This is a genomic window from Streptomyces sp. NBC_01013 (assembly GCF_045162765.1).
GTDB lineage: Bacteria > Actinomycetota > Actinomycetes > Streptomycetales > Streptomycetaceae > Streptomyces.
In genome coordinates, this window is sequence record NZ_CP108687.1 from 1,092,233 (window position 1) to 1,207,575 (window position 115,343).

Here is a 115,343-nt window from a genome sequence, read left to right on the forward strand (position 1 = left end):
CGCCGAGGCGGTCGTCGGCGGTCATTCCCATGCTCGCGAGCGTACAGCCATGGAGATGCGGCAGGGAGCGGCCACTTCACAGGGGTGAGACACGAAACAAGCATGGAAATTGAATCAAGGTCTTGATATAACTCAACCCATGGATACTCAAGCAGCGCACACCCCTGCGCCCGCCGCCTTCGACGGGACCGTCCTCATCACCGGAGCCACCCAGGGCCTCGGCCTTCACCTCGCCCGCGATCTGGCCGGTCGCGGCGCGACCCTGCTCCTGCACGGGCGGAACAAGGAGCGACTGGACCGGGCCGCCGCCGAGGTCCGGGCGATCGCGGCCGGCCGCGCGGAGGTCCGCACCTATCTCGCCGATCTCTCCGACCTGGACCAGGTGCGCTCCCTGGCCGCGGTGGTCCGGGCGGCCGAGCCCCGGCTCGACGTGCTGGTCAACAACGCGGTGGCCGGCGGAGGTTCCGAGCCACTGCGCCGCGAGGTGAGCGCGCAGGGCCATGAACTCCGGTTCGCCGTCAATTACCTGACGCCCTGTCTGCTGATCAGGGAACTGCTCCCGCTGCTCACCGCATCGGCACCGGCGCGGGTGGTCCAGGTGGCGTCGATGGGACAGTCACCCGTCGACTTCGACGACGTCATGATGGAGCGCGGCTACGAGGGCCTTGAGGCCTACTGCCGGAGCAAGCTCGCGATGATCATGTCGACGTTCGACCTGGCCGCCACGACGGCGGGCAGCGGCGTCACGTTCAACGCCCTGCACCCGGCCCATCTGATGGACACCGAGGGGGTGCGGGCGTACGGACTGACTCCGGCGGTCCCCGTCGAGGAGGGCGTCCGGCCGACGGTGCGGCTGATCACCGACCCCGCCCTGGCGGACGTCAGCGGCCGCTACTTCGACCGGTTCACGGAGACGTCCGCCCATGAGCAGGCGTACGACCCCCGGGCGCGCGAGCACCTCGCCCAGCTGACCCGCACCCTGCTGGCCTGAGGATTCCGCCCGTCAGGCCCCGGTGCGCAGCGCGGACAGGATGCGTTCGGCCGTCGCGCGGTCCCGGGCCGCGGTGAAGGGCAGGTCGTTGCCCCCGGTGATCCGGAACGGCGCGCCGGACAGCGTGGCCTGGGCGCCGCCCGCCTCGGTGACGAGGAGAAGCCCTGCCGCGTGATCCCACGCGTACTCCCAGTTGAAGGCCAGCGCGTCCAGTTCACCGCGGGCGACGGCGAGGTATTCGAGGCCGGCCGAGCCGCAGGGACGGGCGTCGATGCCGTCGGTGCGCAGACCGAGCAGCGCCTGCTTCTGCGCGTCGGTGGTGTAGTCGGGGTGCGACATCGCCACGTGCAGTACGGCACCGGGCGCGGGTGAGCCCGACCGTATCGCAGTGCCGTTGAACGTGGCCCCCCGGCCGCGGACGGCGACGGCCATCTCGTCGCGGGCGGCGGCGTACGTCCAGGAGGCCAGCAGCTCGCCGCGGTGGGCCAGGGCGACCAGGGTGCAGAACCCAGGCTCGCCGCGGACGAACTGGCGGGTGCCGTCGACCGGGTCGACGATCCACACGGGGGCATCGCCGCCCAGCGCCTCGTACACCTTCGGGTCGGCGTGGACCGCCTCCTCGCCGACGACGACGGAGCCGGGCAGGAGCCGGCCCAGGGACCGGGTGAGGTGTTCCTCGGCCAGCCGGTCGGCTGTCGTCACGAGGTCGTGCGGACCGTTCTTCTCGACGATCTCGTGTGCGGCGAGCTGCCGGTAGCGCGGCATGATCTCGGCGGCGGCCGCTGCGCGGACCGCCGCCTCGACCTCGGTCAGGTCCCCGGCAAGGAAGTCATCGATCATGCCTCCAGCTAAGCACGGGCCGTCCGGGCGCCGGCGACCTGGTCATGACGGGGGTGTGGCCGAGCGGTGGCCGCTCAGCGCCCGACCGCGTACCCCTGCATGCCTCGCGGGTTCGCCGCCGCGGAGAGCACGCCGGTCTCGGGGTCGCGGGCGACCGCGCACATCCGGCCCTCGGACCACGGGTCACCGACCGTGACCTCATGGCCGCGCCGGCGCAGTTCCGCGACGACGTCGGGGTCCATGCCCTCCTCGACGGTGACGCTGCCCGGGCGCATCCCGCGCGGGAAGAAGGAGCCGGGGAAGCTGTCGTTGTGCCAGTTCGGGGCGTCGATGGCGCCCTGGAGGTCGAGGCCGCCACGGACCTCGGCGCGCAGGGCGACGGCGAGGAAGAAGTGCAGCTGCCACTGGTCCTGCTGGTCGCCGCCCGGGGTGCCGAACGCCATCACGGGCACGCCGTCGCGCAGGGCGAGAGACGGGGTGAGCGTGGTGCGCGGGCGGCGGCCCGGGGTGAGGGAGTTGGGAAGGCCCTCGTCGAGCCAGGCCATCTGGAGGCGGGTGCCGAGCGGGAAGCCGAGCTCGGGCACGACCGGGTTCGACTGGAGCCAGCCGCCGCTGGGCGTCGCGGAGACCATGTTGCCCCAGCGGTCGACGACGTCGACGTGACAGGTGTCGCCGCGGGTCGCACCGTCCTTGGCCACCGCCGGCTCGCCGGCGCCCTCCTTCGCCACCGCCGGCTCGCCGGCGCCCTCCTTCGCCACCGTCGGCTCGCCGACACCGGCCGCGGCTATGCCCATGGCGTCGAAGCCGGACTCACCGGCGGCAACGGCGTGGGCGTGCTCGCTGAGCGCGGGGGTGCGGCCGTCGGGGCTGCCCGGGCGCAGCTCGTGCGAGGCCTCGTCGGTGATCAGTGCGCGGCGGGCGGCGTTGTACGGCTCGGAGAACAGCGTGTCGAGGGGTACCTCGGCGGCGTCCCCGTACCAGGCCTCGCGGTCGGCCATGGCGAGCTTGCAGCCCTCGATGAGCAGGTGGACGTACTCGGCGGAGCCGTACCGCGGCAGCTCGGCGGGGAGCAGGGCGAGCTGCTGGAGGAAGGCGGGGCCCTGGCTCCAGCCGCCGGCCTTGGCGAGGGTCCAGCCCTTCCAGTCGTACGTGGCGGGGGCCTCGTAGGACGCGGACCAGCCGGCCAGGTCGGCCGCGGTGAGGGTGCCGGTGTGGCGGGAGCCGCTGGTGTCCATGGTGGGGACGGACGCCTGGCGGACCAGGGCCTCGGCGATGAAGCCCTCGCGCCAGACAGCGCGGGCGGCCTCGATCTGCGCGGTCCGGTCGTCGCCGCCGGTCTCCTCGGCCTCGGCGATCAGGCGGCGCCAGGTCGCGGCGAGGGCCGGGTTGCGGAACAGCTCGCCGGGCTTGGGGGACTTGCCGCCCGGCAGGTACACGTCGGCGGAGGAGGGCCACTCGGTCTCGAAGAGCTCGCGAACGGTCTCGACGGTCTGGCCCACGCGCTCGACGGGTGCGTGCCCGTCCTCGGCGTAGCCGATGGCGTACCGCAGGACCTCGGCGACGGTCTTGGTGCCGTGGTCGCGCAGCAGCAGCATCCAGGCGTCGAAGGCGCCCGGTACGGCGGCGGCGAGCGGTCCGGTGCCGGGTACCAGGTCGAGGCCGAGCGAGCGGTAGTGGGCGACCGTGGCGCCTGCCGGTGCGGGCCCCTGGCCGCAGAGGACCTGCACGTCCCCCTCGCGCGGAGCCAGGATCATCGGCACCTCGCCGGCCGGACCGTTGAGGTGCGGCTCGACGACGTGCAGGACGAATCCGGCGGCGACGGCGGCGTCGTAGGCGTTGCCGCCGTCCTCCAGGACCGCCATCGCGGACTGCGAGGCGAGCCAGTGGGTGGAGGACACCATGCCGAAGGTGCCCTGGAGGGTGGGCCGGGTGGTGAACACGGGTGCGGCTCCTTGCTGCGACGTGCTGCGTCTCTGTGGTTCGTGGTGCGTTTGCGGATCGTACGTACGGGGGCGGGCCCTGGGGGACCCGCCCCCGCAGCGGGTCAGACGGCCGCGTCCGGGGCGGTTCCGTCGTCGTCGACGAGGTGGCAGGAGACCTGCCGGCCGCCGGGCAGTTCCCGCAGGGCGGGATCCTCGGTGCGGCACCGTTCGGTGGCGAGCGGGCAGCGGGTGTGGAAGCGGCACCCGGGTGGCGGGTCCAGCGGGCTGGGCAGTTCGCCGTGGAGCACGATGCGCTCGCGGGATCGCTGGAGCACCGGGTCGGGCACCGGCGCCGCAGAGAGCAGGGCCTGGGTGTAGGGGTGCTTGGGGGCGGCGAACAGCTCGGCGGTGGGCGCCTGTTCGACGATCTGGCCGAGGTACATGACGGCGATCCGGTCGGCGAGGAATTCGACGGCGGCCAGGTCGTGGGTGATGAACAGACAGCCGAAGCCGCGATCGCGCTGGAGGTCGGCGAGGAGGTTGAGGACGGACGCCTGCACGGAGACGTCGAGCGCCGAGGTCGGTTCGTCCGCGACGACGAGATCGGGGTCGCAGGAGAGCGCGCGGGCGATGGAGATGCGCTGGCGCTGGCCCCCGGAGAGCTCGTGCGGGTGCCGGTCGGCGTGCTCGGGACGCAGCCCGACCTGTGCGAGGAGCTGCTCGACGCGTTCGCGTACGGCCGGGCCGCGGGCCCGGCGGTGCAGCTTGATCGGCTCGGCGATGATCTGGCCGATGGTCATGCGCGGGTCGAGCGAGGACGAGGGGTCCTGGAAGACCAGGTGGAAGTCCTTGCGCAGGGGGCGCAGGGACCGGCGGGAGAGATGGGTGATGTCGGTGCCGTTCATGTGGACGGTACCGCCGGTGGGTTCGTCGAGGCGTACGGCGCATCGGCCGACGGTCGACTTGCCGCTGCCGGACTCCCCGACGAGGCCGACCACCTCGCCGCGTCCTACGGTGATGGAGACGCCGTCGACGGCGCGGACGGTGCCACCGCCCGAGGCGGCGAAGTGCCGTTCCATCGAATCGATCCGCAGCACGGGGTGCTGCTGGTCCGCGGCGCCCTCGGCGCTTTCACGCGGGGCGGGGACGGTCTGCGCTGCGGTCACTCTCCGGCCTCCTGGTCGGGTCGCGCGGGCTCGGCGGCGGGGGTGGCCACGAGGGTGTCGGATGCTTCGTCGGCGGCGTACGGGTGCCAGCACGCCGCACGGTGGGCGGCGTCCGCGCCGGCCTTCGGGTCGACGGACCTGAAGCCGGGGCGGCCGCCCGTGCAGCTGTCGTCGGCGCGGCTGCACCGGGGTGCGAAGGTGCAGGCGTCGGGCTGGCTGTCGAGGCTCGGCACCAGGCCGGGGATCTCGGGCAGCCGGCGCTTGCCCTCGCCGCCGGGGCGCAGGACGGCGCCGAGCAGCCCGCGGGTGTACGGGTGCCGGGCGGTGGCGAACAGGTCGTGGACGGGGGCCTGTTCGACGGAGCGTCCGGCATACATGACGAGGACCCGGTCGGCCGCGTCGGCGACGACGCCGAGGTCGTGGGTGACCAGGACGATGGCGGTGCCGAGCCGTTCGCGCAGCGACTGGAGGACTTCGAGGATGCCGGCCTGCACCGTCACGTCGAGTGCGGTGGTCGGCTCGTCGGCGATGAGGACCGAGGGGTCGCAGGCGACGGCGATCGCGATCATGACGCGCTGGCGCATGCCGCCGGAGAGCTGGTGCGGATACTCGTCGATGCGGCTGCGCGGGGCGGGGATGCCGACCAGGTCGAGGAGGTCCACGGACCGCTCCCTGGCCTCCTTGCGGTTCAGCCCCTGGTGCCTGCGGAGGACCTCGCCGATCTGCCGGCCGATGGTGAGGACCGGGTTCAGCGAGGTCATCGGCTCCTGGAAGATCATCGCCATGTCCTTGCCGCGGACCTGCCGGAGCTCCTTCTCCGGCGCGCCGATCAGTTCCCGGCCACCGAGACGGATGGAACCGCCGATGTGCACGGTGGGCGGGAGCAGCCCCATCACCGCCATGGACGTGACGGACTTGCCGCACCCGGACTCCCCCACGACGGCGAGGACCTCGCCCGGGTGCAGGTCCCAGGAGACGCCGTCGACGGCGTGCACGGTGCGGGTGTCGGAGCGGAAGGACACCGACAGGTCGCGGACGCTCAGGACGGGTTCGCCCACCGGGCCCCGTACGGTTTCGAGAACGGTCTCGGTCATCGGGTCCCTCCACGGGGGTCGAGGACGTCCCGCAGTCCGTCGCCGAGCAGGTTGAAGGCCAGGGTCGCCGCGACGATCGCCAGGCCGGGGAAGACGGCGAGCCAGGGCGCGGGGGCCAGGAAGGACTGGGCGCCGGAGAGCATCACGCCGAGGGACGGGTCCGGCGGCTGGACGCCGAGCCCCAGGAAGCTGAGCAGCGCCTCGCCGATGATGGCGGCGGGGATGCCGACGGTGGCCTGGACGATCAGCGCGGAGGTGGCGTTGGGCAGGATGTGCCGGAAGAGCACGGTCCCGTCGCCGCCGCCGTTGGCGATGGCCGCGCCGACGTAGTCGACGTGCTTGAGCCGCAGCGTCTCGGCCCGGGTGATGCGGATGACGGCGGGGATCTGCGAGATGCCGATGGCGATGGTCGCGTTGGTCAGCGAGGGGCCGAGAATCGCGGCCAGCCCGACGGCGAGCACCAGGAAGGGGAACGCCAGCATGGTGTCCGTGAGCCGGGAGATGGCACCGTCGGCGAACCTCCCGTAGTAGCCGCCGACCAGTCCCAGCGGTACGCCGATCACGAACGCCAGCACGACGGCGACGAGGCCGACCTGCATGGAGGCGCGCGCTCCGTACACGATGCGGGAGAACTGGTCGCGTCCCAGGTCGTCGGTGCCGAGCCAGTGGGCCCCGCCGGGTTCGGCGAGTACGTTCCCGAAGTCCGGCTGGGCGGGGTCGTACGGGGCGATCAGCGGGGCGAGGAGGGCGACCAGGATGAAGACGGCGGCGATGACGCCGCCGGTGAGGGCGAGCCGGTTCCTGCGCAGGGCGCGCAGCCTGCCGCCACCGGGCCGTCGCTTGGTGAGCCGTGCGGTGGGGAGCACTGGGGTCGCTGTGGTCACCGGGCACCTCCGAGCCGGATGCGCGGGTCGATGACCGAATAGACCACGTCGACCAGCAGGTTGATGAGGATGTACGCGGCGGATGTGCAGAGCACCACGGCCTGCAGGGTCGCGTAGTCACGGGTGAAGACGGCATCGATGGTGAGCTTGCCGAAGCCGGGCAGGACGAAGATCTGCTCGGTGACGACGGCGCCCGAGATCAGGTGCCCGAGCTGGAGCCCGAGCACGGTGACGACGGTGACGAGCGAGTTGCGCAGCGCGTGCCCGCCGACGACGGACCGTTTCGACAGGCCCTTGGCGCGGGCGGTGCGCACGTAGTCGGCGGAGAGCGAGTCGAGCATCGCCGCACGCGTCTGACGCATCACGACCGCGGCGAGCCCGGAGCCGAGCACGATCGCGGGCAGCACCATGCGGCGGAGGTTGTCGATGGGGTCCGTGCCGAAGGGGACGTAACCGGAGGCGGCGAACACCGGGACGGCGATGGCGAATCCGAGGACGAGCACGATGCCGAGCCAGAACGTCGGGATGGAGAGCCCGATCAGCGCGACGACGTTGGCGATCCACTCCTCGGGCTTCCCGCGCCGCACGGCGGCGACGACCCCGGCGCCGATCCCGAGGACGACGGCGAGCAGCAGGGAGAGTGCGGCCAGTTCCAGCGTGACGGGGAGGGCCTGTCCGATGGCGTCGGCGACCGGCAGCCCGGTACGGGAGGAGTTGCCGAGGTCACCGGTGAGGGCGTGGCCGATGAAGCGCCCGTACTGCACGACGATGTTGTCGTTGAGGCCGTACGCCTCACGGATCGCGTCGAGCGCCTGCGGGCTGCGCTCCTCGCCGGCGAGGGCGAGCGCCGGGTCGCCGGGCAGCGCCCGGATGCCGGCGAAGACCACGATGGAGACCAGGAAGAGGGTGATGAGGGACTGGCGCAGCCGCGTCAGCAGGTATTTCGTCATCGGGTGTACCCCGCATTCGTGACCCGGACCAGTCCGTCGCCGTAGACGCGGATGCCCGCGACGTCCTTGGTGGCGACGACGTAGTTCTTCTGCCGGTAGAGGTAGATCATCGTGTGGGCGTCCTGAACGCGCCGGGTGAGTTCGTCGTAGATCTTGGTGCGCCGCGCCGGGTCGGCGACGGTGCGGCCCTCGGCGATGAGCTTGTCGATCTCGGGGTCGCCGAGGCCGTAGGCGTTCATGGCGCCCGCCGTCTTGAGGAAGTTGGAGACGTTGCCGTCCGGGTCGAGCCGGCCGGACCAGCCGCTGGTGAAGACGTCGTAGTGCCCGGCGTCGGTCTCGGAGAGCATGGTGGCGTACTCGGTGGGCCGCAGCGAGAGGTCGAATCCGGCCTCCTTGACCATGGCCTGGAGAACCTGTCCGACCCGCCCCTGTTCGGGGGTGGTGGAGGTCTTCAGCTCGATCTTCACCGGGGTCTTCACCCCGGCCTCCGCCAGGAGCCTCTTCGCCTTGGCGACGTCGCGCTTCGGGCAGTCCTCGGGCTTGACGCCGGGGGCGATGGCGGACTGCGGCGAGATGGGGCCGCAGGCCGGTTCGTACATGCCCTGGAAGACGACCTGGTTGAGGGTGTCGCGGTCGATCGCGAGCTCGAACGCCTCGCGGACGCGGACGTCCCGGGCGATCGGGGTGTCGAGCTTGCCGGGCTTCTGACCGAGCCCGTTCACGTTGCCGACGTTGAGGCCGATGCCCTGGTAGCCGAGCGAGGGCGAGTTGAAGAGCTGGAGCTTCGGCTCGGTGAGGGCGCTCTGTACGTCCACGGGGCCCATCTGGTCGCCGACCTGGAGGTCGCCGGAGCGCAGGTTGGCGAGCCGGACGTTGCCGTCGGGGATGGGCTTGTAGACGACCCCGTCGAGGTGGACCTTGTCCGCGTCGTAGTAGTGGGGGTCCTTCTTCAGCACGATCCGGTCGCCGCCGACGCGTTCCACGAAGCGGAAGGGGCCGACGCAGGAGGGGTGGTTCGTGAAGTTCTTCCCGTACTTCTTGAGCGCGGCCGGTGACATCACCATCCCGGCCCGGTCGGCGAGGACGCCGGTGAGCGGCACGTAGGGCTGCTTGAGCGTCATCCGTACCGTGTCGGAGCCGGTGGCTTCGATGGAGGCGACGGGGGCGAGCTCCGTGCCGCGGGCGGATCCGGGGAGATCGCGGTGGCGCAGCAGCGAGGTGACGACGGCCGCGGCGTCGAGCCGGGTGCCGTCGCTGAACTTGAGGCCGGGGCGCACCTTCAGGGTGACGGTGCGGCCGTCGTCCGAGGTGGTGGGCAGTGCGGCAGCGAGCTGCGGCACGACGACCCCGTCCTCGTCCATGTCGTAGAGCTTCTCGCACATGCCCGCGAAGACCGTACGGCCGACGAGGGTCTGGGCGAGCGTGGGGTCGAGTTTGTCCGGGTCGGAGTTGAGGGCGACGGTGAGTGTCCCGCCGTCGCGTACGGACCGGTCGTCGGTTTTCCGTACACCGCCGACCTCGGTCGCCGAGGACTGCAGCGACGCACAGCCCGAGGTGAAGGACACCAATGCAACCGCCACCAGGGCAACCGCTTTTCGGCGCACGAGGGCCTACCTCCCGCCAAGGGGTGATCAAGGAATATCGCAGACCGTATTTCGCATACAGTCCGCAAGGCAAGGGGGGTGCCCACATACCGGACGGTTTTTACTGACGATCGGATAACGGCCCCGCACACGAGGCACACAGCGTGGTGCCATACCGGGTCAAACACCGGCACAGGCCGGGTAACAGGGATATACGACGAAGAGGGCCCCGGGGTGCAGAAGCACCGCGGGGCCCTCCCCGGGAGACCGGCGCGGCCGGTCAGCCGGCGTACTGGGCGAACACCTTCGTGTAGTCCCAGGGCTGCTGGGAGACACCCGAGCAGGTGTCGGCGCCGCCCCCGGTGCACGGGCGGTCGCGGTTGACCGACCAGAAGGTCAGCCGCGCAAGGTGCCGCTGCTGCGCGTACCCGAGGATGGTGCGGAAGTCCGCGACGGTGACGGTCTCGTTGTCGTCCGTGATGCCGTTCATGGACGAGATGCCGGTGTGGCGGTAGGCCTGGTCGTCCGAGTAGCCGTAGGCGCTCTTGACCGCGTTCTTCAGCCCTTCGGCCGCACTGACGGTGAGGGTGCCCATGTTCTGCCCCGCCCCACCGAAGTCGAACGGCATGATCGTCCAGCTGTCGACCGTCAGGCCCGAGGCTGAGGCCTTGCGGATGAGGCCGTCGTCGGGGCCGTTCTGACCGGTACCGAAGGTGACGTACACCTTGAGCCCGGGATTGTTGGCCTTGACCGTCTTCAACGCGTCGACCGTGCGCTGCTGGACGGTGGCGCTGGCGTACGCCTCGGCCTCGATGTCGATGTCGATCGCCTTGAGACCGTAGGCGTTGATGACCTTCTGGTACGCGCCGGCCAACTCGCCGGCACTGGAGCAGGAGCTCTCCAGCTTGTTGCCGCTCCAGCCGCCGAACGACGGGATCACGTCGCCGCCCGCGGCCCGGACGGTGTTCACCGTCTGCTGGTCCACTCCTCCGGTCAGCGGCCGGCCGCCGTCCCACTGCGGATTGCAGTAGCCGTTACTCAGGACGAAAGCGAGAGTGAACCACTTGACGCCGGTGGCGTTCATGACGGTGGTCGGGCTGGGCGGGCTGCCCCAGCCGTTGTAGAGGTACGGCGCGACGGCCATGGCACCGGCCGGGGGCGTCGGGTCTCCCCCGCCGCCGGTGGGCGCGGTCCACTTCTGGTTGGCAGCACCCGTGCAGGTCCAGATCTGGAGCCGGGTGCCGTTGGCCGAGCTGTTGCCCGTGACGTCCAGACACTTGTCCGCCTGGGGATTGACGATGTCGCGCGCCGCGGTGACGGTCCAGCGCTGGGCCGCGGAACCGTTGCACTCCCACAACTGGACCGCGGTGCCGTCCGCCGTCCCGGCCGAGGTCACGTCCAGGCACTTGCCCAGAGCCTTGACGCTTCCGTCCGACCCGACCTCCCACTGCTGGGCGCTGGTGCCGTTGCAGTCGTAGAGCTGCACCGGCGTGCCGTTGGCGCTGCTCGCCCCGGCGACGTCGAGGCACTTACCGGCGAGCCCCGTGATCTGCCCGGTCGCCGCGGCGGCGCCCAGGGCAGGCGATCCGGTGAGGCCGGCCATCAGTACCGCGGCAACCCCGGCGCCGAGCAGGCTCCGCAGGGCGGGCACCCGCCCGATGAGCCGACGGCCCATCAACTGCTTACCGTCCACTTCTGGTTGGCCGTACCGCCACAGGTCCAGATCTGCAGCCGGGTGGAGTTGGCCGAACTGTTTCCGGTGACGTCCAGGCACTTGTTCGCCTGCGGATTGACGATGTCGCGCGCGCCGCTCACGACCCAACGCTGGGCGGCCGACCCGTTGCAGTCCCACAACTGCACGACCGTACCGTCGGCGGTGCCACCCGAGGCCACATCGAGGCACTTGCCGAGCGCGCGGATCGTACCGTCCGCGTTCACGCTCCACCGCTGGGCGTTGCTGCCGTTGCAGTCGTAGAGCTGCACCGGGGTGCCGTTGGCGGTGGCCGCCGCGGCGACGTCCACGCACTTGCCGGCCAGACCGGTGATCGGCCCGCCCGTCGCGGGCTGGCTGTCACTGGTGGTGACGCGCACGTGATCGACGACGAGTTGCTGGGGGAAGGCGGTGTTGCCGTCGGGGTCGCCCGGCCAGTAGCCGCCGACGGCGAGGTTGAGGATGAGGAAGAAGGGCTTGTTGAAGGCCCAGGTGTTCGCACCGGTGTCGGCGGGCGTGCGGTGCTGGTAGACGTTGCCGTCGACGGACCAGGTCACCGAATTGGGGGCCCAGTCGATGGCGAAGGTGTGGAAGGCGTCCGCGAAGACCTGCCCGTTCGGGAGGGTGTATCCGGCTCCGATACCGGCCGAACCGGAGTAGCCGGGGCCGTGCAGGGTGCCGTGGACCACGGAGGGCTCGAAGCCGACGTTCTCCATGATGTCGATCTCGCCGGAGTTGGGCCAGCCGACCTGTCCGATGTCGTCACCGAGCATCCAGAAAGCCGGCCACATGCCTTGCCCACGCGGGATCTTCATCCGCGCCTCGACATGTCCGTACGCCTGGGTGAACTTGCCGGAGGTGTTGAGCCGGGCCGAGGTGTACTGACATGTGCCGTACCAGCACTGGTAGTTGTTCGGGTTCTCCTTGCGCGCGGTGATGACCAGATGCCCCTGGCCGTCCAGCGCGGCGTTGTTGCTGCCCGCCGTGTAGTACTGGCGCTCGTGGTTGTTGACGTTGTCGCCGGTCTCGATCTGCCACTTGCTGCCGTTGACCGCCGAGCCGGCGGCCCCGTCGAACTCGTCGGCGAACGTGGTCGCGGCAGCCGCGGCGGTGTCCGCCATCGGGGCGGTGGACGCGGATGCGGGCCCGCCGCCGCCCGCGAGGGCGGTCGTGACCAGGGCAAGGGTGAGAACCGAGAGTACGGAGTGCAGCAGGCGCCGTGTACGGCGTGGGGAGTCCATGACTCTCCCTTCCGGTGCGTGAGGGGGAGGAAGGGGTACCTGTCATGTATATGACAGTCATATGCATGACAGGTACAGGGCGCGAGCAAACGGCGTGCGAGAGCTGCGCCGACCGAGGTTGGGGTGCCGTGAGAAGTTCCGCGTGCTGGTGCGACAGGGAAGCGCTTAGTTCACTAGGTGATTTAAGAAGTGAACTAAGCGGCTGTCAAGACCTTGGTACATACCACTGACCCACCCGGCCGGGACGCGCCTCCGGAGTGCGAAAACGCCCCCGCCGACGTGTCCGCGGCCCGGCGGGCCGCGGACACGTCGGCCAAGAGTCGAAGCGGCGGCACCGGCGAACACAGCCTCGGCACGCGGGCATTCGCCGAATGCCCGCCGGTCGGCGTTGCCGCTACGACCCCCGGTGCGCTCCTGGGCCGTACGTCACTTCTGCCAGCCGACCGTCTCCGGGAGCGGGGTGTGGAAGATGGTCGCGCCGACGTTGGCGAGGCCCTTCTTCACGCCGTAGGTCGAGGGGCCACTGAACAACGGAAGGAAGGCGTACTGCTGGAGCGCCTCCTTCTCCACCTTGTTGACCGCCACGGCCTGCTCGTCGAGGTCGGCGATCTCGGTGGTGGCGCGGATCTTCTCGTCCAGGGCCGGAGTACCCGAACCGGTGATGTTGGAGTCACGGTCCGAGCAGTAGAAGTCGCACAGGTACCGGGCACCGAACGGGTCCATGGAGCGGTTGCCCGAAAGGAAGAGGTCGAAAGCGCGGTCGCTGAGGATCTTGGAGAAGTCCGCCTCGTCACCCTTCTTGATGACGAGCCGAATGCCGGCCGGCTTCAGCATCGCGGCCAGGGCACCTGCGGTGGCCTTGCCCAGCGGGTCGTCGCCGAGGAGCGTGTAGCCGACTTCGAGCTTCTTGCCGTTCTTGACGCGGATGCCGTCGTCCCCGGCCTTCCAGCCCGCCGCGTCGAGTGTCTTCTTCGCCTCGTCCGGTGCGTACGTCAGCACGGCCGAGAGGTTGTCCTCGTAGCCCTTCTGGAAGCTGTAGAGGACCGCCGAACCCGGCAGGGGCTCCGTGTAGTCGAGCCCCTGGAACTGGATCTTCGCGATCTGTGCCCGGTCGACGCTCTCCTGCACGGCCTTGCGGACGGCCTTCTCCGAGAGGACCGGCGACTTCGTGTTGAAGTAGAGGGAGTACTCGAAGGGACTGCCGCCGCTGCGGATCTCCGTGCCCTTGAGCCCCTTGACCTGCTTGAGGCTCTCCGCGTCGACGGCGGAGGTGTAGTCGAGCTGACCGTTCTTGAAGGCGTTGACCCCCGCGGTGGACTCCAGGTTGACGTAGACGCGCTGGTCGAGCCTGCCCTTCCTGCCCCACCACTTCGGGTTGCGGACGAAGGTGATGTTGCCCGAGTGCGTGTCCCACGTGCCGACCGTGTACGGCCCCGCACCCCACTCCGGGTGGGCCTTCTTCACGTACGCCGTGTTGAAGTTCCCGACAGTGGCGGCTTTGGGGTGCAGGAAGGTGGCGAACAGGGTGGACCAGGAGGCGTTGGCACCCTTGAAGGTGATGACGGCCTGCTTGGCGTCCTTGCCCTTCGCGACCGAGGTGATCTGGTCGTATCCGTCCGTGGACGATGCGGCGAAGTCCTTGTCCGAGCCGTTGTTGGCCTTCCAGGTGGCGTCGATCGCCGTCCAGTCGATCGGTGTGCCGTCGTTGAACACGGCCTTCGGGTTGATCGTCAGCGTGACCTTCTGGTTGCCGCCCTCGACGGCGACCTTCACCTCGCTGTAGTAGTCCGGGTTGTACTGCACCGCACCGGTGGGCGAGTACGTGATCGCGTCGGCGTTGTACCAGCCCCAGACCCGGGAGGCGGTCAGCGTGGCATTGACGTTGAAGGGGTTGCCCTGGTCGTCGAAGGTACCGGCCGTGGTGTAGGTGCCGCCGTCCTTGATGTTCTCGTAGGGCTGGGGGTTGTAGTCCACCGCGGCCGACGCGGCCTTGGGGACGTCGTTCTTGTCCGCGTCGGCCCCGTCGCTCCCGGAGGAGGACTGGCAGGCGGTGGCGGCGACGGAGATGGCGGCGATGAGGGCAACGGGCAGGGCCAGTCGTGCGCGCATGGCGGAGTGGTTCCTTCTGACTCGGTGAGGTGGACGGGGCGGTGGGCCGCCCGGGCCGGACCGGCGGGTGCGGACCCCGGGCGGGGCGGTCTCAGACGGCGTGGCAGGCGTACTGGTGGCCGGGCTGCCCGGCTACGTGGACCGGCGCGGGCCGTTCCGTACGACAGCGCAGGCGCACGTCCTCGCCGGCGACGCGGAAGAGGGGGCAACGGTCGACGAAGACGCAGCCCGCCGGCAGCCGGGCTGCGCTCGGCTGCTCGCCCTCCAGCACGACGCGTTCGCGGGTGCGTTCCCGCTGCGGGTCGGGGACCGGTATCGCCGACAGCAGCGCCCGGGTGTAGGGGTGCTTCGGGTCGGAGAACAGCGTCTCGGTGTCACCGGTCTCGACGATGTGCCCCAGGTACATCACCGCGATGCGGTCGGAGATGTAGCGGACCACGGCCAGGTCGTGGGCGACCACGAGGTAGGCGAGGGCGAGTTCGTGCTTGAGCCGCGCCAGCAGGTTGATCACCCCCGCCTGCACCGACACGTCCAGGGCCGAGAGCGGTTCGTCGAGCACGAGCAGCTTCGGCTCCGTGGCCAGGGCGCGCGCGATGCCGATCCGCTGCCGCTGACCGCCGGAGAGAGCAGCCGGGAACCGGTCGCTCACCGAGTCGTCCAGACCGACCAGGGTGAGCAGTTCATGGATCCGGGCACGGATCGACTCACGGTTGCGCCCGATGGCCTGCAGGGGTTCGGCGAGCAGTTGGAAGACGGGCAGCCGCGGGTCCAAGGCGCCCAACGGGTCCTGCATGACGATCTGTACGTCACGCCGCAGCTCCCGTACGCGCGCGCCGGATCCCGCGGCGCCGACATCGGTGCCGGCGATCTCGATCCGCCCGCTCTCCGGCCGCCTGAGCCTGAGGATCTCCAGCAGCGTCGTGGTCTTGCCGCTGCCCGACTCGCCCACCAGGCCGAGGGTTTCCCCCGCGCGCAGCTCGAAACTGACCCGGTTGACGGCCTGAAGCGTCCCGACCCGGCGCTTGAGGACGGCTCCCCTGGTGACGGGGAAGGTCTTGACGAGGTCCTCGACGCGGAGCACCACGTCGCCGACGGAGCGAGCCGCCCGGACGGCGGACTCGACCGGCCCGGCCTCCCCCGCCGGGTCCAGCGACCCGTCGGCGATCTCGTCCGCGCGCAGGCAGGCCACGTCCCCGTGCCCGGTGACCTCGCGCAGCCCGGGTTCGTTGCTGCGGCACGCGTCGAGGGCTACGGCGCACCGGCTCGCGAAGGGGCAGCCGGCCGGGAGGCCCACGAGGGCGGGCGGCTCCCCGGCGATCGGGACCAGGGGGCGGTGGACCCCGCTGTCCACGGTCGGCACGGCGGCGAGCAGCCGCGCGGTGTACGGCATGGCCGGCCGCCGGAACAGCTCGTCGACGCCGGCCCGCTCCACGATCCGGCCCGCGTACATGACGGCGATGTCGTCCGCATGACCGGCGACGACCCCGAGGTCGTGCGTGATGAGGACGAGTCCCGCTCCGGTCTCCTCCTGAGCCACCCGCAGGACGTCGAGGATCTGGGCCTGCACGGTGACGTCGAGGGCGGTGGTGGGTTCGTCGGCGACGAGGACGGACGGCTTGTTCGCGATCGCCATGGCGATGACGACGCGTTGGCGCATGCCGCCGGAGAACTCGTGGGGGAAGGATGTGGCCCGGGCCCGCGGGTCGGGGATGCCGACGAGGTCGAGGAGTTCGACGGCCCGCTCCCAGGCTCCCCGCTTGGTCAGGTCCTGGTGGATCCGCAGGGCGTCGGCGAGCTGCCGGCCCACGGTGAAGATCGGTGTGAGGGCCGACAGCGGGTCCTGGAAGACCATGCCGATGGCGTTGCCCCGTAGGGCGGAGAGCGCCTTGTCGCCGAGGCCGATCAGGTCCTGTCCGCCGAGCAGCACCTGGCCCCGCAGGTCGGCCGAGGCCGGGAGCAGGCCCATGATGCCCAGCGCGGTGGCCGATTTGCCCGAGCCGGACTCGCCGACGATGCCGAGGGTGCGGCCCGGCAGAAGATCGAAGCTGACGCCGCGCACCGCCTCGACGGGTCCGGCTTCGGAGGGGAAGGAGATCCGCAGGTCCCGTACCGAGAGCACGGGGGTGTCGTGTTCGCCGGGCGGTGGGGACGCGGGCAGGGTCGTCACGAGGGTCATCGTCGGCCTCCTGCCGCGCCGGTCACGGATGCGGGGTCCAGGGCGTCACGCAGCCCGTCGCCGACGAAGGTCATCGACACGGTGAGCAGGACGACCAGGCCTGCGGGGAAGGCGAACAGCCAGGGGGCGCTCGTGACGGTGCTCGCGCCGTCCGCGAGCATCGTGCCGAGGGAGACGTCCGGGGTCTGGACGCCGAACCCCAGGAAGGACAGGGCGGTTTCGCTGAGCACGGTCGCCACGACACCGAGCGTCAGGTTGACGATCAGCAGGGAGCCGAGGTTGGGAATGATGTGGCGCAGGATGATGCGCAGCGGGGCGACTCCCATGAACTCGGCCGCCGTCACGTAGTCCCGCTCCCGCAGGGAGGTCGAGACGGACCAGATCACCCGCGCGGTGGGCATCCAGCCGAACAGCGTCAGCACGACGATGAGGATCCGCCAGTCGCCGGCGAGCCGGTTGGAGACCAGGGCGAGGATGAGGAACGAGGGGACGATCAGCAGGAAGTGGATGACGGCGAGCGTCGCCTTCTCCACCCGGCCGCCGAAGTACGCGGCGCCGGAACCGATGACGGCGGCGGTGACGACGGTCAGTACGGAGACACTCACGGCGATCGCCAGGGAGCGCCGGAGCCCGTGGACGGCGGAGGCGTAGATGTCGTTGCCGCCCTGGTTGGTGCCGAACCAGTGGGTGGCACTCGGCGCCTGGGTGAGGGCGGCGAAGTCGGCGTCGGAGTACGCGTACGCGGCGAACAGGCCGCCGAACACGCTGAACAGCACCAGGGCCACGAAGATCACCACACCGACGACGGCGAGGCGGTTGCGCAGGAATCGCCGCAGGTAGAGGCGGGCGAGGCCGGGGTTGTGCCCCTCCTTGTGCGTGGCCGGCGTTGCTGTCGGCAGCCGGCCCGGCGCACCGGCGGTCAGCTCGGTGGCCATGTCAGTTCACCCTCACGCGCGGGTCGAGGAAGACCGTGGCGATGTCCGCGAGGATCGCGCCGATCGCGGTCAGGGCGGCGGCGAAAGCGGCTGTCGCGACCGTTCCGTGCACGTCGTTCTTGCCGATGGTCTGGATGAAGTAGCGGCCCATGCCGTTCCAGCCGAAGATCGTCTCGGTGATGATGGCTCCGGTGAAGAGGGCCGGGACGCTGAACGCAACGGAGGTCGCCGTCGGGATGAGCGCGGCCCGCAGTGCGTGCCTGCGGATGGCCTGTGTCCGGGTGAGTCCGGTGGCCCGGGCGGTGCGCACGAAGTCGGCGTTGATGGTGTCGAGCAGGAGCGAGCGCTGCGTCAGGTGGTAGCCGACGTACCCCATCAGGGTCAGCGTCAGGGTCGGCAGGATCAGGTGCAGCAAACGATCGCCGATGGTCGGGAGCAGCCCTTCGACGTTCGGTGAGTTCTCGCCGGCGACGTAGAGGAAGTGCATCCCGGTGTGCTGGTTCAGCCAGATGGCGACGAAGACCACGGCGAGTGCGGCGACGGACGTCGGGACGTTGAACACGGCGATGGACACGGCCTGCGACACCCGGTCGGCCCAGCCGTACTGCCGCGACGCCGTGTACACCCCCAGCGTGACGCCGATCACGACCGAGAGGATGGTCGCGATGACGACCAACTCCGCGCTGACGAGGGACCGGTAGCCGATCTCGCCGTTGACGGAGACGCCGGTGGGAGACTTCCCCCAGTCGAAGTGGACGACCACCGAGGTGAACCAGTCCCACCACCGCGTGACCACCGGCACCTGCGGGTCCAGGTTGTAGGGCGCGAGAGCCCGGTCGATCTGGGCCTCACTGCGGACCGGTCGCAGCTCCTTGAAGTTCGACCGCGGGTCCAGGAACCAACTGGCCAGGAAGTAGGTCGCGTTGGTGGCGACCAGGATCATCAGGAGCCAACCCGTCGCCTTGCGCGTCACATAGCGCAGCACGGGTGGCACCTCCCCGCCGCACGCAGGAGGTGCGCTGTGGGGGCGCTTGGTCTGAGGGACGTATGCATGCGCGGTGGAGCTTTCTGGGGGTACGGAACGTAAGCACAGACGTGCGAGCGTCAGTCTGTTCCGCCCGCCGGTGACCCCACCAGGTCCTGGGCCGTCCCGCCACGACGTCGCAATGCCGCTGTAGCAAACGGCCGGGACAGATCATGGTTTATGCAGAGATGCTTGCCCCGGAGGAGCGGAGTACATCGGGGTGCCGGCGATGGACTAAAAGGCACGACGGCGGCGTTATGCCTGGTCGGAGCCGATTCGTAGGCATGAGTGCAGGGCGGAACTGGAGGCAGGGCTGTGCACGGTGAATACAAGGTCCCCGGCGGCAAACTGGTCGTGGTGGACCTGGACGTCCGGGGCGGGGCGCTGCGCGACGTACGGGTGGCGGGTGACTTCTTCCTGGAACCGGATGAGGCGATCCTCGCGATCGACGCGGCGCTGGAGGGCGCCCCCGCCACCACGGACACCGCAGGCCTGGCCGCGCGGATCGACGCGGCCCTTCCCGAATCGACGGTGATGCTCGGCCTCACGTCGGAGGGGGTCGCCGTCGCCGTACGCCGTGCGCTTGCGCACGCCACGGAGTGGAGCGACTACGACTGGCAGCTCATCCACGACGCCCCGCAGTCGCCCGCGCTCCACATGGCTCTCGACGAGGTGATCACGGCCGAGGTCGCCGCGGGCCGGCGCCCGCCGACGCTGCGGGTGTGGGAGTGGGACTCCCCCGCGGTGATCATCGGCAGCTTCCAGTCCCTGCGCAACGAGGTCGACCCCGCGGGCGTCGATCGCCACGGTGTCACGGTCGTCCGGCGTGTCTCCGGAGGCGGCGCCATGTTCGCGGAGCCGAGCAGCACCATCACCTACTCGCTGGCAGTGCCCCAGTCCCTCGTCTCCGGTCTCTCCTTCGCCGACAGCTACGCCTATCTCGACGACTGGGTGCTCGAAGCGCTCGGTGACATGGGCATCAAGGCCTGGTACCAGCCGCTCAACGACATCGCGACGGAGGTCGGGAAGATCGCGGGGGCGGCGCAGAAGCGTGTCGTGGGGCCGGACGGAGGGCCCGGCGCGGTGCTGCACCACGTGACGATGTCGTACGACATCGATGCCGACAAGATGCTCGACGTCCTGCGCATCGGCAAGGAGAAGATGTCCGACAAGGGCACGAAGAGCGCCAAGAAGCGCGTCGACCCCTTGCGCCGGCAGACGGGCCTCCCCCGTCAGGCCGTCATCGAGCGGATGATCGAGTCGTTCCGCAAGCGCCACGGGCTGTCGCAGGGCCACGTGAGCCCCGTGGAACTGGCCAGGGCCGAGGAGCTCGTGCGCACCAAGTTCGGCACGGCGGGGTGGACGGCGCGAGTGCCGTAGCGGCGCTGCGCGACATCACCGCTCGCGCGGGGTGACGAGCCCGGACTCGTAGGCGAAGACGACGAGTTGAGCGCGATCGCGGGCTCCGAGCTTGGTCATGGCGCGACTGATGTGCGTCTTGGCGGTGAACGGGCTGATGACCATGTGCGCGGCGATCTCCTCGTTCGTCAGGCCACGGGCCGCCAGCGCGCTGACCTCCCGCTCCCGGCGGGTCAGCGTCTCGAAGCCCGGCGCGGTCGTCCTGTCGGGCGGCCGGGCGACGAATTCGCCGATCAGCCGGCGCGTGATGGCGGGCGAGAGCAGGGCGTCACCGCGGGCCGCGACGCGGATGGCCCACAGCAGTTCGGCGGGTTCGGTGTCCTTGAGCAGGAAGCCGGCCGCTCCGGCGCGCAGCGCGTCGAACACGTACTCGTCCAGGCCGTAGTTGGTCAGGATCACCACGTGTACCCCGCCCAGGAGCGGATCGGCTGCGATCGCCCGGGTGGCCTCGATGCCCGTCATCACCGGCATCTGTACGTCGATCAGGGCGATGTCGGGGATGTGCGTCCTGGCCAGCTCCACCCCCTCCCTGCCGTTGACGGCCTCGCCGACCACCTCGATGCCGTCCTCCGCGTCGAGCAGCGCCCGGAAGCCGGCCCGCATGAGGGCCTGATCGTCGACGATGAGGACCCGGAGCGGGGCGTCGGCGTCGCCACTCATCCGGCGGATCCGACGGTTTGGAGGGGGAGTTCGGCGTGTACGGAGAAGCCGCCGGCCTGGCGCGGTGCGGCGGCCAGGGTGCCGCCGAGCGCCGTGACGCGTTCCTTCATTCCGGTGAGGCCGGTTCCCGCGGTGATGGTGTCGTGCGGTCCGCACGGCCCGTGGTCGTCCACGTGCACGGTCAGTGCGTCCGACCCGTAGGCGAGTTGAACGGTGGTCGGGGCCCGGTCGGCATGCCGGGCGACATTGGTGAGGGCTTCCTGCACGATGCGGTACGCGGCGCGGTCAACGGCCACGGGCAGTGGCCGCTCCTCGCCGCTGACCGTGACCGCGAGAACGATCCCCGCGCTGCGGGCCCGTTCGGCGAGTTCACCGATCCGGTCGAGCCCGGTGCCGGGCTCGACCACGTCCGTACGCAGCACCTCCAGCGTGGCGCGCAGTTCACGCATCGCCTCGCCGCTCGCCTCCTGAATGGCGAGCAGGGCGGGCTCCACCTCCGTGCCGCGTTTGCGGGCGAGATGGACGGCGACTCCCGCCTGGAGCTTGACGATCGAGATGGAGTGGGTGAGCGAGTCGTGCAGTTCACGGGCGATCCGCAGCCGCTCCTCCCCTGCCCGGCGCAGCGCCGCCTCGTCCCGGGTGCGTTCGGCGTCGAGCGCACGTTGTTCGGTCTGGCGCAGATACGCCTGCCAGTTCTTGTCGATGAGTCCGGTGACCCCGGCGCACAGGAACCAGCCGAGCAGCAGCAGGGTCCGCTCCACGACGCTCTCGGCGGCGGGGGAGGCGGTGACCAGGACGGCGAAGTAGCCCGTGAGGAAGAGCGCACCGGCAGCGACGCCCCAGACCCGGTGTCCGCTGCGGGCGGCGGCGTGCACGGCCGCCAGCACCGGGAATGCCGCCCAGGTGCCCGGATGCGCGTGGAGCACGTAGCCGGACATGGCCAGTGTGGTGACGGCGAGCACCGTGCGAGGTGCGTGGCGGTGCTCGGCGAGAGCCAGCGAGCCGATCGCGACGAGCACCACGTCGAGCACGCCGGGCGACGACGCCGCGACGGCGGCGCCGACGACCGCCGCACCGATCGCCACCGCGAGTACCGCGTCCAGCAACCGGGTGCGGCGGCCCGCGCCCCCCGTGTCCCCCGTCATGTGCCGCACCCTAACTCGCGTACGACAGCGGTGCCATCAGCCCTGAGGACTGCCCGGGCACTACTCCCCGGGCAGTAGTGGCCGGCCGCCCCCGGCCGGTGGGGACCAGCCGCGATTGCCTTCGGCGGTACGACGACCGGGCTCCGGTCCGCGGGCGAGCATCGTCGCCATGACCGGACCTTTCCGCTACACCTCACCCGTACCTCCGAAGTCGGCGACCGGCGTGGTCGCCGATGTGTACGCCCAGATGTCCACCGACTTCGGGATCGAGCGTGCCCCGACCTTCGTCGTCCTGTCCCCGTCCCCGCCGCTCCTCACCGCGGCCTGGGCGCTGCTGCGCGAATCGCTGCTGGCCGGACAGGTGTCCCGTACGGACAAGGAGGTGGTGGCGGCCGGGGTGTCGCTCGCCAACCGCTGTCCGTTCTGCGTGGACGCGCACACCGTGCTGCTGCACGCCACCGGCGACCACCGGCTCGCGGAGACGATCGCCCGCGGCGATCAGCCCGAAGACCCCGCGCAACGCGCCCTGCTGGCGTGGGGGAAGGACATGAGTACCCCCCAGCCGTTCGCTCCCGGCGAGGCGCCCGAACACATCGGGACCGCCCTCACCTTCCACTTCATCAACCGGATCGTCTCCTCGCTGCTGACCGAGAGCATGCTGCCCTGCGGTCTCCAGCGGATCCGTGCCGTACGGAGTGCGGCCGGCCGCTCCCTGGCCAGGACCGTGCGCCGCGAGCTGGTGACGGGGCTGAGTCTGCCGTTGCTCGAAACGGAGGGCGAGGCGCCCGCCTGGGCGGCGGGTACGGCCGTCGGTACCGCGTTCGGCGCCCTGCGTACCGCTGCGGAGCTGGGCGCCGGGCTCCTGAGCGACGAGGACGCGGCGCTCGTGAGGGAGTCGGTGGCGGCCTGGGACGGTGTCACCCCGCTCCCCCTGCACGGAACGGACCTGCCGGACCGGGCCGAGCGCCCGGGCGCCCGGCTGGCGCTGCTCGCGGCTCGTGCCCCGTACCGGATCACGGACGAGGACGTGGCCGCCTGGCTGGCGCCGCCGTTCACCGATCACTGCCTGGTCCACCTGATCGCGTTCGGTGCCATCTGCGCCGTCGGGCGCGTCGAGGCCACGCTCACCATGGGAACGAAGGAGCACGCATGACAGTCGCCGAAGCCTGGAACGGACCGCTCGGGCAGCACTGGGCCGCCCACCCCGACCGCTACAACGCCATGCTGGACGGGTTCGACACCGCGCTGCTCGACGCGGCGGCGATCGCCGACGCCGACCGGGTGGTGGACATCGGCTGCGGCAGCGGGCTCACGACGCGGATGGTCGCGCGGCGGGCGCCGGCCGGCCGGGTCACGGGTGTCGACATCTCGGAGCCGCTCGTGGAGCGGGCCCGCGAACTCACCGATGAAGACCGGTTCCCGCACGTCACCTACCGGTTGGCCGATGCGCAGACCTGCGCGTTCGAGCCCGGGGCATACGACCTGGCCATCAGCCGGGGCGGGGTGATGTTCTTCGCCGACCCTGTCGCCGCGTTCACCAACATCGCAGGGGCGCTGCGGGCGGGCGGCCGGCTGGTGTTCCTGTGCCCGCAGCCCGCGCAACCGGACGGCGAGGAGCGCAAGGCACTGGGCCTGCTGGCCTCGCTCCTGGGCCGGGACCACACCACCGAGAACGCGGTGGCCACGGCGATGGCGTCGCTCTCCGAACCCGAGCGCATCCACCAGGTCCTGGGTGCGGCCGGTTTCGCGGACATCGCGGTGACCGGCGTGAGCGCCGACACCTGCTGGGGGAAGGACGCCGGGGACGCGGTCGAGTTCTTCGTCTCACGCGCCCCCGGTCTCACCGTCTCCGATGCCACGCGAACGGCGATGACCACCACCCTGCTGCCGTACGAGACACCGCGCGGGGTGATGCTGCGGGCGGGCGTGTGGGTGGTGACCGCACACACGCCCTGAGGGCGGGCAGCCCTCAGGATGCGGGCGGCGGTCGGTGTTCGTACCAGCGCCGGTCGGCCTCCAGTTGGGCGGCCAGTGAAATGAGCAGCTCCTCGCTGCGGGAGGGGCCGAGCAGTTGGGCCCCGACGGGGAGGCCGCCGGGGGTGAAGCCCGCGGGAACGTTGATTCCGGGCCAGCCCAGAACGTTCCACGGCCAGGCGTACGGGCAGGCCTCCGTGATCGCGACATCGGTGCGCCAGGCACTCAGCCCGTCGAACCTGCCGATACGGGGAGGCGGCAGGGCGGTCGTCGGGGTGAGCAGCACGTCGAAGCCCGATCCGGCCCTGCCGCGGGCGGGGTGGAACAGCGCGCCGATCCTTCGGTGCTGGCGCACCTCCCGCTCCCGTGCCGCCCGCACCACCCTGCCTCCGAGGCGGGTTCCGGTGCGCAGGGCGCTGCGGGTGCGGGGGTCCAGGAGCATGGGCTCGGGGTGTCGGGCGGCGAGTTCGGCGATGCCGGCGGTGGCCCGGGGCACGAAGCCGAGGCCGATCAGCCCGTAGCGGGGCCGGGCCTCCTGCACGTCGTGGCCGAGCCGGGCCAGCGCCTCGGCGAGTTCGGTGACCGCACGGCGCACGTCGGGGTGGGGGGCCGACCCGGTGAGGGTGAGCGGAGGGCGCCAGGCGAGGGCGATGCGCAGTCGGCCCGGGTCGCGGCGGGCGGCGGCCGAGGCCTGGACGGGCGGCGGGTGGTGCGGGTCGTCGGGGTGCGCTCCCGCGACGGCATCCAGCAGGAGGGCGGCGTCGGCGACGGTCCTGGCCAGCGGGCCGTTGACGGTGAGCCCCTGGAAGGCGTCGCTGTGGGGGTGCACGGAGATCCGGCCGCGCTGCGGCTTGATGCCGACGAGATGGGTCCAGGCGGCGGGGATGCGGACGGACCCGGCTCCGTCCGAGCCGAGCGCAGCGGGGACGAGTCCGGCGGCGACGGCGGCCGCGGAACCGCCGGAGGAGCCGCCCGGGGTGTGGTCGGTGTTCCACGGATTACGGGTGACCCCGAAGGCCGATCCCTCGGTGAACGGCCACTGGCCCAGTTCGCAGGAGTTGGTCTTCCCGACGATCACGGCCCCGGCCGCGCGCAGCCTGCGTACGGACTCGCTGTCGGCGGTCGCGACGGGCAGCTCCCCCGCGCAGCCGAAGTGGGTGGGCAGCCCGGCGACGTCGGTGTCGTCCTTGACGGCGACGGGCACCCCGAGCAGCGGCAGCCGCTCGCCCGCGTCGAGCCGGCGGTCGGCTTCGGCGGCCTCGGCGAGGGCGGCGGTCGCGCGCAGGTGCCGGAAGGCGTTGAGGGTGCCCTGGCTCGCCTCGATCCGGGCGAGGGCCCCGGAGACCAGCCGGGTGGCGGTGGTGCGGCCCTCCGCGAGGGCGCGTGCGCTGTCCGCCAGACCGGCCGGGGCGTCGACGTCCGTTCCGGTGGATTCCACTGAGGACATGGGCTGCCCGCCTCCTCGTACCGTCAGGTGCGCGCACCTGCCCGACCGAACGAACTTACTGGAGAGTAACGAGTTGGGACCGATCCCGGCAACCGTTCGCCCCCGGCCGCGTGGTGCCGCCCCCGCGGGAGCGGCACCACGCGGGGCAGGCAGGGCCTACGGCTGAACGGTGATCTCACCGATTCCGGTACCGAGCCCGGCGCAGTGGGCCGTCGACTGACCGGACTGACCGGGGTTCAGCGTGACGTGCTCACCGTCGACGTCCGGGGACCAGCCGCAGACCAGGTGCACCCAGAAGGTCTGCGCCGTGCCCCCGTTGTTGCGGCACAGCGCGTAGCCGGTGTAGTCGTCGACGGCGTGCTTGCCCGTGTCGCAGGACAGTCCCGGAGGTGTCTTCGCCGGGGCAGCGGCCGAGGCCGCCGTGGCCAGGCCGGTGGACACCGCGAGTGCCGCGGTCAGTCCTGCGACGGCGGCGCCCCGGACAACGGCCCTGGACAGGCTCCCGATGGACTTCTTCATGTTTCCCTCTCGGTCGTGTCGAACGGTCGTGGCGAAGACGGTGCCTGGCAACCGTCCCCCCGCCCTCCTAACCGAAAACACCACAGGACGTCACGCAGCGTACGCATCCGAGGTGTGGCGGAGGCACGCCGGGCGGCCACTCCTCCCCCGGCGTACGCTCGAATGATCGAACCGCAGTTCCGGGCAGTCCCGCCACGACCCTTCGAGGAGGCGACGTGACCGGTCCACGCCTCGCCACACGCCCCGCCGCATGGACTGCGGCGATCGTTCTCTCCGTCACCGGCAGCGGCCTCGTCGTCGGGGGCGGCACGGCCCACGCGGAGGACATCGACCACCTCACCGCACAGCAGATCGCCGACCGCTCCCGCGACGCGCTGCTCAGCGCCCAGTCCCTGCACCTGAGCACGAGGGGGGACCTCGGCAAGGGCAGCACGCCCATGTCCCTGGAGCTCACCGTGGACCGGGACGGCAACTGCAACGGTTCGGTGGACCTCGGCAACAGCCAGGGCTCGGCCCTGATCGTGAAGCGGGGCGACGACATCTGGATCAAGCCCGACGCGGACTTCTGGAAGAACCAGGTCCCCAACGGCGGTTCGGCCTTCGCCGCGATCGTGGGCGACCGCTATATGAAGGGGTCGGCCGACGACCCCCGGCTGAGCGCCCTGACGAAGACCTGTGACCTCAACACCTTCCAGAAGCTGGTGAGCGACAACGCGAACGACGACACCGGCACGCTCAACAAGGGCGCGAAGACCACGCTCGGCAAGGCGTCCGTCGTTCCGCTGACCCGGATGCGGGACGGCACCACGCTGACGCTGGACGTGGCGGCCACCGGCAAGCCGTATCCGCTGCGGCTCACCATCGAGGGCAACGGCGCGGACGCGGCCGTCGGGTTCTCCGCCTTCGACGAACCCGTGCCCAGGACCACGCCCTCGCCGGCCGACTCGTTCGACGTCAGCGCGCTGCTGGGCCGGTCGACGAGCCCGGTGTGAGGCGCTCGCGTCCGGTGAGCACCACGTACAGCACCAGCGAGGAGGCCAGACCGACCGCCCAGCCGTAGTCGGCGAGGGGTTTCAGGAACGGGACCAGGCCGTCCGCCGGGAACGGCCCCTTCCCGGGCTCCGAGTGCGAGCCGCCGATCGCCAGGACACCGCCGACGGCGAAGGCGGCGACGGCACGCCAGTTCCAGCCGTTCGTGTACCAGTAGCGTCCACCGGGCCGGTACAGGTCGGCGAGGTCGAGCACGGTACGCCGGACGATCCAGTAGTCGGCGATCAGGATGCCCGCCACCGTACCGAGCAGCCCGCCGACGAGTCCGAGCCAGGTGAAGATGTACAGCTCGGGCGTCTCGGTGAGCTTCCACGGCATGATCACGACGCCGACGACGCCCGTGATCAGCGCGCCCGTACGGAAGTTGACGATCTTCGGGGCGAGGTTCGCCAGGTCGTACGCGGGTGAGACCACGTTGGCCGCGATGTTCACGGAGATCGTCGCCACCAGCACCGTCACGAGCGCGTACAGCAGCCCGAAGACGTTGTCGGTGCGGGCGACCAGTTGCACCGGGTCCCAGATCGCCTCGCCGTACACGGCCTGCGAGCCTGAGGTCACCAGGACGGAGAGCAGCGCGAACAGCGTCATCGTGGTGGGCAGTCCGAGCGACTGGCCGCGGATCTGGGCGCGTTGGCCGGCGCCGAAACGGGTGAAGTCGGGGATGTTCAGGGAGAGCGTGGCCCAGAAGGCGATCATGCCCATCAGGGAGGGGAAGAAGACCGGCCAGAACTCCTTGCCCCAGCCGAGTTTCGAGGGCTGGTCGAGCAGCGGGCCGAGGCCGCCCGCCTTGACGGCGACCCAGACCAGCAGCACCAGCGCGCCGACGATGACGAAAGGCGCCGCCCAGTTCTCGAACCGGCGCAGGGTGTCCATTCCCCGGTAGATGATGGCGAGTTCGAGGCCCCAGAAGAGTACGAAGCAGAGCCAGAGCGTCCACGGCTGCCCGCCGATCTCGTCCGCCTGCGCCCAGCCACCGAAGATCTTGCCGAGCAGCGTGAAGATGCCGACGCCACCGATCCAGGTCTGGATACCGAACCAGGCACACGCCACGGCGGCCCGGATGAGGGCGGGCAGATTGGCGCCGCGCAGCCCGAACGAGGCGCGGGCCAGCACCGGGAAGGGGATGCCGTACTTGGGCCCGGCGTGCCCGGTGAGCAGCATGGGTCCGAGGACGATCAGGTTGGCGAGCGCGATGGTGAAGACCGCCTGTTTCCAGTCCATGCCGAGGGCGACGAGGCCGGAGGCGAGGAGCCAGGACGGGATGTTGTGGGCCATGCCGACCCAGAGGGCGGCGAAGTTGTACGTGGTCCAGTTGCGCCGCTCCAGCGGGACGGGCAACAGATCCTCGTTGACGAACCGGCTGTCGTCGGGAGCGGCGCCGACGGGGAGTTCGACGCGGTCGGGGGCCGTGGGTATCCGGTCCCGGGGTGGCGGCGGTGGGGCGGTCGATGTCATGGCGGCTGGACCCTTCGCTCGGGGACGGTGCCGTGCGGGGCGGGGCGCGGGGGGGTGCGGACGACCGGAGGAACGCGGCGGTCAGCCGGTCAGTGCGGGAATGATCTCGGAGCCGTAGGCGTCGATGGTCGCCTCGCGGGCGTCGTGCATGTTGTAGACGGCGAACTGGTCGACGCCGAGGTCGCGCAGGGCTTGGAGCTTCTCGATGTGCGCCTCGGGCGGTCCGAGCAGGCAGAAGCGGTCGACGATCTCGTCGGGGACGAAGGTGGTGTCGGGATTCCCGGCGCGGCCGTGGTGGCTGTAGTCGTATCCGGAGCGTCCGGCGATGTACGCGGTCAGGGCCTCGGGGACGAGGCCGGAGTGCTCGCCGTAGCGGGAGACCAGGTCGGCGACGTGGTTGCCGACCATGCCGCCGAACCAGCGGCACTGCTCGCGGGCGTGGTCGAGGTCGTCGCCCACGTAGGCGGGCGCGGCGACGCAGATGGTCACGGAGTCCGGATCGCGTCCCGCTTCGGTGGCGGCGTCCCGTACGGCCTTGATCATCCACTCGGTGAGGAAGGGATCGGCGAGCTGGAGGATGAAGCCGTCGGCCTTCTGCCCGGCGAGCGCGAGGGCCTTGGGCCCGTACGCACCCATCCAGACCGGCAGCCGGCCGTCCTTGACCCAGGGGATCTGGACCGGTTGTCCGTCGACGAGCGCCTCGCGCCCCTCGGCGAGGTCGCGGATGGCGTCGATGGCTTCGCCGAGCCGGGCCAGGGTGTTGGGGCTGCGTCCGGCGACGCGCATCGCGGAGTCGCCGCGGCCGATGCCGCAGACCGTGCGGTTGCCGTACATGTCGTTGAGCGTGGCGAAGGTGGAGGCGGTCACCTCCCAGGTGCGGGTACCCGGGTTGGTCACCATGGGGCCGACCACGAGGCGTTCGGTGTGTTCGAGGATGCGGCTGTAGATGACGAAGGGCTCCTGCCAGAGCACCGCCGAGTCGAAGGTCCAGCCGTAGCGGAAGCCGTTGCGTTCGGCACGGCGCATCAGGCCGACGACGGCGGAGGCGGGCGGGTCCGTCTGCAGAACGAGTCCGAAGTCCATACCAGGTGCTCCTAGTCCAGGTACTGACACGTGGCGCGCGGGGTGTACATGCCGTGGCCGGCGCGGCCGGTGAACGTACGGCGGTCGATGACGACCTCACCGCGCGAGAGCACGGTCTCCACCTGTCCGGTGAGCCGCTTTCCCTCGTACGCGGAATAGTCGACGTTCATGTGGTGGGTCTCGGCGGAGATGGTCTGTTCGGCCGCCGGGTCGTAGATGACGATGTCGGCGTCGGCACCGGGCGCGATCGTGCCCTTCTTCGGGTAGAGGCCGAACATCCGGGCCGGGGAGGCGCACGCGATCTCGATCCAGCGGCGGCGCGTGATGCGGCCGTCGACGACTGCCTGGTGCAGGAGGTCCATCCGGTTCTCGACGCCCGGCATCCCGTTGGGGATCTTCGAGAAGTCGCCGCGGCCCTTCTCCTTCTGCCCGGAGAAGCAGAAGGGGCAGTGGTCGGTGGAGACGACCTGGAGCTCGTTGTTCCGCAGCCCCCGCCACAACACTTCCTGATGCTCCTTCGGCCGCAGCGGCGTGGAGCAGACGTACTTGGCGCCCTCGAAGTCCGGCTCGGCGAGGTTGTCGGTGGACAGGAAGAGGTACTGCGGGCAGGTCTCGCCGAAGACGGGCAGCCCCTTGTGCCGGGCGGCGGCGATCTCGGCGACCGCCTCGTCCGCGGAGACGTGCACGACGTACAGCGGGGAGCCGGCGACGCGGGCGAGCTGGATGGCGCGGTGCGTGGCCTCGGCTTCCAGCGCCACCTTCCGTACGTCCCCGTGGTAACGGGGGTCGGTGCGGCCGGCGGCGAGGGCCTGCTCGACCAGGACGTCGATGGCGATGCCGTTCTCCGCATGCATCATGATCAGGCCGCCGTTGGACTCGGCCCGCTGCATGGCACGCAGGATCTGCCCGTCGTCGCTGTAGAAGACGCCGGGGTAGGCCATGAACAGCTTGAAGGAGGTGATGCCCTCCGCGACCAGCAGGTCCATCTCCTTGAGCGACGACTCGTTCACATCCGCGAGGATCATGTGGAACGCGTAGTCGATGGCGCAGTTGCCGTCCGCCTTGGCGTACCAGGCGTCGAGGCCCTCACGCAGGGAGCGCCCCACGGACTGGATCGCGAAGTCGACGATCGTGGTGGTGCCGCCCCAGGCAGCGGCGCGGGTGCCGGTCTCGAAGGTGTCCGCCGCATAGGTGCCGCCGAACGGCATCTCCATGTGGGTGTGCGCGTCGACACCGCCCGGGATGACGTACTTCCCGGTGGCGTCGATGGTCCGGTCCGCGGTCCAGCCCGCTGCCGCGTCGGTGCCGTGCGCGGCGAGTGCCGCGATGCGGCCGCCTTCGACGAGTACGTCGGCGTGAATCTCGTCGGACGCGGTGACGACGAGGCCGCCGTGGATGACGGTGCGGCTCATGTACCCCTCCTCACTGTGGCGGAATGGGTCTACGCACGTAGACAAGGTGCGTGGTGAAGAACGTAGGAGTGGGTTACCCACTGTGGCAATACCGCTGCCGCTAACCGCTGAAGACGTTTCTGTTTCACGCGTCCGGCACTCGACCGGCCCATCGCGCGGGAGTTCACACCGTCCGGGTGGGGCACGGCCCGCGTGTGTCGTACACGCGGCCCGTACGGGCGAGGCGGCAGGCCGGGCGGGGGAACTCGCGGACCGGGGCGCCACGGTCCGGCCGGGGCCTCGGGCGGCCCCTCCGGGGATGTCCCGTGATCCCCGGAGGGCGCACGACGACAGCAGCGGCACCTCGCCACCCTCTCGGCACGCCCGGGTACATCCGGTGTGCGGACCTCCCTCCACCTTGCGATGCGCCGAACCCGACGCCGCGCGCTGATCCACCAGGAATGACGGGACAGCCCTTAGCTTCGCTCCATGATCAGAAACGGAATCATCGTTACGGCGGCGCTCTGCGCATCCCTCGTCGCCGCGCCCCTGAGCTCCGCCGCCTCCGCCGGGTGGCAGCGCGTCGGCTCCGGGATGCAGGGCGGGGTGAGCGGAATCGCGCTCGTCGAGGGCGCGCCCGCGGGCGACGAGCTGGCCGACGCCGTCGTCGTCCGGGACAACAAGGGGGACCGTGAGAGCAGGCTGGCGACCGTCCGCCTGCGGGCCGGCCACGCGCCCGTCGTCACGGAGCTCCCCTGGCTCGGCATGCTCCCCGCGGACCTGGAGGCCATCGACACGGTGCCGGGCCGGGCCGGCCACTACATCGCTCTCGCCGGCCGCGGTGAGGCCTACCACGTGGTCGTCGCTGACGGCAGGGCGCTGGCGGAGCACGAACCCACCGCTCTGCCCGGCCGGCACGAAGGCGACAACTACGAGAGCTTCGCGCTGCACCGCGACCGGTCGGGGCGGACCTTCGCCGTGTGGGCGACGCGGGGCAGCGGTGCGGAGAAGGCCGTCGTGCACGCATCCTCGGTGCGCATCGGGCCGGACGGCCTGACCTTCGGCACGGTCTCGGCACGCCAGGAGTTCGCCGTGCCGTTTCCGGACGAGGACGAGGTGCGCCACATCAGCGACCTGAAGGTGCTCGACGACGGCACCGTCATGGTGTCGGCCGCCTCGGACCCCAATGTGAACGACGGGCCCTTCACCTCCGCCGTCTACGACGCCGGCCGGCTCACCGTGAACCCGGCCCACGACGCGGTACTGCGGATGAAGCCCGAGCACGCCCTCACTCCGCTGAGCCGGTTCACCCGGCAGGACAACCGGAAGATCGAGGCCGTCGCCTTCCTGCCCGGGCGGCTGGGCCTGTGGGGCACCGACGACGAGAACTTCGGCGGTTCCCTGATGTTCGAGCACCTCGGGTAGCCCGGGAGGCTCATCGGGCGCCGGGTGCGGTGACCGGCCGGCCACCGCACCCCCGTCCTCACCCCACCGACCGCAGCGCCTCGGCGAGGATCGCCGCACCCTCCTCCGCCTCCGGGATCGAGAGGGAGAGCGGCGGGGCGATGCGCAGCACGCTGGTGTCGTGGCCCCCGCCCTTGCCGATGAGCAGGCCGCCCTCACGCGCCGCTTCGAGCACCGCCGCGGCCGCTGCGGGGTTCGCCCGGCCGGTGCCCGGCTCGACCAGCTCGATGCCGATCATCAGGCCGCGCCCGCGCACCTCCCGTACGCACTCCGAGCCCGCACCGATCGCACGCAGGCGTTCGATGAGCAGACCGCCGACCCGGCGGGCGTTGCCCTGGAGGTCGTGTTCGAGGAGGTACGAAAGGTTGGCGAGCCCTGCGGCCATCGTGACCGGGGAGCCACCGAACGTCGAAATGGAGTTCGCGTCCAGGCAGTTCATGACGTCGGCACGGGCGACGACCCCGCCGATCGACATGCCGTTGCCGATGCCCTTGGCGAACGTGAGGATGTCCGGCGGGCCGTTCCTCCCGTGTGCCTGCCAGCCCCAGAAGTGTTCGCCGGAACGCCCCCAGCCCGTCTGCACCTCGTCGGAGATCCACAGGATGCCGTGCCGGTTCAGGACTTCGCGGAACGCCGCGTACAGGCCGTCGGGCGGGGAGGTGAACCCGCCGACACCCTGGATGGGCTCGGCGATCAGCGCGGCGGGCGCCCGGGTGTGGCCCAGCAGGTCCTCCAGGTCCGCGACACAGGCGGCGATGAACTCCCCGTCGCCCAGATGCGCGTACGGTCCGCGGGTGCGGACGCCGCCGTGCACGTACAGGGTCTGGAGCGGGGACAGGCTGGTGGGCGACCAGGAGTTGTTTCCGGTGATGGAGACCGCGGAGAACGAGCGGCCGTGGTAGCTGTTGCGCATCGCGAGGATCTGGTTCGACCTGCGGTACGTGGTGGCGAGCAGGAGGGCCGTGTCGTTGGCCTCGGTACCGGAGGTGGTGAAGAAGACCCGGGCGTCCGGGATGCCGGAGAGCGTGGCGATGCGCTCGGCGAGTTCGACCATCGGCCGGTTCAGGTAGAGCGTGGAGGAGTGGATGATCCGCCCGGCCTGCTCGCTGACCGCCTTGGTGACTTCGGGCAGTGCGTGGGCGGTCATCGTGGTGAGGATGCCGCCGAAGAAGTCGAGATAGCGCCTGCCGTCGGCATCCCAGACGTGACGCCCCTCGCCGTGGGTGATCTCCAGTGGATGCCGGTAGTAGAGCGCCAGCCAGTCGGGGCTGACGGCAAGATGGCGGTGGTGCAGACTGCTCACGGCTCCACCAGTCCTTCGTAGGCGTCGGGGCGGCGGTCCCGGTAGAACGCCCACTGCTGTCGGACTTCCTCGATGAGGCCGAAGTCCAGGTCGCGGACGAGGAGTTCCTCGGCCTTGTCGCTGGCGACCTCTCCGACGAACTGTCCGCGCGGGTCGACGAAGTAGCTCGTGCCGTAGAAGTCGTTGTCGCCGTACTCCTCCTGGCCGACGCGGTTGATCGCGGCGATGAAGTACTCGTTGGCGACGGCGGAAGCGGGCTGCTCGAGCTGCCAGAGGTAGCCGGACAGACCGCGTGAGGTCGCGGACGGGTTGTACACCAACTGAGCTCCGTTGAGCCCGAGTTGTCGCCACCCCTCCGGAAAGTGCCGGTCGTAGCAGATGTAGACGCCGACCTTGCCGACCGCCGTGTCGAAGACCGGCCAGCCGACGTTGCCGGGCTTGAAGTAGTACTTCTCCCAGAACCCCTTGACCTGCGGGATGTGGTGCTTGCGGTACTTCCCCAGATACGAGCCGTCGGCGTCGATGACCGCCGCGGTGTTGTAGTAGAAGCCGGACTGCTCGACCTCGAAGACCGGCACGACGATCACCATGCCGGTCTCGCGGGCCAGCTCCCGCATCCGCTGCACGGTCGGCCCGTCGGGGACGGCCTCCGCCCAGCGGTAGTGCTCGGGTTCCTGCACCTGGCAGAAGTAGGGGGCGTTGAACACCTCCTGGAACCCGATGATCTTCGCCCCCTGCCGGGCGGCCTCGCGAGCGTGCTCCTCATGCTTGGCGATCATGGATTCGGTGTCGCCGGTCCAGGTCGCCTGGACGAGTGCGGCGCGTACGACGTGGGACATGAGCTGCTCCTTCGACGCGGCGTCAGAGAGCCTCTTCGCGTTTCTACGCCCGTAGACACGTGCGTAGAGGAGAACGTAAGCCCCGTCACACATCGGGGCAAGACCATCGCCGTGAACCAGCGGAGTCGATCATGTTTCGCACCCGTGCGGTCCAGTGCCCCGGCTCGGCCGGATGGTCCTGCCCGATGCCCGCCACCCGGCCCACGGTCCGGGTGGGCCGAACGGTGTCACCCGATGCCCGCCACCCGCAGCGCATGCTCGACGTCCCGCGCCCGGTCCTCGGACACCGTCCGGGCCGCCGCCAGCAGCTGCGGTACGAGGTGGCGCGGGTCGCCCTCCGCGATCCTGGCCGCGTCCTGCGGGGACCGTACGCGGACGAAGGCACCGAGCAGCGCCTGCGCCTGGGGGCCGCGTCCGGCCCGGCCCAGCGCGCTCACCGCATCGGCGATCTCGGCGGCCGGCCGGGCCACGCCCTGACGCAGCAGATGCCCGCAGTCCTCCGGGCGCCCCGCTCCGGCCAGAGCGTCCACCGCCGCCGCGAGTTCGGCCGGCGGCAACGAGGACACTTCCCACAGCAGGGTCGACCAGTCCGCGTCGAGCCCCGCCCGGTGAAGTTCGGCGGCGAGGACCGGCAACAGCTGTACGGGCCGGCCCGCGGCCTCACAGAGCACGCCGTGAGCCTCACCGCTGCGCCCCTCCGCCCGGAGCCGGACCAGGGTCGCGACGACGGCCCGCGCGGACCGCAGCGCGGCCGGGTCCTGGGCTGCCGCCGGGTGCGCGGCCGGACCGTCCTCCGCGCCCGGGGCGCCGACGAAACGGGCTCCGCGGGGTACAGCGGCGGCCACGGGCAGCACGGGCGCGCCGGCCGCGGGGCTCTCGTCCTCCGCCTCCAGCCCGGCGAAGCGGGCACCCCGCGGCTTCTTGCGGGGCGGTTTGCGGGCGGCGGCGGGGGCGGGCGCCGGCTCGGGGGGCCGATGCGCGGCCGGGTACTGCTGAGCGACTGCGACCCTCTGCGGGCCGACCGCGGTCTCCGGGGCGGGCGCGGTTGCGGGCTCCTGTGTGGCCCAGGCTTCCGGTGCGGGTGCGGGTGCGGGAGCGGGCTCCTGTGTGGCCCAGGCTTCCGGCGCGGGCGCGGGTTCCTCATCCGCACGGAGCCAGTTCGCCGGCACGGCCACAGCGGCCAGCCTTCCGCGCAGCTCCGTGCAGCGGGCGGACGCCCGGGCGTGGTCGTCGCGGGCCCAGGCGAACGCCTCAGCGTCGAGGACCCCCGCGTCACCACCCGACCGGGCCACCCTCAGCCGCTCGGCCGCGTTCGACTGCTCCCGCAGCATCAGCTCCAGCCGCTCCATCAGTTGCTGCCGCCCGCCGGGGCGACGGTCGTGGGCGACGGCGGATGCGGTGTAGAGCTCGGCAGCTCGCACCGACTCACGCTCGGCGAACGCCGCACCACGTATCGCCGCGAGGTCCGTGAAGAGCGACTCCATGACATCCCAGGGCGGGATCTCGGCGCCCGCCAGACAGGCCCGCATCCCTTCCGGGTCACGCCGGCAGAAGACTCCGTACCATCCCCGCCCGGGATCGAGCAGCGCCGCCAACTCCCGCAGGTGTCGCGCGAACTCCCCTATGGACACAGCATGCTGATGCACCGTCATCGTCGCCCTCGGCCGCCGTCGACTGGAACCTTCCAGTCCGCAGGCATTCGACCGCAACCGTGTTACGGGACGGCTACGCACTCTTTTCGCCCCGGGTTCGGGAGGCGCACGATTACGACGCGAGCGCCCCCCTCGGCTGACGCCGGCGGCCGTTCGGCGCACGCCGGACTCCCCCTTGAGCGGCGCCGGCCCCCTCGCCCCACGACCGGTGGCTCAGAACCCGACGCCGATCCCGCCGACTCAGAACGTGATGGCGATCCCGGTGTGCGGCCGCTTGCCGAGCCGGACGACCATCGCCGGATAGTCGAGCAGCCAGTACTTCCAGGTGTACTTGCGGGCGATCACCCGGCGCACACCGGCCGTACCCTGCTCGTCGAGCAGTCTGCCGGTCCCCTCCGCGCTCGGGGCGCCCTCCGCGATCCGCCCGCGCACATCACAGACGGTCACGCGGACACGACTGTCGTTGCGCAGCCGCTTGACCTTCCACGAATCGCTCTTGGTCCAGACGAACAGCTCGTTCCCGTCCGCCGCGGCCCACACCGGCGTGGCGACGGGCGTGCCGTTCTTCCGGTACGTGGTGAGGCTGACGTACTCACTGCGGGCGAAGTCCTGGAGGCTCATGGCCCAACCCTACGCAGGCAGGGTCGCCCCCTCCTCCGCTACCCGGCGAGCTGGACGGTGTCCGGCTCCGGCGCGCACCGTGGGAGCAGTTCGTCCATGGAGAGGCCGAGCGCGCCGGCGAGTGCCGCGACGGTGAAGAAGGCGGGGGTCGGGGCGCGACCGGTCTCGATCTTGCGGAGTGTTTCGGCCGAGATTCCGGCGCAGCCCGCGATGTCGGCCATGCTGCGGCGACCGCGCGCCTCGCGGAGCAGCCGGCCGAGCCGCTCGCCGCGCAGGCGCTCTTCAGGGGTGAGAGGAGTGCGAACCATGCCGTCATTCTAATACCGCTCGGACCGGTATAGTAATTGGCATGGTGCAACTCAAGACAGACACATCCATCAAAGCCATGCGCGAGGCCGGCAGAGTCGTCGCGCAACTGTTGGCGGCCACGCGCGAAGCGGCGGCCGTGGGCGTCTCGCTCCGCGAGCTCGACGAGGTGGCCCACGGGGTCCTGCGCACGGCAGGCGCCGGATCGCCGTTCCTGAACTACCGGCCGCACTTCGCGCCGACACCCTTCCCCGGCGTGATCTGCGCGTCCGTCAATGACGCGATCGTCCACGGCATCCCCGACGATCTGCGGCTGCGCGACGGCGACCTGGTGAGCATCGACGCGGGCGCGACGCTCGACGGCTGGTGTGGGGACTCGGCGATCAGCTTCATCGTCGGCCGTGCCCGGCCCGCGGACACCCGTCTCGTCGAGACCGCGTTCGAGGCGCTGGAGGCTGGCATCGCGGCGGCCGTCGTCGGCAACCGGATCGGCGACATCGCGCACGCCATCGGCACGGTCTGCCGCACGGCCGGCTACGGCATCCCGGAGGGATTCGGCGGTCATGGCATCGGCCGGTCCATGCACGAGGACCCGGGCGTCCCCAACGAGGGACGACCGGGCCGCGGAATGCCGCTGCGACACGGCATGGTGCTGGCCATCGAACCGATGCTGATCGGCAGCGGCCGCGACGAGTACCATCCGGACCGGGACGGCTGGACCCTGCGTACGTCCGACGGCAGCCGGGCCGCGCACGCCGAGCACACGGTCGCCATCACGGACGACGGCCCTCAGATCCTGACCGCCCTCTGACTGACCCGGGCGCGGGCACGCGGCGGGCGGTTCGCCGGAACCACCGTACGGAGCACGTCAGTTGTTCCGAAGGAACTCGCCCGCGAGGGCTTCCCCGGCGGTAACGGCCGCACTGTGGCTCTCGATCGGTGAGGCGACGGAGTCCTTGAACAGGATGTACGTGACGCCGGACCCGGTACCGCCGGCCTTCGGGTCCGGGTCGATACCCAGCGCCTCGGCAGTGGCGTACGAGGCCTCACCGATGATCCCGGCGGGGCCGGTGTCACCCACTACGGCGTACTCCACCTTGCCCGCGTAGACGACGGCGACGACACTGCCGCCCTTGATCCCCGCGCTGCTGAAGTCCCAGAGGGAGCTGCGGCTCGGCACCACCACGTACGGGAGTTCCTCCGCGTTCAACGGCCGGTCCCCGGACGTGTGGAACGCGGTGTCACCCTGGAACCAGGGGTCGGTGTCCACGTTGCAGGCTTTGGTGACCTGGCCGTCGCAGTCGATGTCCAGGTCTGCCTTCCAGAACACGGCTCCGTTCAAGCCGCAGACCGGGACGGAGGGCGAGGCCCCCTCGTCCGTACGGTAGGAACCGTTCGAGATCGGCTTGCAGGACGAGACCTTGGCCAGGAGATCGGCGGCCCCGATGGCCCCTGCCCCGGCAGAGGCGGCCGGCGGCGGGGAGGTCGGGCCGTCGTCGGGCACCGGACGGGCATGGGCTACGGGAGTGAGGTGCACCGGGGCCGGACGCGCCTTGCGTACCGGCGTGAACGCGTCGGGACGGTAGGCGGAGCCGCCGGTGGCGGCGGGGGCGAGGGATCCGGCCGCGAGCAGCGCGGCGCCGGAGACCGTGGCGAGGGCAAGCGTTCGCATACGCACCGAGGGGGTGCCCTTCTGTGAGGAGTCTTTCCCTTGCTGACATCAGCCAAGACGCCCTCCCCTGCGTGCCCCCGTCGAGGCCGCGGGACCGGCCCGACGCGACTTTCTCCGCGCCCGACCGGTCCCGCCCGTAACGCTACTGACGAACCATCAGCCCCTTCGGGCCGGCCTCACCACCATGGCCGAACCGCCGCCCCGCCGTTCCTTCTCGGCGGCTGCGAGCCACCGCCCGTCCGGAAGCCGCTGTACGCCCGTCGCCGCCCCGATTTCCGGGTTGAGCTTGAAGACGTGCCCCAGCGCCTCCAGTTGTCCCCGTACCGGGCTGTTCCACAGCCCCGGTTCGAGCTCCGTCGCCGCCGCGTTGCGCTGACTGGCGCGGGGCGCGGCGATGGCGTCCACCAGCGGGAGCCCCCGGTCGACCGTGCCGATCAGCGTCTGGAGCACGGTCGTGATGATCGTGGCGCCGCCCGGCGATCCCAGGGCCAGCACCGGCTCCCCGTGCTTCAACACGATGGTCGGGGAGATCGACGACCGCGGCCGCTTGCCCGGACCGGGCAGGTTCGGGTCGTGGACGGCCGGGTTGGCCGGTGCGAACGAGAAGTCCGTCAGCTCGTTGTTGAGCAGGAAGCCGCGGCCCGGCACCGTGATGCCGCTGCCACCTGTCTGCTCGATCGTGAGGGTGTACGCCACGACGTTGCCCCACTTGTCGGCGGCCGTGAGGTGGGTGGTGTTCTCGCCCTCGTACGTCGTCGGCGCTGCCGTCTCCGTACCGGCGCAGTCACCGGGGTGGCGCGGGTCCCCCGGGGCGAGCGGGCTGGTGAGCACCGCGCTGTCCTTGATCAGGCACTCCCGCGAGTCGGCGAACCGCTGGCTGAGGAGCTCCTTCGTCGGCACGTCCTCGAACGCCGGGTCGCCGACCCAGCGACCCCGGTCCGCGAAGGCGATGCGGCTCGCCTCGATGTAGCGGTGCAGATACCGCGCCTGGCTCGCCTTCGAAAGGTCGGTGGACTCAAGGATGTTGAGGGCCTCGCCCACCGTCGTGCCACCCGACGAGGAAGGCGCCATGCCGTAGACATCGAGCCCGCGGTAGCCGGCCTTCGTGGGCGCCTGGCGCAGCGCACGGTAGGAGCGCAAATCCTTCGTGGTGAGGTCGCCCGGCCGCACCACCCTGGTCGACGCGGGATCGACGGGCGGATTGCGTACGGTCCGCACGATGTCGTCGCCCAGCTTGCCCCGGTAGAGCTCGTCGACTCCCTTGCGGCCGACCTCCTCGTACGTACGCGCCAGATCGGGATTCCTGAAGACGGAGCCGACCACGGGGAGCTCGCCGCCGGGCAGGAAGAGCTTCCGGGTGGCGGGGAAGTCGGCGAACCTGGCCTGGTTCCCCTCCGTCTGCGAGCGGAACGTACCGTCGACGACGAAGCCGTCGCGGGCCAGCCGCTCGGCCGGCTTCAGGACCTGCCGGAGCGACCTGCTGCCCCAGGCGTCGAGCGCGGCGTCCCAGGTGGCGGGAGTGCCGGGGGTGCCGACACCGAGGCCACTGGTGACCGCGGACTCGAAGGCGAGGGGCTTCCCGTTCTCCAGGAAGAGCGAGGAGTCCGCGCTGCGGGGCGCGGTCTCGCGGCCGTCGATCGTCTCCACCGTGCGGGTGCGGGCGTCGTAGTGCACGAAGTAGCCACCACCGCCCAGCCCCGCCGAGTACGGCTCGGTCACCCCGAGGGCCGCCGCGGTGGCGACGGCCGCGTCCACCGCGTTGCCACCCTTGCGGAGCACCTCGATGCCTGCGGCCGTCGCGTCGGCGTCGACGCTGGAGACCGCTCCCCCGTAACCGACTGCCACCGGTGACTTCGCAGGGGGTGGGATCGGTGGCGCGGAGGAGGACGGGGCGGCTGCCCCGATCGTGGCCATGGCGGCGAGAACGACCGACAACGACACATTCCGCGCAACGGAACGCCTCATGCGCACCTCCAGTGAAGGATCGTCCGCGCAGGGTAACGCCGCTCCGGCCACCCCGTCAGGACCGCCTCGAACTTGAGGCCGAATGCCCGCTAACATGCCCGCCCATGACTGACGACGTACGCAACATCGTGCTGGGCGTGATAGCCGCTGGGATCAGCGCCGCCCTCGGCTGGCTCGCGCGCACCTATCTCTGGCGCCGCAAGCTCCGCCGCAAGCAGGCGTTCTTCGGGCTGCCCGGCAATTCCGAGTGCCTTCTCGTCGTCAACCGCGACGCGGGCGGTGACGGCGCCGTCCACCGGCACGATGTCTTCGCCCTGCTCGAACTCTCCGCGCTGATCAAGGATTGCTCGGCGCATGCCCAGATCCTGTCGCACGACATCTCCCAGCAGGGCTTCGGCGAACGGACCGAGTTCTGCGTCGGCGGCCCCGTCTCCAACCGCCGGATGGCCGCCCATCTGCACTCGCTGCTGCCTGGCGTGAAGGTCAACACGGATGCCGAGCCGGGCCCGGACCGCAACGCCTTCCAGATCGGTTCGGAGCGCTACCGAGTGGAGAAGGGTGTGGCCGAGTACGTGGTGCTGGCACGGCTGACGGCCGGTCAGGACACCCGGCCGGTCTTCCTGTTCTGCGGCCAGCAGGCAATCACGAACCAGGCGGCATCACGCTATCTTGCCCGCAACTACGAGCGGCTGGCCCGCAGGCACGGCAACAACAGCTTCTGCCTGCTGCTGAAGGTCGTCAACTCCCAGGCATACGGCCCCGATGTGGTGGAACTGGTGTCGGACGTCACCCGAGCGGCCCAGGCCCCCGCACCGGCACCGGCACCACGGACCTCGCACCGCGCGTCGAACTGAGGGCACCCCACCCTTCACCGTGGCCGCCCAGCAGTATCTGCGGCACGCAACCGTCCATCCACCGTCCGGCGGCTCACTCGGCGCCACGCCTCCGCTGAAGGATCGCCGCACCCCGTGATCGCTTCGGAAATTCGGTCGGGGCTCTCGGCAGCAGACACCGTCGGGACCGGGAGTTCCGCTCGCTCCGGGGCGTCTGCCGCGTACGGCTCAGCCGGAGCACGGGTGGCGTGGAGTCTGCGGCCCGAATGCCGGCATTGCCGGAGAACGTGGTGAAAGTGGGCGCCTCACCGGTCTGCCCCGATGCGACCACGAAGGCCGGAGGTCGGCGGTTGCCCTGGGCGGCGGGATGGATCCTGCCGCAGGGCCCCTCCGGAGCCGACGACGATCATCCCGCCCCCCCTCCCCCAAGGAGTCCGGTCCACCAGTGAGCCGCTCGACTCCGTTCCAGTCGACGGAGTTGGCGCACCCGGCACAACGCCACGGTGACTTCGCCGATGCGGTTCCGGTACCTGTCCCGGTGCCGCGCCTCATCACCGAGGCACTCCGCGTACGAGCGGGCCGGCATAGCCATGCACCGCAGAGCCTTCCGCTCGTGAGGTGCGCCCGCCTCGTTCCGCTTGTGGCACTGCCGCGGAAAGACGATCTTGGGCGGAGCCGGCATGCGCGGCCCCCGTGCGCCCACCGCCGTCACGTTCCCGGAAGTCAGCCGCGACCACGGTCGCACCCCCGGATACCGACCGCCTCTTATTGCACCGAAAGAAGACCGAAAGTTTTCGAAGCTTCGAATGTTTCGCCATCCCGGAATTGACGGCTTCTCACCTCTTCTTTCTCAATGCCTCATTCGCACCGGCATTGACCAGCACCGCAGTGATTCATGATGTTGTTCGAGTTTCGGAAAGGTTACGGAAACCGTTGACAACTCCCGTGCCAGGCCCGACTGTTGTGACGCTCCCGGCCGTGCATGGATGTCCGCGACCGGGTTGTGGCACCTCATCGATGAACGCCGACGTGCGCTCGGCGTGTCACTCGGTCACAGACCGTGCAATTCGCGAGGAGGAAACAACGCATGAGCGACACCGCACACAACTCCGAACCACGTCAGGTCAGCCGCAGGAAACTCGTCTTCGGCGGGGCCGGGGCGCTGGTGGCGGCCGGGACAGCAGGGCTGCTGCTGCCCGGCACGGCGCGCGCCGCAACGGTCCTCACCAGCAACGCGACCGGTACCAACAACGGCTACTACTACTCCTTCTGGACCGACAGCCCCGGCTCCGTCAGCATGACGCTGTCGGACACGGCCGGCTCCTACAGCAGCCAGTGGAGTGGCACCAACAACTGGGTCGGCGGACTCGGCTGGAGCAACGGCAGCCGCCGGGAGGTCACCTACTCCGGCTCGTTCAACCCGGGCAGCAACGGCTACCTGGCGCTGTACGGGTGGACCGCCAACCCGCTGGTCGAGTACTACATCGTGGAGAACTTCGGCCCGTACAACCCCGGCTCCGCAGGCACGAGGCGTGGCACGGTCACCGACGGCGGTGGTACGTACGACATCTACGAGTCCACCCGGACCAACCAGCCCTCGGTAGAAGGCACCAAGACCTTCCAGCAGTACTGGAGCGTCCGGCAGAGCAAGCGCAGCAGCGGCACCATCAACACCGGCGCGCACTTCGACGCCTGGCAGGCGGCCGGGATGCCGATGGGATCGTTCAACTACTACATGATCATGGCCACGGAGGGCTACCAGAGCACCGGCAGCTCCAGCGTCAGTCTGGGCGGCGGCGGGACCTCGCCCACCACTCCGCCTCCGGGCGGGAGCACCACTCCTCCTCCGGGAACAGGTGCCTGCACCGCCACCTACCGCACCACCACCTCATGGGACAACGGCTTCAACGGTGAGGTGACGATCAAGGCGGGCAGCAGTGGCGTCACGGACTGGAAGGTGCCGGTGACACTGGCCGGCGGCCAGACCATCACCTCGCTCTGGAACGGCACCGCGAGCCGGAACGGAAACGTTCTGACCGTGACCCCTGCCAGTCACAACCGCACGCTGAGCGCCGGGCAGTCGACGTCGTTCGGCTTCACCGCCAGCGGACCCAGCAGCCCGTCCCCGTCGGTCGGCAGCTGCAGCGTCAGCTGACCGGCGCCCCGCGTACTCACACGCTCCGGCGCGGTGCCCCATCGGGCACCGCGCCGTTGCCTTTCCTCACGGACTTCCCACCGCGTCTCCGGCCGAGGCCGCGGGCTGCGGGACCGGGCCGGTCAGCCGGCGGCGTCGTGCGCGGTGGCTTCGCAGGGTTGAGCGCGCCGGGCCCAGCGTTCCGGAGGCCGCCGGATCCTCCTGGGGTCCCGGGGCCGCCGCTACCGCACGGTCACCGTGACCGGCGTGTGCACCGACCGGCTCGGGAGCGTGACGGTGAGGACTCCGGTCGCGGCGTCCCAGTGGTACGCGTCCCGGGAGAGCCGCACCCCGCGCGCGGTGACCTCGGTGGGGGCGTGGGCGGTGCCCATGAGGGCGAGCGTCCACCGACGGTTCTTCACCTGACCGTGGAAGGAACCCTTCGCCGCGCCGATGGATACGGTCCGGTGCTCGCCCTTCTCCCGGTACGTCACGGTCGTCGTGGCGCTCCGCGTCTTCTGCGTCGTGGTGCCGTCGTCCTCGTACATGCGGTACGAGCCGGAGGCGCCGGCCGCGACGGACAGCGTGACGTCGGTCAGGGGGTTGCGGTCGTTGTCGGTGACGTCATGGGTGCGGGTGGGCAGGATGCCGCCCGACCTGATGAAGACGGGCATGGTGTCGAGTGTGGTCGTGACCTGCTGGGTGGTGCCGCCTGCGTACGTCCTGCCGGTGAAGTAGTCCGTCCACTTCCCCGGCGGGAACCACACCGAGGTGGTGGTGGTCTCACCGGGCGTGGTCACAGGGGCCACCAGTACGTCGGAGCCGTAGAAGTACTCGCTGTCGGCGGCGGCGTACGCCTGCGGTTCCTCCGGGTACTCCAGGTACAGGGGACGAACGATCGGTGCGCCGGTGCGGTGCGCTTCCTCGGCGAGCGTGTAGGTGTAAGGGAGCAGGTTCTCGCGGAGGTTGAGGAAGGCATCCGCCGACTTGCGGGCCGACGGGCCGTACTGCCACGGAAGTCGGTCGCTGTGATTGCTGTGCAGACGGTCGATCGGCTGGAATGTTCCGAACTGGACCCATCGTGCGTACAGGTCGTCGGGCAGCTTGCGCGTGGAGTTCTCCGAACCAGGGATCCCCGTCGTGTCGTTGTGACCGCCGATGTCGTGGGTGATGGCCGCCATGCCGGTCGCCGCGGACTCACCCGGGGTGTACCCGACCTCCAGGCGCAGGGTGCCCCAGGTGGAGGAGGTGTCCCCGGTGAAGTGGACGGTGGTGCGCTTGTCCGCCCAGGGGCCGGTGGGCAGGGCCTGCTGGCCGCTGTAGCCGCCCGCCTGGAGTGATCCGTAGGCGCGGGAGAGCACGAAGCCCCGGCCGGTCGCCCCGGCGGAGGCGTCGGCGTACTGCTGGTTGATCCACGCGTCCGGGGTCACGCCGTTCAGCGAGGACTGCGACGAGTCGCAGCACCAGTCCAGCCACCAGAAGTCGTTGCCCTGCTGGTCCATGGTCCGGTGCAGGTCCATGTACGCCTTGAGCTGGTCCGGGTCACCGAAGTCGAAGGTGTAGCAGTCGCCCCCGGAGCCGGCGGCGGGGGAGCAGCCACCCGGCTTCAACCTGCCCTTGGCGGTGGCCTGCGCCTGGGCGAACTGCGGGTCGGACGCGAGGATGCTCGGGTGCACGTTGAGCGTGTTGTGCAGGCCCTGGGACTGCGACCAGTCGAAGAAGCCCTTCGGGTCGGGGAACTTGGCGGGGTCGATCTCCCAACCGCTCCACAGGTTCCCGGCCTTGTAGTCGGTGTCGGTGACCAGGACGTCGAGGGGAACCCCCTCCGACCGGAACGCGGGCAGGATCTCGTCCTGGTAGTCGGCGGCCGTCCGGTCGATGTACTCGGAGTACCAGACGCCGTACGCCCAGGCAGGCAGAAGGACCGGCGGTCCGGTCAGGGTGGCGAGGTCCTTGAGGCCCTGCTTGTAGTCGTGTCCGTACCCGAAGACGTACCCGTCCTGGTAGGGAGCGCCACCGTGGCCGGGGCGGGGGCGCACCTTCCTCGCCCCGATGTCGTACAGGGCCGACGGGGAGTCGTCGAGCAGGTACCAGCCGTCCTGGCTGAGCAGGCCCGGTGTGGTGACGGGGGCGGCGCCCTCGCCGGTCACGCCGTCCAGGCCGCGACGGTATCCGCCGAGCGCGATGTGCGGCTGCGGCACGGCGGCCTTCGGGGAGGCCAGGGAGAGGGTGTCCACGTTGATGTGGCAACTCGCCGGATCGGGGCAGCCGAGGGTGACGTCGTTGGCGCCCGCGTCGAGGGCGACCGGGACGGCGGCCGTCTGCCAGTCGTCCCAGTCCTTCGTCGCCGGGAGCTCCAGGGGCGTGGCCGGCCCCGCTTGCGCGGTCGTCACGGTTGCGGTGCGCGTCTGGTGGAGGCCGTCGCCGCCCTGCCCGTTGGCATAGCGCATCCGGAAGGTGTAGGTACCGGCGGCCGGCACGCCGACCACATGTGCCGTGACACTCGACCCCTGCCTGAGCTCGGCGACGAAGCCATTGCCCGCGTACCCCTGGTGGTCCAGGGCTCCGCCGGCAGAGCCGCCGATCCGCGCCGCCTCCGCCTCGCAACTCGTCCCGAAGAGACAGTCCTTGACAGCGGTGTGCGCGGCGGTCGGGTACGTGTCGTCGTCCGGCTGAAGCAGGGCGACACTGTCGACGTTCACGGATCCCGAGTCCGAGGCGGTCCGGGTCAACGCGAGGGTGTGCGGTCCCTTGCCGAGCTTCACCTCGGCCGTGGCCCGGGCCCAGGTGTCCCAGTCGGCCGTGGCCGGCAGCTCGACCTTCTGCGGCGCACCCCCGTCCACCGAGAGGGACAGGGTGCGGGTCTCCGTCTTGCCGTCTCCGCCACGGGAATTGGCATACTTTCAGGGCGAACCGATAGGAACCCTCGGCACTGACATCGATGTCAGCGGACATGGAACTGCCGGTGGCCTCGAAGCCGGCCGCGAAGGCCGCCCCCGTGTGGTCCCGGTGGTCGGAGGCGGTACCGAGCCCGTCGAGCCGGAGATCCTCCGCCTCGCACAGTGCGCCCACGGCGCAGACAAGCCGCTGCCAGGGAGCGGCGGTCACCGGCTTCTCCCCCGCATCGAGTTGCACGGAGAGGTTCTTTGCGTCGAACGGCCCGGAGCCGACCCGGTAGCGCAGGGTCATCGCGCTCGTCGAGACGGTCAGCCAGCCGTCCTTCGTCCGCGCGGTGTAGCCGGTCGGAGCGAACCCCTCGCGCCCGATCGCGTTGAACGTCGGATCGTCGGTGAACTCGCCGTCGCCCGCGTACTCGGTGCGGATGAGGGTCGGCGAGAGGATCTCGAAGCGGGCGTCCCCGGAGGTGACGGTCGCAATCCGGTGTCCGTGCCCTCCTCCGGCGGAGGCTGCACCGGCCCCGGTCAGAGTCGTCGAGGCGGCCACGGCGAGGACGGCGGCGAGGCCCACTCTCCGGCGCACGCGCCGTGGACTCCTGCCACGGCTCATCGATGCGGGTATCACACGCAACTCCGTTCTGCTGTACGTCTACTGGTGGCGCGGCTCTGCCGCCCCAGCCTCTTCCAACGTTGCAAATCACCTGCTCGGGACGTAGGACACCACGCCGCCCCGCGTGGTGTCCATAACGGTGCAGCAAATGGAGCCGGTTCTGCAGCCGGGGTGGCGGGACGCTTCCGGACGCCGGCACGAGTCCTGGTTCGATCCGGCACAGCGCCCCGCCGCCGGAGCGTTCGCGACAAGGTGCCGCTGTTCGGCCGGCCCCCGTAAACCGCGAGCCGTCGTTCGGCCGGTGCCCGATGACTGGGCTCCGCCGTTCGGCCGGCGCCCTGTAACTGCACGCGGCATTCGGCAGACAACCGATGACTGCGCTCGCACGGCCGAGGGGCGCCCTCGGGGTGGGCGGAAACGGTTCCCGGTCGCAGGGCGAGCAGCTGCCGGGCGCCGCCACCCCGGTCACGATCCGCCGGACAGGGTCAGACGGAGCAGTGGGCCGGCCCGAGGACGCCGTCGGTGCCGGTCACCGTGACCGCCTCACTCCGGTCGGCGGTCCTGGCCTGAGCGGCGGTGCAGAAGATCTGCTGGCGTGCGCGTTCGGAGAGCCCGGTGACCCGGGTGCCCAATGCGACGCGCACGCCCTGCGCACTCAGCTCGACGCTCACCTTGAACCGGTCACCGGGCAGTTCGGAGCGGAGACCGGCGTCACGCTCCGCTTCGGTCGGACCGCGGAAGAGCAGGTCGAGGGCCCTGACCGCTCCGACGGGCTGCTCCTCGCCGGAACCCGCCCCGGCCCCTTCGCCCGACGGCCCGGCGTAGCGCACGACCGGCATCAGCCGGGACGCCGACGACGAGGACACGAAGTACAGGACCGTGCCCAGCTGCCCGGCCGGCATGACCTGCACGACCGCCGGCTCGCCGGCCTCGACGACCTCCGTCGCCCGGATGCCGCATCCGCCGGCGAGCAGCACCACGGGCAGCAGCGCGCCGAGCGCGCGCCGGCCCCTCACGCCTCCTCCAACGGCAGTTCGACGGTGAACACCGCGCCGCCGGCAACCCCGTTCGCGGCATGGACCGTGCCGCCGTGCAGCCGGACGTTCTCCCGGGTGATCGCGAGGCCCAGGCCGCTCCCGGTCGACCGGGTCCGGGCCGCGTCGGCCTTGTAGAAGCGGTCGAAGATGTGCGGGAGTACGGCGGCGTCGATGCCCGGGCCGCTGTCCTCGACCTCCGTCACCAGCCGGGCCGCCCCGCCCCGCTGCCCAATCCGCAGCCGTACGGTGACGGGCTCGGCCCCGTGCCGCAGGGCGTTGCCGACCAGGTTGGCGACGATCACGTCGAAGCGGCGTGGGTCCAGTACCGCCCTTATCCCGTCCGGGAGTTCGGTACGGATACGGTCGTCCCAGTGGCGGGCCTGGAGCGTCTTCCGGATGGTCTCGGCCACGTCGACCTCGTCACTGTGGAGGTCGACCGCACCTGCATCGAACCGGGAGATCTCCATCAGGTCCTCGACGAGCGTGGCGAGTTTCCCCGTCTCCGCGCTGATGAGCCGGACCGCCGCCGCGGTGTCGGGGCGCAACCCTGCGGCGTCCTCGTCGAGCACTTCGGTGACGGCGAGCATGCCGGCGAGCGGGGTGCGCAGTTCGTGCGAGACGTCCGAGGCGAAGCGCCGGGCTCGCTCCTCGGCCTGGCGAAGTTCCTCCACGGACTCCTGGAGCTTGGTCGAGGACTCGTTGAACGTCCAGGCCAGTTCGGCGAGTTCGTCGGAGCCGCGGACACTGATCCGGGTGTGGAGCTCGCCCCTGCCGATACCGGCGGCGGCGCGGCGCAGATCCCGGACCGGACGCAGGACGCTGCGTGCGGCGAGCAGTGCGGGGACCAGCGCGATGAGCAGGGCGGGCAGGGCGCCGTCACGGGCCGCGGTGACCATGGCGGCGACGTTCGCCTCCTCGGTGGCCAGCGGCATCACGGCGTAGAGGACGAGTCCGGTGGGCTGGCGGCCGTCGCCGCGGTCGAAGAGGGTCGGCATGCCGACGGTCAGCCAGGGCTTGCCGTCCTTCACCACTCGCTGGAACGAGCCGTGACTGTCATCCCGGGCAGCCGCTCGCAGCGCGGCCGTGATCACGGTGGAGGTCGGCCGGTCCGAGGAGGAGACCCGCAGGTCCCCGTACTCGGCGAAGACGGTCCACGTATGCGACTTGCCGTCGCGGGCGAGGGCGAGGCACATGTCGCGCAGCCCGACACGGTCCGGCGGAAGGTCGACACCCCGCGCGCTGATCCGGTCGCGGAACTGGGCGACGGCGGTGTCCTGCGCCTGCTGCAGGATCGCGGAGCGTGCCTCGCGGTAGGTCAGGGTCGCGGTGGTGGCGGCGCTGACCGCGGCGACGAACAGGAACGCGGCTATGAGCCGGGTGCGCAGGCCGAACCGCGCGACGAGCAGCTTCATCCGAGGGGCCCGAAGCGGTAGCCGAAGCCTCGGACGGTCTGGATGTAGCGGGGGTTTCCCGCCACGTCCTCGATCTTCTGCCGCAGCCTGCGCACACAGGCGTCGACCAGCCGGGCATCACCGTGGTAGCTGTGCTCCCACACGTACTCCAGCAGTTGCTGGCGGCTGAAGACCTGCTCGGGCGAAGCCGACAGGTGCAGCAGCAGCTTCAGTTCGGAGGGAGCGAGCAGCAGCCGCTCCCCCGCCTTGGCGACGGCGAGGCCGACTCGGTCGACGGTCAGGGCGCCGTGGGTCTCGATGCCGCTGCGCCCGGCCGGTTCGGCGAGCCGCCGTAGCACCGCCCGGATCCTGGCCTCTATGACCTCGGTGCGGGCGGGCTTGACGATGTAGTCGTCCGCGCCCGCCTCCAGTCCCACGACGACGTCGAAGTCGTCGCCGCGCGCGGTGAGCATGATGATCGGCAGCTGGCTGGTCTCGCGGATGCGGCGGCAGACCTGGACACCGTTCATCCCCGGCAGCATGAGGTCGAGCAGCACGAGTTCGGGCCGGAATTCGGCCAGGGCGGCCAACCCCGCCTCGCCCGTCCCGACGGTGCGCATCTCGTGCCCGCGCCTGCGCAGCCCCAGTTCGACCCCTTCCCGTACGGAGGGGTCGTCTTCTATCAGCAGCACGCGAGGCATGGCGTCAGTATCCCAGCGGTCAAGGAGTGGATGGAGAAGTGTGAGCTGATGCGTCGGGTCTCACCGGGCCCGGCCTGCTCCGGCACTGGGAGCGGGACGGGGTTCCGCCTCAGGTGCGCCGCAGCCGGCCCCGTACGGCGCTCAGCGCGGTGCTGACCTCGGTCAGCCGCAACGGGCGGGCCAGCAGCGCCACCACCGAGAAGAGGACCAGCACCCCGGTCCCGGCCGCGGCGAAGTCTCCGAGCCCGGATCCGTCCATGTCGACGGCACGGGCGGCCCCGCACGCCAGCAGTCCCGCGGGCACGCACGCGGCCACCAGCCGGGCATGCGCACCCACCCCCGGCGAACGCAGCAGCGAGGGCCCTGGCGCACCGGGCGCGGAGACCCGGCGGTGCAGTACGTACGCGGTGACGGCGAAACCGGCGAACAGGGCGACGGAGTACGCCCCCGCCATCCCCGTCACCGCCCAGCGCACCGGCAGCAGCAGGTAGGCGGCGACCGAGAGCCCCGCGTTGAGCGTGGCGATGACCAGGTTGAGGAGGAAGGGGGTGCGGGTGTCACTCATCGCGTAGAAGCCGCGGGAGAGCACGTACTGACCGGAGTAGGCGATGAGTCCCGGCGCGAACGCGGCCATCATGCCGGCCATCACGGTGATGTCCGCCGGGCCGGTGCGTCCGTATCCGAAGACCGATCCCATCACCCATGGGGCGAGCGCCAACAGGGCCGCGGCGGCCGGGATCACGACGGCGGCGGAGGTCCGCAGCGCGTACGAGACGTCCCGCCGCACCCCGGCCAGATCGCCCTCGGCGGCGGACCGGCTCATCCGCGGCATCAGAGCGGTGACGAGGCTGACGGTCACGATGCCCTGGGGCACCACCCACAGCTGGAAGGCGTAGCTGTACGCGGTGTAACCGGCGCCGCCCGCCAGGTTCTGATCGGCCGCGTGCTGGCCGGTGGCGGTGGAGAGCCGGGTCACCACCCAGTAGGCGGCCTGGTTGGTGAGGACGAGCATGACGAGCCAGCCGGCCGCCCGCAGCGGCCGGGTGAGTCCGCTTCCGCGCCAGTCGAACCGTGGCCTCCAGCGGAACTTCGCTGCGCGCAGGGCGGGCACCAGCGCGAGGGTCTGCACGGCGATCCCGGCGGTGGTCCCCCAGCCGAGCCACTGCGCCTGGGCGGAGGTCAGTTCGCCGTCCGAGCCCGCCGCGGTCCAGAGGTACAGCCCGAACACCGCGATGATCACGAGGTTGTTGAGGACGGGCGTCCACATCATCGCCCCGAACCGGTTGCGGGCGTTGAGTACCTGTCCGAGGAGGGTGAAGAGCCCGTAGAAGAGGATCTGCGGCAGGCAGTAGCGGGCCAGGGCGATGGTGAGTTCGGCCTGCCCGTCGTCGTAGGTGGGCGCGTACACCGAGATGATGAGCGGGGCGCCGACGACGGCGAGTGCGGTCAGGGCCAGCAGTCCGGCCGTGCAGAGCGTGAGCAGGCGGTCGGTGTACGCGGCGCCGCGGTCGGCGTGCTCCCGGGCGGCCCGGACGAGTTCGGGGACGAAGACGGCGTTGAGGGCGCCCCCGATCAGCAGCATGTAGAGGATGTTCGGGACGGTGTTGGCGACCGTGTAGCCGTCGGCCCGCAGCCCGGTGCCGAGCGCGGCGACGACGACCGCCGAGCGTATGAACCCCGTCGCCCGTGAGACGACGGAACCCGCGGCCATGACGGCGCCGCTGCGCAGCACCGAGCCGGATCCCCGCCGCTCCCGCTCGTCCGTGGCGACCGTGCCGGTGGTCGCGTCCGCCGCCGTCACCGGTGCGCCATGTAGGCCTGGAACGCCCGGTAAAGCGCCTTGTTGGCGGCTCCGCCCACCGATGTCTCCCACTCTCCGAGGGTTTCCACGACCTGCCCGCCTGTGCCGAACTTCCAGCGCAGCAACCCGAAGGGGCGGTCGTCGGGATCGAGGGTGGAGGATACCCCGCGCATGTCGTAGACCTCCGCGCCCTGGGCGTGGGCGTCGAGGAGCATCTGCCACTGCAGGGCGTTGCTCGGGCGGACCTCCCGTCGGTGGTCGGCGGACGCGCCGGTCTGGTACCAGACCCGGCCTCGGGTGCTGATCATCGTGTGGGCGGCGAGTATCTCGCCCTGGTGCACGGCGAGACAGAGCTTCATCCGGCCGGGCTGTTCGGCGTTGAGCACGGCGTACTGGCGCTGGTAGTACGCCAGGGAGCGGCCGAGCCGAAACCCGTCGCGTTCCTCGGTGATCCGCAGCAGGCGGTGGAACTCGGGAAGTTCGGCCGCGCTTCCGGTGACGATGCGCACCCCCGCCCGGCCGGCCCGGCGCACGTTGCGGCGCCACTCCTGGTTGAGCCCGGACCACAGGTCGTCGGGGGTCCGTCCGGAAAGGGGGACCCGGAAGACGTACCGGGGCTGGGCGTCGGCGTCGTCGCCGTCCCCGCCGCAGCGACTCCAGCCGCGGGCCCGCAGCCGGTCGGCGACGGCCGCACCGAGCGGGTCGACCTCGCTCGCCAGTACGTCACCGACAGTGCGGCCGGGGCCGGTGGCGGCCTTGAGCCGGGTGGTGTCCCATCGGCGGTAGGCCGGGGACGGCCCGATGCGTACCGCGAAAGCCCCCGCGCCGCGCAGATGGGCCATGAGCGGCCGGAGCCACCGGTCGATTCCGGGATCGGCCCAGTCGGCCACCGGCCCTTCCGGCATATAGGCGAAGTATTTTCGGGTGCCCGGGAATTGCCGGTAGAGAATCAGCGCGCTGCCGGCCAATTCACCGTGATCACCGAGCCAGCCGACCATTTCCGACGACCACTGGTCCTTCACGCCGGCCCAGGACGGGTACTGGAGGAAGCTCGCGTCCGCGTGTGCGGCCACGTGTGCCCGGTGCTCGGCGGCGGTGAGGCTGCGTATCCGTAGCTCCTGTTCACGGCTGCGTTCTCCGGTCGCGAGCAGCGCTGACATGTCGGTGGCCCCCTTCGTGGGCCCCGCGACGGTTCTGCGGGGCTGCACAGGATGCTCACAGCGGACCGTGACGGTGCCGCGCGCCGGATGTGACCGGATGATGACCGTTGCGCTGCGTTTCTTGTCACACACGGCATTCCCGCTTTTCCGTTGATTCACGGAACTTAGGCTCCGATGAATGCCTCTCACTCAACGACAGAGCAAGGCCCAGGAGGTTTTTCCGTTGATCGCCGCCCCTTTCATATCCGCCCTTCGCAGCACCGTCCGTAACGCGACGCCCACCCGTCCCGCGCGGCTCGTCCTGATCGCCGGCACCGCGGTGCTCGGCGCCGCGCTCACGGCCTGCTCCGGTGGAGCCGCGGCCTCGGGTCACGACGACCGGGGTCAGGACACCGGCCCCTCGAAGGCTGCGGACACCCGCATCTCGGTGAACCTGCGCGGCACCGCGGCCGCGGCCGGGAGGCCCGTGACGGTGAAGCTGGCCACCGGGAAGCTGCGTACCGTCACGGTCTCGGCGGACGGCGGCGACGCGCTGTCAGGCCGCTTGTCCGCCGACGGCGGGACCTGGACGTCGGACCGGCCGGCCGCACCTGGCACCACGTACCGCGTCGAGGCGAAGGACACCGGCGGTGGCAGTGACACCGCCGGGTTCACCACGGCGGCGGCCGGCAAGGTGAACAAGCTGACTCTCGCCCCCGGCAAGAACACCACGGTCGGCATCGCTCAGCCGCTGTCCATCGTGTTCGATCACCCGGTGAAGAACAAGGCCGCAGTCGAGAAGGCGCTCAAGGTCTCCACCTCGAACGATACCGAGGGTTCCTGGGGGTGGCTGCGGGACTACTCGGGCCGGGACCGCGTGGACTGGCGGCCCAGGGAGTACTGGAAGTCCGGCACCCGGATCACGCTCGACGCGGATCTCAACGGCGTCGACTCGGGCCCCTCGGGCGGGTGGTTCGTGCGTGACTACGCGACGACGTTCACCGTCGGCAGCAGCCAGGTGGTCAAGGTCGACCTGGACCGTCACCGGCTGGCGCTGAGGCGGGACGGCAGGACGGTCATGGACGTGCCCATGTCGGCGGGCACGCCGGGGGGCGACAAGGCGTCCTGGCGGGGCACGGCCGTGTTGATGGCGAAGGAGGGCACGATCAACATGCGCTCCGAGACGGTGGGCCTCGGTGACGCGTACGACAAGATGGTCGACTTCTCGATGCGGCTGACCTGGTCGGGCATGTATGCCCATGCCGCGCCGTGGAACGCCGCGTACTTCGGGGTGGCCAACCACAGTTCCGGCTGTGTCGGGATGAGCGACGCGAACGCCGCGTCCCTCTACCGGCAGGCCCGCGTCGGCGACCCCTTCGAGATCACCGGCGCGGACGCCAAGGGCACGGTCGCGGAGGGCAACGGCTACGGGGCGTGGAACGTCTCCTGGGCCGACTGGCGGACCAGGAGCGCTCTCGGCTGACGGCGCGGCCCGGCACGCAGCTGACCTTCTCCCCGCCCGGCACGGGCCTTCGTGCATGTCCGTGCCGTGTGCGAGAAGTGATCACCGGCTGCTGCCGGACGGGCACCGCTGCCCGGGACCGCGCTTCCCGGCTACTTCCCTCCCGACATCAGCGTCCCCGGCTGGGCCGGGGCGACGCCCGTCGCCTCCGTCTTCGGGTTGCGCCGCTCGCGTTTGGCCACCCAGGTGGCGAACCAGGAGAGCAGCATGCACATCCCGATGTAGATCGGCGAGATCACCATCACCACGGGGATGAACGGCAGGTCGTAGTCGAGGTTGGATGCGATGAGCTTCCCCGCGTGGAGAAACTCCTCGTACGTGATCAGGTAGCCCAGCGAGGTGTCCTTCAGCGCCACCACCAGCTGGCTGATGATGGTGGGCAGCATCGCGCGCACCGCCTGCGGGGCCAGGACGAAGGTCGTGACCTGTGTCTTGCGCATCCCCAGGGCGAAGGCCGCCTCGCCCTGGCCGCGCTCCACCGAGTTGATGCCGGTACGGAACACCTCGGCGAGCACCGAGCCGTTGTACAGCGTCAGTCCGGCGACCAGGGCCGGCAGCGGCTGCACCTTCAGTGCGACGAAGATGAAGAAGATCATCACCAGGACGGGCATGGCCCTGAAGAACTCGACGAGGATCGTCGCCACCCAGCGCACCGGCCGGTGGTCGGAGAGTCTGCCCACCGCGAGGACGGCCCCGAGCGCCAGCGAGAGCACCGCGGCGTACGCGAACGCCTTCAGGGTGTTGCCGAGCCCGCGCAGCAGCAGTTCCTGAATGCCCTTGTACTCGAAGGGCGTCCACTTGGCACTGGTGAACTGGTCGGTGTCGAAGAGCAGATAGATGACCCAGCCGACCAGGGCGAGGATGAGGATCGTCGAGACGATCCCGTACATGAGGTGCCGCTTGCGGGTCAGCGGCCCGGGGATGTCGTAGAGCGCGGTCGCGCTGGGGGCGGAATGGGCGGTCATCGGGCGACTCCCCAGCGCTTTTCCAGCACATTGAAGATCGCGCTGATGGTCAGAGTGATGATCAGGTACCCGACGGCGATCCAGACGAAGGTCCAGATGATGCTGTAGCCCAGCTCGTTGAGGGTCTTGTAGGTGCCGAGCAGTTCGGTGACGCTGAACGCCCCGGCGATCGCGGAGTTCTTGGCGAGCGCGATGAGCGTCGAGCCGATCGGCGGGATCACCGAGCGGAACGCCTGCGGCAGGACCACGTTGCCGAGTGTCTGGCCGAACGTCATGCCGAGGCTCCGCGCGGCCTCGCCCTGCCCGGTGGGCACGGTGTTGATGCCGGAGCGCAGCACCTCGCAGATGAACGCGGAGGTGTAGCAGCCGAGCGCGAGGATCGCGAAGACGTTGAACGGCAGCACCAGGCCGAAGCGTGGCAGGCCGAGCAGTACGGCGAAGAAGAGCAGGGTCAGCGGGGTGTTGCGCAGCACGGTCACCCAGACCGTGCCGATCACCCGGAACGAGCCGACGGGCGCCACCCGGCAGGAGGCCATGACGAAACCGAGGACCAACGCCAGGATCGAGGCGTAGAAGGTCAGTTCGACGGTCCCGAGGAACCCCTTGCCGTAGAGCGAGAAGTTGTCGGTGAGTACGTCCATGTGTGGTGGCCGTCCTCTCAGGTCGCCGGGTAGTTGTCGATGGGCGGCGGTTTCGGCGCGGGGACTCCGGAGAGACCGAGCGTCGCCTCGAACGCCTTCTTCCAGTTGCCGTTCTTCTCGTTGGTCTCCAGCGCGTCGTTGAGGGCGAACCGCAGCGCGTTGTCGCTGCGCGGGACCCCGATGCCGTACGGCTCCTCGGAGAAGGGCTTGCCGACGACCTTCATCTCGTCGGGCGCCTTCGCGGCGAAGCCCAGCAGGATCGCGTCGTCGGTGGTGACGACGTCGACCTGGTACGTCAGCAGGTTGTCGACGCAGATCGAGTACGTGTCGTAGGCGACCAGGTCCGCCTTCGGGTAGTCGGCGGCGATCCGCTGGTACGGGGTCGACCCGGCCGCCGAACAGACCGTCTTGCCGGCGAGGTCCTGCGGTCCGTGGATGTCGTTCTCGTCCGTACGGACCAGCAGCCCCTGGCCTGCCATGTAGTAGGGGCCGGCGAACCCGACGAGCTTCTTGCGCATGTCGTTGATGGTGTAGGTGCCGACGTAGTAGTCGATCTGCCCGTTCTGCAGGGCGGTCTCGCGGTTGGCCGAAGCGATGGTCTTGAACCTGATCGTCTTCGGGTCGAAGCCGAGCGAGGCCGCCATCATCCGGGCGATCTCGATGTCGAAACCGGAGTAGACGCCGGTGGCCGGGTCCTTCTCACCGAGGTAGGGCTGGTCCTCCTTGGCCCCTACCCGCAGATATCCGCGCTTCTTCGCGCTGGTCCAGGTCTTGGAGTCCGGCAGCTGGAAGCCGGTGTCGACCTTGTAGACGGGCAACGCCTCGGCCTGCGGACCCTTCACCGGCGGGCTTCCGTCCTTGCCGCAGCCCGCGGCGAGGACTGCCAGCAGGAGACCGGCACAGGCGGCCAGCACTCTTCTCGTACGCAACACAGGGCCTCCCGTCAGTGCTTGAGGATCTTGGACAGGAAGTCCTTGGCGCGGTCGCTCTCCGGAGCGGTGAAGAAGTCCTCCGGGGTGCGGTCCTCGATGATGCGGCCGTCGGCCATGAAGACGACGCGGTTGGCCGCGGATCGGGCGAAACCCATTTCGTGGGTGACGACGACCATGGTCATGCCCTCGCGGGCGAGCTGCTGCATCACCTCCAGCACCTCATTGATCATCTCCGGGTCGAGGGCCGAGGTGGGCTCGTCGAAGAGGAGCGCCTTCGGGTCCATGGCGAGGGCACGGGCAATGGCCACGCGCTGCTGCTGGCCTCCGGAGAGCTGTGCGGGGAACTTGTCGGCCTGGCTGACGAGCCCCACTCGCTCCAGGAGTTCCCGGGACCGCCGGTCGGCCTCGTCCTTCTTCCGTTTGCGGACCTTGAGCTGCGCCAACGAGACATTGGCCAGCACCGTCTTGTGCGCGAACAGATTGAACGACTGGAAGACCATGCCGACTTCGGCCCTCAGCTGCGCCAGGCCCTTGCCCTCCTCGGGGAGCGGCCTCCCGTCGATGGAGATGTGGCCCGACTCGACCGTCTCAAGGCGGTTGATGGTCCGGCAGAGCGTCGACTTCCCGGAGCCGGAGGGGCCGATGACCACCACCACCTCCCCGCGGCCGACGGTGAGATTGATGTCCTGCAGTACGTGCAACTTTCCGTAGAACTTATTGACGTCACGCAGCTCGATCAACGGATCGACGGCCATACGCTGCCCTACCCACTTATCGCTATGTCGAGGTCAGCGCAAACTATCCGCCCCGGAAAGGGACTTCACACCCGACACGCGTAAATGGGGCATAAGGCGTTTTATCTCGTCACACGGAACACGAGGCGGTGCATCACCCCTCGGCCGACTCCGAGTACACCTGTGACAGCTCGGGGCTGCCCGTCATCGCCCAGTCGAGACCGGCCTCGACCACATCGATCTCCCGCCCCGAAGGAAGGCGCACCACGGGCTGACCGCTCGGCCGGATGTGCCAGAGCGCCCCGGCGACATTGCGCACCAGGACCGTGCCGAGATAGAGCCCCGCATCGTTGCCCAGCCAGGGCAACTCCTCCGGATCGTCACGCCAGCGCGGTGGCAGCTGATCCAGTGCGGCCAACGAGGCCGGGCTGTCGTCGAGTTCGAGCCCCCGCTCCCCCACCCGGGCGCGCAGCAGCTCACATTCCGCGAGCAGTTCGGCCACGCCTTCCGGATCGGCCTCGACGGCGACCGCGAGCCCCGCCCGTCGCGTTCCGTCGTGACGCTTACGCCAGTTGTCCAAGAAGGGGATGTTCATACCACTCAGGTTCCCATCCCGGCACGGTTCCGCACCACAGGGCGCGCGGCCTGTCGTTCGAGTGCTGAACAGCGCGCGTACGCCTCGCGTTCACCCGGACACGCTCCCGAATGAGCGGGAACAGGGAGTGGAGAAACCCGTCCGCGGGCTGGTAGGTTCACGCTTCGTGAGCAGCCCCGAGTCCGACAGATCGTAGCCACCGGTCCCCCGGTGGCTTTCCGCGTCCGCACCTGACCGACTGCTCGTCGTCACGGCTGTCGCCCTGCCGCCCTCCGGACCCACGCGATGCGGGTCGCGCTCGTCCTCGCGCACGGCAGAACTCTTCCGGCACCTCACAGCCCTGCTGCCGCCGTGCCGTTCCGCCGCGTTGCCGCTCGACACCACGAGCGGGTGCGGCCCGCATCCCCGACCGGTTCTCCTTCTCAGCCGTCCATGGGGTTCTTCATGCCGTTTTCCGTCTACGCGCTCGGGCTCGCCGTCTTCGCCCAGGGCACTTCCGAGTTCATGCTGTCCGGCCTGCTGTCGGACATCTCCGAGGACCTGCGCGTCTCCATCCCCGCCGCGGGTCTGCTGACCTCGGCGTTCGCCGTGGGGATGTTTCTCGGGGCGCCTGCCATGGCGCTCCTGGGCCGCAACTGGCCGCGCCGCCGTGCCCTGTTGTCCTTCCTCTGCGTCTTCGCCGCCGTGCACGTCATCGGTGCGGTGACCTCCAGTTACGGAGTGCTACTGGCGACGCGGGTCGTCGCGGCGGTGGCCAATGCCGGGTTCTGGGCCGTCGCCCTGGTGACCGCAGTCGCCCTCGCCGGGCCGGGGGCGCGGGCGCGGGCCACGTCCGTAGTGGTCGGCGGTGTCACCGTCGCGTGTGTGGCCGGGGTGCCCGCCGGAGCGTGGCTGGGCGGCCAGTGGGGGTGGCGTGCGGCGTTCTGGGCCGTGGCCCTCGTCGCACTGCCGGCGATCGCCGTGATCGCGGCGACGATTCCGGCGGGCCGGCACGGGGCCGTCCTGCCGAGCGCGTACGCCGAACTGCGAACCCTGGCCGGACCCCGGCTGCTGCTGACCCTGCTGACGAGCGCGCTCGTCCAAGGCGCGACCTTCTGCGCGTTCTCCTACCTCGAACCGGTCGCGCGGCACGTCACGGGCCTCGGAACCACATGGGTGCCCGTCCTGCTCTCGCTGTTCGGTGTGGGTTCGTTCATCGGTGTCACCGTCTGCGGCCGGATCATCGACTCCCGACCGGTCGCGCCGGCCGCGGTCGGGATGTCCGCTCTGGCCGTCGGCTGGGCCCTGTTCGCGTCAGGTGCGGGCAGCCCGGTGGCGGTGATCGCGCTCGTCCTCGTCCAGGGCATGCTCGCGTTCGGCACCGGGACAGCACTGATCGCGCACGTGTTCCGGCTGGCGGGCGGAGCGCCGACCCTGGCGGGCTCGTTCGCCACCGCGGCGTTCAACGCGGGCGCCGCACTGGGGCCGTGGCTCGGCGGACTCGCGATCGGCGCCGGGTTCGGCTTCCGGGCGCCGCTGTGGGTGAGCGCACTGCTCATGGTCCTGGCACTCGGCACCGCGGCAGCCGCCCTGGAGACCGTACGTACCCAGATGCCGCAGACGGACGTCTGAGCACAGCCTCTGCTCAGAGGTCGAGGTCGACGACCACCGGGGCGTGGTCGGAGGCCCCCTTGCCCTTGCGCTCCTCGCGGTCCACGTAACTGTCCTTGACCGAGGCGGTGAACGGGGCGTTGCCGTAGACGAGGTCGATACGCATGCCCTTGTTCTTCGGGAAGCGCAGCTCACGGTAGTCCCAGAAGGTGTACGGGCGGTCGTACTTGAGCGGCCGGGGCATCACGTCGGCGAGGCCCTCCTCGCGCAGGGTGGCGAGGGCGGCCCGCTCGGCGGGGGTGACATGGGTGGCGCCCTCGAAGAGGGCCGGGTCCCATACGTCGTCATCGGTCGGGGCCACGTTGAAGTCACCGAGGACGGCGAACGGCTGCGCCCCCGCGGCGTCCGCCGCCATGGCCTTCTGCAGCGCGTCGAGCCAGCGCAGCTTGTACGCGTAGTGCTCGTGCTCGACCTCGCGGCCGTTGGGCACGTAGACCGACCAGAGGCGGACCGGGCCACAGGTCGCACTGATCGCCCGCGGCTCCTGCACGCCGTCGTAGTCGGGGCCGCCGGGCAGCCCCGTCACGACGTCGGCCAGACCGACGCGGGAGATCATCGCCACCCCGTTCCACCGGCCCGTGGCGTTGACCGCGGACTCGTATCCGAGCTCACGCAGCGCCTCGGCCGGGAACTGCTCGGCCGTGCACTTGGTCTCCTGGACGCAGAGCACGTCCGTGCCGGTGCTCTCGAGCCAGGCCAGCAGCCTCGGCAGGCGGGCGGTGATCGAATTGACGTTCCAGGTGGCGATGCGCATGTACGTAAACCTATCGGCTCCCTCTGACAGTCGCCGGGGCGGCGCCCGTCACACGCCGGTCGACTCGCCCGTCACACGCCGGTCGACTCGCCGGAGGCCAGCCTGGCATGGCCGGCGCCGCCCAGATTGCCGATGTGGGTGTCGTAGATCGGACGGGCCAGATCGGTGAGCAACGCGTCATGGATGTCGATGGCGCGGCGCGGCCCGACCTCCCGGACGTAGTCGATGACCTCGGAGATCTTGCTCCAGGGTGCCATCACCGGAAGGAGGAGCGTGTCGACCGGCTGCCCGGGCACGGTGAGGGCGTCGCCGGGGTGGAAGACGGACCCCTCCATCAGGAAGCCGATGTTCGTCACCCTCGGAAGGTCCGGGTGGATCACCGCGTGGAGCTCACCGTGCACCTGGACGTCGAACCCGGCGGCGGAGAAGGTGTCGCCGTGTCCGACGGTGTGGACCCGCCCCGGGAACGCCGCGGCGAGCTGTGTGGCCACGCTGTGCAGGGTCCAGATCTCCGCGCCCGGGTCGGCCTCCAGGCCGGCGCGCAGCCGCTCCTCGTCGAAGTGGTCGGGGTGCTCGTGCGTCACCAGGATCGCCTCGGCGCCGATCGCGGCATCCTGCTCGGAGAACCCGCCCGGGTCGATGACGAGCGTGCGCCCGCCCCTCTCCAGGCGGATGCAGGAGTGGGACTGCTTGGTCAGCGTGAGCGCGAGCGGCTCGGGGTTCTGGGCGTTCATGCAGCCCATCCTGCTATGCGGGAGGTGTCGTTTCGGCCCGAATCACGGACTGGGCGATCGTGAAGGCGGCGCTCGCCGCCGGAATCCCGCAGTACACGGCGGTCTGCAGCAGCACTTCCCTGATCTCGGCCGGGGTGAGGCCGTTGCGCAGGGCGGCGCTGACATGGGCGGCCAGACCCTCCAGGTGTCCCGAGGCGACGAGAGCGGTGAGCGTGACACTGCTGCGGGTGCGCCGGTCCAGCCCCTCCCGGCTCCAGACCTCGCCCCAGGCGTACCGGGTGACGAGTTCCTGGAAGTCGCCCGTGAAGTCGTCGGCGGCGGCCATGACCCCGTCGACATGGGCGTCACCGAGCACCTCACGGCGGATCTTCATGCCCGGCTCGTACGGGTCGGCGCGCCCGCCGGCTTCCGCTTCGGGCTGCGCGGCGGCGGTGAGCTCCGCGACGGGCAGCACGGGCGCGGAGAGCCTGGGCACGAACGAGGGCACGGGAATGGCCGCCAGGGTGTCCTGCCACGCCGTGGAGAAGTGGGTGAGCAGGAGATCGGTGACGGCCGCCGGCTGCTCGACCGGGGCCAGGTGGGAGGTCCCCGGGACGAGGGCGAGCCGTGCGTCGGGTATCCCCGCGACCAGGGTCCTGGCGTCACCGGGGCCGGTGACCTGGTCCTCGGCACCGACCAGGACGAGCGTGGGTACCCCGATCCGGCCGAGCTCACTGCGGATGTCGAAGGCGGCCAGGGCCTCGCATGCGGCGATGTAGCAACCGGGATCGGTGGTGCGGACCATCTGGACGGCCCACTCGACGATGGCCGGCTGCGCAGCGGCGAAGCCGGGCGTGAACCAGCGCTCCGGGGCGGTGCGGGCCATCGGCTCCAGCCCGTTGGTCCGGACGATCACCCCGCGCTGACGGAATTCGTCGGCACTGCCGAACCGGGCCGACGAGGCCACCAGCGCCAGCGAGGCGACCCTCCGCGGGTGGCGCAGCGCGAGGTCGGCGCCGATCGCGCCGCCGATGGAGCAGCCCACGTAGCCGAAACGCTGCACACCGAGCCCGTCGAGGGTGGCCATCAGCCGGTCGGCGAGTACACCGATGGCGGTGGCGGGGTGCGCGGGCGCGCCGCCGTGTCCCGGGAGGTCGTAGCGGAAGACTCTCCAGTGCTGGGTGAGCTCGGGTATCTGGCGGTCCCACATGTGCCAGGTGGTACCGAGGGAGGGGCCGATCACCAGGACTGGTGCGTCTTCGGGCCCGTCAAAGCGGTATTGCAGGGTGTTCGGGGGTGTCTCGCTCACCCGCCCGACCCTCTCATCTGTCACGAGATGTCACATCGCCGGGGTGGGCATAAGGGCTGTCCCGCAATTCCTGGTGGATCAGCGCGCGGCGTCAGATGCGGCGCATCGCACGACGGAGAGGCGCCCGCATACTGGATGTATTCGGGCGTTTCGACAACGCGGCGAGGTACCGTCGCTTTGGTCGGTCTTGAGGAGATTTACCAACTCGCGGTGGCGGAAACCCGGTGGCATCGGAGAGGCCGCACGTCGCTGGCGGCGAATCGCGGTGATTGCTGATGCACGTCACCGTACCAATGAGAAGTCGCCTCCCACCCTGCGAAGTTGCGGGCACCCCCGTTGCGTTCCAACGGCTGGAAGTCGGAGACCTCGGAGTGCTCACGATCCGCCACGGACCGAATTTGAGCCACCATTCGACTTCGCCCGGAGTCGTGACCGACATCGGCGATCCAATGCCTGCCCAGCACCCCGACCTCGAGCCACGCGCGAACCAAAACCTTCTGCGGCGCGGCACGCCTCAGCCCAACCCTGCTCGCAGAGGCATGCCGGAGAGAATGACAGGTAGACGCTACGGCTGCCGCATACGTCGCAGGAGTCGCTCCCTCAGGCCACGATTCCGAGCCATCCGGAGCCTCCTGTTGCGTCACGCTGCGGGCAATGCTCCGGATGCGAATGAGGCCCTGGACGCTGCCCCCGAGGAGGAAAGTGGAGGCTTCACCTCGCTTCACCGTTCCATCCTTTCCGCTTCGCAACCCACTCGGGCAGACCTCTCACGTATATCCGAGTATCCCAGGGAATAGGTCCAGAGTTTGCCAGTTCCAGCAGCACGTAAGGGTTGTCCCGCAAATGGTCTCTGAGGAGTGTGGACGTGGTCGGTGGCCAGCCCGACCGCTCGTCTATCCGGCGAGGTTGAGGTTGTGCAGGCGAGCGATTCCGCGCATGGCGTGGTGGACGCCGTCGCCTTTGAGGCGGCAGTCGCGGAGGATCTTCCAGGTCTTCATGCGGGCGAAGACGTGCTCGACGCGGGCGCGGACCAGCTTGTGGGACTTGTTGTGTGCCTGTTTCCAGTCGGGCAGTTCTTCGCCTTTGCGGCGGCGGTGGGGCATCACGAGCCCGGTGCCTGGATAGCCGCCATCGGCGATGGTCGTGGTCTGGCCGACGGCGGCCTTCGCGCCGGACTCCTCCCACGCCTTGCAGTTGTTGCGGTTGCCCGGCAAGGGCCGGCCGACCATCACGACGAGGCGGGTGTCGGCGTCGATGACGACCTGGTGGTTCGTGGAGTACCTGTAGTTCTTCGACTGCGCGGCGATGGCGTGGTCGCGGGTGGGCACGAGAGTGCCGTCAACGATAAGCACGGCGTCCTTGGCGAACCGTTTGCAGGGCTGGAAACTCCGCTGCAGCACCACCCGCATCAGCCGCTTCGTCCAGGCGGTCCTCGTCCTTCACCTCGCATCAGCCTGAAACGGGAAGCGGCCCCCTCACGCGCGTGGGCGACGGAAATCGCAAGACAGCTCGACGGACCGCGCTGAACAATGCTCAGGTGGACTTCGTGATCGACAGCGCCCGGGTGCAGGACGCCTCTCCCCTTGCCCACACGCTCCTGGCGGCCTGGCTGCAGACCTACCCCAATCGGGACGCAGGGATCGACGAGGCATGGATCCGGGTACATCGTGGCGATGCGGTCACCAGTGAGGGCATCGCCCAGTGGCGCGGGTTCATCGAGGAGGTCGAGCGCCAGCCCGCGCATCGCTTCTGCCGTGTCGTACGCAAGGAGGACGAGATCGTCGGATTCCTGTGCGGGCGCAGAGACGAAGCGGTCAATCTCGGGCCGATGTACCTGCTACAGCAGGCACAGGGTCGACGCATCGGACGCCAGTTGATGGCGCAATTCCTCGCCTGGGCCGAACCTCCGGCAACGGAACCGGTCATGGGGCAGCGCCGGCTGCGCTCCACTTCGCTGGCGCCGAGCGAAGTTCGAGAGCATCCCACTGCTCCTCGGCCATGCTGTTTCCCTGGCGGGGGCGAGCAATCAGGCCAACCAGCGCGCCGGTTGGCCAAGACCATCGCCCGCGCCCCGCCCACCGACGAACGCAGGATCCTGTGCCACCGTCCGCGGATTCCTGCTCCGGACAGGGGACGTGGCCGCAGCCGACCACCGACCGCGCCGGGGCGGCTCGTGCCAGATGTTCGCCATGACCCGGTGAGACCGAAGTGCAATATTCCTTTTCTGTACGGGGCGTTGACCTGCTTCACCCCCGGAGCTACCGTCATCCCAAATTTCGAACTGCGTACGAAATATCGAACGCGTTGAGGTGTGCGGGGTTCCGGGATGACCCGCCGTGCCCTGACAGGAAGCGAGCCCTGCCCATGTCCGAAAAGGTCACCGTAGTGAACACTCTGAGCCGCCGGAACCTCCTGATGGGGCTGGGTGCGGCCGCCCTCGCCGTGCCGCTCGCGGCCTGTGGCGAGAAGAAGAAGCCCGGAGCCTCCGGCTCCGGGGACGGCAAGTCCAAGACGCTCACCTTCGGTTTCGCGCAGGTCGGGTCGGAGTCCGGCTGGCGGACGGCCAACACCACGTCCGTCAAGGATTCGGCGGCGAAGGCCGGAATCACGCTCAAGTTCTCCGACGCGCAGCAGAAGCAGGAGAACCAGATATCGGCGATTCGTACGTTCATCTCGCAGAAGGTGGACGTCATCGGGTTCTCACCGGTCGTAGAGACCGGCTGGGACACGGTGCTCAAGGAAGCGAAGGACGCCGGGATCCCGGTGATCCTTTCCGACCGGGCCGTGGACTCCAAGGACGAGTCGCTGTACGTGACCTTCATCGGTTCCGACTTCGTCAAGGAGGGTGAGCGCGCCGGTCAGTGGCTGGTCGACGACACCAAGGGGGACGGCCCGTTCAACGTGGTAGTGCTTGAGGGGACGACCGGTTCAGCGCCCGCCAACGACCGCGCCGAGGGGTTCAAGAACGTCGTCGGCAAGGACAGCCGCTTCAAGATCATCGCGTCGCAGACGGGTGACTTCACGCGCGCCAAGGGCAAGGAGGTCATGGAGTCGTTCCTGAAGTCCCACAAGGACATCGACGTGCTCTTCGCGCACAACGACGACATGGCGATCGGCGCCATCCAGGCCATCGAGGAGGCCGGCAAGAAGCCCGGCACCGACATCCGGATCGTCTCCATCGACGGCATCAAGGAAGCCTTCCAGGCGATGGTCGACGGCAAGATCAACTGCGTCGTCGAGTGCAACCCGCTGATCGGCCCTCAGATCATGGACCTGGTGAAGAAGGTCGCCGCCGGCGAAAAGGTCGAGCGTCGCATCGAGTCCGAGGAAGGCGTCTTCACCCAGGACCAGGCGAAGGCCGAACTCCCCAACCGCAAGTACTGATCCGGACCTTCGAAGACGCGGAGTATCACCATGGCGGCGACGACCGCGACCGACACCCCGAGCCCCGTTCTCGAAGCCACGGGTGTGGTCAAGGAGTTCCTGGGTGTGCAGGCCCTCAAGGGGGTCGACTTCCGGCTCCATCCCGGGGAGGTGCACGCTCTGATGGGCGAGAACGGGGCCGGTAAGTCCACCCTGATCAAATGCCTCACCGGCGTGTACGAGGCGGAGGCCGGCACGATCAGGGTCAAGGGCGCCGAGGTGGTCTTCACCGGGCCGCTGCAGGCACAGGGCAGCGGCGTCGCCACCGTGTACCAGGAGATCAATCTCTGCCCGAGCCTCTCCGTCGCGGAGAACGTCCTGCTCGGACGCGAACCGCGACGGTTCGGCGGAATGATCCACTGGAAGGAACTGCGCAAGCGGGCCAGGGCGTTGATGGCCCGTCTCGAACTGGACGTCGACGTCTCCGCCTCGCTCGGCAGCCAGCCGCTCGCCGTGCAGCAGATGGTCGCCATCGCGCGCGCCGTCGACGTCGACGCCTCCGTCCTCATCCTGGACGAGCCCACCTCCAGTCTCGACGCCGAGGAGGTCAAGCGGCTCTTCCGGGTGATGCGGCGGCTGCGCGAGGAGGGTGTCGCCATCCTCTTCGTCTCCCACTTCCTGGAGCAGATCTACGAGATCAGCGACCGGATCACCGTCCTGCGGGACGGCCGGCTCATCGGGGAGTGGACGGTCGCCGAACTGCCGCGCCGCGAACTGGTCGGCAAGATGCTGGGGCAGGAGCTCAGCGCGCTCGAGGCCGAGGAGCACAACGCACCGCGTGACGTGGTCGAGACGGCCGCCGCCGAGGCGTTCGTCACCGCGCGCGGGGTCGGGCGGAAGGGGGCCGTCGCCCCCTTCGACCTGGACCTGGCGCCGGGCAAAGTCACCGGGCTCGCCGGGCTGCTCGGTTCGGGACGGAGCGAGACCGCCCGCCTCTTCGCCGGCGCCGACCGCTCCGACAGCGGGCAGCTCACCCTCGGCGGCCAGGACGTCTCGCTGCGATCGCCGCGAGCGGCGATCGACAAGGGGATCGCGTACCTCTCGGAGAACCGTCGGACCGACGGCCTGATCCCCGATCTCACCGTCCGCGAGAACATCGTCCTCGCCCTCCAGGCCGCGCACGGCTGGGCCCGCCCGCTGGCGACGAAGCGCAAGGACGAACTCGTCGACAAGTGGATGGAAGCCCTCGACATCCGGCCGCGCAACCCGGACCTGCCGGTCCGCAACCTCTCCGGTGGCAACCAGCAGAAGGTGCTGCTCGCCCGCTGGCTGCTCACCGAACCGAAACTCCTCATCCTCGACGAGCCCACCCGCGGCATCGACATCGGCGCCAAGACGCAGATCCTGCGCCTGGTCGCTGAACTCGCCGACGGCGGCATGGCCGTCCTCTTCGTCTCCGCCGAACTCGAGGAGGTCCTCCGCCTGTCCGACACCGTCGCCGTCCTGCGCGACCGCGAACTCGTCGCTACCCTGCCGAACGACGCCGGCCTGACCACCGACCGTTTGATGGAGGTCATCGCCACCGGGGCCGCAACCGCTGACAGCGGCGCCGGAGTTACCGGAGCCACCTCATGACCAGTTTCCGGGCGCTCACCGCCCATCGCCTCTTCTGGCCGCTCGCCCTGCTCGTACTGCTCCTCCTCATCGCCGCCGTCAACGACCCCGGCTTCTTCGCGGTCCGCATCCAGGGCGGTCACCTCTACGGCAGCCTCATCGACATCATCCGGCTCTCCGCTCCGCTCGGGCTGGTCGCCATCGGCATGACGCTCGTCATCGCCCTGCGCGGCATCGACCTCTCGGTCGGCGCGGTCGTCGCCATCGGCGGCGCGGTCGCCTGCACACAGATCGCGGGCCTGGTGGACCAGGGTTCGGTCGGCGGAGTGCTCTCCGCCGTGGGCCTCGCGCTCGGGCTCTCGCTCGTCGCAGGGCTGTGGAACGGGGTACTGGTCGCCGCCGTCGGCATCCAGCCGATCATCGCGACCCTGGTCCTGATGGTCGCCGGGCGCGGCATCGCGCAGATGATCACCGACGGTCAGATCGTCACCGTCTCCTCCGACCCGTACCACCTCATCGGCGGCGGCTACGTCCTCGGCCTCCCCTTCTCCTCCATCGTCGCGGGCCTGAGCATCGGCCTGGTAGCGCTGCTCGTCCGCCGCAGTGCGCTCGGTGTGCTGATCGAGTCGGTCGGAGGCAACCCCGAGGCCAGCCGCCTGGCCGGCATCAAGTCGCGCGGCATGATCATCGGGGCGTACGCCTTCTGCGGTCTCTGCGCGGGCGCCGCCGGCCTGATGATCTCCTCCAACATCTCCGGCGCGGACGGCAACAACGCCGGTCTCTGGATCGAACTCGACGCCATCTTCGCCGTCGTCATCGGCGGTACGTCACTGGTCGGCGGCCGCTTCTACCTCGGCGGTACGGTCGTCGGCGTCCTCGTCATCCAGACCATGACACAGGTCGTCCTCTCGCTCGGCCTGCCCTCCGAGACGACGCTCGTCGTCAAGGCCGTCGTGGTCACCGCGGTCTGCCTGCTCCAGTCGCCCGCCTACCGGGCCGCCGTCCGGGCCCGCTTCCTGCGGCGACGCGAGGTGGTGGCGGCCGCGAACGGCGGGCCGGCCACCACCGCCGAAGTCCCCGACCCGAGCGCGTCGTCCGCTGCGTCCGCCACACCCGCCGAGGTCCAGAAGTCATGAGCGCTCCCACCGCCACTCCTCCCACCCCCGCCCTGGAGCGCCTCCGGCTCGCGGTCTCCCACCGGCGCGGCTACGTCCCGGTCGCCTCGACCGCCCTCCTCCTGGTCGTTCTGCTCCTGGCCGGCAACTCCCGCTACTACGGCTTCCTCGACACCCAGGTCCTGCTCAACATCTTCATCAACAACGCGGGACTGCTCGTCCTCGCCGTCGGAATGACCTTCGTGATGCTGACCGGCGGCATCGACCTCTCGGTCGGCGCGATGGCGGCGCTCTCCACGATGATCTGCGCCTGGCTGACGGAGACGAACGGCTGGCCGCCCCTCGTATCGATCCTGGTGGCCCTCCTGACCGGCGCCGCGCTCGGCAAGGCCATGGGCCACATGGTCCACGACTACGGCGTGCAGCCCTTCATGGCCACTCTCGCGGGCATGTTCCTCGCCCGCGGCCTCTGCTTCGTCATCTCCACCGAATCCATCTCCATCAGCGACCCCTTCTTCACCTCGGCCGCCCAGTACCGCATCAGCGTCGGCTCCGCCTTCATCACCTGGAGCGTCGTCATCGCCTTCGCGGTCGTCGCGATCGCCTACGCCGTCCTGCACTACACCCGCTTCGGCCGCGGCGTCTACGCGGTCGGTGACAACCCCCAGTCCGCCGAACTCATGGCTCTCCCGGTCCGCCGCACCGTCCTCTCCGCGTATACGGTCTCGGGCGTCTGCTCCGCCCTCGGCGGCGTCCTCTTCACCTTCACCACCCAGTCCGGCTACAGCCTCAACCTCCTCGGCGGCGAACTCGACACCATCGCCGCCGTCGTCATCGGCGGCACCGTCCTCACCGGCGGCTCCGGCTACGTCCTCGGCACCGTCCTCGGCGTCACCGTCCTCGGCGTCATCCAGACCATCGTCACCTTCGAGGGCACCCTCTCCTCCTGGTGGACCAAGATCGTCACCGGTGTCCTCCTGCTGAGCTTCGTCCTGCTCCAGCGGGTGCTCACCGCCCGCCGGACGACGTAGTTCCTTCATTCCGTACGGGAAGGGGCGCGGTCCGGATCTCCCGGCCGCGCCCCTTCCCGTACGTCGGCCGATTGGGCGGTCCCGTCGGTCAAGGGCCGCGCGACTCCGGCTTTCCGCTGTCCCGCTGCGTCCTCCATCGCCGGCCTGCACCCTGGAGGTGAGGCCCCCTCCCCGACCGCGAGGAAGAGACGAGGTGGAACACGATGTCGTATGCCCGCTCCGTAACACTGGATGGCGCCTTCGACGAGACGGTCACAGCAGTACGCAAGGCTCTGGCCGACCAGGGCTTCGGCGTGCTCACGGAGATCGACGTGCAGGCCACGCTGAAGGCGAAGCTCGGTCACGAGATGAAGGAGTACCTGATTCTCGGCGCATGCAATCCTGCTCTGGCCCGGCAGGCACTGGATGCAGACGCGTCGGTCGGGCTGCTGCTTCCCTGCAACGTCGTTGTCCGCACCGTGGGCGACCACGTAGTGGTGCAGGCGGTGGACCCCGCCACCATGGTCACCTTGACCGGCCTCGACGCCATGGAGCCGGTCGCAGAGCAGGCGACCCGCCTCCTCGACGCCGCCTTGGCCGTTCTCGCGGAGGAAAGGGGCGGCGGGCACTGATACGGAGCGGAATGATCAGCCACGAAGTAGGGCGGACGGGCCCTTCGGCCCCTCAGCCGTACTCCTCCGCGGGCGGACAGCGGGATGTTCACGCACCATCACTTCCAGGGCGCGACCGAGCAACTCCGGTGCCCTCCACGCGTGCTGGGTAGCCACACCGCGCGAATCCGGTGTCCTCCCCGCCCATCGGATACGTACGACTGCACCGAGCGCACGTGCTGCACCCGAAGGGCGCCCTCTCACCCCGGTCCGGATGAACCACCCGACCCTGTCGGGCCCCCTGGGTGAAATGCGGTCCGCACGACGCGGGCCGCGACGAATCCGGCGGGCGCGCACGCGAGAGCGATCCCGGCGCCCTCCCAGCCGAGCGGCTCGGTCTCCAGGATCGAGCCCAGGAAGGGCACGTACAGCGCCGCCGCGGCCAGCAGGGCAGAGGCGAGGACGGACAACGGGAGGAACGGGTTCTCCTTGGTCAGAAGTCGCGTACGCAGTCCCAGGGCGACGCCGAGCTGGGCAGCCAGCAGGGCGAGGAAGAGGACGCTCTGCCAGGCAAGGTCCGATGCCTGAGCGGCAAGTCCTGCGCCGAGGGAGGCAGCCGTGACGGCGGCCCCGAGAAGGAGCAGCCGCTGCCAGGCACCACCGCCGAGAATATGCTGGTCAGGCGGGCGAGGGGGGCGGCACATCGCTCCCGGGGACGCTGGTTCGGCACCCATCGCGACGCCGGTGAGGCCGTGCGTCAGGAGGTTGATCCAGAGGATCTGGCCGGCGCGAAGGGGCAGCGGGAGTCCCAGGAGCGGGCCGATGAGCATCACGAGGATCTCCGCCGCACCGCCGCCCATCCCGTAGACGAGGAAGCGGCGGATGTTGTCGTAGACACGCCGCCCCTCCTCGACGGCCGCCACGACCGTCGAGAGCTCGTCGTCCGTGAGAACAAGGTCCGCCGCCTGCCTCGCCACCTCCGTTCCACGCGCCCCCATGGCTACCCCGATGTCCGCCCGATGCAGAGCGGGGCCGTCGTTGACCCCGTCGCCGGTCATGGCGGTCACCGCTCCCCTGGCGCGCCATGCCTCCACGATGTCCAGCTTCTGCTGGGGATCCGTACGGGCGAAGACCCGCACCGACGTGAGGTCGGCGACTCGCCCCGCAGCCACGTCCTCCCCCGTGACGACGCGGTCCTGCGTCTGGCCGCCCTCGCCCAGGAGGGCGACGTGGCATGCCACCGCGCGGGCCGTCGCGGGATGGTCCCCAGTGATGAGGACGGGAGTGATGCCGGCCGCACGACAGGAGGCGAGAGTCGCCGCGGCGTGCGGTTTGGGCGGGTCGCTGAGCGCGACGAGACCGAGGAGCGCGAGCCCGGACTCCGCCTCGGCAACCGGGCTCGGGATGTCGGCCCGCAGACCCGATGCCACTGCGAGCACGCGGTATCCATGGGCAGCCAGGCGCGCGGCTTCATCGTGGGCCGCCGCAAGTACGTCAGGAGGATCGTGCAGGACGGCAGGGTCGAGGACGGCTTCGGGAGCCCCCTTCAGACAGACGAGCACCCCGTCCGCCTCGGCCTTGTGGAGCGTGGTCATGCGCCTGCGGAGGCTGTCGAAGGGTGCCTCTCCGATCCGGGGGTGAGTCACCGACAGCTTCGCCGGCTCCGGGCAGCCCGTCTTGGCGGCAGCCGCCAGCAGCGCGGCCTCCATGGGGTCGCCCAGGGCCGTCCAGCGGCCTTCGGGTGCCGCGTCGTCCGGCGGGCTCAACGTGGCGTCGTTGCACAGGACGGTCACGGTCAGTAGGTCCGTCAGGGTTTCGAGCTCGTCTGCTTCCGCGGTCCGGCCGGCGACCAGGACCTCGCCCTCGGGTTCGTACCCCACCCCCGACAGCTCGGCGGTCACGCGCGGTGTCCAGACGCGCTGGACGACCATGCGGCCCTCCGTCAGTGTGCCGGTCTTGTCGGTGGCCAGAACGGACACCGAGCCAAGCGTCTCCACTGCCGGCAGCCGCCTGACCAGAGCGTGCCGGGCGGCCATGCGCCTGGCTCCGAGTGCGAGGGCCAGGGTGACGACGGCGGGGAGGGATTCGGGGACAGCCGCCACAGCCAGGCTGATGGCCGTAACCGCCATCGTGCCCAGCGGGAGGCCCCGCACCAGACCGAGGGCGAAGACCAGGACGCACAGAGCGACCGTCACGGCTGCGAGGACGCGCCCGAGTGCGGCGAGCCGCCGCTGCAGCGGCGTCGGTTCGTGACGTTCGTCGAGAAGAGCCGCGATGCGCCCGAGCGCGCTGTGTGCCCCGGTCGCCGTGACCATGGCCACGCCCCGGCCGCGGACGACGACCGTCCCTGCGCTCAGGTATGCGCCGGCGTCCTTGTCGACGGGCACGGACTCCCCGGTGAGCATCGACTCGTCCACCAGGACGGCGGAGGCCTCGGCGAGCTCGGCGTCGGCGGCGACGATGTCGCCCTCACCGACCACGAGTACGTCACCTGGGACGATCACCGCCGCCGGGAGGTCGCGCAGGGCGCCGTCACGCCGCACGCGCGCGTGCGGGGCGGTGAGGGCCGAGAGTGCGGCGACGGCGTTGTCGGCCCGGATCTCCTGCACCACGCCAACGGTCGTGTTGACCAGGACGACCAGCCCGATGACGACGGCGTCGGGATAGTCAGCGATCGCGAGGGTCAGCACGACCGCCCCGAGAAGCACCATGATCAGCGGGTCGGTCAGTTGGGCCAGCACCCGGCTGCTGAGCCTTACGGGCGTCTTCGCATCAACCTCGTTGGGGCCGGTGTCGGCCAGCCGGCGGGCGGCTTCCCCCTCGGTGAGTCCCGCGGTCTCCTGTGCCGAGGCGCGCGCCCGGTTCGCCGCTGACCAGGTCATGGCCCGCTCACCCGACGGGGACGGTGATCACCGGGCAGTGGGCGCAGCGCGTGAAGCCGTCCCGGGCGAGAGCAGGGGATCGGCTGTTCCCGAGAACCGACTCCGCGCAGTATGTCGTTCACGTCTCCGCGACCCGAGCGGCAAAGGCGGGTGGAACGATCTCCACCGGGCAGTGGGCGTGGTGGAGAAGGACGTGGGCGACGCGGCCCAGGGACGGGCCCGCGCCCAGGGCGCGGTGTTCCCTGCCCATCACCAGGAGATCGGTGTGGGCACTCGCCTCCACCAGGATCCCGGGCGTGCTCGTGCCCGTCTCGACGTGATGGCTGACGGTCAGGTGGGGATAGAACTCCCGCGCGAGATCGGCAAGCGTCTTGACTTCGTGCACGCGTTGCCGGGCGATGCCGTCAAGGTCGTCCAGCATGGTCGCGACACTGCCGACGTGGGTGAGCACGTTCCAGACACTCACCAGCCGCAACGCCGCCTTGCGGGCGTCTGCCTCGGCAGCCGCGACGAGCAGCCAGCCCAGATCCGATGCACCGTGCACGGCTGCTGTCACCGAGCCCGACAGGGGACGGTCGCCGTCACCGCGCACCACGATCGTGGGTACCTCGGCACGGCCCGCCACACCCAGACCGACGGATCCGAGTCTGAGAGAGGCGAAGCCGCCGAGCCCCCGGCTCCCCACCACGATCGTGCCCCGGTGGCCGGCCGCCGCCCGGAGACCGGCCACCGGCTCTTGGCGACTCAGGTCCTCGGTAACCGGGAGGTCCGGAAAGAGGTCACGGACCGCACTCGCGGTCTCGGCCAGCAGATCGCGGCCCGCTTCACGCACCGCCCGGATCGTTCCGGCGTCGGCAAAGGCTGCCCGCCGGTCGGTGTCGGCGGCGTGGACGAGATGCAGGGGCCGCCCCCGTCGGTCCGCCTCGTGGGCGGCCCAGAGCACGGCCCCGCGCCCGGAGGATGATCCGTCGACTCCCACGACGACGTCGCCCAGCTCCGGGCGAGTAGGGGTCTCGCTGGTCATGGCTCCTCCTCCGGGTACGCCCGAGGCTCGGGAGCGCGTCCCTGAGGGCTGTCCCGCACTTCCTGGCGGGCGCCCTGACCCGCCCCTTGCCGTAGCCGGGGGCGCCGCCCCGGGCCCTGCGTCTCAAGCGACGACAGCTGCGCGGTGGTCCACCAGGAATTGTGGGCCAGCCCTGAGGGACGACTCCTCCCACACTGGCATCGTCGTGGGCCTCCTCGGGGTGGGCCGTTCGGTCCCGATCGAGCCCTGCCCGGCCCTGCTGCCCGAAGCGACACGGCACCACCCTGGGGGTGGATGGCGAATCGGCACGGGCTCGACGGCCGTCCCGCCTCTTTTCGGCCTGGTGTCGGTGGCCGTCTCGGGGTCCCGGAGCGCGGCAAGCGGGAGTCGTCGGTGACGACGAGCAGGGAGGAATTGGCCACGGCGGCTGCGACGGACACCCCACAACAGGGCTTGACGCCCAGACGTACCGGAGGGCCGGTCATGAAGCACCCACGAACCGTCGACGACGTGATGACCCATGCGGTGGTCTCCGCCAGACTCGACGCACCGGTCAAGGAGATCGTCCAGTCCATGCGGCGCTGGGGAGTGAGTGCGGTGCCCGTGCTGTCGGCCGAGGGGCGGGTCGTCGGCGTGGTGTCCGAGGCGGACGTACTCGGCAAGGTTCCGGGAGAGGACCAGGACGGCCCGGTGCCGGCGACGGCGGGCAGCTTGATGACCGCGCCGCCCGTTACCGTTCCGCGGGGTGCCACGATCGCGGCGGCCGCGCGGCTGATGGGCCGAGGCCATCTCAAGCGCCTTCCCGTGGTGGACGAGGACGGCCGTCCGGTCGGTGTCGCCAGCCGGGGCGACCTGCTCAAGGTCTACCTGCGCTCCGACGCCGAACTCGCAGAGGATGTGCGCCACGCGCTCCTCACGCATCTGATCCCTGAGGGCGACGCCGCGCTTGCCGTACATGTCGCGGACGGCGCGGTGACGCTCACCGGACGCCTGCCACAGTCCGTCCCTGTGGATCTGGCCCTGCGGCTGGCCCGGGGGGTGCCCGGCGTGGTCGACGCGGCGGCGGAGTTCACGAACGCGTAGCGGCCTTCGTGCCGGGCGGCGGAAAGGGCTGGACGGGCCGCGGCCAGCCCGAGGCCGCCGCTCTCACCTTCCACCATGCGCCGCGATCAGGCACCCACATAGGGACCAACCGTCCTGGAAGTGGACCATTCGGCACTGCCCGGGGGTCGGTTCCGCGCAGCAGGGTGAGATCCATGGGTACCGGGCCCCGGGAAGGAGGACCGTCATGCAGCATCGAACGGTTTTCGAGCTGATGATCCACGGCGCGGTCACCGCTGCCCCGCAGACCCCGTTCCGGCACATCGCCCGGCTCTTCGGCGAATCGACCGAGTACACCGACGAGAGCCTCGCGCTCGACGTGGAGCCACCGCGATGAACGCCGTGCCGGTGGCACCGGTGATGCCCGACTACGACAGCGCCCGGGCCGCCTTCTCATGGCGGCGCGAGCTGTCCCGGATGGCCATGCTGCCCGACGGCGGCATCAACATCGGGTACGAGGCCGTCGACCGGCACCTGCGCGAGGGCCACGGCGAACGGGTCGCCTTGCGCTGCATCGCCCGCGACGGAAGCGTCCAGACAGTCACCTTCGCCCGGCTCGCGGCCGAGAGTTCACGATTCGCGCACGTGCTGGAGATGCTGGGCGTGGAACGCGGTGAGCGGGTGTTCACTCTGCTCGGCCGCCGGTCCGAGCTGTACAGCACCGTCCTCGGGACCCTGCGTGCCGGACGGGTCCTGTGCCCCCTGTTCGCCGCCTTCGGTCCCGAACCCGTCGCACTGCGCATGGAGCTGGGCAACGCGCGGGCGTTGGTCACCACCCGGGAACTGTACGAGCGCAAGGTGGCCCCGGTCCGTTCCCGGCTTCCCCACCTGCGGCACGTCCTGCTCCTCAATCCCGGGGCCGACCCGCCCCCGGACACCCTCTCCCTCCCCGCGCTCACGGACTCCGCCCCGGACGCATACACGGTGGGCCCGACCGATCCGACGGAGCCGGCCCTGCTGCACTTCACCAGCGGCACGACAGGTACCCCCAAGGGTGCGGTACACGTGCACGAGGCGGTCCTTGCCCATCACGTCACCGCCGCCTACGCCCTGGACCTGCACGAGAGCGACGTCTTCTGGTGCACCGCCGACCCCGGCTGGGTCACCGGCATGTCGTACGGCGTCATCGCCCCGCTCACCCTCGGGGTGACGACCGTCGTCGACGAAGGGGAGTTCGCCCCCGCTCGTTGGTACGGGATCCTCGCCGACCATCGCGTCACCGTCTGGTACACGGCCCCCACCGCGCTGCGCATGCTCATGCGGGCCGCACCGCGCAGCGACGGCCGGACTTCCGCGGCGCGCCACGACCTCTCGTCGCTGCGGTTCGTCGCGAGTGTCGGCGAGCCGCTCAATCCCGAGGCCGTGCGGTGGGGCCGGGAAGCGCTCGGGCTTCCGGTGCACGACACCTGGTGGCAGACCGAGACCGGTGCCATCATGATCGCGAATTTTGCGGCCGATCCGGTGCGGCCCGGTTCGATGGGCCGACCGCTTCCGGGAGTCGAGGCCGCCGTAGTGGCGTGCGGCGAGGACGGCCGGGCCGCGGTCACCGACGGACACGTCCAGATCCTCCAGGAGCCGGGGGCCCAGGGCGAGCTCGCCCTGCGGGCGGGCTGGCCGTCGATGTTCCGCGGCTACCTCAACGAGCCGCACCGTTACGAGGCGTGCTTCGCGGGCGGCTGGTACCTGACCCGCGACCTGGTCAGCCGCGACGCCGACGGCTGGTACTGGTTCGTGGGCCGCGCCGACGACGTCATCAAGTCCGCGGGGCACCTCATCGGGCCGTTCGAGGTGGAGAGCGCGCTCATGGAGCATCCGGCCGTGGCCGAGGCCGGTGTCATCGGGCGCCCTGACCCGCTGGCCGGCGCGATCGTCAAGGCATTCGTACTTCCGCGCCCCGAGTATCCGCCCGACACCGAACTGCGGCGAGACGTAATGGCGTTCGCGCGTCGGCGCCTCGGTGCGGCCGTCGCCCCCCGGGAGATCGAGTTCGTCGGGAGTCTGCCCCACACCCGAAGCGGAAAGGTGATGCGCCGCCTGCTGCGGGCCCACGAACTGGGCCTGCCCGAGGGCGATGTGTCCACGCTGGAGACACCCGAACCGGACCGGACGACCGGGCCCTGCGGGAAGGAGCCGTGATGGTCACCGCACGCGGCAGCACGTCCGCCAGGAAAGCACAGGCAAAACGCCCCCGCCGCACTCGGGGACCCGCGCGCACCCCTGTGGCGACCCACGACCTGGGACTGCTGCGGCAGATGCTGCTCATCCGGCGGTTCGAGGAACGATGCGTCGAGCTCTACAGCACGGCGGCGATCCGGGGCTTCGTCCACCTCTACATCGGGGAGGAGGCGGTGGCGGTCGGCGTACACCAAGCGCTCGACGAGTCCGACGCCGTCGTGTCCACGTACCGCGAACACGGCCACGCACTGGCCCGTGGAGTGCCACCCGAGGCCGTGATGGCGGAGATGTACGGGAAGGCCACCGGGTGCAGCCACGGGCGCGGCGGCTCCATGCACCTCTTCGACGCCGGCCGCCGCTTCTACGGCGGCAACGCGATCGTGGCCGGCGGACTGCCGCTCGCCGCGGGGCTGGCGCTCGCCGACCGGATGCGCGGCGAGTCCCGCGTGACCTGCTGCTTTTTCGGAGACGGAGCCTTCGCCGAGGGCGAGTTCCACGAGGCCGCCAATCTGGCGGCGCTCTGGGGTCTGCCTGTGCTCTTCGTCTGCGAGAACAACCTGTACGCGATGGGGACGGCCCTCGCCCGCGAACACGCCCAGACGGACTTGGCGATGCGGGCGGCGTCGTACGGCATGGCGGCTTGGGCGGTCGACGGCATGGACGTGCATGCGGTCGAGAAGGCGGCACGCGGAGCGGTCGAGTCAATCCGGGCCGGCAGCGGACCGCACTTCCTGGAGATGCGGACGTACCGGTTCCGCGCGCACTCGATGTACGACCCGGACCGCTATCGGCCGAAGGACGAGATCGAGGAGTGGAAGGGGCACGATCCCATAACGGGCCTTGCCGACGGCATGAGTGCGGCCGGATTCCTCGACACGGGCACCCAGGAGGCCCTGGATCACGAGGTCATGGAGACGATCGACCGAGCTGTCCGGGCGGCCGAACAGGATCCCGAGGAGCCGGCCGAAGACCTGCTGCTCCATGTCACCGGTCGGCACAAGGAGGTTCCGTCATGAGCACGCGGCCGCGGGCGCATCCCGAGGACGGCACCACCACATACAGGGAGGCCCTGCGGGAGGGCCTGCGCGAAGCGCTGGCCTCGGACGACCGGGTCTTCCTGATGGGCGAGGACGTGGGCCGCTACGGCGGCTGCTTCGGGGTGAGCCTCGGTCTCCTGGAGGAGTTCGGCCCGGATCGTGTCCGGGACACACCTCTGTCGGAGTCAGCGTTCGTCGGAGCCGGGATCGGCGCCGCACTGGCCGGGATGAGGCCGATCGTGGAGATCATGACCGTCAACTTCAGCCTGCTGGCACTCGACCAGATCCTCAACAACGCCGCCACTCTGCGGCACATGTCCGGCGGACAGTTCGGTGTGCCCTTGGTCATCCGCATGACGACAGGCGCGGGACGACAGTTGGCCGCCCAGCACTCCCACAGCCTCGAAGGGTGGTACGCCCACATACCCGGCCTCCGCGTGCTGGCGCCCGCCACGGTCGACGACGCCCGCCATCTGCTGGCGGCCGCGCTGGCCGACCCCGACCCGGTGCTGCTCTTCGAGCACGGCAGCCTCTACAACGCGGCCGGGACGCTTGATCCGGCGGTGCACGAGGTCGACCTGGACCGCGCGGCCATCCGCCGCGAGGGAACCGACGTGACTGTGGTCGCGTCCAGCGGTTGCGTGCCCAGAGCCCTCGAAGCCGCGGAGGAACTGGCGGGCGCGGGGATCAGCTCCGAGGTTGTCGACCTGCGTACGCTGCGCCCCCTCGACGACGCCACGATCATCGGCTCGGTCCGGCGCACCCACCGGGCCGTCCTGGTCGACGAGGGCTGGCGCAGCGGCAGTCTGTCCGCCGAGATCGAGGCGCGCATCTGCGAGCAGGCGTTCTTCGAACTCGACGCACCCGTCGAACGAGTCTGCAGCGCGGAGGTCCCCATACCCTATGCCCGTCAGCTGGAGGAGGCGGCACTCCCCCAGCCGGCCGGAATCGTGGCGGCGGCGCGCCGGGTGGTGAGCTGAGATGGCCGAGTTCACCATGCCCTCGCTCGGCGCCGACATGGATGAAGGCACCCTCTCCCAGTGGCTCGTGCACCCCGGCGACCATGTGACACGGGGAGACGTCGTCGCAGTGGTAGAGACCGCCAAGTCCGCGATCGAGGTGGAGTGCTTCCAGAGCGGTACGGTCGACGCTCTCCTCGTCGCCGAGGGCACCACCGTGCCGGTGGGCACCCCGCTGGCACGTATCGGCACGCCAGCCGAAAGTGAACCCACCACAGACCGGCTTGCCTCGACGCCCCTGGTCCGTCGACTCGCCCAGGACCGGCACGTCGACATCGCCGCCCTCCATGGTTCGGGCCCGGGAGGCAGGATCACCCGCACGGACGTGGAGCACGCCCCACCAGAACCTGCGCGAACACCGGCGCACGACAAGGCTGCCGGCCCCGCAGAGTCCGCGCTCACTGGGATCGGGCGGCAGCATGGCAAGGAAGCGGCGCGACGAAAGCGGAGCCGAGGCGAAGGCGAGGCGAAGCCCGCGCCGACGACACGGCCGCCGAGGCCGGTGCGCAGCGACGACTCGGCCGGCAAGGACCCGGCTCCGCAGCGGGTGAGATGCTCACCGCTCGCACGGCGGCTGGCCGCGGAACTCGGCGTCGACATCGCCGCGGTAACCGGTACCGGTCGGAACGGCACCGTCCGTGCGGAGGACGTCCGTTCCGCCGCAGCCGCCGAGGACACACGGCGCCCGGCCCTCCCGGAATCGGCGCGGACAGCGACCGCCCGGCTCATGAGTCGGTCCAAGCGGGAGATCCCGCACTTCTACCTCTCCACGACCGTGGACATGGCAGCGGCCCTGGAGTGGATGCGCGCCCGCAACCGCGAACTGCCTCTGTCCGCCCGTCTGGTACCTGCCGCACTCATGCTCAAGGCTGTCGCGCTGGCGGCGCGGAAGGTGCCCGAACTCAACGGGCACTGGGGCGACGACGGTTTCGTCCCAGCGGAGGAGGTACGGCTGGGGGTCGCGGTCTCACTGCGGGGCGGTGGCCTTGCCGCCCCGGCCCTCGCCCACGCCGAAGCGCTCTCCGTGGTCGAGGTGATGGCCGCGCTCAAGGACCTGGTGGCGCGGGCCCGGGGCGGACGGCTCCGGGCGTCCGAGACCGCCGACCCCAGCCTCACCGTCACGAACCTCGGCGACCAGGGCGTCGAGACCGTGTTCGGGGTCGTCTACCCTCCGCAGGTCGCGCTCGTCGGCCTCGGCAGGATCGTCGAGCGGCCGGTGGCCGCGAAAGGCCTGCTGGGAGTGCGTCCCGTGGTGACAGCGACGTTGTCCGCCGACCACCGAGCCGCCGACGGCGCCATCGGCGCGCGTCTCCTGACCGCCATGGACCGGCTCCTGCAACAACCGGAGGAACTGTGAACCACGACCAGGCAAAGGCGCTCGTCCGGCAAGCCGTGCAGCGTGTCGTCCCCGGCGCCGAGTTCGCCCGGCTCGATCCCGGCGTCTCCTTGCGGGACACGTTCGAGATGGATTCACTGGACTTCCTCGAATTCGTCGAAGCACTTGCCGAACTCAGCGGGACGGAACTCAGCGAGGACGACTACCCGGCCCTTGACACCTGGGACGGCTGCGCCGCTCGCCTTGTGCCTGACGCCCGTGCGTCCGCTCAGGGAAGGGACGGATGATGCGTCACCGGAGGAACCGGGTGTACTGACCCGTGCGGTCGGGGACGCGCCCGGCGGCTGGTCGGCCCCGCCGAACGCCGAACCCGCGCGCCTCGGCCCCCGCACGAAGGCCCGCCTTGCCGCCCCGGTCGGCTTCGGTCGCGGCAGCCCGCCGAAGACATCACTGCCGCACAGCGGGCCTGGCGGCAGGGCAGCCCAGGAGCTGACCGGTCGTGCAGGCCGTCGCCGAAGTGACCGTGCTGGTCTCTCGCGCCCGGCGGGATGATCGTCCCGCCGGGCGCGGGCTCCCGCCGGAACGCAGCCCCGGGCCCCGGACGGGACAACGGCTCGGCCCTGGCCGGGAACCCTCCGGTCGCCGCGACCATGGCGGCCACCGCAGCGACGGCCCTGCCGGTCAGGCCCACGCTCAGCCTTCGAGGATCCTGCTACCGGTGGTCGCCCCGCCGTCGACGACGAACTCGCAGCCGGTCGAGTACGTGGCCTCCGTAGCGATGAAGAGCGCTGTGGCGGCGACCTCCTCGGGGGTGCCGTAGCGGGCGATGGGCTGGCCGACGACCATCTCCTCACCCATCTCCGCGGTCATGGGAGTGCGGACCGGTCCAGGATGGACGGAGCAGACGCGCACTCCGTCCGCGGCCAGTTCCAGGGCGGCCGTCTTGGTCAGGCCCCGCAACCCCCACTTGCTCGCGGTGTAGGCGCCCAGGCCGGCGTAGCCCATGAGCCCTGCGGTCGAGGAGATGTTGATGACGACGCCGCCGCCGGCCCGGCGCAGGGACGGAATCGTGGTGTGCATGCCGAGCCAGGCGCCGTACAGATTGACATCGGTCACCCGCCGGAAGGAGGCAGGCTCCTGATCCTCGACGCTGTCGATCTGAAGAATGCCGGCGTTGTTCACCAGGACCGACACCGGCCCGTGCGCCGCCTCCGCCTCGGCAACGACGGTGGCCCAACTGTCGGCGTCGGTCACATCCAGCAGCCCAAAACGCGCCGCCTCACCGAGGCCGGCCGCCAGTTCCTCGCCCTCCGGGCGCAGCACGTCACCGATCGTGACGGTCGCACCCTCCTCGGCGAACCGACGGGCAATCGCGGCACCGATACCTCGCGCGCCGCCCGTGACGATCGCGTTGTCTCCGGTCATACGGCCCATAGTTCTCTCCAGTCCTGTCGTGTCGGGTCCTGCCGACCGGTCAGCGGCAGGTGTTGCGGGCTCGTGGCCGAGCCCGAAGGGTGCGTCCCCGCGGAACCATCGGGGCGGCGTTGCGCGCGACCGGGCCCACGGTCTCCCACGGTGAGGGCCACGGCGTGGCGGGCGCGATCCCTGCTGTAGAAGCAGACCTTGATCGGCACTCACTCACGAGAGGCATGTCCATGAGGGCGTCCTCCTGGTTCGAGTCACATCCCGCTCGTCGGCGGCGAGCGGCAGGCGAGCGTCTCCGACACCCCCGTTATGTTCTTGGCGGTCCTGCAATGGGACCGCTGGCCTCCGGGCCCGGCATGACTGTGTCCCCCTGTCGAAGGCATGACCTGGGGGGTGGTGTCACCGGGCCCGGGAGGTGCCGTCGGAGACGCTGATGAGAGGTCCGGCCACTGCCCGGTCCGGCGCAATGCCGGACGGCTCGCGGGCGGCAGGTCTGCATAACGTGGATGCGCGCGTACGACACCAACGCCGAGGCCGGCACCGTGAACACCCTTTGGGGAGAGGGAGTATCGATGTTCGACACCACTGAGGTGGGCGTCTTCCTGGGCCTGGATGTCGGCAAGAGTGCCCATCACGGCCACGGGCTGACCCCGGTCGGGAAGAAGGTCTTCGACAAGCAGCTGCCCAACAGCGAGCCGAAGCTGCGGGCCGTCTTCGAGAAGCTGGCCGCGAAGTTCGGCACAGTGCTGGTGATCGTGGACCAGCCCGCCTCCATCGGGGCTCTGCCCCTGACCGTGGCCCGGGACGCCGGCTGCCGGGTCGCTTACCTGCCCGGCCTGGCGATGCGCCGGATCGCCGATCTCTACCCGGGCGAGGCGAAGACCGACGCGAAGGACGCCGCAGTCATCGCGGACGCCGCCCGCACCCTGCCCCACACCCTGCGCTCGCTGGAACTGACCGACGAGATCACCGCCGAGCTGAACGTCCTGGTCGGCTTCGACCAGGACCTCGCCGCCGAGGCCACCCGCACCAGCAACCGCATACGCGGCCTTCTCACCCAGTTTCACCCCAGCCTGGAACGTGTCCTTGGCCCGCGCCTGGACCACCGGGCCGTCACCTGGCTGCTGGAACGCCACGGATCCCCAGCCGCCTTGCGGAAAGCCGGCCGCCGCAAACTCGTCGAGCTCATCCGCCCCAAGGCCCCGCGCATGGCCGCACGGCTGATCGACGAGGTCTTCGACGCCCTGGACGAGCAGACCGTGATCGTGCCTGGAACCAGCACCCTCGGCACCGTCATTCCCTCCCTGGCCCGCTCCCTCGGCGCCGTCCACGAACAGCGCCGGGCCCTGGAAACCCAGATCAGCACCCTGCTGGAGGCCCACCCTCTTTCCCAGGTCCTGACCTCGATGCCCGGCGTCGGCGTCAGGACCGCCGCAGTCCTGCTGACCACCGTCGGCGACGGCACCAACTTCCCCACCGCCGCCCACCTCGCCTCCTACGCCGGCCTTGCCCCGAACACCCGGCAATCCGGAACCTCGATCCACGGCGAACACGCGCCCCGAGGCGGCAACCGGCAGCTCAAACGGGCCATGTTCCTCTCCGCCTTCGCCTGCATGAACGCCGATCCGGCCTCCCGGACCTACTACGACAAACAGCGAGCCCGCGGCAAAACCCACACCCAAGCCCTCCTCCGACTCGCCCGCCAGCGCATCAGCGTCCTGTTCGCCATGCTCCGAGACGGCACCTTCTACGAATCTCGGACACCGAAGGACGTCGAACTCGCCGCATAGCCCCCCACCCGAACCACCCCAAACCCGACAGGGATGCCTTGACGAACGACATAGAGGCACCCCCCCGCCTGTGTCGAGCGTGACCGCACATGAAGCCGGCGGCCAGTGAGCTTCCACCGGTCAGCGCAATCCGCCGCCGGCCGCCGGGGCCGGCCCTTCGGTCAACGGAACGCCCGGACAACGGCACTGTTCGCCTTCCAGGCTCACCGGAGACAGGGTCTGCGAGCACTCGCTGCGGGGCGGTCCCGGCAGCCCAGGCCGGGCCGGAGTGCGGGGAACCCCACGCTGCCTCAGAATGAGGAGTGAGCTGTCCTCCTGCCCTGTCCGTGGAGGTGGGCGCCTTGACGCAAGGCCACGTCCAGCAGAAGGCACGCCGTGCCCGGACGAACGCGACCGCTCGGATGCCACGATGAGCGCACCCTCGACACCGGTCCCGACCCCAGCCGGGAAGACCGGCACCGCAAGGAGCGCGCGGAGTGTCGCCGCCGGGCCGTCGGCACTCACCCTGACGATGAACCCCACCGTCGATCTCGCCTGGGAGGTCGGGCACCTGACGGACATCGGCAAGAACCGCGCCCGGGTCAGGACGGTGGCCGCCGGGGGCGGAGGGATCAACGTCGCCCGTGGTGTCGCCCGGCTGGGAGGACGGGCCACCGCCATCCACACCGCCGGAGGAGAGGTCGGCCGGCGCCTGAACCGCCTGCTGGACGAAGAAGGTGTCGACCACATCGCCGTCGACATCGAGGAAGAAACCCGCGAAGCGCTCGTGCTCTTCGAGACCGAAGCGCATCACAGCTACCACATCGTGCCGCCCGGCCCACGGCTGCGCGAAGACGAGGCGCTGCGGTGCCTCGACGCGCTGGAGAGCGGCGTCGGCAACTGCCAATACGTCGTGGCCAGCGGCAGCCTGCCCGGCGGCCTGCCCGCCGACTTCTACGCGGTCGTCGCCCGCCGTGTCAAGGAAGCCGGATCACGGCTGATCCTGGACACCTCCGGGCCGGCACTCAGCGGAGCACTCGGGGAAGGCGTCTTCCTCCTCAGGTGCAACCGGACAGAGGCCACGAGCCTCACCGACCGGGAGGTCCGCAGCTTCGACGATGCCCGAGCCGTCAACGAGCACCTCCTCACCACGGGAGCCGCCGAGGTCGCCGTCACCACGGTGGGAGCGCTGGGCGCGGTGTGCTCGACCGGCCACGGCCACACCGAACTGCACGTGCCACCGCTGCCCGGCGATCCGTTGAGCGATGCCGGGGCGGGGGACGGCATGGTGGCCGCCATCACCGCACGGCTGACCGCCGGCGACGATCCCGTCAGCGCCTGCGCCCTGGGGGTGGCCGTGGCCGCCGCATCCATGCTCACCCCAAGCACCGAGCCTTTCGACCCGGCAGTGGCCCACTCACTCCGCCCCGAGGTGAAGAGCGAGTTCCGGACCCGTGCATGAGAACTCCGGCCACCGCTGCGATGAGGCGGGCCGGACCGTCGGAGCGTCACGACGCTCACCAGCGGGGCCGTCACCAGCGGGGCCGTCCCCCGCGGGGGACGGCCCCGCACCGCCGCCACCCATGCGCGGGCCGGACCGGCGTTGACATGACGGACCGCCGCGCCGTGGTGCCGTTCAGGAGCCGTGGTGTCGTTCAGGACGGGTCTTCTCCGCCTGACCCATGTGCGCGGGGGACGACTGCGACCGGGCACGCGGCATGGTGCAGAACCCGATGGGCTACGCGGCCGAGTTCCAGGCCGGCCAGTCCGCCACGTCGTCGCGCTCCGACGACCAACAGGTCCGCGGCAGCCGAGCGTTGCGTCAGCACCTTGCGGGCAGGACCTTCAGCCGTACTCCTCCGCAGGCGGACAGCCGGATGCTCACGCACCATCGCATCCAGGGCACGATCGAGGAGCTCCGACGCCCTCTGCTCGTACTCGGTGGCCTCACCGGTCAGGAGCGGGTGCTCGACGGGTTCATGAGACGGCCGACGCCAAACGTGGAGCACCTCGAGCTCGGCGTGCCGCACCGTTGCTTCGCGGAAGGCGAACCGCACTGCGGGTGAATCCACGTCGTGATCCCCGAGGCCCAGCAGAATGCGCTGATGTCGCGCTTCCAGTGCCTGCCGGTCTCCCCGGATGACGACGACGGGACAGTGGGCGCGCGCGGCCACGAGGAGACTGACGGATCCCAGGAGCAGGTCGGCGATTCCACTTCTGCCCCGGGACCCGACGACCAGGGCCTCGGCTTCGCTTCCCTCCCTGAGCAGACCTTGCGAGGGGTCCTCGGCGAGTACGTCCGTGGTGACGTTGAGTCCTGGCCGGCGGCGTACGGCCCGCTCCTCTGCCACGCCCACGATGTTCTCGGCTAGGACCTGGTCGGCCGGGCGGTCGGTGGTCCAGGCCGGCACAGCCCCTTCGTACCGCTCCCACAACGAGGCGTGCACGATGCGCAGCGGCCATCCGTGCCGTGCCGCTTCGTCGGCTGCCCAGTCCAGCGCCGTGAGACTGGCATCCGAACCGTCCACTCCTACCACCAACGGCGATTCCACCGTCCCCACCGCCTTCCCGCTGAGGTGGTCTCACCCCACGCTCGCACCGAGCCCTCTTGCGGGGTAGGGCCGAGCGGTCCCCCGGATGACCCGCACGGTCACTTCGGCCGCGTGCCGACGACACACCCCGGACCCCGGCGGGTGTCCGGGCGGTCCCCGCCGCACGCCTGCACGCGAAGGGCCGACAGTCCCGGGAGGGGACCGTTCGGCACTGCACACGGGAGGGGGCCGGAGACCAGAGTGGGAAGTGCCGCGAACGTGAAGTCTCGTGAAGGAGGAACGTCATGCAGCACCGCACGGTCTTCGAGGTGATGACGCACGACGTGGTCACGGCCGACCCTGCGACGTCCTTCAAGGAGATCGCCCGTCTCTTCAGGGAGAACGACATCTCGGCGGTTCCCGTCGTCGATGAGCACCGGCGCCTTCTCGGCGTGGTCTCCGAGGCCGACCTGCTGCGGGCCACTGCTGAACTTCCGGACCTGGAGGGCCGCTGGGCGGGTGTCCGGCTGCTGTCCGAGGAACGCGGGGTCTCCGACGCGGAGACGGCGGCCGACCTGATGACCTCCCCCGCACTCACCGCGCAGTCGGGATGGAGTCTCGTCGAGACGGCCCGGACGATGCACCGTAAAGGGGTGAAACGGCTCCCCGTGTCCGATGAGACCGGGCGGCTCGTCGGAATCGTCAGCCGCAGCGATCTGCTCAAGCCCTTCCTCCGTCGCGACTCCGCGATCCGCGACGAGATCAAGCATGACGTCCTGGTCGGCACCCTGCGCCTGGCCCCTGACGCGATAGACGTATCCGTGGAGGAGGGAGTCGTGACACTGACGGGGCATGTCCACGAGCGCGCCGACATCCCAGTGATCGTGCGCCTCTGCCGCTGGGTGGACGGGGTGGTGACCCTGCACGAGTCGATCGACTACGCCTACGACAATCTCGCCCTCGACGTGGAACCGCCTCGATGAGGTCTCCTCGGGTGGCACCGGTCATGCCTGGCGACCGGTACGTCCGGCTTGTGTGTAAGAAAGGAGCGGATGATGCGCCATCGCAGGATCGAAGAACTGATGACCCGTGAGGTGGTGAGCGTCCGCGGCGACGCCCCGTTCAAGGAGATCGCGCGGTTGCTCGCGGGGCACCGTGTCACCGCGGTGCCGGTGCTGGACAGCAGAAGCCGGGTGGTCGGGGTGGTTTCGGAGGGTGACCTGCTCCGTAAGACGGCCGACCTGGTCACCGCACCGGACGGCCGGCCGGCCGTACCTGGACTGGAGGCGTGGGAGCGGGCCAAGGCCGAGGCAACGCGTGCGGAGGAGCTGATGTCCGCGCCCCCCGTCTGCGCCCGCCCCGACTGGACCGTGGCTGAGGCCGCGCGGCTGATGGAGGTGCACAAGGTGAAGCGGCTCGTCGTCGTCGACGATACGGATCACCTGGTGGGGGTTGTCAGCCGCCGAGACCTGCTGGGGATCTTCCTCCGCGAGGACGCCCACATCCGCCGGGAGATCGAAGAGGACGTCCTCACTGACACGCTGCGTCTCGATCCGGCCGCTCTCACCGTCGAGGTGCGGGACGGACGGGTGGAGCTCAGCGGTCGGCTTCCGCTCCGGAGCGTGGTCCCGGCAATCGAGCGGATGTGCGCCACGGTCGACGGAGTGGTCTCGGTCTCCACCCACCTCACCTACGACGCCGACGACATGCCTGGTCCAGCGACCTGAGAGTCAATGCCACGACCTCGCAGGCGCGCGCTGTCGGGCTGATACGGCCGAGGCCGCCGCAGCCACGCACCGGGGGGCCCGACCGACCGGCCGCACCTCCTCGGCAGAGGCGGGGAAGAGAATTCCCGCTCAGACGGACCCCGCCAGGGAAGGCACCCATGAACGACCTCATCATCGTCGGACTCGACGGATCCCCCGCAAGTGACGCGGCAGCCCACTGGGGAGCGCGAGAGGCACTTCTGCGGAAGCTGCCCCTGCGGCTCGTCCACGCCGTGGACCGCCGGCCCCCCTTCGCCCTCCCCGTCCCCACGACCGACTCGCACCCCATGAGAGTTCAGGCGTTGCTGAGCGAAACCGCCGATCATCTGCGCACGAGGTACAACGAACTCGAAGTCAGTGCGGAGTCCTGCGTCGGCAAGCCGGCCGACGTACTCCGAGACACAGCCGCGAACGCACACATGATCGTCCTGGGTGCACGCGGGCTGAGCAGTGTCACAGGGTACGTACTCGGGTCAGTCGCCATGGCGGTCATCCGGGCGACGGTCCGGCCGGTCGTCATGGTGCGGGCCGGTGACGAGTCGGCACCACCCACGAGCGGTCGGCTCGCGTCGCGCGACCTGGTGGTGGGGGTGGACATCAGCCGCCCCTGCGACGCTCTGCTCGCATTCGCCTTCGACGAAGCAGCACGGCGGGGCTGCGCCCTCCACGTCCTGCACAGCTGGTCACTGCCTCCGCTGTTCGGATATGGCGCCGCTTACGATCCGCGAGTGCATGCCCAGCTCGAACTGGACGCTAACGCCGCGCTGGCAGACGCGCTGAGCCCCTGGAGGGCAGCACACCCCGCTGTGGACGTGACCAGTCGAGCGAGCGTCGGGCACGCCGCCACGGACCTCGTCGGCAGCAGCTCGGACGCGGCTCTCGCCATCGTCGGCCGACGCATTCGGCGGTCGGCGGTCGGATCACACATCGGGCCGGTCACTCACGCGGTCCTGCACCACTCCAGGGCTCCCGTCGCCGTGATCGCACACGCGTAGCGCCTCACGGAAGGGTCGAACGGCCCAGGACAGAACCTCGACGGCTCATGCGCCGGGGCCCTGCGCCGCCCCATCGTGGAGAGACGAGACATCACGACCGTACCTGGAGGTGCGCTGTGCCACGCCCTGTGACCGTCGGCCTGAACGGAACACCGGCAAGCCTCGCCGCCGCCTCCTGGGGCGCCCACGAGGCAAGCATCAGGCACCTTCCCCTTCGCCTCGTCAGCGCCTGGGAATGGCAGCCCTACTCCCGCGCCCCGCTCTCTGGGACAGACATGCCGGAACAGTGGTCACGTCGCCTGCCGGAGGAGGCCGCAGCGCAGCTGGCGCATCGATTCCCTGACCTGGACATAAGCACGCAGCAGCTCACCGGGCCACCCCCCGAAATGCTGTGCCGGGAGGCTGCCGAGGCCGAGCTGCTGGCCATCGGAACCGCGGGCCTCGGAGCCCTCGCCGGCTTCCTCATGGGATCTGTCGCCATGGCCACAGTCGCCCACACACATCGGCCGGTGGTGCTCGTGCGCCCTGAGGGATCGGCGCGGCCCGACGATGAGAGCTTCGCGCAGCGCGCTCGGGACGTGGAGGCGCGGGACACCGGCGGTCCGGTGATCGCCGGCATCGATCTGGGTCCCACCACCGATGGCGTGCTTCGGTTCGCGTTCGAAGCGGCGGCAGTGCGCTCAGGAGAACTGCGGATCGTCTACAGCTGGAATCCTCCGGTGGGCTACGTGCAGGGCATCGGCGGCGACCTGCGCTGGCGAGCCGATATCGCCGCCGAAGGAGCGAGCGTGGTGCGCTCCCTGCTGGAACCACGGTCGAAGGACTACCCGGGCGTGTCCGTGAGTGTGCACGGCGAGATCGGCTCGCCCGCGCGCCACCTCGTCGAGGCCGCGGCGCAGGCGTCACTGGTCGTCATCGGCCGGCGGACGAACCGTTACTGGCCCCGGGAGCCCCGTGTCGGGCACGTCGCGCACGCGGTTCTGCACCACTCCCCGGCCCCGGTCGCGGTCGTTCCCCAGGACTGACCGCTTGGCCATCCGGCCCACTTCGGGGAAGAACGGCCCCTACCGGTGCCGTGCGCGCCGTCCGAAGCTGGATGAGTAGCACTTCCGCACAGTTTTTCCGCCGGGTGATTCAGATGCTTACGACTTCGCCGAGCGACACCACGGTGACCGCTCTGGTGGCTGACACGACTGCCGCGCCGTCCTTGCACAATGCGCAGCCCTGGCAGTTCCGTTACGACCGCTCCGCCCACATCATCACCCTGCGGGCCGACTTCGCGCGCACCATGACGGAGGCGGACCCCTCGACCCGCGAACTGCACGTGGGGTGCGGAGCCGCTCTGCTGAACCTGCGGGTGTCAGCTGCCCACTACGGTCTGGCAGCGGTGACCGCTCTCCTTCCCGCGCCGGCGGATCAGGCCCTGCTGGCCGAGGCCCGTCTCGAACCGCTGGCAGGATCGGCAAACCTGCCGGTCACGGAGCTGTATCCGGCGATACGGGACAGACACACCTGCCGCTTCCCTTTCGCCGAGCGGCCGATCCCCCCGGAACTCCGCTCGCTGTTCTCCGATGCCGCACATGCTGAACATGCGGATTTCCGGTTCGTCGATTCCCTCCATCTGGACACTGTGCTCCGGTTGATCAGCGATGCCGCGAACTGTGACCGCATGGATCCGGCGCGTGATGCGGAACAGCGCTTTTGGACCCGCCACACGAAGACCGACGCACCCGTTGACGGGGTTCCGGACTACGCGTTCGGTCCGGGGGATGCGTCCGACGGGTCGACAACCCGCGACTACGCGGGGACGACCCCCCTCCCGGGCCGTGTCCGGGTCCGGTTCGAGCGCCGGCCACAGCTGGGCCTGCTGAGCACGGAGGGCGATCGTCCGCTGGACTGGCTGCGGGCAGGCCAGGCTCTGGAGCGGGTTCTGCTGTCGGCGACCTCGAAGGGCGTCAGCGCTTCCTTCGCGACACAGCCGCTCGAGTGGCCCGACCTGCGATGGACGTTGCGGGACCCCGTGCTGGGCACGGGACATCCCCAGATGATCGTCCGCATGGGCTACGGCCCCGTGGGCCCTCACACCCCGCGTCGCCCTCTCCGACAGGTACTGGTCATCGAACCGTAGGAACGGATGCCCGTACGTCACGTCGAGCAGCTTCCTGGAGGGCCCCGTGGCTTCTTCTCCGCACACCGTCAGCGACGTCATGACCCTCACGGCCATCGCTGTCGGAAGTCGTGCCCCGTACAAGGAGATCGTCCGGCTGATGGCGGAGTGGAAGGTCAGCGCGCTGCCGGTCCTCGCGGGTGAGGGCCGGGTCATCGGCGTGGTGTCAGAGGCCGATCTCCTGCCGAAGGAGGCGTTCCGCCGGGATGAACCCGCCCACCTCGGACCGCCCGACGACGCTTCCAAGGCCGGTGCGGTGCTGGCGGAGGATCTGATGTCGAGCCCGGCCGTGACCGTTCACCCGGACGCGACGATCGCCGAGGCTGCTCAGATCATGGCCCGCAAGCGGGTGAAGCGACTTCCCGTGGCCAATGACCTCGGACTACTGGAAGGAGTGGTGAGCCGGGGAGACCTGCTCAAGGTGTTCCTCAGGCCGGATGCAGAACTCGGCGCGGAGATCCGGACCGGCGTGCTCGGCCAGATCTCACCACCGCTTCGGATCGATGTCGCGGTGGAGGATGGCGTCGTCACTCTCAGCGGCTCGCTGCGGGACAGGTCCATGGTGCCTCTGCTGGCACGGGCTGTCCGGGCTGTCGAAGGTGTGGTGGACGTACGCATGGATCTTGACGAGAACCCATCTGGCACCGCTGTCGCGGGTGGGTGAACGTGTCGCTTCTTCTGCCCCGTGTGCTCCCGTACCTTCGTGGCGATGGCCGCCAGGGGCAGGAACAGGCCGGAAGTCCCCTCACCTCGTCGGCGGCGTCGGGACGCCCCGCCGGAACGCAGCCGGTCGGTCCGGGCGAGGGACCGTTCGGCCCCTGCTGCGTCAGGCATTTCCGTCGGAAGCTGGGTTGAGAGGGGTTCCCGGGCGGCACATCCACTTCCTCCGTGCACCTGTCAGCCGGTTCCAGTGCTCAAGCGGGCCCGTCCGCGAGAAGCCGATGATCGCACAGAGAGCAGGACACCCCATGTCGACGACTGAACACGATGCGGCGGTGGCGGCGGCGCTGGTCGAGGACGCCGTGACAGCACCCTCCATGCACAACTCCCAGCCCTGGAAGTTCGTCTTCTCCACCGACACGGGCGTGCTCGCCCTTTACGGCGACCCGGTCCGGACCATGCCGGTCGGTGATCCCGACAACCGAGGACTGCATCTGGGGTGCGGCGCCGCCCTGTTCAATCTTCGCGTCGCGGCGGCCCATCGCGGCTGGACCGCCCGCGCGGACCTGCTCCCCCGCCCGCTGGATTCCTGGCATCTGGCTGATGTGGTGCTCCAGGACACCGGCTCCCCGGAAGAGGGGTTGTCTGCGCTGCATCCCGCCGTACGGCAGCGGCACACCAGCCGTTTTCCCTTCTCGGAGGAGCAGATTCCGACGGCGATACTCGACGGGCTCGCCGCAGCGGCTCAGCTGGAGGGCTGTCTGCTCGCTGTCCCAGGGGCCTGGCACACGGAAACCGTCATGGAACTCGTCCACGACTCGGAGCTGTTCGAGTCGGCCAGTGCCTCGATGCGTGAGGAGATCGCCGCCTGGACACGTACCGGACGGGCCGGTGACGGGCTGAGCACCGACGGAATCCCGACTGACGCCTTCGGCCCGAGGCAGTTCGGCGTCAGCGCCCCCACGAGGGACTTCGACACCCTGCACCGCGAGCGGAACCGCCCGGAAGCCGTCTTCGAGAAGCGACCACAGATAGCGCTGCTCGGCACGGTGAAGGACAGGCCCGTGGACTGGCTGAGAGCAGGCCAGGCCCTGCAGCACGTGCTTCTGCAGGCCACCCTGGACGGACTCGCGACCTCGCTGATGTCACAGCCGCTCGAATGGCCCGAACTCCGGCTGTTCGCGCGCGACCCCAGCTCCGCCATCGGCTTCGTCCATATGCTGCTCAGGCTCGGCTACGGGCCCCCGGGCGCTGTGACCCCGCGCAGGCCGGTCGATGAGGTCCTCACCATCAGGTGACACCGCGTACGGGCCCGCGAGAGGATGCGTCGTGCGCGCCGGGCGTGTGCCGCATCCGGTGTCACGGGAACCGGAACCACCGCTCTCCCCCGGCCGGCACCGTGACCCTTCGCTCCTCAGGAAGCAACACGACAAGCGGCCCCAGCGAAGAGGCGGGAACGCTGATGCCGATCCGGCCCCACATCATCCGGATCCGAATCCCGCGGTGGCCGCGGAAACACAGCGTGAACGAGAATCTGGGGATCTCCGGCAGGACTACGGGATCCACGCGAAGCCCTTCAGCTCCGGCCTCCAGACCGGTGATCCCACGTTGGACCATGTCCAGGGTGCCTGCCATGGCACCCATGTGTATCCCCTCGCCGGTGGTGCCGCCCTGTGTGTCCGCCACGTCGCTGAGCAGCGCCTCCTCCACGTAGTCCCACGCTTCCGGACCCTTCTCACGGGCGAGTACCCAGCCGTGGACAAGGCTGCTGAGAGTCGAACCGTGGCTGGTGCGCCTCGCGTAGTACTCGACAGTCTCGCGCCACACCTCGTCGTCGAGCCGGTATCCGAGCCGGGCGAACAGCGCGGCGAGGTCGGTGGGCCGGAAGAGGTAACCGAGCATGAGGGTGTCGGCCTGCTTGGACGCCTGGTAGCGGTTGACCATGTCGCCTTCCGCCTCCAGGATCCGGTCCAGCCTGCGGATGTCTCCGTAGCGACTGCGGTAGTGGGCCCAGTCCAGCTCCTGGAGCTTGCCGTACCCCTCGAACTGGCTGACCAGGCCTTGGTCAAAGGGCACATACATCCGGCGGGAGATGTCGTCCCAGCGTTCTCGTTCCGTGCCGTCCAGGGACAGTTGCTCGGTCAGTTCCCTGCGCCGGGCGTCGGGCAGTTCGTCGAGCAGGTCGAGGCCACGTGCCATGACCCAGGCGGCGGTCACGTTGGTGTAGGCGTTGTCGTCTATCCCGGGGGTCTCGGCATCCGGATAGGCGTCATGGTATTCGTCCGGTCCGACGACTCCTCGCAGCCGGTAGCGCTGCCGGCCCGCGTCAAAGGTGACAGCGCCCGCCCAGTAGCGGGCGACCGCCAGCAGGATCTCCGCCCCCTCGGAGTGCAGGAATCCGCGGTCCCCCGTGGCCTGCGCGTAGCGCCAGACGTTGAGGGCGACGGCCGACCCCACGTGTCGCTGGAGGTGGGAGTGATCGGGCAGCCACCGGCCGGATCGAGGGTTGAGGTGCAGCGTCTGGGTCTCCTCGCGCCCCGAAGCCGCGCTCTGCCACGGGTACATGGCTCCCACGCCTCCGGCCCGCCTCGCCGCGGCCCGGGCTGCGGGCAGCCTGCGGTACCGGTACATGAGCAGCGCCCGGGCGACTTCGGGAAAGTGCAGCGTCATGTAGGGCAGCACGAACAGTTCGTCCCAGAAGACGTGTCCCCGGTACGCCTCGCCGTGCAGCCCTCTGGCGGGCACGCCGACGTCCAGTTCCGCGGAGTGGGCCGACAGCGTCTGCAGCAGGTGGAAGAGATGCAGGCGCAGGATGTGCCCCGCTTTGCCGGGCACGTGCAGCTCGGCCTCATGCCACAGCCGCTGCCAGGAGGATCGGTGTGAGGTCAGCAGGGCGGAGAAGGCCGGCGCGTGCGAGACGTCGTCAACGGCTGCCGCCGAGGGGTCGTCCACCGGGCGGTCGCGTGAGGTGTGCAGGGCGATCGTTTTCGTGACCGTCGCAGAGCCGCCCGGGGTCACCGGAAGCAAGTACCGCTGCACCGCGGTGGTTGCGCTGTGGTCGTCGACGACCGGTGCCGCAGGGACGGTCTGCGTGCGGGCGGCCAGCGAGACCTGGACCTCTGATTGTGCGGTCCGGCAGCTGAGCCACGCGATCCCACCTGGCTCCGACCCGGTGCGGTGAGCTTTCAGGTGATGACCATCGAGCTGTCGGTAACGCTCGACTCCGGCATTGCTGACAGCGCCGTCGAGAACTGATTCGATTTCCAGTGCGCCCTTCCATCCGTAGGCTCTGAAGAGGCTGCGTTGTGCGGCGAGTCGCGGGTTGCCCATGTGGACGATCCGGTCGTGGGTGACGCGCAGACCACGGCCCTCGGCATCCTGGAAGAGCAGGCGATGGGTGAGTACGCCGGCGCGGAGGTCGAGGATGACGCCGTACCGTTTCAAGTCGTCGGAGTCGGGGGTCAGCCACTCGCCGGGCGGTCCTCCCTCGGGCAGGCAGCGGTAGCGCAGCAGCGTCCAGTTCGGCAGGTTGACCAGGTCCTCGTTCTCGACCTGCCGGCCGGCCGCGACCGAGGTGAGGCGGTCGTAGCACCCCGCAAGGTAGGTCCCGGGATAGTGCACGGTGTCCGCCCGGCACTCCGGAGCGGAGCCACGCGTAGCGAATCTTCCGTTGCCGAGGGTGCACAGGGTCTCGGCCACCTGCTCCGTCTCCGGGTCGTACGCGCCGTAGTTCCAGGTCCAGGCCGCTGTCATGGAGGGGCTCCCGGCAGGTCCCCGATCAGCTCGGTCAGTTCTCGCACGACGAGGTCGGCGCCCCGGTCGGCCAGCGCAGCCGCCCGTCGGGGGTCCGCCGCGCGGTCCACTCCTATGACGAGGCAGAAGTCCCCGCGCCGTCCGGCCTCCACTCCGGCGAGGGCGTCTTCCACCACCGCGGTGTTGCGGGGGTGCACCCGCAGGCGGGATGCCGCCTCCAGGAACAGGGCTGGGTCCGGTTTGCCGGAAAGACCCAGTCGTGTCGCCTCCCCGCCGTCGATCACGGCTTCGAAACGGCGGTGGATGCCGGCCGCCTCCAGGAGCTCCCTGGCGTGCCGGGACGCGGATACGGCGGCGCACCCCGTGCCGCTCTCCCGCAGCGCGTCGAGCGCCGGGACTACGTCGGGGAACGACGGCACTGCCCTGGTTCGCAGCATCTGTGTGAACTCCTGCTCCTTACGTGCAGCCACCGCCCACACACTCGCGCAGCCGGGCGGGTCGTCGGCGTGCCCGGCGGGCAGTGCGAGACCACGGGCCTCCAGGAAGGCGCGGGCTCCGTCGAATCGAGCCTTTCCGTCCACGAGCCGCCTGTACTCCCCGTCCGCGTCGAAGGACGGCTGTCTTTCCCTCCCGGACGCCCCGGACGCAAGGACCTCCAGACACCCGTCGAAAGCGGCTTTCCACGCCGCGGCGTGCAGGGACGCGGAGTCGAGCAGCACGCCGTCCGTGTCGAAGACGACCGCGCGCACGTTCGAGGCTCCGCGCAGGCCGCTCATCGGCCTGCTGGTGCGAGTCGGCCGACGGCGTTGTGCTGCGGCTCGCCGAGCACCACCTTGAGGGCTCCGGTGTCCGCCGCACGCCCGAACACGTCGTACGCCTCCTCCATCTGTCCCAGTTCGAACCGATGGGTGACCAGCTCTGCCGTCGGTAGCCGCCCAGCCGCCAGCAGGCGCAGCAGCATGGGCGTGGACGAGGTGTCCACGAGACCGGTGGTGATGGTGATGTCCTTGATCCAGAGGTCTTCCAGATGCAGGACGGCCGGCTTGCCGTGGACGCCGACATTGGCGACGCGGCCGCCCGGTCGGACCATGCGCGTGCACATCTCGAACGACTCCGGGACTCCCACCGCCTCGATGACCACATCGGCTCCCAGACCGCCCGTCAGGTCCGCCACGAGCTGTTCGGGGCTCTCGTCGGCGCGTACCGTCGCTTCCGCGCCCAGGGACCGGGCAGCGGCCAGTCGCGGCTGGGCCAGGTCTACGGCGATGGTTCGCTCCGCCGAGTAGAGACCGGCGGCGACGACCGCCGCCAGGCCGATGGGGCCGGCGCCGACCACCACGACGGTGTCCCCCGGTCGTACCGCCCCGTTGAGAATGCCCACCTCGTAGGCGGTCGGGAAGATGTCGGCCAGGAGGACGGCGGCGAGGCTGTCGACGGAGCTGGGCAGCGGGTGGACGGAAAGATCGGCGAAGGGCACCCGTACGTACTCCGCCTGTGTGCCGTCAATGGTGTGCCCGAGCACCCATCCACCCCCGCCCCGGCATTGCCCATATCTGCCCTCACGGCAGAAACGACACCGCCCGCAGGCGGAGATGCAGGAGATGAGTACCCGATCACCGGGGCGGACTCCACGGACGTCGCCACCGGTCTCGACTACGGTGCCCACGGCTTCGTGACCGAGCACGCGCCCTGGCTCCACCTCGGGCACGTCACCCTTGACGATGTGCAGATCCGTCCCGCAGATGGTCACCGCATCGACCCGCACGATCGCGTCCCCGGCGTCCTCGACGCTCGGATCCGGCACGTCGCCCCACTCGATGTGGCCGGGGCCGCGGAAGAGGAGTGCCTTCATGACGTCGCCTGCTTCCTGTCTCTCGTCAACGAGGTCACAGTCAGGATCACCCGCGGCCCCGGGGAAGCGCATGGGCCGGTCGGTCCCCAGGAGGGCCCCCGGCGGGCCCCTCCGCCCTCCTTCACCGGGTGCGCGCCCGTCGGGGCCGGTGGCCGGCTCGCGGCGCAACCGTGGCACGGGCTCGCTCGGATCGAAATTCGGGGGCGTGGGAGGCGAGGTGTCGCTGCCCGGGACGGGCTCAGTCATCGTCGTGTCCGGGTTCGCGGCGGAGCCGACCCGTCCATACGGGTTCGACCTCTTCCCACTCCCTCTCCCACGCGACGAGGCGCCGGCCCATGGCCCGCCGACGGGCCAACAGGACGGCGGCGGCCTCGGCCAGTCCGACGACAGCGGCAGCCCCGGCACCGACAGCCACGGAGGTGAACACCCGCTGCGACACGCTCGGCAGGGACCGGGCCTGGTACGTGCCTGCGTCATTCACCCAGATCGCCACCGCGTCCCCCTTGGGGGTACCTGCCTGGACACGGATGCTTCCGCTCCTCGGGACGTGGTCCGGGTACTGCCACGAGGCCGGTGCGGTGGACACCGGCGTCGCACCGTACTGTGCCGCCGGGATGATTCCGGCCCGGCCGGTCGTGGTGGCGATGGTCCGATGCCGGTGCGCGGCCGTGTCCCTGTCCGTCCGGGCAGCGGTGCTCCACAGGATTCCTGCGCTCATCACGCCGCAGATCAGTGCGATCACCGCCGCGAGAACCACCGCGAGGCGTCTGACGGGCTTCGACACGGTGAGGCGGCCGCCGGCGGGAGCCGAAGTGTCGTCGCTGTCCATGTCGCACCTCCGTAGCCGGAAATGGAGAGCTGGGGCATCGTTGGGGTCAGGTGAGTTCGTCGGCGATGTGGTGGGCCCATTCCTGGATACGTTCGGGGTTGCGGAAGTCACCGCCCTTGCCCCGGCGGACCAGCACCCGGGCGATCCGGCTGGGGGTTTCGGCAGCAAGCATTCCGCCGAAGGTGATGTGCTCCCGCGCGCCGAGCCTGTTCATCCAGCGGGCCACACCGTGCACGGGGGATATGTCGCGCTGCTCGGCAGAACTGTCGACCGGGCCGCTGCTGAAAAGCCAGACGGGGCGGTGACGGAGCTCCTCCGCATTGCGCCGGGCGCACTCGGTCGCCTTGCTGTTCCAGCGCCCTGCGTACAGGGCGCCGCCGAGCACGACCCCGTCGTAACCACTCACGTCGCCGACCGCGTCAGCCGGCAGGACGACCGCCTCGAAACCGTCGTCGCGCAGGGTCTTTCCGAGCTCGTCCGCGATCCCCGCAGTCGCTCCGTGCTTGCTCCCGTACGCGACCAGTACGCGCTTCGATGTCATGTCGTCGCCTCCTCGCCCGGGCCGTCGCCGCGCTTCACCGGGACGCCGTACCCGCTCTCCTCCGCCCGGTCCAACAGCGCGGCGCGAATGGTGAGGACACCGTCGGTGTACGAGGCTTCGACCTTGTCCGGCCGGACCGTCCCTGGCAGACGCACCGTCCGCCGGAAGGATCCGTAGCGGAACTCGGAGTGCTCTTTGTCCTCCTGAGACTCTGCGTGTTCCGCATGCACGGTGACGAGGTCGTCGTCGACCGTGACGCGTATGTCCGATTCTGGTTCCATGCCCGGCAGTTGGGCGCGCAGGACGTACCCGCCCTCCTGGTTCGACACCTCGATCGGGATGGAGTGAGCAGCCGACCCGGGGCGCCAGCCGGGAAGCCCGGGAAATTCGCTGCCGAACCAGTCGACGAGATCGGGGAGGAAACGGCGCCGGTGTTCAGTCTTCGCTCGTGTCATCATGCGCTCCTTTCCGGGCCTCGGCTCGCGCCACGTGCTGTTTCACCGCGGCGAAACTGTCGGGCGCCACCGAGATCGAGTCGACTCCGGCCTCCACGAGAAGGCCGGTGAACCGGGGGTCGTCACTGGGGCGCTGGCCGCACAGGCCGACGGGGCGATTCGCTGCGTGGGCGTGCGTGACGAGACGTGTGATGCTGCGCGTGACCGCGGGATCGCTCTCGTCGAAGAGCTCCGCAAGGGCCTCGGAGTCCCGGTCGACACCAAGAGTCAGCTGCGTCAGATCGTTGCTTCCGATGGAGAAGCCGTCGAACCGCTCCGCGAAGTCCTGCGCGAGAATGATGTTGGACGGAATCTCCGCCATCACATACACCTGCAGGCCGTTCCGCCCCCGCTGCAGCCCCTGGACGGCCATCGCGTCGAGCACTCGGTCGGCCTCCGCCGGAGTCCGGCAGAACGGGATCATGATGACGACGTTGGTGAGCCCCATCTCGTCCCGGACCCGACGCAGCGCGCGGCACTCCAGGGCGAAGCCTTCGCGATAGCCCTCGCTGTAGTAGCGGCTCGCGCCGCGCCAGCCGATCATCGGGTTCGCCTCGTCCGGCTCGAAGGGCCGGCCACCGAGCAGTCGCGCGTACTCGTTGGTCTTGAAGTCACTGGTGCGCACCACGACGGGGTCGGGCCATCGTGACGCGGCGATGCGGGCTATCCCATGAGCCAGCCGCTCGACGAAGTAGTCGCCCCGGTCCGGGTACCCCTCGGTGAGCTGGTCGATGAGGTGCCGGTCGTGCGGGCCGAGCCGTTCGGGGTGGAGCAACGCCATGGGGTGTGCCTTCACCTGGTGGGCGACGATGAACTCGAGCCGTGCAAGGCCGACCCCGTCGGCGGGCAGACGCCACCAGCGCAGGGCGGCGGACGGATCCGCCAGATTGAGCATGACCCGCGTTGCGGTGGGAGCGAGGGCCGAGAGGTCGGTCTCGGTCTCCTCGTAGGGGAGCAGGCCGTCGTAGACGTGTCCGCGTTCGCCCTCGGAACACGAAGCCGTCACCGCCTGGCCGTCGTGGAGGGTCTTGGTCGCACCGCCGGTGCCGACGATCGCCGGAACACCCAGTTCGCGGCTGACGATTGCCGCGTGGGAGGTGCGTCCCCCGTGATCGGTGACGATCGCGGAGGCCCGTTTCATGACTGGCTCCCAGTCGGGGTCGGTGATCGTGGTGACGAGGATGCCGCCCAGCGGGAACCGGTCGAGGTCGACCGGGGCGTCCAGGACCACGACAGGACCACGGCCGATGGCCTCTCCGACCGCGGTGCCGTCGATGAGCGCTTCGCCGGCCGGAGCCGTCAGCCGGCACGTGCGAAGCGTCGTGGCACGACGGCGGGACTGGACGGTCTCCGGGCGGGCCTGGACGATGGAGAGTTCCCCCGTCATCCCGTCCTTCGCCCATTCCAGGTCCATGGGGCAGCCGTAGTGGTCTTCCACTGCTGCCGCCCACCGGGCCAGGGTGCGTGTCTCGTCGTCCCGAAGCACGCGCTCGGTGCGCTGTCGCGGAGGTGTCTCCACCGTGCGGGTCAGCCCGGTCTCCGCGTATACGGTCTTACACTTCTTGGACCCGACCCGGACATCGATCAACGCAGCGAGTGAAGGGTCCCGGAGGCTCGGCTTGAAGACCGTGTACTCGTCGGGATCCACCTGTCCACTGACGACGGTCTCGCCCAGCCCCCATGCCGCGCTCACCACGATCACATCGGGAAATCCGGTCTCCGGGTCCAGTGTGAAGATCACTCCGGCACCGGCCAGGTCCGACCGGACCATGATCTGCACCCCCACCGACAGGGCAACGGACAGATGATCGAACCCCATGCGCTCCCGGTAGTCGATGGCACGGTCGGTGAAGAGTGAAGCGAAGCAGCGCCGGCACGATTCCAGGAGCTGCTGCGGCCCCCGCACATTGAGGTAGGTCTCCTGCTGCCCGGCGAAGCTGGCTTCCGGCAGGTCCTCTGCCGTGGCGCTGCTGCGCACGGCGACCTGCGGGTTTTCCTGCCCCTCCGCGCGGCCGAGGTGTTCGTACGCCGCAACGATCTCGTCCTGCAGCGGCACCGGCAGCGCTTCCTGGAGTATCAGTGCACGGATAGCCGGGCCGACCGCGTTCAGCGGAGCCCCCTCGTGCAGGCGGCTGATCTGTTCGGCGATCGATGCACGCAGTCCACCGGCAGCCAGCAACTCTTCATAGGCCTGGGCCGTCGTGGCGAAACCGGGCGGCACCCGCACGCCGGCAGCGCCGAGATGTGCGGTGAGCTCCCCCAACGACGCGTTCTTCCCTCCCACCTTGCCGACGTCCTGACGGCCGAGTTCGGTGAACGGCACGACGTGCCGGTGTGGTGCCATGACGGCCTCCGTGCAGTGCGGTTCCGGCGTACTTCTCAGTAGGTCATCGGACGGCCGGAGGGGGTTCGCAGATCGAGCGGCGAGGGTTTGCGCGGCCACTGCCGCCGTACAGGGATCCGAATGCGTTCCATGGGACTCACCTCTTTGAAGACGTGGAGCGGGCCCGTTGCCCGGCAGCGTCGAACAGGACGCCGGCGTGAGCCGGTGCCGGGCCGTACGGACACATCGGTACGTCGCGCAGGAGTGGGACGATCACGGTTCGTCACCCACCAGCGCGAAGTCGGGGGGAATGATCTCTACGGGACAGCGACTGTGGTGCAGCAGCGCGTGACTGACACGCCCCAAGGCGGGCCCGGCCCGGATCACCCGATGCCTGCTGCCCGTGACCAGCAGGTCGGTGTCGGCCGTGGCCTCGACGAGAGCACCGGGGACACTGGTTCCCGTCTCGACGTGATGGGTGAGCGTGAGGCCGGGGCAGCGTGCCCGGACGCGCTCCGCCATGGCGGACACCTCGTGCACCCTCTGCTCCGCGATCCCGCCGACATCGTCGAGCATGGTGGTGACGCTGCCCACGTGGGCCAGAACGTTGCACACGCTCAGCAGACGCAGTGACGCATGACGGACCTGCGCCTCGGCGGCCGCGACCATCAGCCAGTCGAGATCGGACGCGCCGTACACGGCAGCCGTGATCGCCCCCGTCTCGGTCCGGTCGGGCCGACCTCGTACGACAATCACCGGAACCCTCGTCCGCGAGGCCACGCCCAGGCTGACCGACCCGAGCAGCAGAGCGCCGAACCCACCCAGACCTCTGCTCCCCACCACGATCGTTCCCCGGTTCCCCGCGGCCGCGTAGAGTCCGGCCACCGGCTCCTGCCGACTCAGCTCCTTCGTCACGGTCAGGCCGGGGAAGCGTTCAGTCACGACGTCGGCGGTGCCCGCAAGCAGGTCTCGTGCCCTCTGGCGCAGCGCCTGGATGGTGTCGGCTGACGAGAGGATGGCACGCCGGTCGGTATCGGCTGCATGAACGATGTGCATCGGCATCCCGCGGCGGTCGGCTTCCGCGGCCGCCCACAGGGCAGCTGCCCGTGCTTGGGGGGACGCGTCGATGCCGACAACGACGGCCCCGAGTTGTGGGAGGCCAGGAAAGTCGCAGGTCATGGCTTCTCCTCGGGAGCGGCCCAGAACTACTCGACCACCGTCGCACCGGCCGGCGGCTCGCGAGGAGGGGCCCTTCGGCCCTGATCGAGACCTGTCGGCCCTCCCCGGACCCGCAGCGCCGAAGGGAGGCCGGCTACGTACGTGGTTCCCAACCGGGTCCGGGCCCTGCGGCTATGACTCCGTGGAACGGGGCTGGGTGTCGGGGATACGTGAGGTGAAGAACAGTGCGAGGAGAGCAGCGAAGGCGAGGATGGCGAGCGCGGCACGCAGACCGTCGATCCTGGCCTCCTTGTTCGCATCATGTGCCGCTCGTGCCACGTCCGTGCTCGTGCCCGCTTCGTCGAGGGCGGTCTTGAGCTGGGCATCCGACAAGAACGGCACGCCGCTTTGCAGCTCAACGGTCGCCCGGCTCTTGACCTCGCTCGGGATCGCCGGATTCTGGTCCACGCTGGTCAGGAAGGAACTCGTCATCGCCGCGATCATGATCGACCCGGCGAGAGCCGTACCGATCGAGGCGCCGAGGTTGGTGACGGCGTTCTGGACGCCGCCGACCTCGGCGCTCTGCGCCTCAGGCACCGCGGACACGGTGACCGACCCGAGCTGCGACGCCAGCGCGCCCATGCCGAGCCCGATCAGCAGAAGAGGGATGGTGACGATTTCCGCACTGGCATCCGCATCGAGCGCGGCCATCAGGACCAGCGCGCCGGCGAGCAACGCAAGGGTCCCGAGCCGCACCACCCGCCGCGGTGAGACGTCCGGGAAGAAGCGGGGGATCAGGATGGCGGCCGCCAGCAGCGTCACGGAGAGCGGCAGGATGCGGGCACCGGTCTTGAGCGCGGACAGGCCCAGGGCAACGGACAGATAGAGGGGTACGACGAAGAAGACGCCCATCTGAACGAGGTATTGGAAGAAGAACATGGTCAGTCCTCCGGTGAGCTGCTTGTTGTGCAGCATGCCCGGATCGATCAGGGGCTCCCTGCGCAGCTCGACCATCCGGGCCTCCCGGCGGAGGAAGAGCCAGATCAGCAGCAGACCGGCCAGCATCAGCCACACGACCAGCGAAACCCCGAGCCATGACGGCTCGCCGGGCTTCGGCTGGAACCAGCCCCATTCGTCCGAGCGGAGCACTCCGTAGACGAAGGCCCCGAGTCCGAGCGCGGACAGCACGGCGCCGGCAAGATCGATGCGAGGACGCTCACCGACCGGTGCGTCGGCGATGCGGCGGGCGAGCACGAGGATGCCGAGCACCACCACGACCTCACCGGCGAAGACCCACCGCCAGGAGAAGTACGTGGTCGCGACGCCGCCGATGAGCGGCCCGACCGCGATCGCCACCGCCCCTGCGGCCGCGACGAGACCGTAGGCGGCCGGACGGCGTTCGGCGGCGAAGTTGCTTGCCACGAGCGCCACGATCGCGGGCAGGATGAGTGCCGCTCCGATCCCTTCGAGGAACGACCAGCCGAGCAGCAGCACGGACAGGTTCGGCGCGAGCGCCGTGGTGAACGATCCGCAGCCGTAGATGGCGCAGCCGATCATGAACGCGCGTTTGCGGCCGATCAGCGCCCCGACCTTGCCACCGGGAATCATGAACATCGCCATCACCAGGGTGTAGGCCGTGATGGCACCCTGGACGCCTGTCACCGACGTCCCCACATCTTCGGCAACCGTCGCGATGGAGACGTTCATGACCGAGCTGTCGAGCGCCATCAGGAACTGACCGGCCGCGAGTGTCATCAAGACGATGCGCGCCGTTGACGAACTCTCAGGAGTGCCTGCCCGGGGTGCCATGGGCGCATCGTGCCAGCCGCCGTGGAAAGGGCACCCCGACCCGCTCTGGAGGTCCGCCGGTTGGCGGAATCCCGGTCGCCTCGATGTCGGTCTCGGCCGGGACGCCCAAACTCGCATCACCAAGGGCAAGTCCGACGGCTCGCTGAGCCTTCCTTCGACGGGCGCATCCGTACCGCCCCGGGCTGCACGCGGCATCCGAGGACGGCTCACTCCCCTCGAACGAGTCGCCCCTCGGGGCCAGTCCGCACGTCGCGCGTCAGCCAGGTCGTGACTGCCCGGCTCAGATCAGTTCAGGGGCTCAGCAGCCTTGGTCAGCGGCCCGCCCGCGTCACCTGTATTGAGGACCCCTGCTGGTTCCAGCAGCAGGAAGGCAGTCTCCTCGTCCGCCACCGGGCAGTGTTCGGCGCCGCGGGGAACCACGAACAGCTCGCCCGGTTCGAGCACGACGTCGCCATCCCTCAGCTGGATGGTGAGCCGGCCGCTGATGACGAGGAACAGTTCGTCGGTGTCCTCGTGGGTGTGCCAGACGAACTCGCCCTTCACTTTGGCGAGCTTGACCTCGTAGTCGTTCAGATCGGCGATGTTCTTCTGTGTCCAGAGCTCATCGAACTGCGAGAGCTTGTGGGCGAGGTTGACGGATGCATGGGGTTCGTTCATGCGATCAGCGTGCTGCCGCTGGTCGCACCTGGTCTTGTACGTTCCTGACATGACTGGCAACCAGCCCCGAACGCGGATCAGCGCCTGGAGGCCATCGGTCGCAGGGATCGCCGAGGTCTTCCACGCCCACTTCGCCGATCATGCCTACCCGGTGCATACCCACGACACCTGGGACTTGATGATCCTCGACGAAGGGTCCGTCGACTTCGCCGTCGATCGCCGTCGGCACGGCGCCGCCGGCGCGGGCACGGTCATTCTGCTGCCGCCCGGCGTCCCCCACGACGGGAAGACGGTCAGCCCGTCGGGATTCCGCAAGCGCGTGCTCTACCTCGACACCCGTGTCCTTCCGGGACGATGGACAGGGGCTGCGGTCGACCGTCCGGTCCACGGAGACGGACTGTTGCACCATCGCATCCATCAGTTGCACGGAGTCCTCGCCCACCCCGGAGACCAGTTCGAGGCGGAGTCCAGGCTGGCCCTCGTCCGCGAGCGACTGCTCTTCCATCTCAATGCCTCGCAGGTCAGGACGCCAGAACGCGCGTCCGGGCGCACAGCTGCCGCTCTGCGCGAGCTGCTGGACTCACGCATACACGCTGGGGTGTCCCTCGACGAGGCGGCCGCGATCCTGCACGCCCACCCCACCCACCTGATCCGCTGCTTCAAGCAGTCGTACGGAGTGCCGCCGCACACCTACCTCACCGGCAGACGCATCGACCGGGCACGCCGGCTCCTGCTCGCCGGCCGGCGGCCGGCCGACGTTGCCACGGCGGTCGGTTTCTACGACCAGGCACACCTGAACCGGCACTTCACCCGCCACCTGAGCGTCACGCCCGCGCGTTACGCGGCCTTGCACGGTCGTGGGGCATCGCCGGAACGCACGGCGTCATCCGCGGACAGGCCCGAAAGTGCGGTGGGTTCCCGGTGAAAGCACTCCGGCCGCCCCGCGGACGGCCGCGGAGCCGCTGACCGCCCTGACCCCCTCGTCGGCTGACCGCGGAGAGCGTGGAGCGGATGACGGCTCAGGTGGCCGGCGGCGGCGAGGACGGTGGCGGGGCGGAGGGCGTGGACGCGCCGCCGGTGCTGGGGAAGGTCAAGGAAGCGCCGGACAACGTGAGCCTGGAGACGATGCTCACCGAGATCGACAAGCTCCCGTCGGTGCGGGCGTGTGGTCCGCCGCCGGATCTGTTCATCGACGTCGCGCCGAAGGTCGTAGCCGGCCGGCGGGCACGGGCCGCAGTGGAATCGGGCCGCGGAGCCGGTACGCTCGGGGCGCCTTCGCCCGGAGCCCACAGCGCAGGCGGCGGACCACTCCTGCGCACCCCTGTTTGCACGGCTGAACGAGTGCGCCGCTGCCCATCAGGCGCTGACCGGCAGGACCGTTCGGGAGTACGGCATCAGCCTGCCTGCCTACGGCATGCCCGCCGTACCCCGCGAAGCGGGAGCCCTCAGCGTCGGACGATGGGCGAGGTGGCGGCACCCGGCACGGCCCGCGCCGGTGGTCTCACTCAGCACGCGGACCGTTCGGCAGGCCAGGCGTGCTGCCCGACCGGGCCCAGGGCGAGTCGCAGCCCGGGGCTCCAGCCCGGTCAGCCGGCCCGGACCCGATGCCGAGGCTTGGCCCAATGCCCCAGGCGTTGCCACGTTGAGCTTCACCCACGCCGTCACGGATCGAGCCCGCGTGATCAAGGGATCTCCGGACGGGCCGCCGTCATTCTCACGTGCGAACGACCAGGTACGGGGACCCCGCCGTGCACATGGCGGCGACCGCTACCCCGGCGGTAAGGCGCGTACATACGGGACCTGCCCTTACCGACTGTGGGCCACAAGGTTCAGAGGCCGTCGAGAAACGACTGGGGCGGACGCGGCTTTCGGCGGGGGTAGGGGCGTTTCGCCCGAAGATCAACGAATTTTTGCACATACTCAATGTTTCCGGAAAGTGACTACAACAGGCAGTCTTGATCTGAGGGCTGTCCGAGTGCATGATTCCTGCACCGAACGGCTGACTCACAGGTCTGCCGAAATGGGTTCCATTCTCGCACTACGGAGCTAATTATGCGTTTCGTGATGCACTATCTGCGAATGGATGTTCTCCCTCGGTTCAGCTGAATTCACCATTTCAGTCCGGGCCCAGGACTCCGCGCGCCCGGAGAATAGGAGATGTCATGCCCATGGAAAACGCCACGAAGCTCGAGACCGCTGCGACCGCCGAGCCGGCGGACAAGGCGACCACGGACTTCACCCTGAGTGCGTCCGAGAGCGAGCTCCTCGAGGAGTTCGGCGTCCTGCTCGCCGCCGAGTACAACTACGTCGCCGCTATCTGACAGGCGCCTAGCCAGGCCCTGACAGTGATCGACCGGTGAGACCTGTCCCGCCGTCACCTGACGGCGGGACAGACACCCGCCGCTTCCTTCCGAAATGAGTACCCATGGCCACAGCTTCAGAAGCCGACACCTCGGCGCCACACCCGCACCCGCTGCGTACCAAAGCGTTTCTTCTGATGTGGGTGGCGCTCACCGTCTCGGTCCTCGGCGACCAGTTCTACCGCGTGGCACTGACGCTGACGGTGGCCGACCGTGGCCCGTTCGGGCTTGCCGCGTTGGGAATGGCGCTCGCCGTGCCCATCGCGGTGGTGGGACTGGTGGCGGGGGTGTTCATCGACCGCCACGACCGGCTGAGGCTGCTGGTGCGCACCGATGTCGTGCGTGCCGTCATCGTTGCCGTGCTGGCCTTCCTGCTTCTGACCGGCCACCGCTCATTCCCCGCGCTGATCGCCCTCGCCGTGCTGTTGTCCTTCGTCAGCGTGGTGTTCACCCCGGCCCTCCAGGCGTTGCTGCCGAGTCTGTCGAAGGGGGACCAGCGTCGGCTCATCTCCATGGACGCCTGGATCCTCGGAGCGGTGAGCACGACCGGCGTGGTGGGGCCGGCTCTTGCCGGGGTGTTGCTGCAGGTCGCCAGCGCCGGCGCGCTGATGGTGGTGGATGCGGTCACGTTCTCGTTCTCCGCGGTGCTGATCCTTCTGGCAGGCCGCGAGATGCCTGACCGAGAGCGTCCGCCATCAGGGCTGCCTGCCCGGGGCAAGTTCGAGGCGGTCGGTGAAGGGCTTCGCTTCCTGATGAAGCATCCCGTTCTGGGACCCTGTTTCCGGACCTTCCCTCTGATGGACTTCGCCCTGAACTCCGTCCCGTTCGTCCTGCCACTCGTCCTGGCGGCAACCAGCGACGCGGGCACCGAGAAGTACGGGCTCATGCTCGGCGCGCTGGCAGTCGGCCGGGTCGCAGGCATGGCGCTGTTGAACAGGACGTCTCTGAAGGATCACCGGGGTGCCGTCCTGCGCTACAACTTCCTCGTCCAGGGTGCCGGGGTGTTGCTGGTCGCTGCGGCCGGCGAAAGCCTGGCCGGTCTGCCCTGCCTGGTGCTCGTCGGACTGCCCGCAGGTGCCGCCCAGGTGGCCATGGCCTCGTACATCCAGCTGGAGGTCGCACCCCAGATGCGGGGAAGGGTGTTCGCGGCCCTGACCTCCGTGGTGAGCTGGCTCGCCCCCTTCGGCCCGCTGGTCTTCGTCACGGTCGCCGGTCTCACGACGCCGGCGGTGGCCATGGCGGCCATCGGGATTCTTCTCGCCGCAGGAGGTGCGCGCCTTTATCTCTGCCGCCCCCTCCGGCTCGTGCTGTGACCGTTTGAATTCAGGAGAAGGCATGGTTGAGGAAGACGTCGATGTCGTCGTCATAGGCGGCGGACCCGCCGGATCCGCATACGCGGCGATTACTGCCCGCGCGGGCTTGTCTGTACGTATTGTCGAAGGAAAAGAATTCCCCAGGCATCACATCGGGGAGTCACTGCTCGCCATGTCGATTCCACTCCTGGAGGAAATAGGAGTCGCCCCTCTGCTTGCCGCAGAGGGATTCCTTCCGAAAACGGGCGCCGTATTCGTGTGGGGCAGGGATCACAAGCGCATAGATCTCGGATTCCCCGCGCCGGGACTCGCGTATCAGGTGCGAAGGGCCCGGTTCGATCAGATCCTCCTCGACCATGCCGCCGTCTCCGGCGCCCGGGTCAGCCACGGTCAGTGGGTCAGGGGACTGCTGCGGGATACGGCCGGCAGGGTCTGCGGAGTCGTGAGCGAGGGGGAGGACGGGCCCGTCACCCACCGCGCCCGGCTGGTCGTCGACGCGAGCGGCCTGTTCCAGTTCCTCCCGAAGAGGCTCGGACTCACCGTCGACGTCAGTGGCCCCAGGAGGGTCGCGATCTCGGGCTACTACGAGCACGCCGCGCGGGTCCAGGGCGAGCAGGCCAACAACGTCATCAGTGAGGCCACCCGGGATGGCTGGCTCTGGTTCATCCCCCTCGACGAGCACGTCACCAGCGTGGGATTCGTCGGGGACGAGAGCGATCTGAGCGAGAAGCCTCATACGGTGCTCGCCGAACAGATCGCGACGAGCACACTCGTCGCCTCGCTCCTCGAAGGAAGCACCCCCCAGGGAAACGCCCGGCTGCTGCGCTACACCAACCACATCGTGGCCGACCCCCTGTGGCACGACGGATGCGTTCTCGTCGGTGACACCGCCTTCTTCGTCGACCCGCTGTTCTCCACCGGCGTCCACGGCGCGCTGCACAGCGGGGTCTCCGCCGCGGCGGCAACGATCGGGCTTCTCTGCGACGGCATCGCCGAGGCCGACGTAGCCGACTGGTACGACTCCGGCATCCGCAAGCACTACCGGCGGGTCCAGACCATGGTGCGGCTCCTCTACGGCGTCAACGGAGGCTCCAGCCGCTTCTGGACCGAGCGTGACCTTTCGGCGATGGACCCCGCCGAGGCGCAGCGCATCTTCAACGACCTGGGCGACATCAGCATCCCGCTCTTCCAGGGATGGCAACGCGACGGTGCGCTCCCCATGCCCGCTGCCCTCGCCGCGCTGCTCGACGACGCACGGCCGAGCCCCACCACGAAGGCCCGCCTGGACGCCGACACCATCGCTCTCTCCCGGGGAGTCTCGGTGCGCCCGGTACTCAGCCGCCACGGAGGGCGGCTGGCCTCCGCCCTCGGTGTCTTCGGTGAGGGGTCCGACCATGCGGCGGTGGTGGTACGCGCCGACTCACCTGCCGTCGCCCTCGTGCGTGCACTCGACCGGGGACGTACGCCCCGGAGCCTCTGGCAGGACGACCGGCGACTGGAGTCCCTCGTATCGCTGCTGCACAGCAGTGGACTCATCGATGCCGAACGGGTGCGGGCGGGGGTGGTCTGAGCGTGGAACCGTTCCTGCGTCTGCCGTTCGACGTGCCCGTGAAGAACACCAGACCCCCGGAATTCCATCTCTGGCGCCCCATGCTGGACCTCAGCGACGCGGACGACGCCACCCCCTACAGCGCGCTGAGCACAGAGCTCGCCTACATGAACATGCGGGCGACGCCGGAGGAACGGCTGCCGATCCAGAGCCGGCCCGGGCCGTCCCTCCGCGAACGGATCACCGAGTCCGACTCCCTGCGCGAGTACGCGTGTGACACCCCCTCCGCGTTGCCCGCGCACCTGCGCACCGCACGGTGGCGGGAACTCGTTGACTGGTGCGAGGAAGCCGAAGGCGCGGACCCCGTCCACCGCGGAGCCCTGGCCTCCCTGCTCGCCTCGCTCGGGCTCTACCGCTACCTCGCGAGCTGGCCGCTTCCCGACCGTCCGGACGACCCTCACGCCCTCCAGCTCGCCGTCGGCCTGACCCATGCCCGTTCGGTCGTCGACCGCACCGGCTCGCTGCTCGCTTCGAGCGTCGAGGCGCTGGAGCGGGTCATGAACTGCGGCGACCTGCCGCCCGCCACCCGGCTGGGGGCAGCCACCACCCTGGTCGTCCTTCACTCGCAAAGCCGGCTCAAGGATGTCGACCGGGTCACCGGGTACTGCCGCGAGGCGGCCCGCCACGCCGAGGTGCTCGATCCCGGCAAGGACTGGCGGGACCTTGTGCATCTGAGTACCTACTGGCGGGCCGTCAGCTTCGCACCGTTCCTCCACGGGGACCTTCGGGAGACCGATGCCCAGCTCGACCGGGCAGAGGCGCATGCACGCCGGCTGTCCGACGGGACGCCGCAGGAACGCTGGGTCCGGGCCCAGAACTTCCACCCTCTGCTGGAGACGAGGACGAAAGTCGCGACCGCTCTGGGAGATCTGGACCGGGCGCTCGCTTTCAGCAGGGAGCTGCGGGACCGGGACTGGTCGGACGGCAAGGTCCACATCCAGCTGGGAGACGTGCACCGGCGGCGCGGAGAACCTGAGCTCGCCCGCGACGCCTACCTGGCCGCCGTTCCCCTCGGCGCCCCCTTCCGAGCCCTGGCGTGGAGCAAGGCGGCGCAGCTCAGCGGCGACGAGGACGCGGTCTACGCCCTCATGTGCGCGTATCGCGGCGACCCTCGTTCGGTGACCCCGTTGCTTCTGCAGGAGCGCGTATCGCGCGCCAGGGGTGACGACCGGCTCGCCGACTGGGCGGGCCGGACCGCTGTGTCCCTCCGTGAGGACCGGATCAACGAGGAGGCGCAGTGCGTACCGCTTTCCTGAGAGCACCGCAGGAGGGGACGGCTTCCTCGGGGCAAGGCCTTCTCCGGGCCTACCGTGATCTGACGTCCCAGGAGGGTCCGATCCACGCCCGGTCGGTCGCCGCGATGGGGCGCTGTCTGCTGGCCGGGGAACCCGTGCCGTTCTACCAGATCAACACCCTCAGCCGGCTCCGGTGGTTCCTGCGTCTGGAGGACGGCGACATCGCCCTTCACGACCCGCGCGAGGTCGCGCATGCCGACCGGGAACCGGCCTGGCACAAGCTCTGCGACGGCCTCGACGACTGGCCCGCCCTCACCCAGGAGGCACAGGCCGAACTCGTCGCGGTGCTCACCAAGCTCGGCTTCTGGGACCTGGTGCTGCGGCTCGTGCCCGACGACGTCGAGGTCACGGCATCCACGGTCACCGCACGGCTCGCCCACTTCCGGTGCAACGCCGCGCTCAAGTCCTCGGGCCCCACGGACCGGACCCGCGCACGGGCAAGTGACGTGACGGAACAGATCGCACTCTCGCAACTCCCCTCCGCTTTGCGGCTGAACGCGGCAGTCAACCTCATCGTCCATCACGCCAAGTCGGACCGCTCCCCCGTGCGACTGCGGTCATGGTGCACGTTGGCCGACGACCTCGTCGCCGGTCAGGAGCCCGACCAGGTGGACCCGATCCAGATGAGCGTCTACTGGCGTGGAGTCAGTTTCCTGCCCTTCTTCGATGGCGACCACCACGAAGTGCGCCGGATGCTGGACCGCGCGGAGGAGCTCGGACGCCGGGCGCTCGCGGACCCCTCCTGCCAGGACAGCCTGCTCGCCCACGAGAACATGCACCCCCTGCTGGAGACCCGCGGGCGCGCCGCAGCCGCAGCGGGCGACCAGGAGACCGCCGAGCGGTACTACCGAGAACTCGTCGCCCACGACCCTCTGGACGCCAAGACCCACCTGCGCCTCGGGGACCACCTGCGCCACAAGGGGCGGCCGGAGGACGCCCGCAGGTGCTACCAGGACGCCGCTGTGATCGGAGCGCCCTACACCGCCTATGCCCTCACCCAGGCGGCACGCTGCTCGGTCGCCCTCGACGACACGGAGCACGCGGTCGCGTCACTCGCCCAGGCCGTGCAGTGCGACCCCTGGGCGGTCACACCGCTCGTCCTGCTCCAGGATCTGCTGCCCGGCACGTCACTGAGAGGGCTGCGCCCCTGGGCCGGAGAGCGTCTGCAGTCACTTCTCGAAGGTCTCGGAAAGGGGGAACGATGACAGCCACCCACGCACCCGGCCGCACACGGCCCATGCGCTTCGCGCCCGACGCCGAGGCACACCGGGAGGTGCTGGAGACGATCCTCACCCTGCGCCTGCGGCAGCTGGCCAGGATCTCCGGCCTCGTCGCCAAGGTCCGTCCCGAGAACGCGGCAACCCTCGTACCCCTGCTCGAACGTCTGCCGGAGCTGCCGGCCGCCGCACGGGCCACCCTGGCGCGGGACCCCTATTTCCACGCCTCCTTCACCCGGCTCGTGACCGCGCTACGGGCCTCGGACCCGGTGGCCGCGCGCACGGCGACGGACCGGCTCACCAGCAGTCTGCTCCTGCCCGCTGCCGGGCTGCTCCCGGGGCCGGTACAACTGCAGGCGGGCCAGGGCGGCGGGTTGTCCCTGGGCGTCGGGGGCCCCCGGCTGCGAGACCACACCCCCGCGGTCGCAGGCACTGTCCACTTCCGGGGTGCAGCCGACGGCGGACTGCACTGGTTCAGTGAGTCCGGAGCGAGCGGCACCCTTTCCCCGCACGCGTCGCAACGGCCCGTGCTGGACGGCGACGACGAACGTCTGCCCCCGATGCTCGCCGAACTTGCCGCGGACCCGAAGAGCTTCTCCACCGAGCACGTCCGGCCGGTGACCGCCGGCCACGCGCTGACCCAGCGGTTCGAGGATGTGTGCGACAGGCTCCGCGCGGCGTGGCCGTCCATGCACGACGAGATCACGGCCAACGTGTCGCTGGTCGTCCCGATCCACAGCCTGCAGACTGCGGCGTTCTCCAACACCGCCTGGCAGGGAGCCGTCTTCCTGCGCGACGACTTCACGGACCCGCTCTTCCTGGCCGAGCGGCTGGTGCACGAATCATCCCATCTGCGTCTGAACGCGGTCATGGCCGTCACCGACCTGCACACCCACAGCTGGGACGAGCGGGTCGACAGTCCGTTCCGTAACGGCCCCCGACCGGTGGCCGGCCTCCTCCACGGCGCGTTCGTCTTCACCCGCGCTGCCGAAGCGCTGCTGCGCATCAGTGAAGGCACGGGTGACGCCGAACGCGGCGCCCGCCAGGCAAAGGCGCTGGTGGAGAAGGTCGACATCGCGCTCAGGACGGTGCGTGTGGCTGTCCGCCTCACCGATGAGGGCCTGGACTTCATGAACGACATCGACCGCGCCCGGCTGTCCGTCGTGTCGCACTGCGGCCACGTGGAGCCTGCCGACGACTCCGACTACCTGCTGGGAGAAATGTGATGACACCGAGCGTGGATACGGGAGGGCACCTGGCAGTGGTCACGGGGGCCGACGAGGCCGCCGGCCACTACGCCTCGCGTCTGCGGGCTTCCGTGACACCGGTCACCCGACGCCTCGCGGCCCTCGCGGGGCCCGGGACGGAGCGCGAACTCGGGGAATGGCGCGACCGGTTCAACTCCCTGGACGACGAGGCGGCGGACGATGTCGTCGGAAGCCCGTTCTTCACCTACTACTGGCTCCAGCTGCTGGACGCGTGCGTCCGCGGCGACCGTGCGTTCGTCGCCGCGTGGTCACGCGACCTCGGGCGTTTCCTCCTGGTGCCCCACCTGCGCAGGAACTCCGGCAGCCGCACCCTGCT

At 70.1% G+C, this 115,343-nt stretch carries 96 protein-coding genes and 2 pseudogenes (2 of these 98 running past the window's edge); 41 read left to right on the forward strand and 57 right to left on the reverse strand.

The window, feature by feature from the left end:
* A protein-coding gene (locus OG538_RS04645) for a MarR family winged helix-turn-helix transcriptional regulator (RefSeq protein ID WP_406090413.1) crosses the window boundary here: on the reverse strand, nt 1-31 show its beginning. 401 nt of this gene lie to the left of the window's left edge; 31 of the gene's 432 nt are visible here — the first part of the coding sequence; its start codon is at nt 29-31; its stop codon lies beyond the left edge, outside the window.
* Between the two features lie 108 nt (nt 32-139).
* Between OG538_RS04645 and OG538_RS04650 the strand changes: the two genes are divergently transcribed.
* Nucleotides 140-991 carry an SDR family NAD(P)-dependent oxidoreductase gene (locus OG538_RS04650; RefSeq protein WP_406090415.1) on the forward strand — a complete coding sequence of 284 codons (852 nt, stop codon included), beginning with the start codon at nt 140-142 and terminating at the stop codon, nt 989-991.
* A gap of 12 nt (nt 992-1,003) precedes the next feature.
* Here the strand turns inward: OG538_RS04650 and OG538_RS04655 are convergent, their stop codons facing one another.
* The 13 genes from OG538_RS04655 to OG538_RS04715 form a co-directional block, all read right to left on the reverse strand.
* On the reverse strand, nt 1,004-1,831 hold the full coding sequence (locus OG538_RS04655; RefSeq protein ID WP_406090417.1) for an inositol monophosphatase family protein: 828 nt from the start codon (nt 1,829-1,831) through the stop codon (nt 1,004-1,006).
* 74 nt (nt 1,832-1,905) lie between these two features.
* Nucleotides 1,906-3,771 carry a gamma-glutamyltransferase family protein gene (locus OG538_RS04660; protein ID WP_406090418.1) on the reverse strand — a complete coding sequence of 622 codons (1,866 nt, stop codon included), beginning with the start codon at nt 3,769-3,771 and terminating at the stop codon, nt 1,906-1,908.
* A gap of 104 nt (nt 3,772-3,875) precedes the next feature.
* Nucleotides 3,876-4,832, reverse strand: coding sequence for an ABC transporter ATP-binding protein (locus OG538_RS04665; RefSeq protein ID WP_406099982.1), 957 nt, complete (start codon nt 4,830-4,832; stop codon nt 3,876-3,878).
* Between the two features lie 83 nt (nt 4,833-4,915).
* Nucleotides 4,916-6,013 (reverse strand): ABC transporter ATP-binding protein, encoded by a 1,098-nt coding sequence (locus OG538_RS04670; RefSeq protein ID WP_406090420.1) that lies wholly within the window; start codon nt 6,011-6,013, stop codon nt 4,916-4,918.
* On the reverse strand, nt 6,010-6,897 hold the full coding sequence (locus tag OG538_RS04675) for an ABC transporter permease (RefSeq protein WP_406090422.1): 888 nt from the start codon (nt 6,895-6,897) through the stop codon (nt 6,010-6,012). The genes OG538_RS04670 and OG538_RS04675 overlap by 4 nt, the downstream gene beginning before the upstream one ends.
* A complete protein-coding gene (locus OG538_RS04680; protein WP_406090424.1) occupies nt 6,894-7,847 on the reverse strand; it encodes an ABC transporter permease in 954 nt (317 codons plus the stop codon). Before OG538_RS04680 ends, OG538_RS04675 begins: the two co-directional genes overlap by 4 nt.
* On the reverse strand, nt 7,844-9,451 hold the full coding sequence (locus OG538_RS04685; protein ID WP_406090426.1) for an ABC transporter substrate-binding protein: 1,608 nt from the start codon (nt 9,449-9,451) through the stop codon (nt 7,844-7,846). The genes OG538_RS04680 and OG538_RS04685 overlap by 4 nt, the downstream gene beginning before the upstream one ends.
* Nucleotides 9,452-9,710: 259 nt before the next feature.
* Complete coding sequence (locus OG538_RS04690) at nt 9,711-11,105, reverse strand: ricin-type beta-trefoil lectin domain protein (RefSeq protein ID WP_406090427.1); 1,395 nt, start codon at nt 11,103-11,105, stop codon at nt 9,711-9,713.
* Nucleotides 11,105-12,382 (reverse strand): RICIN domain-containing protein, encoded by a 1,278-nt coding sequence (locus OG538_RS04695; protein WP_406090429.1) that lies wholly within the window; start codon nt 12,380-12,382, stop codon nt 11,105-11,107. The genes OG538_RS04690 and OG538_RS04695 overlap by 1 nt, the downstream gene beginning before the upstream one ends.
* Nucleotides 12,383-12,808: 426 nt before the next feature.
* Entirely contained in the window at nt 12,809-14,491 is a 1,683-nt protein-coding gene (locus OG538_RS04700) for an ABC transporter family substrate-binding protein (RefSeq protein WP_406090431.1), read from the reverse strand.
* A gap of 91 nt (nt 14,492-14,582) precedes the next feature.
* Nucleotides 14,583-16,667, reverse strand: coding sequence for a dipeptide ABC transporter ATP-binding protein (locus OG538_RS04705; protein ID WP_406090433.1), 2,085 nt, complete (start codon nt 16,665-16,667; stop codon nt 14,583-14,585).
* Complete coding sequence (locus OG538_RS04710; protein ID WP_406090435.1) at nt 16,664-17,602, reverse strand: ABC transporter permease; 939 nt, start codon at nt 17,600-17,602, stop codon at nt 16,664-16,666. Before OG538_RS04710 ends, OG538_RS04705 begins: the two co-directional genes overlap by 4 nt.
* Nucleotide 17,603: 1 nt before the next feature.
* Nucleotides 17,604-18,587 (reverse strand): ABC transporter permease, encoded by a 984-nt coding sequence (locus OG538_RS04715; protein ID WP_406090437.1) that lies wholly within the window; start codon nt 18,585-18,587, stop codon nt 17,604-17,606.
* 354 nt (nt 18,588-18,941) lie between these two features.
* Between OG538_RS04715 and OG538_RS04720 the strand changes: the two genes are divergently transcribed.
* Nucleotides 18,942-20,006, forward strand: a complete 1,065-nt coding sequence (locus OG538_RS04720) for a biotin/lipoate A/B protein ligase family protein (protein ID WP_406090439.1) — start codon at nt 18,942-18,944, stop codon at nt 20,004-20,006.
* A 15-nt stretch (nt 20,007-20,021) separates the two neighbouring features.
* On the opposite strand, the gene OG538_RS04725 is transcribed toward OG538_RS04720, so the two are convergent.
* Both OG538_RS04725 and OG538_RS04730 read right to left on the reverse strand, forming a co-directional pair.
* Nucleotides 20,022-20,705: a response regulator gene (locus OG538_RS04725; protein WP_406090441.1), complete on the reverse strand. Its 684-nt coding sequence runs from the start codon at nt 20,703-20,705 to the stop codon at nt 20,022-20,024.
* Entirely contained in the window at nt 20,702-21,850 is a 1,149-nt protein-coding gene (locus OG538_RS04730) for a sensor histidine kinase (RefSeq protein WP_406090443.1), read from the reverse strand. Before OG538_RS04730 ends, OG538_RS04725 begins: the two co-directional genes overlap by 4 nt.
* Before the next feature lie 169 nt (nt 21,851-22,019).
* Here OG538_RS04730 and OG538_RS04735 point away from each other — a divergent pair, with 169 nt between their 5' ends.
* Nucleotides 22,020-23,003, forward strand: coding sequence for a carboxymuconolactone decarboxylase family protein (locus OG538_RS04735; protein ID WP_406090445.1), 984 nt, complete (start codon nt 22,020-22,022; stop codon nt 23,001-23,003).
* Nucleotides 23,000-23,806: a class I SAM-dependent methyltransferase gene (locus OG538_RS04740; RefSeq protein ID WP_406090447.1), complete on the forward strand. Its 807-nt coding sequence runs from the start codon at nt 23,000-23,002 to the stop codon at nt 23,804-23,806. The genes OG538_RS04735 and OG538_RS04740 overlap by 4 nt, the downstream gene beginning before the upstream one ends.
* A 13-nt stretch (nt 23,807-23,819) precedes the next feature.
* On the opposite strand, the gene OG538_RS04745 is transcribed toward OG538_RS04740, so the two are convergent.
* Together OG538_RS04745 and OG538_RS04750 are read right to left on the reverse strand one after the other, a co-directional pair.
* A complete protein-coding gene (locus OG538_RS04745) occupies nt 23,820-25,271 on the reverse strand; it encodes an amidase (RefSeq protein ID WP_406090449.1) in 1,452 nt (483 codons plus the stop codon).
* A gap of 156 nt (nt 25,272-25,427) precedes the next feature.
* On the reverse strand, nt 25,428-25,790 hold the full coding sequence (locus OG538_RS04750; RefSeq protein ID WP_406090451.1) for a hypothetical protein: 363 nt from the start codon (nt 25,788-25,790) through the stop codon (nt 25,428-25,430).
* Between the two features lie 215 nt (nt 25,791-26,005).
* Between OG538_RS04750 and OG538_RS04755 the strand changes: the two genes are divergently transcribed.
* Complete coding sequence (locus OG538_RS04755; RefSeq protein ID WP_406090453.1) at nt 26,006-26,782, forward strand: hypothetical protein; 777 nt, start codon at nt 26,006-26,008, stop codon at nt 26,780-26,782.
* On the opposite strand, the gene OG538_RS04760 is transcribed toward OG538_RS04755, so the two are convergent.
* The 3 genes from OG538_RS04760 to hydA form a co-directional block, all read right to left on the reverse strand.
* On the reverse strand, nt 26,745-28,295 hold the full coding sequence (locus OG538_RS04760) for an NCS1 family nucleobase:cation symporter-1 (protein WP_406090454.1): 1,551 nt from the start codon (nt 28,293-28,295) through the stop codon (nt 26,745-26,747). The two genes, OG538_RS04755 and OG538_RS04760, sit on opposite strands and share 38 nt — an antisense overlap.
* 81 nt (nt 28,296-28,376) lie before the next feature.
* On the reverse strand, nt 28,377-29,378 hold the full coding sequence (locus OG538_RS04765; protein WP_406090456.1) for a TIGR03842 family LLM class F420-dependent oxidoreductase: 1,002 nt from the start codon (nt 29,376-29,378) through the stop codon (nt 28,377-28,379).
* Nucleotides 29,379-29,389: 11 nt separating this feature from the next.
* Nucleotides 29,390-30,790: a dihydropyrimidinase gene (gene hydA / locus OG538_RS04770; RefSeq protein WP_406090458.1), complete on the reverse strand. Its 1,401-nt coding sequence runs from the start codon at nt 30,788-30,790 to the stop codon at nt 29,390-29,392.
* A 468-nt stretch (nt 30,791-31,258) separates the two neighbouring features.
* On the opposite strand from hydA, the gene OG538_RS04775 reads away from it, so the two are divergent.
* A complete protein-coding gene (locus OG538_RS04775; protein ID WP_406090459.1) occupies nt 31,259-32,194 on the forward strand; it encodes a hypothetical protein in 936 nt (311 codons plus the stop codon).
* A gap of 58 nt (nt 32,195-32,252) precedes the next feature.
* Here OG538_RS04775 and OG538_RS04780 read toward each other — a convergent pair whose 3' ends face one another.
* The 5 genes from OG538_RS04780 to OG538_RS04800 all read right to left on the reverse strand — a co-directional run bounded on the left by OG538_RS04780 (nt 32,253) and on the right by OG538_RS04800 (nt 36,956).
* Complete coding sequence (locus tag OG538_RS04780; protein WP_406090461.1) at nt 32,253-33,536, reverse strand: aspartate aminotransferase family protein; 1,284 nt, start codon at nt 33,534-33,536, stop codon at nt 32,253-32,255.
* Entirely contained in the window at nt 33,533-34,375 is an 843-nt protein-coding gene (locus OG538_RS04785; RefSeq protein WP_393678643.1) for a nitrilase-related carbon-nitrogen hydrolase, read from the reverse strand. The genes OG538_RS04780 and OG538_RS04785 overlap by 4 nt, the downstream gene beginning before the upstream one ends.
* Nucleotides 34,376-34,602: 227 nt before the next feature.
* Nucleotides 34,603-36,027 (reverse strand): hypothetical protein, encoded by a 1,425-nt coding sequence (locus OG538_RS04790; protein WP_406090463.1) that lies wholly within the window; start codon nt 36,025-36,027, stop codon nt 34,603-34,605.
* A 240-nt stretch (nt 36,028-36,267) separates the two neighbouring features.
* On the reverse strand, nt 36,268-36,648 hold the full coding sequence (locus OG538_RS04795; protein WP_406090465.1) for a PPOX class F420-dependent oxidoreductase: 381 nt from the start codon (nt 36,646-36,648) through the stop codon (nt 36,268-36,270).
* A gap of 38 nt (nt 36,649-36,686) precedes the next feature.
* Nucleotides 36,687-36,956, reverse strand: coding sequence for a helix-turn-helix domain-containing protein (locus tag OG538_RS04800; protein WP_406090467.1), 270 nt, complete (start codon nt 36,954-36,956; stop codon nt 36,687-36,689).
* 41 nt (nt 36,957-36,997) lie between these two features.
* On the opposite strand from OG538_RS04800, the gene map reads away from it, so the two are divergent.
* On the forward strand, nt 36,998-37,765 hold the full coding sequence (gene map, locus OG538_RS04805) for a type I methionyl aminopeptidase (protein WP_406090468.1): 768 nt from the start codon (nt 36,998-37,000) through the stop codon (nt 37,763-37,765).
* 57 nt (nt 37,766-37,822) lie between these two features.
* Here map and OG538_RS04810 read toward each other — a convergent pair whose 3' ends face one another.
* Nucleotides 37,823-38,626: a glycoside hydrolase family 75 protein gene (locus OG538_RS04810; RefSeq protein WP_406090470.1), complete on the reverse strand. Its 804-nt coding sequence runs from the start codon at nt 38,624-38,626 to the stop codon at nt 37,823-37,825.
* 156 nt (nt 38,627-38,782) lie between these two features.
* The gene (gene ggt, locus OG538_RS04815; protein ID WP_406090471.1) at nt 38,783-40,591 is read right to left on the reverse strand and encodes a gamma-glutamyltransferase; all 1,809 of its coding nucleotides are present in this window, start codon (nt 40,589-40,591) and stop codon (nt 38,783-38,785) included.
* Nucleotides 40,592-40,695: 104 nt separating this feature from the next.
* Between ggt and OG538_RS04820 the strand changes: the two genes are divergently transcribed.
* Together OG538_RS04820 and OG538_RS04825 are read left to right on the forward strand one after the other, a co-directional pair.
* Nucleotides 40,696-41,445, forward strand: a complete 750-nt coding sequence (locus tag OG538_RS04820) for a hypothetical protein (protein WP_406090473.1) — start codon at nt 40,696-40,698, stop codon at nt 41,443-41,445.
* A 1,066-nt stretch (nt 41,446-42,511) separates the two neighbouring features.
* On the forward strand, nt 42,512-43,579 hold the full coding sequence (locus tag OG538_RS04825) for a glycoside hydrolase family 11 protein (RefSeq protein ID WP_406090475.1): 1,068 nt from the start codon (nt 42,512-42,514) through the stop codon (nt 43,577-43,579).
* A 221-nt stretch (nt 43,580-43,800) separates the two neighbouring features.
* Here the strand turns inward: OG538_RS04825 and OG538_RS04830 are convergent.
* From OG538_RS04830 to OG538_RS04855, 6 genes and pseudogenes are all read right to left on the reverse strand, one after another.
* Nucleotides 43,801-47,065: pseudogene (locus tag OG538_RS04830) on the reverse strand (TIM-barrel domain-containing protein).
* Nucleotides 47,066-47,550: 485 nt separating this feature from the next.
* Nucleotides 47,551-48,081 (reverse strand): hypothetical protein, encoded by a 531-nt coding sequence (locus OG538_RS04835; protein WP_406090477.1) that lies wholly within the window; start codon nt 48,079-48,081, stop codon nt 47,551-47,553.
* Nucleotides 48,078-49,514, reverse strand: coding sequence for a sensor histidine kinase (locus OG538_RS04840; RefSeq protein ID WP_406090479.1), 1,437 nt, complete (start codon nt 49,512-49,514; stop codon nt 48,078-48,080). Before OG538_RS04840 ends, OG538_RS04835 begins: the two co-directional genes overlap by 4 nt.
* Nucleotides 49,511-50,194, reverse strand: coding sequence for a response regulator (locus OG538_RS04845; RefSeq protein WP_406090481.1), 684 nt, complete (start codon nt 50,192-50,194; stop codon nt 49,511-49,513). Before OG538_RS04845 ends, OG538_RS04840 begins: the two co-directional genes overlap by 4 nt.
* 109 nt (nt 50,195-50,303) lie before the next feature.
* A complete protein-coding gene (murJ, locus tag OG538_RS04850) occupies nt 50,304-51,995 on the reverse strand; it encodes a murein biosynthesis integral membrane protein MurJ (protein ID WP_406090483.1) in 1,692 nt (563 codons plus the stop codon).
* On the reverse strand, nt 51,992-53,155 hold the full coding sequence (locus OG538_RS04855) for a lipid II:glycine glycyltransferase FemX (protein ID WP_406090485.1): 1,164 nt from the start codon (nt 53,153-53,155) through the stop codon (nt 51,992-51,994). Before OG538_RS04855 ends, murJ begins: the two co-directional genes overlap by 4 nt.
* 178 nt (nt 53,156-53,333) lie before the next feature.
* Between OG538_RS04855 and OG538_RS04860 the strand changes: the two genes are divergently transcribed.
* The gene (locus OG538_RS04860; protein ID WP_406090487.1) at nt 53,334-54,617 is read left to right on the forward strand and encodes an Ig-like domain-containing protein; all 1,284 of its coding nucleotides are present in this window, start codon (nt 53,334-53,336) and stop codon (nt 54,615-54,617) included.
* A 131-nt stretch (nt 54,618-54,748) separates the two neighbouring features.
* Here the strand turns inward: OG538_RS04860 and OG538_RS04865 are convergent, their stop codons facing one another.
* The 5 genes from OG538_RS04865 to OG538_RS04885 all read right to left on the reverse strand — a co-directional run bounded on the left by OG538_RS04865 (nt 54,749) and on the right by OG538_RS04885 (nt 58,523).
* Nucleotides 54,749-55,621 carry an amino acid ABC transporter permease gene (locus OG538_RS04865; protein WP_406090489.1) on the reverse strand — a complete coding sequence of 291 codons (873 nt, stop codon included), beginning with the start codon at nt 55,619-55,621 and terminating at the stop codon, nt 54,749-54,751.
* Complete coding sequence (locus OG538_RS04870) at nt 55,618-56,262, reverse strand: amino acid ABC transporter permease (protein WP_406090491.1); 645 nt, start codon at nt 56,260-56,262, stop codon at nt 55,618-55,620. Before OG538_RS04870 ends, OG538_RS04865 begins: the two co-directional genes overlap by 4 nt.
* A gap of 17 nt (nt 56,263-56,279) precedes the next feature.
* Complete coding sequence (locus tag OG538_RS04875) at nt 56,280-57,191, reverse strand: glutamate ABC transporter substrate-binding protein (protein WP_406090493.1); 912 nt, start codon at nt 57,189-57,191, stop codon at nt 56,280-56,282.
* 14 nt (nt 57,192-57,205) lie between these two features.
* Entirely contained in the window at nt 57,206-57,949 is a 744-nt protein-coding gene (locus tag OG538_RS04880; protein ID WP_406090495.1) for an amino acid ABC transporter ATP-binding protein, read from the reverse strand.
* Between the two features lie 133 nt (nt 57,950-58,082).
* Nucleotides 58,083-58,523: a DUF6278 family protein gene (locus tag OG538_RS04885; RefSeq protein WP_406090497.1), complete on the reverse strand. Its 441-nt coding sequence runs from the start codon at nt 58,521-58,523 to the stop codon at nt 58,083-58,085.
* Between the two features lie 444 nt (nt 58,524-58,967).
* Between OG538_RS04885 and OG538_RS04890 the strand changes: the two genes are divergently transcribed.
* On the forward strand, nt 58,968-60,134 hold the full coding sequence (locus OG538_RS04890) for a Cmx/CmrA family chloramphenicol efflux MFS transporter (RefSeq protein WP_406090499.1): 1,167 nt from the start codon (nt 58,968-58,970) through the stop codon (nt 60,132-60,134).
* Nucleotides 60,135-60,147: 13 nt separating this feature from the next.
* Here OG538_RS04890 and OG538_RS04895 read toward each other — a convergent pair whose 3' ends face one another.
* From OG538_RS04895 to OG538_RS04910, 4 genes and pseudogenes are all read right to left on the reverse strand, one after another.
* Nucleotides 60,148-60,927: an exodeoxyribonuclease III gene (locus tag OG538_RS04895; RefSeq protein ID WP_406090501.1), complete on the reverse strand. Its 780-nt coding sequence runs from the start codon at nt 60,925-60,927 to the stop codon at nt 60,148-60,150.
* Between the two features lie 71 nt (nt 60,928-60,998).
* A complete protein-coding gene (locus OG538_RS04900; RefSeq protein ID WP_406090503.1) occupies nt 60,999-61,661 on the reverse strand; it encodes an MBL fold metallo-hydrolase in 663 nt (220 codons plus the stop codon).
* Nucleotides 61,662-61,674: 13 nt separating this feature from the next.
* Nucleotides 61,675-62,949, reverse strand: coding sequence for an alpha/beta fold hydrolase (locus OG538_RS04905; protein WP_406090505.1), 1,275 nt, complete (start codon nt 62,947-62,949; stop codon nt 61,675-61,677).
* An 893-nt stretch (nt 62,950-63,842) separates the two neighbouring features.
* A pseudogene (locus OG538_RS04910) lies at nt 63,843-64,337 on the reverse strand (transposase); the annotation flags it as partial.
* A 149-nt stretch (nt 64,338-64,486) separates the two neighbouring features.
* On the opposite strand from OG538_RS04910, the gene OG538_RS04915 reads away from it, so the two are divergent.
* The 6 genes from OG538_RS04915 (at nt 64,487) to OG538_RS04940 (ending at nt 70,683) form a co-directional block, all read left to right on the forward strand.
* Nucleotides 64,487-65,257 carry a GNAT family N-acetyltransferase gene (locus tag OG538_RS04915; RefSeq protein ID WP_406090507.1) on the forward strand — a complete coding sequence of 257 codons (771 nt, stop codon included), beginning with the start codon at nt 64,487-64,489 and terminating at the stop codon, nt 65,255-65,257.
* 107 nt (nt 65,258-65,364) lie between these two features.
* Complete coding sequence (locus OG538_RS04920) at nt 65,365-66,333, forward strand: ABC transporter substrate-binding protein (RefSeq protein ID WP_406099983.1); 969 nt, start codon at nt 65,365-65,367, stop codon at nt 66,331-66,333.
* A gap of 30 nt (nt 66,334-66,363) precedes the next feature.
* A complete protein-coding gene (locus OG538_RS04925; RefSeq protein WP_406090509.1) occupies nt 66,364-67,947 on the forward strand; it encodes a sugar ABC transporter ATP-binding protein in 1,584 nt (527 codons plus the stop codon).
* On the forward strand, nt 67,944-69,062 hold the full coding sequence (locus OG538_RS04930; RefSeq protein ID WP_406090511.1) for an ABC transporter permease: 1,119 nt from the start codon (nt 67,944-67,946) through the stop codon (nt 69,060-69,062). The genes OG538_RS04925 and OG538_RS04930 overlap by 4 nt, the downstream gene beginning before the upstream one ends.
* On the forward strand, nt 69,059-70,072 hold the full coding sequence (yjfF, locus tag OG538_RS04935) for a galactofuranose ABC transporter, permease protein YjfF (RefSeq protein WP_406090513.1): 1,014 nt from the start codon (nt 69,059-69,061) through the stop codon (nt 70,070-70,072). The genes OG538_RS04930 and yjfF overlap by 4 nt, the downstream gene beginning before the upstream one ends.
* A 203-nt stretch (nt 70,073-70,275) precedes the next feature.
* Nucleotides 70,276-70,683, forward strand: a complete 408-nt coding sequence (locus tag OG538_RS04940; RefSeq protein ID WP_406090515.1) for a DUF302 domain-containing protein — start codon at nt 70,276-70,278, stop codon at nt 70,681-70,683.
* A gap of 239 nt (nt 70,684-70,922) precedes the next feature.
* Here OG538_RS04940 and OG538_RS04945 read toward each other — a convergent pair whose 3' ends face one another.
* Nucleotides 70,923-73,544 carry a cation-translocating P-type ATPase gene (locus tag OG538_RS04945; RefSeq protein ID WP_406090517.1) on the reverse strand — a complete coding sequence of 874 codons (2,622 nt, stop codon included), beginning with the start codon at nt 73,542-73,544 and terminating at the stop codon, nt 70,923-70,925.
* 118 nt (nt 73,545-73,662) lie between these two features.
* Nucleotides 73,663-74,568, reverse strand: a complete 906-nt coding sequence (locus OG538_RS04950) for a universal stress protein (protein WP_406090519.1) — start codon at nt 74,566-74,568, stop codon at nt 73,663-73,665.
* 483 nt (nt 74,569-75,051) lie between these two features.
* Here OG538_RS04950 and OG538_RS04955 point away from each other — a divergent pair, with 483 nt between their 5' ends.
* From OG538_RS04955 to OG538_RS04985, 7 genes are all read left to right on the forward strand, one after another.
* Nucleotides 75,052-75,651 carry a CBS domain-containing protein gene (locus OG538_RS04955; RefSeq protein ID WP_406090521.1) on the forward strand — a complete coding sequence of 200 codons (600 nt, stop codon included), beginning with the start codon at nt 75,052-75,054 and terminating at the stop codon, nt 75,649-75,651.
* A 205-nt stretch (nt 75,652-75,856) separates the two neighbouring features.
* The gene (locus tag OG538_RS04960) at nt 75,857-76,006 is read left to right on the forward strand and encodes a hypothetical protein (RefSeq protein WP_406090523.1); all 150 of its coding nucleotides are present in this window, start codon (nt 75,857-75,859) and stop codon (nt 76,004-76,006) included.
* Nucleotides 76,003-77,805 (forward strand): acetate--CoA ligase, encoded by a 1,803-nt coding sequence (acsA, locus tag OG538_RS04965; protein WP_406090525.1) that lies wholly within the window; start codon nt 76,003-76,005, stop codon nt 77,803-77,805. Before OG538_RS04960 ends, acsA begins: the two co-directional genes overlap by 4 nt.
* Nucleotides 77,806-77,921: 116 nt before the next feature.
* Nucleotides 77,922-78,860: a pyruvate dehydrogenase (acetyl-transferring) E1 component subunit alpha gene (gene pdhA / locus OG538_RS04970; protein WP_406099984.1), complete on the forward strand. Its 939-nt coding sequence runs from the start codon at nt 77,922-77,924 to the stop codon at nt 78,858-78,860.
* Nucleotides 78,857-79,861, forward strand: a complete 1,005-nt coding sequence (locus tag OG538_RS04975) for an alpha-ketoacid dehydrogenase subunit beta (RefSeq protein WP_406090527.1) — start codon at nt 78,857-78,859, stop codon at nt 79,859-79,861. The genes pdhA and OG538_RS04975 overlap by 4 nt, the downstream gene beginning before the upstream one ends.
* A gap of 1 nt (nt 79,862) precedes the next feature.
* Entirely contained in the window at nt 79,863-81,257 is a 1,395-nt protein-coding gene (locus tag OG538_RS04980; RefSeq protein WP_406090529.1) for a dihydrolipoamide acetyltransferase family protein, read from the forward strand.
* On the forward strand, nt 81,254-81,523 hold the full coding sequence (locus OG538_RS04985; protein WP_406090531.1) for a phosphopantetheine-binding protein: 270 nt from the start codon (nt 81,254-81,256) through the stop codon (nt 81,521-81,523). Before OG538_RS04980 ends, OG538_RS04985 begins: the two co-directional genes overlap by 4 nt.
* Nucleotides 81,524-81,929: 406 nt before the next feature.
* On the opposite strand, the gene OG538_RS04990 is transcribed toward OG538_RS04985, so the two are convergent.
* Nucleotides 81,930-82,661 carry an SDR family NAD(P)-dependent oxidoreductase gene (locus OG538_RS04990; RefSeq protein ID WP_406090533.1) on the reverse strand — a complete coding sequence of 244 codons (732 nt, stop codon included), beginning with the start codon at nt 82,659-82,661 and terminating at the stop codon, nt 81,930-81,932.
* Nucleotides 82,662-83,233: 572 nt separating this feature from the next.
* On the opposite strand from OG538_RS04990, the gene OG538_RS04995 reads away from it, so the two are divergent.
* Complete coding sequence (locus OG538_RS04995; RefSeq protein WP_406099985.1) at nt 83,234-84,451, forward strand: IS110 family transposase; 1,218 nt, start codon at nt 83,234-83,236, stop codon at nt 84,449-84,451.
* A gap of 409 nt (nt 84,452-84,860) precedes the next feature.
* A complete protein-coding gene (locus OG538_RS05000; RefSeq protein WP_406090535.1) occupies nt 84,861-85,892 on the forward strand; it encodes a 1-phosphofructokinase family hexose kinase in 1,032 nt (343 codons plus the stop codon).
* 193 nt (nt 85,893-86,085) lie between these two features.
* Here the strand turns inward: OG538_RS05000 and OG538_RS05005 are convergent, their stop codons facing one another.
* Nucleotides 86,086-86,991, reverse strand: coding sequence for a universal stress protein (locus OG538_RS05005; RefSeq protein WP_406090537.1), 906 nt, complete (start codon nt 86,989-86,991; stop codon nt 86,086-86,088).
* 275 nt (nt 86,992-87,266) lie between these two features.
* Here OG538_RS05005 and OG538_RS05010 point away from each other — a divergent pair, with 275 nt between their 5' ends.
* The 7 genes from OG538_RS05010 (at nt 87,267) to OG538_RS05040 (ending at nt 93,847) form a co-directional block, all read left to right on the forward strand.
* On the forward strand, nt 87,267-87,944 hold the full coding sequence (locus tag OG538_RS05010; RefSeq protein WP_406090539.1) for a CBS domain-containing protein: 678 nt from the start codon (nt 87,267-87,269) through the stop codon (nt 87,942-87,944).
* 72 nt (nt 87,945-88,016) lie between these two features.
* The gene (locus OG538_RS05015) at nt 88,017-88,688 is read left to right on the forward strand and encodes a CBS domain-containing protein (protein WP_406090541.1); all 672 of its coding nucleotides are present in this window, start codon (nt 88,017-88,019) and stop codon (nt 88,686-88,688) included.
* Between the two features lie 158 nt (nt 88,689-88,846).
* Nucleotides 88,847-89,722 carry a universal stress protein gene (locus OG538_RS05020; RefSeq protein WP_406090543.1) on the forward strand — a complete coding sequence of 292 codons (876 nt, stop codon included), beginning with the start codon at nt 88,847-88,849 and terminating at the stop codon, nt 89,720-89,722.
* A 116-nt stretch (nt 89,723-89,838) separates the two neighbouring features.
* Nucleotides 89,839-90,747: a universal stress protein gene (locus tag OG538_RS05025; RefSeq protein ID WP_406090545.1), complete on the forward strand. Its 909-nt coding sequence runs from the start codon at nt 89,839-89,841 to the stop codon at nt 90,745-90,747.
* A 113-nt stretch (nt 90,748-90,860) separates the two neighbouring features.
* Nucleotides 90,861-91,850 carry an Acg family FMN-binding oxidoreductase gene (locus tag OG538_RS05030; RefSeq protein WP_406090547.1) on the forward strand — a complete coding sequence of 330 codons (990 nt, stop codon included), beginning with the start codon at nt 90,861-90,863 and terminating at the stop codon, nt 91,848-91,850.
* 46 nt (nt 91,851-91,896) lie between these two features.
* Complete coding sequence (locus OG538_RS05035) at nt 91,897-92,553, forward strand: CBS domain-containing protein (protein WP_406090549.1); 657 nt, start codon at nt 91,897-91,899, stop codon at nt 92,551-92,553.
* Nucleotides 92,554-92,857: 304 nt separating this feature from the next.
* Complete coding sequence (locus OG538_RS05040; RefSeq protein ID WP_406090551.1) at nt 92,858-93,847, forward strand: Acg family FMN-binding oxidoreductase; 990 nt, start codon at nt 92,858-92,860, stop codon at nt 93,845-93,847.
* 61 nt (nt 93,848-93,908) lie between these two features.
* Here OG538_RS05040 and OG538_RS05045 read toward each other — a convergent pair whose 3' ends face one another.
* From OG538_RS05045 to OG538_RS05090, 10 genes are all read right to left on the reverse strand, one after another.
* On the reverse strand, nt 93,909-96,302 hold the full coding sequence (locus OG538_RS05045) for a glycoside hydrolase family 65 protein (protein ID WP_406090553.1): 2,394 nt from the start codon (nt 96,300-96,302) through the stop codon (nt 93,909-93,911).
* Nucleotides 96,299-97,078, reverse strand: a complete 780-nt coding sequence (locus OG538_RS05050) for an HAD family hydrolase (RefSeq protein WP_406090555.1) — start codon at nt 97,076-97,078, stop codon at nt 96,299-96,301. The genes OG538_RS05045 and OG538_RS05050 overlap by 4 nt, the downstream gene beginning before the upstream one ends.
* The gene (locus tag OG538_RS05055; protein ID WP_406090557.1) at nt 97,075-98,154 is read right to left on the reverse strand and encodes an alcohol dehydrogenase catalytic domain-containing protein; all 1,080 of its coding nucleotides are present in this window, start codon (nt 98,152-98,154) and stop codon (nt 97,075-97,077) included. Before OG538_RS05055 ends, OG538_RS05050 begins: the two co-directional genes overlap by 4 nt.
* A 238-nt stretch (nt 98,155-98,392) precedes the next feature.
* Nucleotides 98,393-98,983, reverse strand: coding sequence for a hypothetical protein (locus tag OG538_RS05060; RefSeq protein ID WP_406090559.1), 591 nt, complete (start codon nt 98,981-98,983; stop codon nt 98,393-98,395).
* 46 nt (nt 98,984-99,029) lie between these two features.
* Entirely contained in the window at nt 99,030-99,524 is a 495-nt protein-coding gene (locus OG538_RS05065) for a flavodoxin domain-containing protein (RefSeq protein WP_406090561.1), read from the reverse strand.
* Entirely contained in the window at nt 99,521-99,979 is a 459-nt protein-coding gene (locus OG538_RS05070) for an Hsp20/alpha crystallin family protein (protein ID WP_406090563.1), read from the reverse strand. The genes OG538_RS05065 and OG538_RS05070 overlap by 4 nt, the downstream gene beginning before the upstream one ends.
* Complete coding sequence (gene ppsA / locus OG538_RS05075) at nt 99,960-102,362, reverse strand: phosphoenolpyruvate synthase (RefSeq protein ID WP_406090564.1); 2,403 nt, start codon at nt 102,360-102,362, stop codon at nt 99,960-99,962. The genes OG538_RS05070 and ppsA overlap by 20 nt, the downstream gene beginning before the upstream one ends.
* 252 nt (nt 102,363-102,614) lie before the next feature.
* Nucleotides 102,615-103,520, reverse strand: a complete 906-nt coding sequence (locus OG538_RS05080; RefSeq protein ID WP_406090566.1) for a universal stress protein — start codon at nt 103,518-103,520, stop codon at nt 102,615-102,617.
* 171 nt (nt 103,521-103,691) lie between these two features.
* Nucleotides 103,692-105,308, reverse strand: coding sequence for an MFS transporter (locus OG538_RS05085; RefSeq protein ID WP_406090568.1), 1,617 nt, complete (start codon nt 105,306-105,308; stop codon nt 103,692-103,694).
* 285 nt (nt 105,309-105,593) lie between these two features.
* Nucleotides 105,594-105,965, reverse strand: coding sequence for a cupin domain-containing protein (locus OG538_RS05090; RefSeq protein WP_406090570.1), 372 nt, complete (start codon nt 105,963-105,965; stop codon nt 105,594-105,596).
* A 49-nt stretch (nt 105,966-106,014) separates the two neighbouring features.
* On the opposite strand from OG538_RS05090, the gene OG538_RS05095 reads away from it, so the two are divergent.
* The 8 genes from OG538_RS05095 to OG538_RS05130 all read left to right on the forward strand — a co-directional run.
* Nucleotides 106,015-106,890 (forward strand): helix-turn-helix domain-containing protein, encoded by an 876-nt coding sequence (locus OG538_RS05095; protein ID WP_406090572.1) that lies wholly within the window; start codon nt 106,015-106,017, stop codon nt 106,888-106,890.
* Nucleotides 106,891-108,127: 1,237 nt separating this feature from the next.
* The gene (locus OG538_RS05100) at nt 108,128-108,286 is read left to right on the forward strand and encodes a hypothetical protein (protein ID WP_406090574.1); all 159 of its coding nucleotides are present in this window, start codon (nt 108,128-108,130) and stop codon (nt 108,284-108,286) included.
* A gap of 104 nt (nt 108,287-108,390) precedes the next feature.
* Entirely contained in the window at nt 108,391-109,638 is a 1,248-nt protein-coding gene (locus tag OG538_RS05105; RefSeq protein WP_406090576.1) for an MFS transporter, read from the forward strand.
* Between the two features lie 22 nt (nt 109,639-109,660).
* The gene (locus OG538_RS05110) at nt 109,661-111,208 is read left to right on the forward strand and encodes an NAD(P)/FAD-dependent oxidoreductase (RefSeq protein WP_406090578.1); all 1,548 of its coding nucleotides are present in this window, start codon (nt 109,661-109,663) and stop codon (nt 111,206-111,208) included.
* Nucleotides 111,209-111,210: 2 nt separating this feature from the next.
* A complete protein-coding gene (locus OG538_RS05115; RefSeq protein WP_406090580.1) occupies nt 111,211-112,503 on the forward strand; it encodes a tetratricopeptide repeat protein in 1,293 nt (430 codons plus the stop codon).
* On the forward strand, nt 112,485-113,747 hold the full coding sequence (locus tag OG538_RS05120) for a hypothetical protein (protein WP_406090582.1): 1,263 nt from the start codon (nt 112,485-112,487) through the stop codon (nt 113,745-113,747). The genes OG538_RS05115 and OG538_RS05120 overlap by 19 nt, the downstream gene beginning before the upstream one ends.
* Complete coding sequence (locus OG538_RS05125; RefSeq protein WP_406090583.1) at nt 113,744-114,985, forward strand: aKG-HExxH-type peptide beta-hydroxylase; 1,242 nt, start codon at nt 113,744-113,746, stop codon at nt 114,983-114,985. Before OG538_RS05120 ends, OG538_RS05125 begins: the two co-directional genes overlap by 4 nt.
* A protein-coding gene (locus tag OG538_RS05130) for an aKG-HExxH-type peptide beta-hydroxylase (RefSeq protein ID WP_406090585.1) crosses the window boundary here: on the forward strand, nt 114,985-115,343 show its beginning. It continues 877 nt past the right edge of the window; the window shows 359 of its 1,236 coding nt (coding positions 1-359); it begins with the start codon at nt 114,985-114,987; its stop codon lies beyond the right edge, outside the window. Before OG538_RS05125 ends, OG538_RS05130 begins: the two co-directional genes overlap by 1 nt.

What these genes read in the sequence shown, in the direction of transcription:
- OG538_RS04650 (WP_406090415.1), top strand. Translation starts at nt 140, where the DNA reads ATGGATACTCAAGCAGCGCACACCCCTGCGCCCGCCGCCTTCGACGGG.
- OG538_RS04655 (WP_406090417.1), bottom strand. Translation starts at nt 1,831, where the DNA reads ATGATCGATGACTTCCTTGCCGGGGACCTGACCGAGGTCGAGGCGGCG.
- OG538_RS04665 (WP_406099982.1), bottom strand. Translation starts at nt 4,832, where the DNA reads ATGGAACGGCACTTCGCCGCCTCGGGCGGTGGCACCGTCCGCGCCGTC.
- OG538_RS04670 (WP_406090420.1), bottom strand. Translation starts at nt 6,013, where the DNA reads ATGACCGAGACCGTTCTCGAAACCGTACGGGGCCCGGTGGGCGAACCC.
- OG538_RS04680 (WP_406090424.1), bottom strand. Translation starts at nt 7,847, where the DNA reads ATGACGAAATACCTGCTGACGCGGCTGCGCCAGTCCCTCATCACCCTC.
- OG538_RS04690 (WP_406090427.1), bottom strand. Translation starts at nt 11,105, where the DNA reads ATGGGCCGTCGGCTCATCGGGCGGGTGCCCGCCCTGCGGAGCCTGCTC.
- OG538_RS04695 (WP_406090429.1), bottom strand. Translation starts at nt 12,382, where the DNA reads ATGGACTCCCCACGCCGTACACGGCGCCTGCTGCACTCCGTACTCTCG.
- OG538_RS04700 (WP_406090431.1), bottom strand. Translation starts at nt 14,491, where the DNA reads ATGCGCGCACGACTGGCCCTGCCCGTTGCCCTCATCGCCGCCATCTCC.
- OG538_RS04705 (WP_406090433.1), bottom strand. Translation starts at nt 16,667, where the DNA reads ATGACCCTCGTGACGACCCTGCCCGCGTCCCCACCGCCCGGCGAACAC.
- OG538_RS04710 (WP_406090435.1), bottom strand. Translation starts at nt 17,602, where the DNA reads ATGGCCACCGAGCTGACCGCCGGTGCGCCGGGCCGGCTGCCGACAGCA.
- OG538_RS04725 (WP_406090441.1), bottom strand. Translation starts at nt 20,705, where the DNA reads ATGAGTGGCGACGCCGACGCCCCGCTCCGGGTCCTCATCGTCGACGAT.
- OG538_RS04730 (WP_406090443.1), bottom strand. Translation starts at nt 21,850, where the DNA reads ATGACGGGGGACACGGGGGGCGCGGGCCGCCGCACCCGGTTGCTGGAC.
- OG538_RS04735 (WP_406090445.1), top strand. Translation starts at nt 22,020, where the DNA reads ATGACCGGACCTTTCCGCTACACCTCACCCGTACCTCCGAAGTCGGCG.
- OG538_RS04740 (WP_406090447.1), top strand. Translation starts at nt 23,000, where the DNA reads ATGACAGTCGCCGAAGCCTGGAACGGACCGCTCGGGCAGCACTGGGCC.
- OG538_RS04745 (WP_406090449.1), bottom strand. Translation starts at nt 25,271, where the DNA reads ATGTCCTCAGTGGAATCCACCGGAACGGACGTCGACGCCCCGGCCGGT.
- OG538_RS04750 (WP_406090451.1), bottom strand. Translation starts at nt 25,790, where the DNA reads ATGAAGAAGTCCATCGGGAGCCTGTCCAGGGCCGTTGTCCGGGGCGCC.
- OG538_RS04760 (WP_406090454.1), bottom strand. Translation starts at nt 28,295, where the DNA reads ATGACATCGACCGCCCCACCGCCGCCACCCCGGGACCGGATACCCACG.
- OG538_RS04765 (WP_406090456.1), bottom strand. Translation starts at nt 29,378, where the DNA reads ATGGACTTCGGACTCGTTCTGCAGACGGACCCGCCCGCCTCCGCCGTC.
- hydA (WP_406090458.1), bottom strand. Translation starts at nt 30,790, where the DNA reads ATGAGCCGCACCGTCATCCACGGCGGCCTCGTCGTCACCGCGTCCGAC.
- OG538_RS04775 (WP_406090459.1), top strand. Translation starts at nt 31,259, where the DNA reads ATGATCAGAAACGGAATCATCGTTACGGCGGCGCTCTGCGCATCCCTC.
- OG538_RS04785 (WP_393678643.1), bottom strand. Translation starts at nt 34,375, where the DNA reads ATGTCCCACGTCGTACGCGCCGCACTCGTCCAGGCGACCTGGACCGGC.
- OG538_RS04790 (WP_406090463.1), bottom strand. Translation starts at nt 36,027, where the DNA reads ATGACGGTGCATCAGCATGCTGTGTCCATAGGGGAGTTCGCGCGACAC.
- OG538_RS04795 (WP_406090465.1), bottom strand. Translation starts at nt 36,648, where the DNA reads ATGAGCCTCCAGGACTTCGCCCGCAGTGAGTACGTCAGCCTCACCACG.
- OG538_RS04800 (WP_406090467.1), bottom strand. Translation starts at nt 36,956, where the DNA reads ATGGTTCGCACTCCTCTCACCCCTGAAGAGCGCCTGCGCGGCGAGCGG.
- map (WP_406090468.1), top strand. Translation starts at nt 36,998, where the DNA reads ATGGTGCAACTCAAGACAGACACATCCATCAAAGCCATGCGCGAGGCC.
- OG538_RS04810 (WP_406090470.1), bottom strand. Translation starts at nt 38,626, where the DNA reads ATGCGAACGCTTGCCCTCGCCACGGTCTCCGGCGCCGCGCTGCTCGCG.
- ggt (WP_406090471.1), bottom strand. Translation starts at nt 40,591, where the DNA reads ATGAGGCGTTCCGTTGCGCGGAATGTGTCGTTGTCGGTCGTTCTCGCC.
- OG538_RS04820 (WP_406090473.1), top strand. Translation starts at nt 40,696, where the DNA reads ATGACTGACGACGTACGCAACATCGTGCTGGGCGTGATAGCCGCTGGG.
- OG538_RS04825 (WP_406090475.1), top strand. Translation starts at nt 42,512, where the DNA reads ATGAGCGACACCGCACACAACTCCGAACCACGTCAGGTCAGCCGCAGG.
- OG538_RS04840 (WP_406090479.1), bottom strand. Translation starts at nt 49,514, where the DNA reads ATGAAGCTGCTCGTCGCGCGGTTCGGCCTGCGCACCCGGCTCATAGCC.
- OG538_RS04845 (WP_406090481.1), bottom strand. Translation starts at nt 50,194, where the DNA reads ATGCCTCGCGTGCTGCTGATAGAAGACGACCCCTCCGTACGGGAAGGG.
- OG538_RS04855 (WP_406090485.1), bottom strand. Translation starts at nt 53,155, where the DNA reads ATGTCAGCGCTGCTCGCGACCGGAGAACGCAGCCGTGAACAGGAGCTA.
- OG538_RS04860 (WP_406090487.1), top strand. Translation starts at nt 53,334, where the DNA reads ATGCCTCTCACTCAACGACAGAGCAAGGCCCAGGAGGTTTTTCCGTTG.
- OG538_RS04865 (WP_406090489.1), bottom strand. Translation starts at nt 55,621, where the DNA reads ATGACCGCCCATTCCGCCCCCAGCGCGACCGCGCTCTACGACATCCCC.
- OG538_RS04870 (WP_406090491.1), bottom strand. Translation starts at nt 56,262, where the DNA reads ATGGACGTACTCACCGACAACTTCTCGCTCTACGGCAAGGGGTTCCTC.
- OG538_RS04880 (WP_406090495.1), bottom strand. Translation starts at nt 57,949, where the DNA reads ATGGCCGTCGATCCGTTGATCGAGCTGCGTGACGTCAATAAGTTCTAC.
- OG538_RS04885 (WP_406090497.1), bottom strand. Translation starts at nt 58,523, where the DNA reads ATGAACATCCCCTTCTTGGACAACTGGCGTAAGCGTCACGACGGAACG.
- OG538_RS04890 (WP_406090499.1), top strand. Translation starts at nt 58,968, where the DNA reads ATGCCGTTTTCCGTCTACGCGCTCGGGCTCGCCGTCTTCGCCCAGGGC.
- OG538_RS04895 (WP_406090501.1), bottom strand. Translation starts at nt 60,927, where the DNA reads ATGCGCATCGCCACCTGGAACGTCAATTCGATCACCGCCCGCCTGCCG.
- OG538_RS04900 (WP_406090503.1), bottom strand. Translation starts at nt 61,661, where the DNA reads ATGAACGCCCAGAACCCCGAGCCGCTCGCGCTCACGCTGACCAAGCAG.
- OG538_RS04920 (WP_406099983.1), top strand. Translation starts at nt 65,365, where the DNA reads ATGGGGCTGGGTGCGGCCGCCCTCGCCGTGCCGCTCGCGGCCTGTGGC.
- OG538_RS04925 (WP_406090509.1), top strand. Translation starts at nt 66,364, where the DNA reads ATGGCGGCGACGACCGCGACCGACACCCCGAGCCCCGTTCTCGAAGCC.
- OG538_RS04930 (WP_406090511.1), top strand. Translation starts at nt 67,944, where the DNA reads ATGACCAGTTTCCGGGCGCTCACCGCCCATCGCCTCTTCTGGCCGCTC.
- yjfF (WP_406090513.1), top strand. Translation starts at nt 69,059, where the DNA reads ATGAGCGCTCCCACCGCCACTCCTCCCACCCCCGCCCTGGAGCGCCTC.
- OG538_RS04940 (WP_406090515.1), top strand. Translation starts at nt 70,276, where the DNA reads ATGTCGTATGCCCGCTCCGTAACACTGGATGGCGCCTTCGACGAGACG.
- OG538_RS04945 (WP_406090517.1), bottom strand. Translation starts at nt 73,544, where the DNA reads ATGACCTGGTCAGCGGCGAACCGGGCGCGCGCCTCGGCACAGGAGACC.
- OG538_RS04950 (WP_406090519.1), bottom strand. Translation starts at nt 74,568, where the DNA reads ATGACCAGCGAGACCCCTACTCGCCCGGAGCTGGGCGACGTCGTCGTG.
- OG538_RS04955 (WP_406090521.1), top strand. Translation starts at nt 75,052, where the DNA reads ATGAAGCACCCACGAACCGTCGACGACGTGATGACCCATGCGGTGGTC.
- OG538_RS04960 (WP_406090523.1), top strand. Translation starts at nt 75,857, where the DNA reads ATGCAGCATCGAACGGTTTTCGAGCTGATGATCCACGGCGCGGTCACC.
- acsA (WP_406090525.1), top strand. Translation starts at nt 76,003, where the DNA reads ATGAACGCCGTGCCGGTGGCACCGGTGATGCCCGACTACGACAGCGCC.
- pdhA (WP_406099984.1), top strand. Translation starts at nt 77,922, where the DNA reads ATGCTGCTCATCCGGCGGTTCGAGGAACGATGCGTCGAGCTCTACAGC.
- OG538_RS04975 (WP_406090527.1), top strand. Translation starts at nt 78,857, where the DNA reads ATGAGCACGCGGCCGCGGGCGCATCCCGAGGACGGCACCACCACATAC.
- OG538_RS04980 (WP_406090529.1), top strand. Translation starts at nt 79,863, where the DNA reads ATGGCCGAGTTCACCATGCCCTCGCTCGGCGCCGACATGGATGAAGGC.
- OG538_RS04990 (WP_406090533.1), bottom strand. Translation starts at nt 82,661, where the DNA reads ATGACCGGAGACAACGCGATCGTCACGGGCGGCGCGCGAGGTATCGGT.
- OG538_RS04995 (WP_406099985.1), top strand. Translation starts at nt 83,234, where the DNA reads ATGTTCGACACCACTGAGGTGGGCGTCTTCCTGGGCCTGGATGTCGGC.
- OG538_RS05000 (WP_406090535.1), top strand. Translation starts at nt 84,861, where the DNA reads ATGAGCGCACCCTCGACACCGGTCCCGACCCCAGCCGGGAAGACCGGC.
- OG538_RS05010 (WP_406090539.1), top strand. Translation starts at nt 87,267, where the DNA reads ATGCAGCACCGCACGGTCTTCGAGGTGATGACGCACGACGTGGTCACG.
- OG538_RS05015 (WP_406090541.1), top strand. Translation starts at nt 88,017, where the DNA reads ATGCGCCATCGCAGGATCGAAGAACTGATGACCCGTGAGGTGGTGAGC.
- OG538_RS05020 (WP_406090543.1), top strand. Translation starts at nt 88,847, where the DNA reads ATGAACGACCTCATCATCGTCGGACTCGACGGATCCCCCGCAAGTGAC.
- OG538_RS05030 (WP_406090547.1), top strand. Translation starts at nt 90,861, where the DNA reads ATGCTTACGACTTCGCCGAGCGACACCACGGTGACCGCTCTGGTGGCT.
- OG538_RS05040 (WP_406090551.1), top strand. Translation starts at nt 92,858, where the DNA reads ATGTCGACGACTGAACACGATGCGGCGGTGGCGGCGGCGCTGGTCGAG.
- OG538_RS05045 (WP_406090553.1), bottom strand. Translation starts at nt 96,302, where the DNA reads ATGACAGCGGCCTGGACCTGGAACTACGGCGCGTACGACCCGGAGACG.
- OG538_RS05050 (WP_406090555.1), bottom strand. Translation starts at nt 97,078, where the DNA reads ATGAGCGGCCTGCGCGGAGCCTCGAACGTGCGCGCGGTCGTCTTCGAC.
- OG538_RS05055 (WP_406090557.1), bottom strand. Translation starts at nt 98,154, where the DNA reads ATGAAGGCACTCCTCTTCCGCGGCCCCGGCCACATCGAGTGGGGCGAC.
- OG538_RS05060 (WP_406090559.1), bottom strand. Translation starts at nt 98,983, where the DNA reads ATGGACAGCGACGACACTTCGGCTCCCGCCGGCGGCCGCCTCACCGTG.
- OG538_RS05065 (WP_406090561.1), bottom strand. Translation starts at nt 99,524, where the DNA reads ATGACATCGAAGCGCGTACTGGTCGCGTACGGGAGCAAGCACGGAGCG.
- OG538_RS05070 (WP_406090563.1), bottom strand. Translation starts at nt 99,979, where the DNA reads ATGACACGAGCGAAGACTGAACACCGGCGCCGTTTCCTCCCCGATCTC.
- ppsA (WP_406090564.1), bottom strand. Translation starts at nt 102,362, where the DNA reads ATGGCACCACACCGGCACGTCGTGCCGTTCACCGAACTCGGCCGTCAG.
- OG538_RS05080 (WP_406090566.1), bottom strand. Translation starts at nt 103,520, where the DNA reads ATGACCTGCGACTTTCCTGGCCTCCCACAACTCGGGGCCGTCGTTGTC.
- OG538_RS05085 (WP_406090568.1), bottom strand. Translation starts at nt 105,308, where the DNA reads ATGGCACCCCGGGCAGGCACTCCTGAGAGTTCGTCAACGGCGCGCATC.
- OG538_RS05090 (WP_406090570.1), bottom strand. Translation starts at nt 105,965, where the DNA reads ATGAACGAACCCCATGCATCCGTCAACCTCGCCCACAAGCTCTCGCAG.
- OG538_RS05095 (WP_406090572.1), top strand. Translation starts at nt 106,015, where the DNA reads ATGACTGGCAACCAGCCCCGAACGCGGATCAGCGCCTGGAGGCCATCG.
- OG538_RS05100 (WP_406090574.1), top strand. Translation starts at nt 108,128, where the DNA reads ATGCCCATGGAAAACGCCACGAAGCTCGAGACCGCTGCGACCGCCGAG.
- OG538_RS05105 (WP_406090576.1), top strand. Translation starts at nt 108,391, where the DNA reads ATGGCCACAGCTTCAGAAGCCGACACCTCGGCGCCACACCCGCACCCG.
- OG538_RS05110 (WP_406090578.1), top strand. Translation starts at nt 109,661, where the DNA reads ATGGTTGAGGAAGACGTCGATGTCGTCGTCATAGGCGGCGGACCCGCC.
- OG538_RS05125 (WP_406090583.1), top strand. Translation starts at nt 113,744, where the DNA reads ATGACAGCCACCCACGCACCCGGCCGCACACGGCCCATGCGCTTCGCG.